This is a genomic window from Novosphingobium sp. KCTC 2891, from assembly GCF_025938155.1.
Lineage (GTDB): Bacteria > Pseudomonadota > Alphaproteobacteria > Sphingomonadales > Sphingomonadaceae > Novosphingobium.
Window position 1 is genome coordinate 111,968 of the sequence record NZ_JAPCZG010000003.1, and the last position, 110,538, is coordinate 222,505.

General features: G+C 67.2%; 115 protein-coding genes and 1 pseudogene (2 of these 116 only partly in view). 59 read left to right on the top strand and 57 right to left on the bottom strand.

Translation table 11 applies throughout. The annotated features are described in order from the left end of the window. The 6 genes from OLX02_RS06780 to OLX02_RS06805 all read right to left on the bottom strand — a co-directional run. A protein-coding gene (locus OLX02_RS06780; protein WP_264421379.1) for a hypothetical protein crosses the window boundary here: on the bottom strand, positions 1-29 show its beginning. Its footprint begins 268 nt before the window's first position; only the first 29 of its 297 coding nucleotides appear in the window; the start codon lies at positions 27-29; its stop codon lies beyond the left edge, outside the window. A gap of 40 nt (positions 30-69) precedes the next feature. After that, entirely contained in the window at positions 70-420 is a 351-nt protein-coding gene (locus OLX02_RS06785) for a hypothetical protein (protein ID WP_264421382.1), read from the bottom strand. Next, entirely contained in the window at positions 417-809 is a 393-nt protein-coding gene (gene cueR / locus OLX02_RS06790; protein ID WP_264421383.1) for a Cu(I)-responsive transcriptional regulator, read from the bottom strand. The genes OLX02_RS06785 and cueR overlap by 4 nt, the downstream gene beginning before the upstream one ends. Next, on the bottom strand, positions 806-3,142 hold the full coding sequence (locus OLX02_RS06795; RefSeq protein ID WP_264421385.1) for a heavy metal translocating P-type ATPase: 2,337 nt from the start codon (positions 3,140-3,142) through the stop codon (positions 806-808). Before OLX02_RS06795 ends, cueR begins: the two co-directional genes overlap by 4 nt. A 99-nt stretch (positions 3,143-3,241) precedes the next feature. After that, positions 3,242-4,546, bottom strand: coding sequence for a chromate efflux transporter (gene chrA / locus OLX02_RS06800; RefSeq protein WP_264422051.1), 1,305 nt, complete (start codon positions 4,544-4,546; stop codon positions 3,242-3,244). A 135-nt stretch (positions 4,547-4,681) separates the two neighbouring features. After that, positions 4,682-8,935, bottom strand: a complete 4,254-nt coding sequence (locus OLX02_RS06805; protein ID WP_264421387.1) for a choice-of-anchor L domain-containing protein — start codon at positions 8,933-8,935, stop codon at positions 4,682-4,684. 147 nt (positions 8,936-9,082) lie between these two features. Here OLX02_RS06805 and OLX02_RS06810 point away from each other — a divergent pair, with 147 nt between their 5' ends. From OLX02_RS06810 to OLX02_RS06850, 9 genes are all read left to right on the top strand, one after another. Further along, a complete protein-coding gene (locus OLX02_RS06810) occupies positions 9,083-9,742 on the top strand; it encodes a response regulator transcription factor (RefSeq protein ID WP_264421389.1) in 660 nt (219 codons plus the stop codon). After that, on the top strand, positions 9,739-11,100 hold the full coding sequence (locus tag OLX02_RS06815; protein ID WP_264421390.1) for an ATP-binding protein: 1,362 nt from the start codon (positions 9,739-9,741) through the stop codon (positions 11,098-11,100). Before OLX02_RS06810 ends, OLX02_RS06815 begins: the two co-directional genes overlap by 4 nt. 91 nt (positions 11,101-11,191) lie before the next feature. Beyond that, entirely contained in the window at positions 11,192-11,869 is a 678-nt protein-coding gene (locus tag OLX02_RS06820) for a response regulator transcription factor (RefSeq protein WP_264421391.1), read from the top strand. Beyond that, the gene (locus OLX02_RS06825; protein WP_264421393.1) at positions 11,866-12,873 is read left to right on the top strand and encodes a sensor histidine kinase; all 1,008 of its coding nucleotides are present in this window, start codon (positions 11,866-11,868) and stop codon (positions 12,871-12,873) included. Before OLX02_RS06820 ends, OLX02_RS06825 begins: the two co-directional genes overlap by 4 nt. Positions 12,874-12,927: 54 nt before the next feature. After that, positions 12,928-14,058, top strand: coding sequence for an efflux RND transporter periplasmic adaptor subunit (locus tag OLX02_RS06830; protein WP_264421394.1), 1,131 nt, complete (start codon positions 12,928-12,930; stop codon positions 14,056-14,058). Positions 14,059-14,096: 38 nt separating this feature from the next. Beyond that, the gene (locus OLX02_RS06835) at positions 14,097-17,222 is read left to right on the top strand and encodes an efflux RND transporter permease subunit (protein ID WP_264421397.1); all 3,126 of its coding nucleotides are present in this window, start codon (positions 14,097-14,099) and stop codon (positions 17,220-17,222) included. Then, a complete protein-coding gene (locus tag OLX02_RS06840; protein WP_264421399.1) occupies positions 17,215-17,514 on the top strand; it encodes a DUF3240 family protein in 300 nt (99 codons plus the stop codon). Before OLX02_RS06835 ends, OLX02_RS06840 begins: the two co-directional genes overlap by 8 nt. After that, a complete protein-coding gene (locus OLX02_RS06845) occupies positions 17,514-18,752 on the top strand; it encodes a TolC family protein (protein WP_264421402.1) in 1,239 nt (412 codons plus the stop codon). The genes OLX02_RS06840 and OLX02_RS06845 overlap by 1 nt, the downstream gene beginning before the upstream one ends. Beyond that, positions 18,742-19,113, top strand: a complete 372-nt coding sequence (locus tag OLX02_RS06850; protein ID WP_264421404.1) for a hypothetical protein — start codon at positions 18,742-18,744, stop codon at positions 19,111-19,113. The genes OLX02_RS06845 and OLX02_RS06850 overlap by 11 nt, the downstream gene beginning before the upstream one ends. Here OLX02_RS06850 and arsH read toward each other — a convergent pair. The 8 genes and pseudogenes from arsH to OLX02_RS06885 all read right to left on the bottom strand — a co-directional run bounded on the left by arsH (position 19,110) and on the right by OLX02_RS06885 (position 23,934). Then, a complete protein-coding gene (gene arsH / locus OLX02_RS06855) occupies positions 19,110-19,859 on the bottom strand; it encodes an arsenical resistance protein ArsH (protein ID WP_264421406.1) in 750 nt (249 codons plus the stop codon). The genes OLX02_RS06850 and arsH overlap by 4 nt on opposite strands. Then, the gene (gene arsC, locus OLX02_RS06860) at positions 19,856-20,284 is read right to left on the bottom strand and encodes an arsenate reductase (glutaredoxin) (RefSeq protein WP_264421408.1); all 429 of its coding nucleotides are present in this window, start codon (positions 20,282-20,284) and stop codon (positions 19,856-19,858) included. Before arsC ends, arsH begins: the two co-directional genes overlap by 4 nt. Beyond that, a complete protein-coding gene (locus tag OLX02_RS06865) occupies positions 20,274-20,954 on the bottom strand; it encodes an aquaporin (protein WP_264421410.1) in 681 nt (226 codons plus the stop codon). Before OLX02_RS06865 ends, arsC begins: the two co-directional genes overlap by 11 nt. Beyond that, entirely contained in the window at positions 20,951-21,442 is a 492-nt protein-coding gene (locus tag OLX02_RS06870) for an arsenate reductase ArsC (RefSeq protein WP_264421412.1), read from the bottom strand. Before OLX02_RS06870 ends, OLX02_RS06865 begins: the two co-directional genes overlap by 4 nt. A gap of 25 nt (positions 21,443-21,467) precedes the next feature. Further along, complete coding sequence (locus OLX02_RS06875) at positions 21,468-21,812, bottom strand: ArsR/SmtB family transcription factor (RefSeq protein WP_413630130.1); 345 nt, start codon at positions 21,810-21,812, stop codon at positions 21,468-21,470. A 56-nt stretch (positions 21,813-21,868) separates the two neighbouring features. Then, positions 21,869-22,858: a S8 family serine peptidase gene (locus tag OLX02_RS06880; RefSeq protein ID WP_264421416.1), complete on the bottom strand. Its 990-nt coding sequence runs from the start codon at positions 22,856-22,858 to the stop codon at positions 21,869-21,871. 116 nt (positions 22,859-22,974) lie between these two features. Beyond that, positions 22,975-23,133 (bottom strand): annotated as a pseudogene (locus OLX02_RS20185) (calcium-binding protein); the annotation flags it as partial. Between the two features lie 162 nt (positions 23,134-23,295). Next, entirely contained in the window at positions 23,296-23,934 is a 639-nt protein-coding gene (locus tag OLX02_RS06885; RefSeq protein WP_264421418.1) for a TetR/AcrR family transcriptional regulator, read from the bottom strand. A gap of 212 nt (positions 23,935-24,146) precedes the next feature. Between OLX02_RS06885 and OLX02_RS06890 the strand changes: the two genes are divergently transcribed. The 6 genes from OLX02_RS06890 to OLX02_RS06915 all read left to right on the top strand — a co-directional run bounded on the left by OLX02_RS06890 (position 24,147) and on the right by OLX02_RS06915 (position 31,763). Beyond that, positions 24,147-26,522, top strand: a complete 2,376-nt coding sequence (locus OLX02_RS06890) for a TonB-dependent receptor (protein ID WP_264421419.1) — start codon at positions 24,147-24,149, stop codon at positions 26,520-26,522. Positions 26,523-26,580: 58 nt separating this feature from the next. Next, positions 26,581-27,669, top strand: a complete 1,089-nt coding sequence (locus OLX02_RS06895; protein ID WP_264421420.1) for a nuclear transport factor 2 family protein — start codon at positions 26,581-26,583, stop codon at positions 27,667-27,669. Between the two features lies 1 nt (position 27,670). Further along, a complete protein-coding gene (locus OLX02_RS06900; RefSeq protein ID WP_264421421.1) occupies positions 27,671-28,891 on the top strand; it encodes a cytochrome P450 in 1,221 nt (406 codons plus the stop codon). A gap of 42 nt (positions 28,892-28,933) precedes the next feature. Continuing rightward, a complete protein-coding gene (locus tag OLX02_RS06905) occupies positions 28,934-29,677 on the top strand; it encodes an SDR family oxidoreductase (protein ID WP_264421423.1) in 744 nt (247 codons plus the stop codon). 141 nt (positions 29,678-29,818) lie between these two features. Further along, complete coding sequence (locus OLX02_RS06910; RefSeq protein ID WP_264421426.1) at positions 29,819-31,240, top strand: aromatic ring-hydroxylating oxygenase subunit alpha; 1,422 nt, start codon at positions 29,819-29,821, stop codon at positions 31,238-31,240. Between the two features lie 4 nt (positions 31,241-31,244). Continuing rightward, complete coding sequence (locus tag OLX02_RS06915) at positions 31,245-31,763, top strand: nuclear transport factor 2 family protein (RefSeq protein ID WP_264421428.1); 519 nt, start codon at positions 31,245-31,247, stop codon at positions 31,761-31,763. Between the two features lie 31 nt (positions 31,764-31,794). Here the strand turns inward: OLX02_RS06915 and OLX02_RS06920 are convergent, their stop codons facing one another. After that, positions 31,795-32,397, bottom strand: coding sequence for a TlpA family protein disulfide reductase (locus OLX02_RS06920; RefSeq protein ID WP_264422052.1), 603 nt, complete (start codon positions 32,395-32,397; stop codon positions 31,795-31,797). 25 nt (positions 32,398-32,422) lie between these two features. Here OLX02_RS06920 and argH point away from each other — a divergent pair, with 25 nt between their 5' ends. The 4 genes from argH to OLX02_RS06940 are packed head-to-tail and all read left to right on the top strand — an operon-like array spanning position 32,423 to position 36,131. Beyond that, positions 32,423-33,799 carry an argininosuccinate lyase gene (gene argH / locus OLX02_RS06925; protein WP_264422054.1) on the top strand — a complete coding sequence of 459 codons (1,377 nt, stop codon included), beginning with the start codon at positions 32,423-32,425 and terminating at the stop codon, positions 33,797-33,799. A 4-nt stretch (positions 33,800-33,803) separates the two neighbouring features. Further along, a complete protein-coding gene (locus tag OLX02_RS06930; RefSeq protein ID WP_413630094.1) occupies positions 33,804-34,067 on the top strand; it encodes a hypothetical protein in 264 nt (87 codons plus the stop codon). A 19-nt stretch (positions 34,068-34,086) separates the two neighbouring features. Next, the gene (lysA, locus tag OLX02_RS06935; RefSeq protein ID WP_264421430.1) at positions 34,087-35,346 is read left to right on the top strand and encodes a diaminopimelate decarboxylase; all 1,260 of its coding nucleotides are present in this window, start codon (positions 34,087-34,089) and stop codon (positions 35,344-35,346) included. Positions 35,347-35,348: 2 nt separating this feature from the next. Continuing rightward, positions 35,349-36,131: a bifunctional precorrin-2 dehydrogenase/sirohydrochlorin ferrochelatase gene (locus OLX02_RS06940; RefSeq protein ID WP_264421431.1), complete on the top strand. Its 783-nt coding sequence runs from the start codon at positions 35,349-35,351 to the stop codon at positions 36,129-36,131. A gap of 3 nt (positions 36,132-36,134) precedes the next feature. Here OLX02_RS06940 and OLX02_RS06945 read toward each other — a convergent pair whose 3' ends face one another. From OLX02_RS06945 to pyrE, 9 genes are all read right to left on the bottom strand, one after another. Beyond that, complete coding sequence (locus OLX02_RS06945) at positions 36,135-36,554, bottom strand: PaaI family thioesterase (protein ID WP_264421433.1); 420 nt, start codon at positions 36,552-36,554, stop codon at positions 36,135-36,137. Next, the gene (locus OLX02_RS06950) at positions 36,551-36,997 is read right to left on the bottom strand and encodes a PaaI family thioesterase (protein WP_264422056.1); all 447 of its coding nucleotides are present in this window, start codon (positions 36,995-36,997) and stop codon (positions 36,551-36,553) included. The genes OLX02_RS06945 and OLX02_RS06950 overlap by 4 nt, the downstream gene beginning before the upstream one ends. A gap of 101 nt (positions 36,998-37,098) precedes the next feature. After that, positions 37,099-37,569, bottom strand: coding sequence for a Holliday junction resolvase RuvX (ruvX, locus tag OLX02_RS06955; RefSeq protein ID WP_264421435.1), 471 nt, complete (start codon positions 37,567-37,569; stop codon positions 37,099-37,101). Continuing rightward, positions 37,566-38,696, bottom strand: a complete 1,131-nt coding sequence (locus OLX02_RS06960) for a DUF3089 domain-containing protein (RefSeq protein ID WP_264421437.1) — start codon at positions 38,694-38,696, stop codon at positions 37,566-37,568. Before OLX02_RS06960 ends, ruvX begins: the two co-directional genes overlap by 4 nt. A 3-nt stretch (positions 38,697-38,699) precedes the next feature. Then, on the bottom strand, positions 38,700-39,764 hold the full coding sequence (locus tag OLX02_RS06965) for an AI-2E family transporter (protein WP_264421438.1): 1,065 nt from the start codon (positions 39,762-39,764) through the stop codon (positions 38,700-38,702). Next, complete coding sequence (gene lepB, locus OLX02_RS06970) at positions 39,761-40,672, bottom strand: signal peptidase I (RefSeq protein WP_264421440.1); 912 nt, start codon at positions 40,670-40,672, stop codon at positions 39,761-39,763. Before lepB ends, OLX02_RS06965 begins: the two co-directional genes overlap by 4 nt. Continuing rightward, on the bottom strand, positions 40,669-41,100 hold the full coding sequence (gene acpS / locus OLX02_RS06975) for a holo-ACP synthase (protein ID WP_264421442.1): 432 nt from the start codon (positions 41,098-41,100) through the stop codon (positions 40,669-40,671). The genes lepB and acpS overlap by 4 nt, the downstream gene beginning before the upstream one ends. An 11-nt stretch (positions 41,101-41,111) precedes the next feature. Then, positions 41,112-41,867, bottom strand: a complete 756-nt coding sequence (locus OLX02_RS06980; protein ID WP_264421444.1) for a pyridoxine 5'-phosphate synthase — start codon at positions 41,865-41,867, stop codon at positions 41,112-41,114. Positions 41,868-41,880: 13 nt separating this feature from the next. Continuing rightward, entirely contained in the window at positions 41,881-42,465 is a 585-nt protein-coding gene (pyrE, locus tag OLX02_RS06985) for an orotate phosphoribosyltransferase (RefSeq protein WP_264421446.1), read from the bottom strand. Positions 42,466-42,707: 242 nt separating this feature from the next. Between pyrE and coxB the strand changes: the two genes are divergently transcribed. The 16 genes from coxB (at position 42,708) to OLX02_RS07065 (ending at position 55,509) form a co-directional block, all read left to right on the top strand. Further along, positions 42,708-43,766, top strand: coding sequence for a cytochrome c oxidase subunit II (coxB, locus tag OLX02_RS06990; RefSeq protein ID WP_264421448.1), 1,059 nt, complete (start codon positions 42,708-42,710; stop codon positions 43,764-43,766). Positions 43,767-43,793: 27 nt separating this feature from the next. After that, positions 43,794-45,479, top strand: a complete 1,686-nt coding sequence (gene ctaD, locus OLX02_RS06995) for a cytochrome c oxidase subunit I (protein WP_264421449.1) — start codon at positions 43,794-43,796, stop codon at positions 45,477-45,479. Positions 45,480-45,628: 149 nt separating this feature from the next. Further along, complete coding sequence (locus tag OLX02_RS07000) at positions 45,629-46,594, top strand: alpha/beta fold hydrolase (RefSeq protein WP_264421451.1); 966 nt, start codon at positions 45,629-45,631, stop codon at positions 46,592-46,594. A gap of 133 nt (positions 46,595-46,727) precedes the next feature. Then, complete coding sequence (locus OLX02_RS07005) at positions 46,728-47,642, top strand: heme o synthase (RefSeq protein ID WP_264421452.1); 915 nt, start codon at positions 46,728-46,730, stop codon at positions 47,640-47,642. Then, on the top strand, positions 47,642-47,797 hold the full coding sequence (locus tag OLX02_RS07010; RefSeq protein WP_264421453.1) for a hypothetical protein: 156 nt from the start codon (positions 47,642-47,644) through the stop codon (positions 47,795-47,797). Before OLX02_RS07005 ends, OLX02_RS07010 begins: the two co-directional genes overlap by 1 nt. Next, the gene (locus OLX02_RS07015; RefSeq protein ID WP_264421455.1) at positions 47,797-48,426 is read left to right on the top strand and encodes a cytochrome c oxidase assembly protein; all 630 of its coding nucleotides are present in this window, start codon (positions 47,797-47,799) and stop codon (positions 48,424-48,426) included. The genes OLX02_RS07010 and OLX02_RS07015 overlap by 1 nt, the downstream gene beginning before the upstream one ends. 68 nt (positions 48,427-48,494) lie before the next feature. Continuing rightward, the gene (locus OLX02_RS07020) at positions 48,495-49,319 is read left to right on the top strand and encodes a cytochrome c oxidase subunit 3 (RefSeq protein WP_264421457.1); all 825 of its coding nucleotides are present in this window, start codon (positions 48,495-48,497) and stop codon (positions 49,317-49,319) included. Then, positions 49,319-49,690: a DUF983 domain-containing protein gene (locus OLX02_RS07025; protein ID WP_264421459.1), complete on the top strand. Its 372-nt coding sequence runs from the start codon at positions 49,319-49,321 to the stop codon at positions 49,688-49,690. Before OLX02_RS07020 ends, OLX02_RS07025 begins: the two co-directional genes overlap by 1 nt. Next, on the top strand, positions 49,687-50,280 hold the full coding sequence (locus OLX02_RS07030) for an SURF1 family cytochrome oxidase biogenesis protein (protein WP_264421460.1): 594 nt from the start codon (positions 49,687-49,689) through the stop codon (positions 50,278-50,280). Before OLX02_RS07025 ends, OLX02_RS07030 begins: the two co-directional genes overlap by 4 nt. A gap of 27 nt (positions 50,281-50,307) precedes the next feature. Beyond that, positions 50,308-51,714, top strand: a complete 1,407-nt coding sequence (thrC, locus tag OLX02_RS07035) for a threonine synthase (RefSeq protein ID WP_264421461.1) — start codon at positions 50,308-50,310, stop codon at positions 51,712-51,714. Between the two features lie 6 nt (positions 51,715-51,720). Beyond that, positions 51,721-52,608 (top strand): class I SAM-dependent methyltransferase, encoded by an 888-nt coding sequence (locus OLX02_RS07040; protein WP_264421463.1) that lies wholly within the window; start codon positions 51,721-51,723, stop codon positions 52,606-52,608. A gap of 55 nt (positions 52,609-52,663) precedes the next feature. Next, entirely contained in the window at positions 52,664-53,053 is a 390-nt protein-coding gene (locus tag OLX02_RS07045; protein ID WP_264422058.1) for a dihydroneopterin aldolase, read from the top strand. Beyond that, complete coding sequence (locus OLX02_RS07050) at positions 53,050-53,829, top strand: SDR family oxidoreductase (RefSeq protein ID WP_264421465.1); 780 nt, start codon at positions 53,050-53,052, stop codon at positions 53,827-53,829. Before OLX02_RS07045 ends, OLX02_RS07050 begins: the two co-directional genes overlap by 4 nt. Further along, positions 53,826-54,827 carry a GTP 3',8-cyclase MoaA gene (gene moaA / locus OLX02_RS07055; RefSeq protein WP_264421467.1) on the top strand — a complete coding sequence of 334 codons (1,002 nt, stop codon included), beginning with the start codon at positions 53,826-53,828 and terminating at the stop codon, positions 54,825-54,827. Before OLX02_RS07050 ends, moaA begins: the two co-directional genes overlap by 4 nt. Positions 54,828-54,830: 3 nt before the next feature. Next, complete coding sequence (locus OLX02_RS07060; protein ID WP_264421469.1) at positions 54,831-55,067, top strand: MoaD/ThiS family protein; 237 nt, start codon at positions 54,831-54,833, stop codon at positions 55,065-55,067. A gap of 1 nt (position 55,068) precedes the next feature. Continuing rightward, positions 55,069-55,509: a molybdenum cofactor biosynthesis protein MoaE gene (locus tag OLX02_RS07065; protein WP_264421471.1), complete on the top strand. Its 441-nt coding sequence runs from the start codon at positions 55,069-55,071 to the stop codon at positions 55,507-55,509. 19 nt (positions 55,510-55,528) lie between these two features. Here the strand turns inward: OLX02_RS07065 and OLX02_RS07070 are convergent, their stop codons facing one another. Next, positions 55,529-56,095, bottom strand: coding sequence for a hypothetical protein (locus OLX02_RS07070; RefSeq protein ID WP_264421472.1), 567 nt, complete (start codon positions 56,093-56,095; stop codon positions 55,529-55,531). A gap of 247 nt (positions 56,096-56,342) precedes the next feature. Here OLX02_RS07070 and rplU point away from each other — a divergent pair, with 247 nt between their 5' ends. The 3 genes from rplU to OLX02_RS07085 all read left to right on the top strand — a co-directional run bounded on the left by rplU (position 56,343) and on the right by OLX02_RS07085 (position 57,716). Continuing rightward, a complete protein-coding gene (rplU, locus tag OLX02_RS07075; protein ID WP_264421474.1) occupies positions 56,343-56,639 on the top strand; it encodes a 50S ribosomal protein L21 in 297 nt (98 codons plus the stop codon). A 23-nt stretch (positions 56,640-56,662) separates the two neighbouring features. Then, complete coding sequence (gene rpmA, locus OLX02_RS07080; RefSeq protein WP_264421475.1) at positions 56,663-56,932, top strand: 50S ribosomal protein L27; 270 nt, start codon at positions 56,663-56,665, stop codon at positions 56,930-56,932. 235 nt (positions 56,933-57,167) lie between these two features. Next, entirely contained in the window at positions 57,168-57,716 is a 549-nt protein-coding gene (locus OLX02_RS07085) for a GNAT family N-acetyltransferase (protein ID WP_264421476.1), read from the top strand. A gap of 27 nt (positions 57,717-57,743) precedes the next feature. On the opposite strand, the gene OLX02_RS07090 is transcribed toward OLX02_RS07085, so the two are convergent. Then, positions 57,744-58,646 carry a metal-dependent hydrolase gene (locus OLX02_RS07090; RefSeq protein ID WP_264421478.1) on the bottom strand — a complete coding sequence of 301 codons (903 nt, stop codon included), beginning with the start codon at positions 58,644-58,646 and terminating at the stop codon, positions 57,744-57,746. Positions 58,647-58,708: 62 nt separating this feature from the next. Between OLX02_RS07090 and OLX02_RS07095 the strand changes: the two genes are divergently transcribed. Further along, complete coding sequence (locus OLX02_RS07095) at positions 58,709-59,293, top strand: TetR/AcrR family transcriptional regulator (protein WP_264422060.1); 585 nt, start codon at positions 58,709-58,711, stop codon at positions 59,291-59,293. Between the two features lie 10 nt (positions 59,294-59,303). Here the strand turns inward: OLX02_RS07095 and OLX02_RS07100 are convergent, their stop codons facing one another. After that, complete coding sequence (locus OLX02_RS07100; protein ID WP_264421479.1) at positions 59,304-60,047, bottom strand: YgfZ/GcvT domain-containing protein; 744 nt, start codon at positions 60,045-60,047, stop codon at positions 59,304-59,306. A gap of 118 nt (positions 60,048-60,165) precedes the next feature. Between OLX02_RS07100 and pyrC the strand changes: the two genes are divergently transcribed. Beyond that, positions 60,166-61,206, top strand: a complete 1,041-nt coding sequence (gene pyrC / locus OLX02_RS07105; protein WP_264421481.1) for a dihydroorotase — start codon at positions 60,166-60,168, stop codon at positions 61,204-61,206. Here the strand turns inward: pyrC and rarD are convergent. Then, positions 61,192-62,103, bottom strand: coding sequence for an EamA family transporter RarD (rarD, locus tag OLX02_RS07110; protein ID WP_264421483.1), 912 nt, complete (start codon positions 62,101-62,103; stop codon positions 61,192-61,194). The genes pyrC and rarD overlap by 15 nt on opposite strands. A gap of 205 nt (positions 62,104-62,308) precedes the next feature. Here rarD and OLX02_RS07115 point away from each other — a divergent pair, with 205 nt between their 5' ends. Together OLX02_RS07115 and OLX02_RS07120 are read left to right on the top strand one after the other, a co-directional pair. Continuing rightward, positions 62,309-62,794: a glycine zipper 2TM domain-containing protein gene (locus OLX02_RS07115; RefSeq protein ID WP_264421485.1), complete on the top strand. Its 486-nt coding sequence runs from the start codon at positions 62,309-62,311 to the stop codon at positions 62,792-62,794. Between the two features lie 124 nt (positions 62,795-62,918). Next, positions 62,919-63,161, top strand: coding sequence for a hypothetical protein (locus OLX02_RS07120; protein WP_264421487.1), 243 nt, complete (start codon positions 62,919-62,921; stop codon positions 63,159-63,161). Positions 63,162-63,165: 4 nt separating this feature from the next. Here the strand turns inward: OLX02_RS07120 and astD are convergent, their stop codons facing one another. Together astD and OLX02_RS07130 are read right to left on the bottom strand one after the other, a co-directional pair. Further along, positions 63,166-64,596 (bottom strand): succinylglutamate-semialdehyde dehydrogenase, encoded by a 1,431-nt coding sequence (gene astD / locus OLX02_RS07125; protein ID WP_264421488.1) that lies wholly within the window; start codon positions 64,594-64,596, stop codon positions 63,166-63,168. A 138-nt stretch (positions 64,597-64,734) separates the two neighbouring features. Continuing rightward, positions 64,735-66,138 carry a protein adenylyltransferase SelO family protein gene (locus OLX02_RS07130; RefSeq protein ID WP_264422062.1) on the bottom strand — a complete coding sequence of 468 codons (1,404 nt, stop codon included), beginning with the start codon at positions 66,136-66,138 and terminating at the stop codon, positions 64,735-64,737. A 107-nt stretch (positions 66,139-66,245) separates the two neighbouring features. Between OLX02_RS07130 and OLX02_RS07135 the strand changes: the two genes are divergently transcribed. The 5 genes from OLX02_RS07135 (at position 66,246) to OLX02_RS07155 (ending at position 71,978) form a co-directional block, all read left to right on the top strand. Further along, positions 66,246-67,121, top strand: coding sequence for an alpha/beta fold hydrolase (locus OLX02_RS07135; protein ID WP_264421490.1), 876 nt, complete (start codon positions 66,246-66,248; stop codon positions 67,119-67,121). After that, entirely contained in the window at positions 67,118-68,266 is a 1,149-nt protein-coding gene (locus OLX02_RS07140; protein WP_264421492.1) for a glycosyltransferase, read from the top strand. Before OLX02_RS07135 ends, OLX02_RS07140 begins: the two co-directional genes overlap by 4 nt. Before the next feature lie 171 nt (positions 68,267-68,437). Next, positions 68,438-69,205: a tetratricopeptide repeat protein gene (locus tag OLX02_RS07145; RefSeq protein WP_264421493.1), complete on the top strand. Its 768-nt coding sequence runs from the start codon at positions 68,438-68,440 to the stop codon at positions 69,203-69,205. Positions 69,206-69,219: 14 nt separating this feature from the next. Next, on the top strand, positions 69,220-70,557 hold the full coding sequence (locus OLX02_RS07150; protein WP_264421494.1) for a PQQ-like beta-propeller repeat protein: 1,338 nt from the start codon (positions 69,220-69,222) through the stop codon (positions 70,555-70,557). 77 nt (positions 70,558-70,634) lie between these two features. After that, complete coding sequence (locus OLX02_RS07155) at positions 70,635-71,978, top strand: methyltransferase family protein (protein ID WP_413630096.1); 1,344 nt, start codon at positions 70,635-70,637, stop codon at positions 71,976-71,978. Between the two features lie 3 nt (positions 71,979-71,981). Here OLX02_RS07155 and OLX02_RS07160 read toward each other — a convergent pair whose 3' ends face one another. The 3 genes from OLX02_RS07160 to OLX02_RS07170 form a co-directional block, all read right to left on the bottom strand. Beyond that, a complete protein-coding gene (locus OLX02_RS07160) occupies positions 71,982-72,281 on the bottom strand; it encodes a putative quinol monooxygenase (RefSeq protein WP_264421498.1) in 300 nt (99 codons plus the stop codon). A gap of 17 nt (positions 72,282-72,298) precedes the next feature. Then, positions 72,299-73,672, bottom strand: coding sequence for a glutamate--cysteine ligase (locus OLX02_RS07165; RefSeq protein WP_264421500.1), 1,374 nt, complete (start codon positions 73,670-73,672; stop codon positions 72,299-72,301). Between the two features lie 76 nt (positions 73,673-73,748). Then, the gene (locus OLX02_RS07170) at positions 73,749-74,519 is read right to left on the bottom strand and encodes a 16S rRNA (uracil(1498)-N(3))-methyltransferase (protein ID WP_264421501.1); all 771 of its coding nucleotides are present in this window, start codon (positions 74,517-74,519) and stop codon (positions 73,749-73,751) included. Between the two features lie 46 nt (positions 74,520-74,565). Between OLX02_RS07170 and ubiA the strand changes: the two genes are divergently transcribed. Further along, complete coding sequence (ubiA, locus tag OLX02_RS07175; protein WP_264422063.1) at positions 74,566-75,498, top strand: 4-hydroxybenzoate octaprenyltransferase; 933 nt, start codon at positions 74,566-74,568, stop codon at positions 75,496-75,498. A 3-nt stretch (positions 75,499-75,501) separates the two neighbouring features. Here ubiA and OLX02_RS07180 read toward each other — a convergent pair whose 3' ends face one another. Then, on the bottom strand, positions 75,502-75,876 hold the full coding sequence (locus tag OLX02_RS07180; protein ID WP_264421503.1) for a VOC family protein: 375 nt from the start codon (positions 75,874-75,876) through the stop codon (positions 75,502-75,504). Positions 75,877-75,973: 97 nt separating this feature from the next. Here OLX02_RS07180 and soxR point away from each other — a divergent pair, with 97 nt between their 5' ends. Further along, on the top strand, positions 75,974-76,414 hold the full coding sequence (gene soxR, locus OLX02_RS07185; RefSeq protein ID WP_264421504.1) for a redox-sensitive transcriptional activator SoxR: 441 nt from the start codon (positions 75,974-75,976) through the stop codon (positions 76,412-76,414). Between the two features lie 49 nt (positions 76,415-76,463). Here the strand turns inward: soxR and OLX02_RS07190 are convergent, their stop codons facing one another. The 4 genes from OLX02_RS07190 to OLX02_RS07205 all read right to left on the bottom strand — a co-directional run bounded on the left by OLX02_RS07190 (position 76,464) and on the right by OLX02_RS07205 (position 82,124). Continuing rightward, the gene (locus OLX02_RS07190) at positions 76,464-79,907 is read right to left on the bottom strand and encodes a chromosome segregation SMC family protein (RefSeq protein WP_264421506.1); all 3,444 of its coding nucleotides are present in this window, start codon (positions 79,905-79,907) and stop codon (positions 76,464-76,466) included. A 42-nt stretch (positions 79,908-79,949) separates the two neighbouring features. Further along, positions 79,950-80,702, bottom strand: coding sequence for a DsbA family protein (locus OLX02_RS07195; protein ID WP_264421508.1), 753 nt, complete (start codon positions 80,700-80,702; stop codon positions 79,950-79,952). A gap of 103 nt (positions 80,703-80,805) precedes the next feature. Continuing rightward, the gene (locus OLX02_RS07200) at positions 80,806-81,519 is read right to left on the bottom strand and encodes a DsbA family protein (RefSeq protein ID WP_264422065.1); all 714 of its coding nucleotides are present in this window, start codon (positions 81,517-81,519) and stop codon (positions 80,806-80,808) included. Next, complete coding sequence (locus OLX02_RS07205) at positions 81,519-82,124, bottom strand: DUF721 domain-containing protein (RefSeq protein WP_264421511.1); 606 nt, start codon at positions 82,122-82,124, stop codon at positions 81,519-81,521. The genes OLX02_RS07200 and OLX02_RS07205 overlap by 1 nt, the downstream gene beginning before the upstream one ends. Positions 82,125-82,153: 29 nt before the next feature. Between OLX02_RS07205 and mutY the strand changes: the two genes are divergently transcribed. Genes mutY through OLX02_RS07225 form a run of 4 tightly spaced genes read left to right on the top strand, consistent with a single transcriptional unit; the run spans position 82,154 to position 86,139 of the window. Beyond that, positions 82,154-83,221 (top strand): A/G-specific adenine glycosylase, encoded by a 1,068-nt coding sequence (gene mutY / locus OLX02_RS07210; protein WP_264421513.1) that lies wholly within the window; start codon positions 82,154-82,156, stop codon positions 83,219-83,221. Between the two features lie 28 nt (positions 83,222-83,249). Continuing rightward, positions 83,250-84,545, top strand: coding sequence for a serine hydrolase domain-containing protein (locus tag OLX02_RS07215; protein WP_264421515.1), 1,296 nt, complete (start codon positions 83,250-83,252; stop codon positions 84,543-84,545). After that, positions 84,545-85,429 carry an NAD(+) diphosphatase gene (gene nudC, locus OLX02_RS07220; RefSeq protein WP_264422067.1) on the top strand — a complete coding sequence of 295 codons (885 nt, stop codon included), beginning with the start codon at positions 84,545-84,547 and terminating at the stop codon, positions 85,427-85,429. The genes OLX02_RS07215 and nudC overlap by 1 nt, the downstream gene beginning before the upstream one ends. Beyond that, the gene (locus OLX02_RS07225; protein WP_264421518.1) at positions 85,426-86,139 is read left to right on the top strand and encodes a DsbA family oxidoreductase; all 714 of its coding nucleotides are present in this window, start codon (positions 85,426-85,428) and stop codon (positions 86,137-86,139) included. Before nudC ends, OLX02_RS07225 begins: the two co-directional genes overlap by 4 nt. Before the next feature lie 33 nt (positions 86,140-86,172). Here OLX02_RS07225 and OLX02_RS07230 read toward each other — a convergent pair whose 3' ends face one another. Next, a complete protein-coding gene (locus OLX02_RS07230) occupies positions 86,173-86,565 on the bottom strand; it encodes a DUF1489 family protein (protein ID WP_264421520.1) in 393 nt (130 codons plus the stop codon). Between the two features lie 43 nt (positions 86,566-86,608). Then, on the bottom strand, positions 86,609-88,066 hold the full coding sequence (gene mgtE / locus OLX02_RS07235; protein ID WP_264421522.1) for a magnesium transporter: 1,458 nt from the start codon (positions 88,064-88,066) through the stop codon (positions 86,609-86,611). A 114-nt stretch (positions 88,067-88,180) separates the two neighbouring features. On the opposite strand from mgtE, the gene OLX02_RS07240 reads away from it, so the two are divergent. Together OLX02_RS07240 and OLX02_RS07245 are read left to right on the top strand one after the other, a co-directional pair. Next, positions 88,181-88,636 carry a peptidylprolyl isomerase gene (locus tag OLX02_RS07240; protein WP_264421523.1) on the top strand — a complete coding sequence of 152 codons (456 nt, stop codon included), beginning with the start codon at positions 88,181-88,183 and terminating at the stop codon, positions 88,634-88,636. 156 nt (positions 88,637-88,792) lie between these two features. Beyond that, positions 88,793-90,304 (top strand): acetyl-CoA hydrolase/transferase family protein, encoded by a 1,512-nt coding sequence (locus OLX02_RS07245; protein WP_264421525.1) that lies wholly within the window; start codon positions 88,793-88,795, stop codon positions 90,302-90,304. Positions 90,305-90,307: 3 nt separating this feature from the next. On the opposite strand, the gene OLX02_RS07250 is transcribed toward OLX02_RS07245, so the two are convergent. From OLX02_RS07250 to OLX02_RS07310, 13 genes are all read right to left on the bottom strand, one after another. Continuing rightward, the gene (locus OLX02_RS07250) at positions 90,308-90,733 is read right to left on the bottom strand and encodes a hypothetical protein (RefSeq protein ID WP_264421527.1); all 426 of its coding nucleotides are present in this window, start codon (positions 90,731-90,733) and stop codon (positions 90,308-90,310) included. Continuing rightward, on the bottom strand, positions 90,730-91,611 hold the full coding sequence (locus OLX02_RS07255) for a LysR substrate-binding domain-containing protein (protein WP_264421528.1): 882 nt from the start codon (positions 91,609-91,611) through the stop codon (positions 90,730-90,732). Before OLX02_RS07255 ends, OLX02_RS07250 begins: the two co-directional genes overlap by 4 nt. 8 nt (positions 91,612-91,619) lie before the next feature. After that, entirely contained in the window at positions 91,620-92,558 is a 939-nt protein-coding gene (locus OLX02_RS07260) for a hemolysin family protein (RefSeq protein WP_264421529.1), read from the bottom strand. Positions 92,559-92,577: 19 nt separating this feature from the next. After that, a complete protein-coding gene (ybeY, locus tag OLX02_RS07265; protein WP_264421530.1) occupies positions 92,578-93,081 on the bottom strand; it encodes an rRNA maturation RNase YbeY in 504 nt (167 codons plus the stop codon). Beyond that, positions 93,078-94,127 carry a PhoH family protein gene (locus OLX02_RS07270; protein ID WP_264421532.1) on the bottom strand — a complete coding sequence of 350 codons (1,050 nt, stop codon included), beginning with the start codon at positions 94,125-94,127 and terminating at the stop codon, positions 93,078-93,080. The genes ybeY and OLX02_RS07270 overlap by 4 nt, the downstream gene beginning before the upstream one ends. A 153-nt stretch (positions 94,128-94,280) precedes the next feature. Further along, complete coding sequence (miaB, locus tag OLX02_RS07275; RefSeq protein WP_264421534.1) at positions 94,281-95,615, bottom strand: tRNA (N6-isopentenyl adenosine(37)-C2)-methylthiotransferase MiaB; 1,335 nt, start codon at positions 95,613-95,615, stop codon at positions 94,281-94,283. Between the two features lie 60 nt (positions 95,616-95,675). Next, complete coding sequence (locus OLX02_RS07280) at positions 95,676-96,521, bottom strand: lysophospholipid acyltransferase family protein (RefSeq protein ID WP_264421536.1); 846 nt, start codon at positions 96,519-96,521, stop codon at positions 95,676-95,678. Next, complete coding sequence (locus OLX02_RS07285) at positions 96,505-96,927, bottom strand: Fur family transcriptional regulator (protein ID WP_264421539.1); 423 nt, start codon at positions 96,925-96,927, stop codon at positions 96,505-96,507. The genes OLX02_RS07280 and OLX02_RS07285 overlap by 17 nt, the downstream gene beginning before the upstream one ends. A 90-nt stretch (positions 96,928-97,017) precedes the next feature. Continuing rightward, positions 97,018-97,458: a MucR family transcriptional regulator gene (locus OLX02_RS07290; RefSeq protein WP_264421540.1), complete on the bottom strand. Its 441-nt coding sequence runs from the start codon at positions 97,456-97,458 to the stop codon at positions 97,018-97,020. 172 nt (positions 97,459-97,630) lie between these two features. Continuing rightward, positions 97,631-98,098, bottom strand: a complete 468-nt coding sequence (locus OLX02_RS07295) for a GNAT family N-acetyltransferase (RefSeq protein ID WP_264421541.1) — start codon at positions 98,096-98,098, stop codon at positions 97,631-97,633. Between the two features lie 15 nt (positions 98,099-98,113). Beyond that, complete coding sequence (tsaB, locus tag OLX02_RS07300; RefSeq protein WP_264421543.1) at positions 98,114-98,734, bottom strand: tRNA (adenosine(37)-N6)-threonylcarbamoyltransferase complex dimerization subunit type 1 TsaB; 621 nt, start codon at positions 98,732-98,734, stop codon at positions 98,114-98,116. 22 nt (positions 98,735-98,756) lie between these two features. Continuing rightward, positions 98,757-99,350 (bottom strand): malonic semialdehyde reductase, encoded by a 594-nt coding sequence (locus OLX02_RS07305; protein WP_264421545.1) that lies wholly within the window; start codon positions 99,348-99,350, stop codon positions 98,757-98,759. 17 nt (positions 99,351-99,367) lie between these two features. Continuing rightward, positions 99,368-99,943: a NifU family protein gene (locus OLX02_RS07310; protein ID WP_264421547.1), complete on the bottom strand. Its 576-nt coding sequence runs from the start codon at positions 99,941-99,943 to the stop codon at positions 99,368-99,370. 108 nt (positions 99,944-100,051) lie between these two features. On the opposite strand from OLX02_RS07310, the gene OLX02_RS07315 reads away from it, so the two are divergent. The 3 genes from OLX02_RS07315 to OLX02_RS07325 all read left to right on the top strand — a co-directional run bounded on the left by OLX02_RS07315 (position 100,052) and on the right by OLX02_RS07325 (position 105,098). Further along, entirely contained in the window at positions 100,052-100,609 is a 558-nt protein-coding gene (locus OLX02_RS07315; RefSeq protein WP_264421548.1) for an FKBP-type peptidyl-prolyl cis-trans isomerase, read from the top strand. 99 nt (positions 100,610-100,708) lie between these two features. After that, positions 100,709-103,609 (top strand): M16 family metallopeptidase, encoded by a 2,901-nt coding sequence (locus tag OLX02_RS07320; protein WP_264421550.1) that lies wholly within the window; start codon positions 100,709-100,711, stop codon positions 103,607-103,609. A gap of 115 nt (positions 103,610-103,724) precedes the next feature. After that, entirely contained in the window at positions 103,725-105,098 is a 1,374-nt protein-coding gene (locus OLX02_RS07325) for a class II 3-deoxy-7-phosphoheptulonate synthase (RefSeq protein ID WP_264421552.1), read from the top strand. Between the two features lie 65 nt (positions 105,099-105,163). Here the strand turns inward: OLX02_RS07325 and OLX02_RS07330 are convergent, their stop codons facing one another. From OLX02_RS07330 to OLX02_RS07345, 4 genes are all read right to left on the bottom strand, one after another. Continuing rightward, a complete protein-coding gene (locus OLX02_RS07330; protein ID WP_264421554.1) occupies positions 105,164-106,234 on the bottom strand; it encodes a phosphotransferase family protein in 1,071 nt (356 codons plus the stop codon). A gap of 95 nt (positions 106,235-106,329) precedes the next feature. Further along, a complete protein-coding gene (locus OLX02_RS07335) occupies positions 106,330-107,421 on the bottom strand; it encodes a Zn-dependent alcohol dehydrogenase (protein ID WP_264421556.1) in 1,092 nt (363 codons plus the stop codon). Between the two features lie 91 nt (positions 107,422-107,512). Further along, a complete protein-coding gene (locus OLX02_RS07340; RefSeq protein ID WP_264421557.1) occupies positions 107,513-108,805 on the bottom strand; it encodes an acyl-CoA dehydrogenase family protein in 1,293 nt (430 codons plus the stop codon). 107 nt (positions 108,806-108,912) lie between these two features. After that, positions 108,913-109,770 carry an SDR family NAD(P)-dependent oxidoreductase gene (locus OLX02_RS07345; protein ID WP_264421560.1) on the bottom strand — a complete coding sequence of 286 codons (858 nt, stop codon included), beginning with the start codon at positions 109,768-109,770 and terminating at the stop codon, positions 108,913-108,915. Positions 109,771-109,951: 181 nt separating this feature from the next. On the opposite strand from OLX02_RS07345, the gene OLX02_RS07350 reads away from it, so the two are divergent. Further along, on the top strand, positions 109,952-110,538 hold the 5' portion of the coding sequence (locus OLX02_RS07350) for an acyl-CoA dehydrogenase family protein (protein ID WP_264421561.1). 577 nt of this gene lie beyond the right edge of the window; 587 of the gene's 1,164 nt are visible here — the first part of the coding sequence; its start codon is at positions 109,952-109,954; the stop codon falls past the right edge of the window.

A 110,538-nucleotide genomic window follows, 5' to 3' on the forward strand; every position in this document is an offset into this window, starting at 1 on the left:
GCGGCAAGCGCCGCAAGAATGGTCTTCATGATGGATGCTCCGGAACTCGTGATGGATAATGGCATGGCATCACGAGCCGGAACGCGGCGGAGGGGTGGTCGGTCCCGGCAGCCAACCTTCGGCGAACCCATCGGGTTCTGCGTCGTCCGCCAGCGTGGGCGAAAGGAGCGGGCCTTCGCCCGATGCGGCATCGCTCGGTACCAGCACCGAACAGGCCAGCGCGCAATCGCGCGTCGGGTGCGCGCCCTTGGCGGGCTGGGGCGAGGCCGATTCATGGCACGAGCCGGTCGCCGCCATGGCGTGAATCATGCCGTGTGATGCCGAAGGCAAAGTGGGCGCGGCCATGGCGAACTGTGCTGCGAACAGCGCCAGAATGGCCACAACCGCTGCCAGCAGACGCGATGGTGCGCGCCGGATCATGCCAGCCCCTCCAGCCCGCACAGGATCGGGCAATCGGGGCGATCGTCGCCATGGCAGCGTTCGGCCAGATCGAGCAGCGCGCGGCGCATCTGTTCCAGTTCGGCCGCCTTGCGCTGAAGTTCGGCCGCGCGCGACAGTGCCAGCGCCTTGACGTCGGCGCTCGCCCGACCGCGGTCGTGCCACAGCGAGAGCAACTGTCCGATTTCCTCGATCGGAAAGCCCAGATCGCGTGAGCGGCGGATGAAGCGCAGCGTTTCCACGTCGCGCGCGTCATAGTCGCGATAGCCGGAGGAGCGGCGCGCGGCGGCGGCGATCAGGCCAATCTTCTCGTAGTGACGGATCATCCGTTCGCTCACCCCGGAGGCCGCCGCCGCTTCGCCGATCTTCATAGCCTGATGTTCCTCAAGCGAAGCGAATTGCCGATGACCGCCACCGAGCTGAAGGCCATCGCGGCGCCCGCGATCATCGGGTTCAGCAGCCACCCGAACAGGGGATAGAACACCCCGGCAGCGATGGGAACACCGGCCGCGTTGAACACGAACGAGAAGAACAGGTTCTGCCGGATGTTGCCCATCACCGCGCGGCTCAGCCGCCGGGCGCGGACGATGCCGCCCAGATCGCCTTTCACCAGCGTGACCGACGCGCTTTCCATCGCCACGTCGGTGCCGGTGCCCATCGCGATGCCGACATCGGCAGCGGCAAGCGCAGGCGCATCGTTGATGCCGTCTCCCGCCATGGCCACGCGCCGGCCTTCGGCGCGCAGCCGCTCTATGGCCGCTTTCTTCTGCTCGGGCAGCACGTCGGCCACAACTTCGTCGATGCCGCCGATACTGCGGGCGACCGCTTCGGCCGTGCGGCGATTGTCGCCCGTCAGCATCACCAGACGCACTCCGTCGCGGCGCAGGGCGGCAATGGCTTCGCGCGCGCTGTCCTTTACCGGATCGGCAACGGCGACCAGCCCGGCGAGCCTGCCATCGACGGCCAGGAACATCACGCCCTCGCCTTCGCCCCGCCGCAGGTCGGCTTCGGCCAGAAGCCCGTCCGCATCCGCGCCCACGGTGGCCAGCAGCGCCCTGTTGCCCAGCGCCGCCGTCCGGCCATCCACGGTGCCGGTCACGCCCATGCCGGTGTGCGAGGCGAAGTCCGACGAAGCCGCCACGGCAAGCCCGCGCCCGGCCGCACCTTCCACAATGGCCGCCGCCAGAGGATGCTCGCTGCCTTTTTCCAGCGCGGCGGCCAGCGCCAGCACCTCGTTATCGGTAAAACCCGGCATGGTCGCGATGCCGGCAAGGCGCGGCTTGCCCAGGGTGAGCGTGCCGGTCTTGTCGACCACCAGGGTATCGATCTTCTCCATCACCTCCAGCGCTTCGGCGTTGCGCACCAGCACGCCTGCGGCGGCGCCGCGTCCGGTGCCGACCATGATCGACATCGGCGTGGCCAGCCCCAGTGCACAGGGGCAGGCGATGATCAGCACGGCCACCGCGTTGACCAGCGCGTGGCCCAGCGCCGGCGGCGGTCCCCAGATCGCCCACACCACGAAGGCCGCCAGAGAGGTAAGCACCACTGCGGGCACGAACCACGCGGAAACCTTGTCCGCCAGTGCCTGGATCGGCGCGCGCGATCGCTGCGCGTCGGCCACCATCCGCACGATCTGGCCCAGCATGGTGTCGCGGCCCACGCGCTCGGCGCGCATCACAAGGCTGCCGGTGCCGTTGACCGTCGCGCCCGTCACCGCGTCGCCGGGGGCTTTCTCTACCGGGACCGGCTCGCCGGTGATCATCGCCTCGTCCACGGACGAGCGCCCTTCGATCACCACGCCATCGACCGGCACTTTCTCGCCGGGGCGGACGCGCAGCAACTGTCCGGCGTGGACGTGTTCCAGCGGAATGTCCTCCTCCGCCCCGTCCTCGCGCACCAGCCGCGCGGTCTTCGGGGCAAGGCCCAGCAGCGCGCGGATCGCCCGGCCGGTGGCGGACCGCGCGCGCAGTTCCAGCACCTGACCCAGCAGCACCAGCGCCACGATCACCGCCGCCGCCTCGAAATAGACGGGCACCGCGCCGCCCATGATGCGGAACGAGGCGGGGAAAAGGCCAGGAAACAGCGCCGCGACCACGCTGTAGCCATAGGCGACACCCACGCCGAGCGAGACCAGCGTGAACATGTTGAGATTGCGCGTGCGCAGCGAGGCGGCGCCCCGCTGGAAGAACGGCCATGCCCCCCAGAACACCACGGGCGTCGCCAGCGCGAACTGCACCCACGTCGAAACCCGCATCGGCAGCAGGTGAAGTCCCAGAAGGTCCGCGCCCATCGTCAGCACCAGCAGCGGCAGGGCGAGCGCGGCGCTCACCCGGAAGCGCCGGGTCATGTCGATCAGCTCCGGGTTCGGCCCTTCCTCAAGGCTGGGTTCGAGCGGTTCGAGCGCCATGCCGCAGATCGGGCAGCTGCCTGGGCCTTCCTGTTGCACTTCGGGGTGCATGGGGCAGGTCCAGATCGCACCTTCCGGCACGTCCGGGGCCGCGACCGGATGCAGGTAGCGGTCGGGATCGGCCGCGAATTTCGCCCGGCAGCCCGCGCTGCAGAAATGATAGTCCTGCCCGCCGAGCGAGAGATGGTGCGCCGTGCGGGCGGGATCCACTTCCATGCCGCAGACCGGGTCCTTGACCGTTCCCTGCACTGCCGCCGGGTGGTGGCTGCAATGGGGTGTGTGCTCGGAATGCGCCATCAGGGGAGCCTCGCCTTGACTGATCCGATGGGCATATGGTGCTTGACACCATGTCAAGGTCAATGCCCAAATCGACGTCCCGCGAACAGGACCGGCGGATCAGCCAAAAGTTCCGAGAACGAGCGCCGCAAGCGCCGTCAGGCCGAGGGTGCGGATCACGCTCCAGCGCAGGCGGAACAGCAGCACGGCCGCCAGCAGCGCCAGCGCGAAGGCGCGCAGGTCAAGGGTTTCGGACACCGGCAGGCGCAAGTGCAGCGGTCCGGCATCGACCATGCGCGATGCCGTGAACAGCACGTGCAGCGCGAACCACAGGCTGAGGTTGGCGATCACGCCCACGATGGCGGCGGTGATCGTCGCCAGTGCCGCGCGCAGCCGGTGCGCCTGTTCCAGCCGCTCGATCCACGGCGCCAGCGCGAAGATCCACAGGAAGCACGGCGTGAACGTGACCCACGTGGTCAGCAGCGCGCCCAGCACGCCGGCCAGCAGCGGCGCGAACGGCGCCGGCGCGCGATAGGCGGCGAGGTAGCCGACGAACTGCGTCACCATGATCAGCGGCCCCGGCGTGGTTTCGGCAAGGCCCAGCCCATCGGCCATTTCGCCCGCGCTCAGCCAGCCGAAGCCTTGCACCGCCTGCTGCGCCATATAGGCCAGCACCGCATAGGCGCCGCCGAACGTGACGACCGCCAGCTTCGAGAAGAACACGCCGACCTGCCACAGCACATGGTGCGGCCCCAGCGCGGCAAGGACCAGCAGCATGGGTGCGGCCCACAGCGCCGCGCCGATGACGATGGCGCCGATTGTCGTGCGCCAGGGGCGCTCGCTGGGCGTCGATGTCACCGCGACGGGCTTGAGGCCAAGCCAGTCCGGCCGCAGCCGCCATACGATCGCGCCCAGCGCACCGGCACCCAGCACCACCAGCGGGAAGGGCAGGTCGAACACGGCGAGGGCGGCCAGCGAGGCTGCCGCGACCACACGCTTGAACGGCGTGGCCAGCGCGCGCGCGGCAATGCGCAGCAGTGCCTGCACCACGATGGCCAGCACCGCCGCCTTGATCCCCAGGAACAGCGCGGAGACCCAGCCCAGCCGCGCGGCAAAGCCATAGAGCACCGACAGCGCGAGGATCACCAGCGCGCCGGGGATCACGAACAGGAGGCCGGCCGCCAGTCCGCCTTTCACCCCGTGCAGCTTCCAGCCGATCCAGATCGCCAGTTGCTGCGCTTCCGGTCCGGGCAGCAGATGGCAGAAGTTCAGCGCGTGGAGATACTGCTCCTCGCTGATCCAGCCCCGGTTTTCGACAATCTCGCGGTGCATCAGCGCGATCTGGCCGACCGGCCCGCCGAAGCTGAGACAGCCGATCCGGGCAGACACCCGGACCAGTTCTTCGAACGATGGCTTTACATTGATATCCCGCACACGGCCCCCATGCCTTTGGGCCCGCACAAACGCGGGCTTCCAGGCAACACTTGGGCTGGCGCCTGACCGGGAGGTTGCTGCGCCCCGGTGCAGCGATTGATAACCGCCATGCCGGGGCCGCGCAACTCAGAGCACGAAGTCGGCTGCGCCGAGCGGGGCGGTCGACCACACGGCGATGGCGAAGTCCGCCACCGCATCGCCGTTGAGATCGCCCTGCACGAGGTAGTGGTCGCCCGAGACCGAGGCGGCCAGCTGGCCCGCCACGTGCGTGAAGGCGCTCACGAAGGCGAAGGCGTTGTCCTTGCCGCCCGCGACCGCATCGATCAGGCGCAGGTCGATCCGGTCGCCATCGGTGCGGCTGAAGTCCAGGATCGCATCGTTGGCGGTGACGCCGCTTTCGGACGTGGCCTTGAACACGAACAGATCCGCGCCGGCGCCGCCGGTCAGGCTGTCCGCGCCCGCGCCGCCCACCAGCGTGTCGGCGCCTGCTCCGCCCAGTAGCGCATCGTTGCCCGATCCGCCGTCGATGCTGTCAGCCCCCGCGCCGCCGTCGATCCGGTTGGCGGCGGTGTTGCCGGTCAGCACGTCGTTGCCGCTGCCGCCGATCAGGTTTTCGATGGAGGTCAGCGTGTCGCTGCCCGCCGCGCCGGTCGCCTGCGCCTTGGTCAGCGCAAGGCTGACGGTGACCGCGCCGGTCATGTCTGCATAAGACGCGGTGTCGATGCCGTTGCCGCCGGCAAGAACGTCGTTGCCCGCGCCGCCCATGAGCACGTCGGCAAAGGCCGTGCCTGTCAGCGTATTGGCACCCGCGTTACCGATCAGCGACAGGCCATTCTGCACCAGCGAAGCGTTGATCGACAGGGCAACGGTTCCCGCCGCCACGCTGGCCACTTCCAGCCCGGTATCACCGGCGAATAGCGTGAGCGTGGAGGCCGTGGTCGCGGTGAAGCTGACCGTGTCGGTGCCCGATGTGCTGGTGTCGTTGATTTCTGCGCCCAGGTGGTCGCCCGCAAGGCCGATCACATAGGTATCGGAACCACCCCGCCCATCGAGCTTGTCGATCAGGGCAAGCCCGTTGAGGCTGTCATCCAGCGCGCCGCCGACCAGCACGTCCACCCCGGCCGTGCCCACCAGCACCAGCGGCTGAGGCGCCACGGTGGTGAAGTCATAGCTCGAGGTTCCGGCAAAGGCATTGCCCGCCGTGTCGGTCACGCTGCCGGCGGAGAAGGTGACGTAATAATGCGTTCCTTCGGCCAGGGTAGCGACCGGATCGATGATCAGCGTGGAGCCAGAGAATTGCAGCCGGCCGCTGGTCGCCGCGTCGAAGGTTTCGACGATGGCGCCGCCGGGCGTGTCGAGGTGGAGAGCGATGGTGCCGCTGCCGGCGGCAATCGCCTCGGAGAAGGTCGCCACGATGTTGGCGGTGGTGGCGACCGCGGCCGCGCCGTCTGCCGGGGAGAAGCTGGTGACGGTGGGCGCGCGCGTATCCACCTTCACCGGAAGTGCGACCGCTCCCGTTCCGGCGTTGCCGGCAAGGTCGCTCACCGCGCCGCTCGGCAGGGCAAGCGAGAGTTTGCCTTCAACGTCCGCGTCCGGCGTGACGGTCACGATCCAGGCCGTTCCGGTGCCGTTCACGGAGGTTACGGTGCCGTTCACGGCCACGAAGTCGCTTGCTTCAAGACCCGTCACCGCCTCGGTGAAGGTTACGGCATAGCTGACCGGACCGGTCGCGATGGCCGGGCCGACGTAGCTGATCGCGGCATCGGGGGCGAGCGTGTCCACCGCCTGCGTTGCCGCGGCACCGGCGCCGTTGGCGTTGCCGGCAAGGTCGGTGACGGTCCCGGCGCCCAGCGCCAGCGTCACGTCGCCCTCGATCCCCGCAGCGGGGGCGACCACGACCGCAAAAGTGCTGCCGGTGCCGCTGACAGAAACGATCGTGCCGTTCGTTACCGCAAACGCGCTGGCATCCACGCCGGTCACGTCCTCGCTGAACGACAGCGTGAAGCCGATGGCACCGTTGGCGATCCCGGTGCTGTCGCTGGTGAGGGTGGCGACGGGCGGCGCGGTGTCACCCGCCGGCGCCGCGTCGATGATCAGCATGGTCGATCCGGCCTTGGTCGCGCCTTCCGGATCGCTGACGGTGAAGGCCAGTTCGACCGGGCCGCTGTATCCCGGCGCGGGCACGAAGGTGTAGGTGCCGTCCAGATTGTCCACCAGCGTGCCGGTGTCCGCCGAAAGCGCGGCAATGGCGAGGGTGCTGCCCTCCGGATCGGCGAAGCCCGCCAGCAGGTCGGAGGCGAGGATGGTATAAGGCACATCCTGCACGCCATCGGCCAGCGCGGCGGCGGAAAATCCCACGGGCGCCTGGTTGATGTGGACGCTCAGCGTTTCGAGATGGCCGATATAGGGCGAAAGCTGGTCGGTCTGGCCGCAGTAGTCGTTCCACACCAGCTTGATCGCGGACAGGCTGTGCGTGTCGCCCATGTCCTTGTTCAGGCCCTCGACGATGGACAACAGCGACGCGTCGGTGCCGGCGAGCAGCGTGTCGAGCGTGGCCTTGTCGGCCAGGTTCAGCACCTGCCCCTTGTCCGCCGCGCCGATCACCGCGAGCGCGAGGTTGTAACCGGTCGGATCGGAGATAGACGCCGCCATGGCGACCTGCGCGGCGACCTGCATCACCTTGACGGCCACGGCGTCGGTCGGGTTCGCGACCAGCGCGGCATAGGGATCGTAGGTGCGCAGGTCCACGTCGGGCAGGCCCAGCGCGGCCTTGATCGCGATTTCGGCAGTGGCGGGAGTGAAGCCAAGGTCGGCCGCATTCTTGAGCAGCGTGGTCAGCGGATCGGCAACGGAGCCGCCCGCGGGCGTCGCCAGCGTCATCAGCTCGATCGCCAGCCCGCCGGTCGGCGCGGCGACGGCGAGCGCGCCCGAAGCCACGAACTCGCTGGTGCCAAGGCCATCGACATAGCTTGCGGTCGCCATGACCTGCTTGCCCGCATCGCCTTCGGACAGGGCGAACGTCTTGCCGGTCATGCCGGTGTCGGTCCAGTTCACGCCGTCGCTCGAAACCAGCCACTGGTAGGCGACCGCTGCCGGATCGGCCGGCAGGCCATCGGGATCGGTGACGATCGCGGTCAGGGCATGGCCGGGCAGGGCCACGCCGGCCAGCGTCACCATTCCCGGCGTATCGATGATGGTGCCGCCATCGACATGCGCGACAAGGCCGCCGGCGGTCACGTCGAACAGGCCGTCCGAAAAGCGGATCTGCTGGACGGCGACCAGCGTGTCGGTGCCTTCGTCGTTGCTGTCGCTGCCGTGGTCGGTCACGCTGACATGGCCTGTCGCCGCATCGATGCTGACGGTGAAGTCGGTGGACTTGCCGGCATAGACCGCGACATTGGCCGTGCCGTCGCCGCCGTCGAGCAGGTCGTTGCCGCCATCGCCTTCCAGCGTGTCGTTGCCCGATCCGCCATAGACCTTGTCGTTGCCCGCCCCGGCCACGACGATGTCGTCGCCGCCGCCGGCATAGGCGATGTCGTCGCCGCCCAGCAGGCTGATGAGTTCATCGGCGACGCTGCCGGTGACCACGTCGTTGCCCTCGGTCGCGGGGACGTTGGGCGTCAGCACCACGCCCGAACCGGGGGTGGTGCCCGCCGTCATGTTCGAGATGACGAGACCGCTGTCGTAGACATGGTCGCCGGTATCGGCGATGCCGATGGTGATCGAGTTGACCTGGCCCGCGTTGATCGGGGCGACGATCTTCAGCACGTGGCTGACGCCGTCGTATTCGATGGGCAGGACGTTGCCGGCATTGTCCTGGAAATAGCCTGCCGCAAGGTTCGGCCCGATCACCGAAAGCGGCGCCTTGGGATCATGGTTGAACAGCGCATAGTTCACGCCGTTGACCACGATCACCGCGCAATCGACGAACTGGTCGACCCATTCGGGATATTCGTCCGAACCGAACACCAGGTCGAAGCTGACCGAGGTGGCGGCGGGATCGCTGACGGTGAAATTGAACGACAGCGTGGTCGCGTCATAGGACTGCGTCTGGAACACGGTGTTGACCACCGAATCGATCAGCGGATTGCCGTTGTTGAAGTTCGTGGCGGTGCCATCGGCGGCATAGACCGTGTTGTCCTGCCCGAACCAGCTCACCGTGTTGACCGTGCCGGGCGTGGTGCCCGAGGTCAGCAGCAGGCCCGAACCGATGCCCAGCGCGGTCAGCGAACCGTCATAGAGATTGACCGCGTCCGCACCCGAAGCGCTCAGCGTGATGCTGCCCGTGTCGACGGAAATGCCTGAATTCGTTCCAAGGAATGTATCGACCAGCCCGCCGAGATTGGTGCCCGACCAGACAGTGAACGGCGTGCTCGTCATGATTTCCAGTCCCTCTCCGCCGTCTGCAAGCGAACCACCCGGACGCGAAACATGCGCGACGTGGATTGGTGACGGCGGCCGGGCTATAGATCGCGATGCTGACACGGGGCTGAAATCGCCGCCGTTGGCGGGGCAGGGGAGCGTGGCATGGGGGCACTGCTGGTCGAAGACGACCAGATGATGGGCGCGGCGATCGCCGAAGGGCTCGAGCCGCATTTCCGCGTCGAATGGGTGCGCAACCTTGCCGATGCCGAAGTCGCGCTGCGCGTCGGCGGGCATGACTTCATGGTGCTCGACCTTGGCCTGCCCGACGGCTCCGGACTTGACCTGCTGCGCGCGGAGCGGCGGCGCGGCAACATGATCCCGGTGCTGATCCTGACCGCGCGGGGCGAGCTGGACGACCGGCTGGCGGGGCTGAACAGCGGCGCGGACGACTATCTGGTCAAGCCGTTCGACCTGCCCGAACTGATCGCTCGGTGCGAGGCGATCATGCGCCGCCTGCGTGGCTCCGGCTCGCCGGTGATCCGGCACGGCCCGCTCACCTATGAACCGGCCACGCGCACGGTTACGCTGGACGGGCAACCATTGCTGCTTTCCGCGCGCGAACTGGCGGTGCTGGACCTGCTGTTGATCCACCATGGCCGCGTGGTGAGCAAGGCGCAGATCGAGCAGCACCTCTACGACCTCGACGCCGAGATCGAGAGCAACACCGTCGAAGTCTATATCTCGCGCCTGCGCCGCAAGATCGGGCACGACATGATCGTCACCATGCGCGGGCTGGGCTATGTCATGCCCCGAAACGCATGAAGCTCTATTCCCTTCGCCGCGCGACGCTGGGCGCGCTCGTGCTGCCGATGCTGGTGGCGCTGGCCGTCGCGGCCGGCTCGGGCCTGCTGTCGGCGCGCCGCACGATCGCCATCCTGCGCGATCACGCCATGCAGCAGGAGGCCGCGTTCCTGTTGACCCTGTCGCTCCACGAAGCGGCGGAAGGCGAACAGCTGGGCACGATCCACAACGCCGAATCCGGCGCGCTGGGCGAACTGCGCGCACAGGGTATCGGCTTCCGCATCTGGTCGGGTGACCGGGTAATGACGGTCGCGGGCGCATTGCCGCAGGCGGGCAAGTGGGCGCCCGCGCCGGGCTTTGCCGACGTGGCTTTGCAGGGCCGGCCATGGCGGCGCTACGTCATGCGCGATCCGCAGCTTCCGATCCTGGTCGAAGTGGCAGAGCCGGCCGCTGTCCGCGACAGCATGATGTGGCGGATGGGCGCCAGTGTGGCGGGGCCGCTGCTGCTGCTGGTCCTCGCCGTCAGCATGATCGCCTCCTATCGCGTGGCCGGCGCGCTCCGGCCCCTCGACCGCATATCGCAGGGCATTCGCGCACGGCACGAGGACGATCTTTCCCCGCTGGAAGGAGACGTCATCCCGCAGGAAATCGCGCCGCTGGTCGATGCGGTGAACGATCTTCTGGGCCGGCTCGGGGCGGCGCTGCGCAGCGAGCGGGCCTTCTCCGACAATGCCGCGCATGAACTGCGCACCCCGCTGGCGATCCTCAAGACCCGCGCGCAGCTGGTCCAGCAGGCGCTGTCCGGTGTCGCGGGGCAGGAGCACCAGGCCGCTGCACTGGTCGAGGCGACCGACCGCGCCACCGCCGTGATCGAGCAGTTGCTGCTGCTTTCGCGCCTGCAATCGGGCCTGTCGCGCTTCGCGCCGGTCGATCTCTCCGACCTCGCCACGCGCGTGGCGCAGGATCTGGCGGGCGGCGCGCTCACGCGTGGGCACGATGTCGAAGCTCGGATCGCGGCGGGTGTCACCGTCTCGGGCAATGCCGATGCGCTGGCGATGCTGGTGCGCAACCTCTTTGAAAACGCGGTTCGCCACGTTCCCGCAGGCGGGTGGATCCTGATAGAGGTGGACCGCACGCAGGCGGGCGAACCGGTGCTGCGACTGGTCGACAACGGCCCGGGGCTTCCGCCCGGCAAGCTCGATCTCGCGTTCGAGCGCTTCACCCGTTTCCCCGGCGGCAGCGCCGAAGGCACCGGGCTGGGCCTGTCCATCGTCAAGCAGATCGCGCTCAGCCACGGCGCGCGGGTCGCCTTGCGCAACCGGCTCGAAGGCGGCCTGGAGTGCGAGGTCGTGTTCCCGCTCGCAGCGCCGTCGTCCTGATCGTGCCCACCCCTCTTGACCCCGCATCCTGGCCTCGCGTCAGGACCGCGTCAGGTTGGCGCGCCAATGCACGGCCGGTTGGAGGCACGCCATGCGGCTGTTGATCGTAGAGGACAATGCGCGGCTGGCATCGCTGGTCGCGGACGCGCTCGCCCGCAAGGGCATGACCTGCGACACCGCCGGATCGCTGGACGATGCCGACGCCGCGCTCGCCAGCGCCAGTTTCGATGCCATCCTGCTCGATCTTGGCCTGCCCGACGGCGATGGCCGCCTGTGGCTGCAAGCGCGTCGGCGTGGCGGTTTCTCGGTGCCGGTGCTGATGCTGACCGCGCGCGGGGCGCTCAACGACCGGGTGGGCGGCCTCGATGCAGGGGCGGACGACTATCTGGTCAAGCCGGCCGAGACCGAGGAAATCGCCGCTCGTCTGCGCGCCCTGCTGCGCCGCCCCGGACCGCGGGCGGATACGCTGGTGGAGGTGGGTCCGCTCCGGTTCGATACGGCTGCGCAGCGCGCCTGGATCGACGGCGTTCCACTGGAACTCACTCGGCGCGAGGTCGGCCTGCTCGAACTGCTGATGCGCCATGCCGGCTCGGTCGTGCGCCGCCAGCAGATCGAGAACGCGCTCTACAGCTTCGACGAGGAAGTCTCGCCCAACGCTGTCGATGCGGTGGTCTCGCGTCTGCGGCGGCGACTGGACGAGAACGGCGCGCGCCACATGCTGCATACCATCCGCGGCCTGGGCTATCTGTTGGAGGAGCGCGCGCCATGAACCTTGGTGGATCGGTAAAGGGGCGTCTTGCGCTCGGCCTCCTGCTGATCGGCCTGTTCGCCACGATCACGCTCTGCGCGGCCGTGTTCATCGAATACCGCATCACGCTCACCGATCTGGCGGGACCGCAGGAACTGCGCGCGGCGTGGAAGGAAATGATCGAGCACGTCGGCCTGCCGATCCTCGTGGTCCTTGCGCCCACGCTGCTCGCCACCAACTGGTTCATCGGGCGCGCCTTCCAGCCCTTGTCGCGCGCCGCCGCCGCGATCGAGGCGACGCGCGCGGAGCGCGGGGTGCGGGTGGAGACCGATGATTTTCCCGCCGAGGCGCTGCCGTTCGTCGAAGCGATGAATCGCCTGCTCGCCCGGCTGGACGAGACCGCCGCACAGCAGGAGGCATTTGCTTCGGATGTCGCGCACGAACTGCGCACGCCGCTGACCATTGTGGCGATGGAACTGGAGCGGCCGGGACCGGTCGATTCCGCGCGGCTGCGAGGCGAGATCATGGCGATGCGCCGGCTGATCGACCAGCTGCTCCTGCTGGCACAGGTCAATGCCGAGGCGACTGCGCCGCTCCCCGCCACGGCCTTTGCGCTGGATGCGCTGGCGGAGGATATCGTCAGCCTGACCGCGCCGCAGGTGATCGCCGGCGGGCGGCGGATCGAACTGCAAATGCTGGGGCATCCGGGCGAGGTGCATGGCCACCGCGAGGCGGTGGGCGCTGCCTTGCGCAACCTGGTGGAAAACGCGGCGCGTGCCGCCCCTGCGGGAACCACGGTGCGCATCACCTGCGGGCCCGGGGCGGTGATCCGCGTGGGGGACGATGGGCCGGGGCTACGGCCCGAACAGCTCGCCCGGCTGGTCCGGCGGCACGAACGTGCGGATCATCCCAGCGCCGAAGGCGCGGGGCTGGGCCTTGCCATCGCGGACCGGATCATGGCCGCCCACGGCGGCTGCCTCGCCACCGATTTCGAAGCGCGCGAAATCGTGATGCAGTTTCCTTAACGATAGCTTGCCGCCGTCAGGTTGCTGTCAGGCGGGTGCCCTAACCCGCTGTTCATGAAACAAGATCGCGTTCTGCTTGCAGCCACCGCCGCCGTCACGCTTGCCGCCGCCGGCTGGTGGGTGCTGGCGTCGAAGTCCGAACAATCGGGGCAGCTGCAACAGGCGGAACAGCCGCAGTCCAAGGCTGCCGCACCGAAGCCCGCCGCCGGCATGCTGCTGGTCGAACCTGCCAAGGCGCAGGCGCTGGGGATCGTGCTGGCCGAGGCGAAGGCCGCGGGCGAGGCGCCCCTCGCCGATCTTCCCGCCACTATCGCGCCCCCGCCCAATGCGCGCGTGGCCGTGCCAGCCACGCTACCGGGCGTCGTCTTGCGTACGTTTGTGGTCGAAGGCGATGCCGTGCGGGCGGGGCAGCCGCTGGCCACGGTCGCCAGCCGTGATGTGCTGACGCTCGGTGCCGATCTGTCCCGCGCCAATGCGCGGCTCGGCGTTGCCCGGTCGAGCGCGGCGCGCCTCTCTCAGCTCAGCCGCGAAGGCATCATCGCCGGCGGCCGCGCCGACGAAGCCCGTGCGCTGGCGGCCGAGGCCGGCGCCGACGTTTCGGAAAAGGCGCGCATCCTGCGCATGGTCGGCGGCCATGGCGGCAGCGGCACCTACACGCTCAGCGCGCCGATTGCGGGCCGGGTGACCAAGGCCGACATTCTCGCCGGCAGCCCCGTGGATGGCACGTCGGCGCCGTTCGTGATCGATGCCGAGGGCCGCTACGAGATCGTGGCGCAAGTGCCCGAACGGCTGGTCGGCACGCTGCGCCCCGGCATGGGTTTGCGCGTGGGCGACAGCGTCGGCACCGTCACCGCCGTCGGCACGACCATAGATCCGATGACCCGCTCCGCGACGCTCAAGGCCCAAATCCCCGCCGGGCCGGGCGCGATCGCGGGGCGGGCGGCCACGGTGACCGTCCTTGGGCCTGCCCCGGCCGGGGCGGTCACCGTGCCAACCTCCGCTTTGACCCGCATCGGATCGGACGACGCGGTCTTCGTTGCCGGGCCGAAGGGGTATGCGGTGCGCAAGGTGCGCTCCGCCGGCGGCGACGCCAGCACCGTGGTCCTGCTGTCGGGCGTGCGCGCCGGGGAGAAGGTGGTGGTTTCGGGCACGAGCGCGCTCAAGGCGCTCGCCCAGACCAACTGACGGCCAGTCCAACCGACCCTCGAACCGAGCTGCGCGCCATGCTGAACAAACTCGTCGCCCATGCCCTGTCCTATCGCCTGCTGGTGCTGGCGCTCGCGCTTGTCGTGGCAGGGCTGGGCGCCTGGGCCTTCATCCGCCTGCCGGTGGATGCCTATCCCAATATCGCCCAGGCGCAGGTCAAGCTGATCCTCAAGGCGCCGGGAATGACGCCCGAGGAAGTCGAAGGCCGCGTCATCACCCCGATCGAGATGGAGATGCTCGGCATCCCTGGACAGACGGTGCTGCGCTCGACCGCGAAATACGCCATCGCCGACGTGACCATCGACTTCGCCGACGGCACCGACATCTACTGGGCGCGCCAGCAGGTGGCCGAACGGCTTTCGGGCGTGATGGCCAATATGCCGGGTTCGGTCAGCGGCGGCCTCGCGCCCATTTCCACGCCGCTGTCCGACGTGTTCATGTTTACCATCGAAGGCCCGCTCTCGCTCCAGCAGAAGCGCGAAGTGCTCGACTGGACGATCCGTCCGGCGCTGCGCACCGTGCCGGGCGTGGCCGACGTCAACGCGCTGGGCGGCTTCGTCCGCACGTTTGAAGTGCGGCCCGATCCGGCGGCGCTCGCGGCGGTGCGCCTGTCCATCGCCGACATCAAGTCCGCGATCGAGGCGGGCAACCGCAACGACGGCGCGGGCCGCCTCACCAGCGGCGAGGAATCGCTCATCGTTCGTTCCGTCGGCGCGATCAGGTCGGTGGAGGACTTGCAGGCGCTGGTCATTGCCAGCCGCGATGGCCGCGTGGTGCGGCTGGGCGATGTGGCGCAGGTCGGCACCGGCAGCCTTACCCGCTATGGCGCGGTGACCAAGAACGGCGCGGACGAGGCGGTCGAAGGGCTGGTCATTGCCCTGCGCGGTGCCGATGCGCGGCAGGTGGTCGATGGCGTGAAGGCGCGGCTGGCCGAAGTGCAGGCAGGCCTTCCGCCGGGCACGAAGATCGACGTGTTCTACGATCGCTCCGACCTGATCGGGCGCGCCGTCGGCACGGTGGAGGAAGCGCTGCTCGAAGCGACGCTGCTGGTCATCGTGCTGCTCGTGGTGTTCCTGGGCGATTGGCGCGCCGCGGCCATCGTCGCCGTCACGCTGCCGATGGCGGCGCTCATGACCTTCCTGTTCATGGGCATGGCCGGGCTTTCGGCCAACCTGATGAGCCTGGGCGGCCTCGCCATCGCCATCGGGATGCTTGTCGATGGCGCGGTCGTGGTGGTCGAGAACGTCGTCGAACGGCTCCAGTCAGCGCGCGAGGACGGCCATCCACGGCTGCACACCGTCTTTCGCGCCACCAGCGATGTGACCGTGCCGGTTTCGGCGGGCATCGTCATCATCGCGCTTGTCTTCCTGCCCCTGCTTTCATTGCAGGGGCTGGAAGGCAAGTTGTTCGCCCCCGTCGCGCTTACCATCGTCTTCGCCCTCGCCGGCTCGCTGCTGCTCGCGCTCACGCTGGTGCCGGTGCTTGCCTCGCTGGGCCTGAAGGCCGGGCATCATGGCGAACCCTGGATCATGCGCTGGCTTACCCCGCGTTACCGTGCCCTGTTGGCCGGCGCCTTTGACCGCCGCCGCATGGTCTATGCGCTGTCGGGCGCGGGCCTGCTGCTCGCAGTCCTTGCCTATGGCGCGGTGGGCAAGACGTTCATGCCCACGATGGATGAAGGCTCCGTCATCGTCCAGCTGACCAAGCTGCCCTCGATCAATCTGGCGAAGTCGCTGGAAGGCGACATGGCCGTGCAGCGCGCACTGCACCGCGTGCCCGAAGTGCAGGACGTGATCGCCCGCGTCGGCTCGGACGAGATTGGGCTGGACCCGATGGGCCTCAACGAGACGGACAGCTTCGTCCGCCTGAAGCCCCAGTCCGAATGGCGCGGGAACAAGGACTTCGTCGTGGCCGAACTGCGCAAGGCGGTGGAAGGGCTGCCCGGCATCCAGGCCAGCTTCACCCAGCCCATCGAAATGCGCGTGTCCGAAATGCTGACCGGCGCGCGCGGCGATCTCGCGGTCAAGATCTTCGGCCCCGACCGCGCCGTGCTGGCCGATCTTGCGGGGAAGGTGCGCCATACGCTGTCTAGCGTGCGCGGCGCGACCGAAGTGCTCACCGTTGCCAACGACAGCGTCGATTATCTCCAGCTCGACGTGGACCGCCTTGCCGCCGGCCGCTTCGGAATGCCGGTGGACCAGATGCAGGATGCCCTGCGCGCGCAGGTCGAAGGGATGCCCGCCGGCGTCGTTGCCGAGGGACAGCGCCGCGTGCCGATCATGATCCGGGGTGACGATGCCCTGCGCAGCGATCCGGCGCGCTTCGCGGACCTGCAGATGATGACGCCGGGCGGCACGCTCGCCCGCGTCAGCGACATGGCGCGGGTCAGCCGCACCGAAGGCCCGGTGAAGCTGGAGCACGAGAACGGCTCGCGCTTCGCCATGGTGCAGGCCTTCGTCTCGGGCCGCGATCTTGTCGGCTATGTCGAGGAAGCGAAGGCCAACGTGGCGCGCGATATAAGGCTGCCGGCGGGCTATCGCCTCGTCTGGGGCGGCCAGTTCGAGAACCAGCAGCGCGCGTCCGCTCGGCTGATGCTGGTGATCCCGGCGGCGCTGCTGCTGATCTTCTTCGTGCTGCTGGGCACGCTGCGCTCGCTGCGCGCGGCCACGCTGATCCTTGCGAACATTCCCTTCGCGATGGTCGGCGGCGTGGTCTCGCTGTGGCTGTCGGGCGAATACCTGTCGGTTCCGGCCTCGGTCGGCTTCATCGCGCTGCTCGGCATCGCGGTGCTCAACGGCTTGGTGCTCGTCGCCTACTTCCGCCAGCTGCGCTACGAAGGCCGCTCCATGGCCGAGACGGTCCGGCTCGGTGCCGAACGCCGGTTGCGGCCGGTGCTGATGACCGCCAGCATCACCGCTTTCGGCCTTGTCCCGCTGCTGTTCGCCAGCGGCCCCGGCTCCGAAATCCAGCGTCCGCTGGCCATCGTGGTGATCGGCGGCCTTGTCACCTCGACGCTGCTCACGCTGATCCTCCTGCCCATCCTGTTCGAGCGCTTCGGCGAAAGCCGCGACGAACGCGACGATGCGCCCACCGACGGCGTCTCCAACGAAAGCGCTTCCAAAGAAAGTCCGGTGCATGGCTAACCTTGCCTATACCTTCCACTGCGCCACGGCGGACCGCGATGCGATCTGCACCGCGCTGCGTGCCGTGGTCGCCGTGCCGATCCACCGCCGTGACGAGGACGTGCTCGGCCGCGATTTCGGCGACGCCGGCGCTGCGGAGCAGGTCAGCGGCTCGCTGCGCCGCACGGCCATCGTCCTGGTCGCCGACGAAGAGATGCGCGGCGCGCTGGTCGCGGCCGTCGAACGCGCCCGCCGCCGCTCGCCCGTGCGCTGGATCGCGGTGCCCGTCGCACACAGTGGAAGGATTGCCTGATGCGCCGGCTTGCCGTTCTCGCGCTGCTGCTCGGTAGTGCAAGCCCCGTGCTTGCCGCGGCAGACAACCTGCCGCCTGAACCGGCCGTCGTCGCCGTGCTGGACAACTATCCCGGCGTCACCGCCGCCGGCGCGCGCGTCGATGCGGCGCGGGCGGGGGCGACCATGCTGCGCAAGGGCACGCATGAAGTCCTGCTCAGTGGCAGCTACATCGTGCGCGATGTCACCAACGAGCGCCGCTACAGCGAATTCGACGGCACCGTTTCGCGCGCGTTCCGCCTGCCGGGCAAGGCCGCGCTCGATCGCAAGGCCGGCGCGCTGGGGGTCGAAGTGGCGCAGAACCGCATGGAGGACGCCCGCCACCAGGCCGCGCTGCTGCTGTCGCAGCTGTGGTTCGATTGGCTGTCCGCCGGCGAATTGCGCCGAACCGATCTCGCCAATGTGGCTCTGCTCGAACAGGCGTTGCACGCCGTGGAGCGCCGCGCGCAATTGCGCGATGCGGCGCTGCTCGATGTCGATCAGGCCCGTGCCGCGCTCGATCAGGCGCGCGGCCTTGCCGCCGGCACGCTGGCCGACCGTGAGCAGGCGCACGCCGTCCTTTCCGCCACGTTCCCCGACCTGCCGCTACCCCCGGAGCCGCCCGCGCTGGGCACGCCGCAGCTCCCCGCGCAGGATCTGGGTGCGCTGCGCGATCTGGTGATCGCCCGCAGCCACGAGATCCGCGCTGCGGACCGCGATGCCGCCCGCCTTGGCACGCTGGCAGAGCGCGCGCGGCGGGACCGGATGGCCGATCCCACCATCGGCCTGCGCGCGTTCAGCGAACGCAGCGGCATGGAGCGCGGCGGCGGGCTGGTCCTGTCGATCCCGCTGGGCGGCGGCTATCGCAAGGCGGTCGCAGAACAGGCCGGGGCGGAAGCCAGCGCCGGGCTGCTCGATCTCGCGCAAGTGCGCCGCGCGGTGGAGGCGACCGCCGATGCCGACCGCTCCGCCGCGCGCGACCGGACGGCGGCATGGGAAAGGCTCGCCGCCTCGGCCCAGTCCGCTGAAGCCGCAGCCATCCGCACCGCGCGCGGGCACGAACTCGGGGCGGTCGACCTGTCCGATGCGCTTCTCGCCCGCCGCCTTGCCGGCGATGCGCGGCGCATGGAGATCGCCGCGCGCACCGACGCGATCCGTGCGCTGATGAAGTTGCAGATCGACGCGCATGTCATCTGGATGAGCGCCGACGATGCGGAATGATCGACCGGCCCTTGCCGCGATGGCCGGCCTGTTCTTCCTCGGCGGCTGCATGAGCATGGAGCGCACGGCCCTGCCCGTCACGGTCGGAGGGGATTCCGGCGTGATCGTGACCGCGCCGCAGGTCTATCGCACCGGCAAGCGGCTGACCGTGCGCGCATCGGTGCGCCACACCGTGCGCACGGCCAAGGTGATCGAAGGCACTCTGGTCGTCAGTGCGCCTGGGGCAGGCGGGGAACTCGGCGCGGGGCGCTGCGACGCACGCCTGTCGGTCCGGGCGTGTTACGCCTCGCTGTCGCCCTCGACTGCCACCGGCCCGTTCATCGTCACGTTCCGGCCGCAGCACGCGGGACAGCGCCGTTAGATGCTGGCGAGAATCTCCGCCGCATCGCTGACCGGACGGCCCGCGTCGACCCGCTCGGAATAGCGGTCCACCAACTGCTCCGCATGGGGCCGCAGCAGCACGGTGAAGCGGACCAATTCCTCCATCACGTCCACGATCCGGTCGTAGTAGCTGGAAGGCTTCATCCGTCCGGCCTCGTCGAATTCCTCATAGGCCTTGGCCACGCTCGACTGGTTGGGGATGGTGAACATCCGCATCCAGCGGCCCAGGATGCGCAGCGAGTTGACGCTGTTGAAAGACTGCGATCCCGCGCTGACCTGCATCACCGCCAGCGCGCGGCCCTGCGTGGGGCGCATTCCCTTGAAGGCCAGCGGCAGGTGATCGATCTGGGTCTTCATGATGCCGGTGATCTGGCCGTGGCGTTCCGGGCTGCACCACACCTGCGCTTCGGACCACAGCGAATGTTCGCGCAGTTCGTGCACTGCCGGGTGGTCGTCGCCGTCCACCTGGTCGGGCAGGGGCAGGTCCGACGGGTCGAAGATCCGCGTCTCGCAGCCGAAATAGCGCAGCAGCCGTGCCGCTTCCTCCACCGCCAGCCGCGAATAGGACCGCTCTCGCAGCGATCCATAGAGCAGCAGCACGCGCGGCGGCGGGTCCATCTCGCCCAGGCCCAACGCCGGGCGGCGGTGGGCAAATTCGGGCTTCAGCGCCGGCAGGTGATCGGGATCGGCCAGCGGGCGCAGGCGGGTGTGGGGCAGGGCGCTCATGCCAGGCGGTTCCCGGCGGCATCGACCACCTGCTCGCCGTCCTCCTTGGCGAAAGCGCCCTGCTGGCCCTGCGGCATAAGATCGAGCACTTCCTCCGAAGGGCGGCACAGCTTCACGCCCAGCGGCGAGACCACCAGGGGCCGGTTGATCAGGATGGGGTGTGCCATCATCGCGTCGATCAGCGCGGCGTCGTCCAGCGTCTCGTCGGCAAGGCCAAGCTCGGCATAGGGCGTGCCTTTCTCGCGCAGCAGCGCGCGGGCACCGATCCCGGCGCGCGCGATCAGCGTTTCCAGCATGGCGCGCGAAGGCGGCGTCTTGAGATATTCCACCACGTGCGGCTCGATCCCGGCATTGCGGATCATGGCCAGCGCATTGCGCGACGTGCCGCATTCGGGGTTGTGGTAGATCACGATATCAGGCGTCACGTGCAGGCTCCTGCGGCAGGGCGGGGTCGTCGAACAGCAGTTTCGCGGTGGCCAGCGCTGCCAGCGCGCCGGCAAGCTGCGCGGCGATGAAGCCCGGCACATTGGCGGGCGCGATGCCGGCAAACGTATCGGAGAGCGCGCGCGCCACGGTGATTGCCGGGTTGGCGAAGCTGGTGGAAGAAGTGAACCAGTAGGCAGAGGTGATATAGAGCGCGACCGTGGCCGGCACGGAGGCAGGCTGGTGGCGCAGCGTGCCCAGGATGGTCAGCAGCAGGCCGAACGTGGCGATGAACTCGCCCGCCCACTGTCCGCTGCCGGTGCGCACCTTGGTGGAGAATTGCAGCACGTCCAGATCGAACATCACGTGCGCCGCCCAGACCCCGGCAATACCGCCGATCAGCTGCGCCGCGACATGGCCGATCGCCTGCCCGGTGCCCAGTTCGCTCCGCAGGCAGAACACCAGCGTGACTGCAGGGTTGAACTGCGCGGCGGAAATCGGGCCGAGCATGGTGATGAGGACATAGAGCATCGCCCCGGTCGCCACCGTATTGCCCAGCAGCGCCACCGCCACGTTCCCGCCGGCAAGGCTTTCCGCCATGATCCCAGAACCGACCACGGTGGCGAACAGCAGGAAGCTGCCGACCGCCTCTGCGGCGATTGCGTGCCTCACGCCGCGCCCTCCATCCGGCCGATCTCGGCAAGGTGGTCCAGCAGGAAGGGGCGGTCGATCGTCTCGAACGGCAGCGCCAGAAGGGCGCGCACCCGTGCTTCCAATGCGGTCCAGGTCGCCTCGAAGGCGGCGTCCACCTCCCCCTCGCTGCCGGTCGCGTCGGCAGGATCGGGCAGGCCCCAGTGTGCCTTGATCGGCGCGCCGATGAATACCGGGCAGGTTTCCCCCGCGGCATTGCCGCAGACCGTGATGGCGAGGTCGATGCGCGGCGCGTCCGGACCGGTGAATTCGTTCCAGCTCTTTGACCGGAAGCCGGTCGTGTCGATCCCCCGCCGGCCAAGCAGCCGCAACGCGCCCGGATGCGGGACGCCCTTGGGCTTGCTGCCGGCGCTGAAAGCGTTGATCCGTCCCTGACCAAGCTGGTTGAAGATTGCCTCGCCGAGAATCGACCGTGCCGAATTCCCGGTGCACAGCACCAAGACGTTCATGTTTTTCCCCCCACGTCTGGCGCCGTCAGGCGGCGCCGCGTTCCTCGCAGGCCGCATCGGCGCACATCGCATCATCGGTGCAGGGCACGCCGTTGCAGCAATTGTCGGTCAGGTAGCCCATCAGCCCGTTCATCGCGCCGTAGTTGGCGGAATAGACGATCGAGCGCCCGTGCCGCGCCTGCGCGACAAGGCCGGCGTGCGAAAGCTGGGCCAGATGGAAGCTCATCGATGATGGCGCGATGCCCAATCGTTCGGCCAGCTGCCCTGCGGCCACGCCTTCCGCGCCCGCCTGCACCAGCAGGCGGAACACCGCGAGACGGTGTTCCTGCGCCAGCGCGCCAAGCGCGCGTACGACCTGATCGGCAGTCATCGATTCCATATTTCGATTATCATGGAAATATGGAATCGAGTCAATCGCGCCCGTGTTCAGCCCACCAGGCCATAGCCGAAAGTGTCGTCGAAGCCGGGCTTGCCCAGATCGTGCGCGCTCGCCTTGAGCCGCTCGGCGCAGTCTTTTGGACTGCCCTGCCGCGCGCGGCAGCGGGCAAGGATCGCCGAGACCACCGGTGTCGCGAACGAGGTGCCCGTAAACCGCGCCACCCCGCCGCCGGCCTGCGCGGCGGTCACGTCCACCCCGGTCGCGGCGACGGCGATGTAGGTGCCCCGGTTGGCATAGCGATAGATCCGGCCGTCGCGGTCCACTGCCGTCACCGCGATCACGCCGGGAAGCGCCGCGGGAAAGACCGGGGGCGCCGCAGGTCCGCTGTTGCCGGCTGCCGCCACGATCATCCGTCCGCGCAAACCGGCTGCCGCCACCAGCCGGTCCAGAATGGCGTTGCGAGGGCCGGCCAGGCTCATGTTGATGACCGGCACATCGTTGCCCAGCATCCATTCAAGCGCATCGGCGACGATATCGATCGACGTGAACGGCCGCCCGGCCGAGCCGCGAAAAATATTGGCGGTGTAGATGGTCGCTGCGCCGCGTGCCGCCAGGATCGAGGCGACGGCCGTGCCATGCTGGGCGTCCTTGCCGGAGGCGGTCGCATCGCCGTCCCGCGCGCCCCGCGGCCATGCCACGATCCGTGCCGCGCCCAGCGCGGGGTGGGCGGTGACCGCTGTGTCGATCACGCCCACGGGGAAACCGGCGGGGTCGGGCGGTTGCCCCTCTCCCGCGCCCTTGATCTTTCTGGGGCGCGAGCGCGCCGCCACGCGAAGCCCATAGTAATGGTCGAAGTCGATGGTGGCCGAAGGCGCTTCCGCCCTGACCTGTTCCACGGCGGCGCGGGTGGAAAGCCTGCGCGGCGCGGCAAGGCGGATGATCCGCGTTCCCAAGGCGGCCAGGTCCTTGCGCTCGATGACGCGGAAGCTGGCTTGTTCGAGCTTCGCCAGTGCTTCTTCGGGAAGTTCGCCGGCCACCACTCGACATTGGCGCCCAGCGTGTAGCTGATGCTGCTCCTGACGGTGTCGATACCCTCGCCGGCGTTTTCGACCACTTTGTCGCCCACGTTGTCGACGGTGTAGATATCGTTGCCCAGCCCGCCATACATCGTGTCGGCACCGGTCCCGCCATTGAGCCGGTCATTGCCGCCCAGGCCCTTGAGAATGTCACTGCCGGCGGCGCCATAGAGAACGTCGTCAAGATCGGTGCCGATCAGCGTGTCGGCAACGGAGGTGCCGTTGAAAGTCGCCATGCGGGAACTCCGGTCAGAAGACTTCTCCCCGCCGCATCATCATGGCGAGCCCGGGAGAAGTTGGTGGATGCTTCTCCCAGAACGCCCCCTCGCGGCGCTTATTCCCATGGCTCCGATCGAAAAAAGACGATGCGGCGAATTTTTTGCGGGCAATAACCGGCACTACTGCCGGTGAAGGCCGGCAAGGACCTGTGAAATCAATGTGTTGATGCGGGTGACGCGGTCCTCGCCCATCACCGGGCCTTGCAGCAGCAGACCCATGTGCGCCACCACGGTCAGGTCGTTGGCCAGTTTCATCGCTTCCCAGCGGTCGCGCCATTGCGGAAACGATTCGATCATTTCCGAGACCCATACCTGATCGTATCGGCGTGCGGCCGGCTCGAAGTGCACGCGCAGGTCGTCGTCGCTGCGGGCCGCGACGGCCAGTTCGACATAGGCGGCATATTCGCGAGTCTGCACGCTGCGCCAGTGTGCGTCGGTGGCGATCTCGATCACGCGGTCCTCGCCTGCGCGCGCGACTTCGGCCAGATAATCGTCGAGAAACAGGCGCATCCGTTCATAGAACACGTGCTCCACCACGGCCCCGACAAGATCGGTGCGCGCGGGGAAGTGATGCTGCATCGCGCCGCGCGAAATGCCGGTGCGCGCGGCCACCTTGTGCGTGGTGAGGCCGGCGTAGCCACCTTCCAGCAGACACTCGATGCCCGCCTCGATCAGCTTGAGCCGCGTACGCGTACTTTTCTGTGCCTGTCGGCTCTGCGGATCGCTGGCCAGATCCGCCGGCATCAGAGCGTTCAGCATTCGCTGCTGCATCGTGGAACGCGTCAATTGAACCCCCAGAACCTCTTCAAAACCATCACGGCGCCCCGACCTGATAAAAGGTCCAGTATGCCTTGCCCCTCAAAAGCGCGAAAAACAATCCATGCGGACTGTTATGTCCGACAAGAAAACGAAGCCGCCCGTTCAAGGGCGGGCGGCGATTGGTTTTGCCAGTCCGAGGGGGAGTGAAACGAATGAAACTGCACCACAAGATGCAATTGCTGTGCGGGCTGTCCGCGATGGCATTCGCTGCGCCGGCATTTGCTGCCGAGCCGCCTGTCGAGGATACCGGCGGCATCGCCGAAATCGTCGTGACCGCGCAGAAGAAGGCTGAAAACCTTCAGGACGTTCCCATCTCGGTTGCCGCCATCGGCTCCGATACGCTGGAATCGACTCACGCGGTCAATCTCCAGGGGCTTCAGGGCGCGGTTCCCAACGTGGAAATCGGCACCTTCTCGAACACCCCCAACACCGCCGTCTTCACCATCCGTGGCATCGGCGTGATCGAGCCCGATCCCTATGCGGGCAACACCGTCGGCATCGTCGTCGATGGCCTGCCGCAGTACTTCTCGATGGGCGCGCTGCTCGACCTGTTCGACGTGGAACGCATCGAAATCCTGCGCGGCCCACAGGGCACGCTGTTCGGCGCGAACACCACCGGCGGCGTCGTCAACGTGGTCAACCGCCAGCCCGATCTGGACAAGCTCGGCGGTTCGGTGAACCTCAGCTATGGCAACTACAACCACCTGACCGCCTCGGGTGTGCTCAACGCGCCGCTGGGCGAAGGGCTCGCGCTGCGCCTTGGCGTCAATCATGACCGCCGCGATGGCTACGTCACCAACGTGGTGACCGGCAAGGACATGGGGCGTCGCAACGTCACCATCTTCCGCGGTGCGCTGCGTTATTCGGCGGGCGATTTCGACGCGACGCTCTCGGGTGAATACGATCGTGCGCGCAACGGCTCGCCGATCGTGGTCGCGGGCGATCTTCCGGGCGAGGCGGAATACGTCCCCGAGGGCTTCCTCGGCATGTACCGTTCGCCGTGCCTTCCGGCCGGCAGCCGTTGCTCGGCGCCCGATCACTATTATTCCGCCCAGGACGGCGGCATCAACGGCGACCTGCCCGACGTGTCCAACATGGACACCTACCGCGCGGGCCTGACGATGAAGCTGTCCAACACGGCAATCGGCGACATTGTCTCGATCACTGGCTACAAGCACTTCAAGCTGTTCGAGTTCACCGACCAGGACGGCACACCGGTTCCGCTGATCGACACCAAGCGCGGCACCAAGGGTTGGCAGTTCAGCCAGGAACTGCGCACTGACGTCTCGCTGGGCGATATCGGCAACATCACCGTGGGCGGTTTCTACCTGAAGACGCACTACGATCACTACCAGAACCTGCGCATCAACTTCGCGGGCGGTGCGACCTACAATCCTGACGGCACGTATGTGCTGGGCCTGCCGGGCCTGTTCCAGCAGAACCTGCAGGATCAGGACAACCACTCGATCTCAGCTTTTGCGCAGAGCTACATCAACGTATCCGACCGGCTGCGTCTCCAGGCCGGCATCCGTTACACGCACGAGCAGACCAGCATGCTCGCCTCGACCGAGACCCGTCTCGCGACGGCGACCGCCAACTGGCTGGCCGCGCTGACGGCCGGTGCGGAAGATCCCGGCACGCCCGGTTATTCCAACCTCGACGGCACGAACACCGTGCCGTTCGGTGCGGGCATGGTGGCACCGCCGCGCGGCACGCGCAGCTGGAACAACGTGGGCTGGAAGCTGGGCTTCGACTACAAGGCCACCGATGACGTGATGCTCTACGGATATTGGGCGCGCGGCTTCAAGTCGGGCGGCTACACTGGCCGCATCGGCATCGCCGATGACCTTGGGCCGTACAATCCGGAGAAGGTCGATACGTTCGAAGCTGGCGTGAAGACCGAACTGTTTGATCGCCACGTGCGCTTCAACCTTGCCGGGTTCTACACCAACTACCGCGGGATGCAGCTGGCCCAGATCTACTTCAAGGGCACCGGTGCCGACCTCGTTCAGGGCAACACGATCCTCAACGCGGCCGCCTCGCACATCAAGGGCTTCGAAAGCGAGCTGACGGTCGTTCCCGTCAAGGGCGTCACCATCAATGGCTCGCTGGCCTACCTCGATGCCACGTATGCGAAGTTTGACTACCTGCTGCCGTCCGGCGCCACGCTCGATCTCAAGGGCAAGCGTCTCCAGAACGCGCCGAAGTGGACCGCGAGCACGAGCATCGCCTACGAATTCCCGATGGGCGGCGAACTCTCTGGCCGGTTCAGCGCCACTTACAACTACACCGGGCAGAAGCAGCTGACATCGATCATCGCCAGCGCGCGTTCGACGATCCAGCCGCAGCACATCGTCAATGCGAACTTCGATGTGAAGGTGGGCGATCACTACACCGTGGGCGTCTGGGCGACCAACCTGCTCGACAGCCGCTACATCAACTCGGTGTTCGACAGCCCCGGCACCATCGGCCTGACCAACTACGCGCAGCCGCGCATGTTCGGCGCATCGTTCAAGGCCGAATACTGACCCCATCCTCCCTGACCCCGGCCGGCAACGGCCGGGGTTCTTTTTTCCAGGAGGCTCAATGCTTACTGCCGACGAATTCGTCGCCCGCCACCAGATCCTCAACACGCTGGCGGTTCATAGCCGCGGCGTGGACCGTGGTGATGCAACCCTGCTCGGGTCTGCCTATCATCCCGGCGCCACCGTCGATTACGGCTTCTTCGTGGGCGATGCGGCCACGCTTGTCGCCATTCTGGCCGACGCGCAGAAGACCGCGCCGCCAACCACGCACCGCACCAGCAACTGCTGGATCAAGGTCGCTGGCGACCGCGCCGTGTCCGAATCCTACGTCATCGCGCACGTCGAGGATGCAGAGACCCAGCGCATGGTGCTGGGCCGCTATCTCGACCGCCACGCCTGCATCGACGGGCAATGGCGCCTTACGCACCGCCAGTACGTGATCGAGGGCAACACCAACCGCCCCAACACCGCGATGCGCGGTGACGGTTCGGCCGACATTGCCCACTATGTCGCGCAAGGTTCCAAGCAGGCCGCCGATGCCGGCCGCGCCGTCCTTTCGCTCTACGCCGCCGAAGCGGCCGCCTCCGCCAAGGGGAACCAGACCATGACGACCGCCAACACCACCGGCACCGATACTGCGCTTCACGATGCGCTCGCCCGCGCCGAGATCCACGATCTGTGCATGGCCTATGGCCGCGGCGTGGACCGTGCTGACGCCGCGCTTCTTGGATCGATCTTCAGCGATGATTCGGTTGTCATCAGCGGGGTCATCAACGGCAGCGGTGCGGAGTTCGCCGAGCAGATCTGCGCTTTCGTCAGCACCCAGCTGGACCTGTGCTTCCACTCGGTCGCCAACGAATGGGTAGAGGTGAATGGCGACGAAGCCGTGGGCGAGCACTACGCGCTGGCGCACATGACCAAGAACGGCCACGATGTGATGACCGGCGGCCGCTACCTCGATCGCTACGTCAAGCGTGACGGCAAGTGGCTGATCCGCAACCGCACCTTCGTCACCGACTGGAACACCACGCACGCCAGCACGCTCCAGCGCGACGGCTTCTACGAAGCGCTCAAGACCTGGGGCTGCTTTGGCAAGGAAGACCCGGTCTACGCGCACTGGGCCAGCCTCGACGCCAGCGTGGACGCCTGACATGGATACCGGCATCCCCGCACACGTTCCGCAAGACCGCGTCGTCGATGTCGATATCTATGCCCCGCCCTTGATAGGCGAGATCGGTTTCCACCGCGCCTGGGCGAAGCTGCAAGGCGAAAGCCCCGGCGTGGTGTGGACCCCGCGCAATGAAGGCCACTGGATCGCGCTTTCGGGTCAGGCGCTGCATGACGTGCAGTCCGACCCGGAGCGCTTTTCCTCGCGCATCATCGTGCTGCCCCGGTCGGTGGGCGAGGTCCACGGCCTCATCCCCACCACCATCGACCCGCCCGCGCACCGGCCATACCGCACGCTGCTCAATGCCAATCTCAACCCGGCGACTGTGCGCGGGCTGGGGGACAGCATCCGCCAGACCGCCATCGACCTGATCGAGGGGTTTCGCGCCGAAGGGCGCTGCGATTTCACAACCGAATACGCCGAAGTGTTCCCGATCCGCGTGTTCATGGCCATGGTCGGCCTGCCCGAAAGCGAGGCGCCGACCATCCGCCACTGGGCCTCGTGCATGACCCGGCCGGGAATGGACATGACGTTCGAGGAAGCGAAGGCCGCCTTCTTCGAACGCCTTGCTCCCGTGGTCGACGAGCGCCGCGCCCATCCGGGCGAGGATATGCTGAGCAACATGATGGCCGCGCTGATGGACCAGCCGGAAGGCGGCGAGCCGCGCCGGCTGACCCGCGACGAGGCGCTCAAGCTATCGACGCAGGTGCTGATCGCTGGCGTGGATACCGTGGTCAACTTCCTCGGCTTCGTCATGGCCGAGCTGGCGCAGAACCCGCCGCTGCGCGCGCAGCTTGCCGCGATGGAAGGCAACCTCATGCCCGCGGTGAACGAACTGTTCCGCCGCTTCGGCCTTGTCACCATCGCGCGCGAGGTGCGTCACGACATCGCCGATTTCCACGGCGTTTCACTGAAGGGCGGGGACATGATCTGCATTCCCACGCAGGTCCACGGGCTTGACGAAAGCCTCAATCCCGATCCGCTGGCGCTCGATTTTGCCCGCCGCCGCGCACCGCACTCCGCTTTCGGCAGTGGGCCGCATCTGTGCCCCGGCCAGGAACTGGCGCGCAAGGAAGTGGCGGTCACGCTGGAGGAATGGCTCCGGCGCATTCCCGATTTTTCGCTGGGCGCAGACGCGGACCTTTCGCCCGTGCCGGGTATCGTCGGCGCGCTCAGGCGCGTGACGCTGGCTTGGGCCGATTAACCCCGGGGCGCTTTCGCCCCCTTACATGACAAGGACGATCCCATGGGCAAGATGGAAGGCAAGGTCGCGCTGATCACCGGCGGGGCTTCGGGCCTTGGCGCCGAAGATGCGCGCGTGCTGGCGCGCGAAGGCGCGAAAGTTGTAGTCACCGACATGCAGGGCGATCTCGGCCGTGCGGTGGCTGCCGAAGTGGACGGCCTGTTTCTCGAACACGACGTCCGCGATGAAGCCCGCTGGCACGAAGTCGTGGCCGAAACGATCAAGGCCTATGGCCGGCTCGATACGCTGGTGAACAACGCCGGCCTCGTCCGCTTCGGCACGATCGAGGCGCTACCTTACGACGAGTTTCGCCTCCAGGTGGATGTCATGCTGGGCGGCACCTTCCTTGGCTGCCAGGCCGCGCTGCCGCACATGAGCAAGGACGGCTCCGGTGCGATCATCAACATGGCGTCGGTTGGCGGCATGAAGGGCATCAGCACGATCCCCGCCTATGCTGGTGCCAAGGCGGGTGTCATCGGCATGACCCGTTCCATCGCGATCCACTGCCGGGAGCAGGGCAACCGCATCCGCTGCAATTCCATCGCACCGGGCGGGATCGTCACCCCGATGACCGCGCAGGCACTGGCGCAGCTGCCGCAGGACGCGGCAGGGCTCGACCAGATCCAGAACTTCGGCATGGGCCAGCCGATCGATATCGCCAACATGGTGCTCTACCTCGCCTGCGACGATGGCCGCCACATCACCGGCACCAACATCGTGATCGACAACGGCGAAACCGCTGGCTGACGCGTCCATTGGGGGGGGGCGCCGCGAGGCGATCCCCCATCTGGCACATCGGACAGGTTGCGCCGACTCGGCACTGTCCGTCATAAAACAATCCAACCGGATTGTTTTTCCGGCGATCAACGAGAATCAGGAGAGGAATCGATGCTCGACTCGATCCGCGAACATGGTCTGCCCAGCGCTCCCGCCAGCGAGGACGATCTCGCCACCATCCGGTGCCCCGCGCCCAGCGTGCAGGAAATCGTCGCGAAGGATCCGCTGCCGCCGCCGGCGGTGCTGACCTTTGAACAACCCGCCTATCTCGGCAGCGCGCCGGTCTCGGTCGATCGCTATTTCGATCCCGCGATCTTCGCCGCCGAAATCGAGAAGATCTGGAAGAAGACCTGGCAGTGGGTCTGCCGCGAGGATCACATCCCCGAACCCGGCGATTTCTACACCTACGAAGTCGCGCACCTCTCCTACGTCGTCGTCCGCCAGCAGGACATGAGCGTGAAGGGCTTCGTCAATTCGTGCCTGCACCGCTCGACCAAGTTCAAGCGGAACGAGGGCATCGGCGCGGGCAACGACCTGCGCTGCCCCTATCACGGCTGGACCTGGAACAACGACGGCAGCCTCAAGTCCGTGCCCTGTGCATGGGACTTCGCGCACCTCGATCCTGCAAAGACCAATCTTCCCGAAGTGCGCGTGGGCCACTGGGGCGGCTTCATCTTCATCAACCCGTCGCAGGAAGGGCCGAGCCTGGAAGAATTCCTCGCGCCCCTGCCCGACCACTTCAAGGACTGGAACATCGCCGACCGCTACGTTGCGGTCCATGTGGCGAAGGAACTGCCCTGCAACTGGAAGACTGCGCAGGAAGCCTTCCTTGAATCCTATCACGTGCTTGAAACCCACCCGCAGCTGCTGAAGGGCGTGGGCGATGCCAACGTGCAGTATGACTGTCACTCGGACCACATCACCCGCTTCTACGCCGCCAGCGGCATCAATTCGCCGCACCTGGCCAAGTCGCTCACCGAGCAGGAACTTCTGTCGACGATGATCCTGGGCGACAAGGATTCGCGGGGGGACAGCCTGACGGTGGGCGAGGGCGAGACCGCGCGCACCGTCATGGCGCGTCATCTGCGCAAGCTCATGGGTGAACAGTACCAGACGGACCTGTCGAATGTTTCCGACAGCGAGATGATCGACACCATCGAATACCACGTGTTCCCCAACATGGTGCTGTTCCCCGGCCTGTCGCTGCCGATGGTCTATCGTTTCCGCCCGATCGGCAGCGATCCGAACCGCACCCTGTTCGAAATCCTGTTCATGCGGCCGAAGCCTGCCAACGGCGAAGCGCCCGAACCGCCCGAGCCGTACCGCGTCGCCGAAATGGAAAGCTATGCTTCCGCGCCCGGCTTCGATGCCGCGATGGGGCATGTCTATGATCAGGATACCGACAACCTGCGCTCGCAGCAGGACGGCTTCCGCGCCAGCGCCACGGGCGTGCAGCAGCTCGGCAATTACCAGGAATCGCGCATCCGCCACTTCCAGATGGTGGTCGACAAGTATCTCGCGGCGGAGGGCTGAGGGGATGGCATTCGATCTTGAAGCCGAAGTCCGCGACCTTGCCGCGCGGCGCGACATCCACGATGCGCTGTGCCGTTACATGCGCGGTCAGGACCGGCTCGACCCGGTCCTGCACCGCTCCGCCTTCCACGACGATGCCTGGGTCGACTGCGGGCTGATGAATGGCAGTGCGGACGAATTCGTGTCGTTCGCGCAAGGCTTCCTCGCCGATATCGAGGGCAGCCAGCACATCATTGCGCAGGCGCAGATTTCGGTCGATGGCGACAAGGCCAGTGGCGAAGTCTATTTCTACGCATGGCACCGCACGGTCGAGGATGGCGAGCCGAAGGACCTGATCGTCGCCGGTCGCTACATCGACGAATACGCCTGCCGCAACGGCGACTGGCGCATCGTCCGCCGCAAGGAACTGGTCGACTGGGCGCGGACCGATCCGGCCGCCGATGCCTTCCTCAAGGACAACGACCTGCCGCGCGGCCTGCGCCGGGGGCAGGATTTCAGCCAGACCCGCGCCTGGCCGGTGTGATGACGGGAAGGGGCGCCGGCGGCGCCCCTTTTCATTTCGCCAGCGTATCCGCCAGCAACGCCGCGGTGCGCGGCCCCGACCAGTCGTGCGCGCCCACCATGCGCCACACTTCCTTGCCGGCCGCATCGTAAAGCACGGTCGTCGGCAGCAGGCCGGTGTTGTAGTGGAAGCCCAGGTTGTTTTCCGGGTCCAGCCACGGTTGCAGCTTCGCGAACTTCTTTTCCGCGAACAGCGCCTTCACCTTGTCCACCTGCCCCATGTCCTGAGACACCGTCACCACGCGCAGCCGCCCGTCATAATCCTGCGCCAGCTTGTCGAGCATCGGCATCTCCAGCACGCAGGGTCCGCACCATGTCGCCCACAGGTTGACCAGCACCGGCTTGCCCTTGAGATCGGCCAGGCGCAGTTTCGCCCCCGATGGATCGCTGAAGGTGAAATCGGGCATCGCCGCGCCGCGCTTGGCGATGTCCAGCGTGCCGTTGAGCGCCTTTGCGTCACCCTCGGTGGCGCTCGCGTCACTTTCGGTGCCGCTCGGGACGCTCGCCGGTTGCGCCTTTTCGGGGGTTTCCCTATCGCACCCGGCGACCAGTAAGGTCAGCGGCAGCAGCAGGCATATGGACGGGCGCAGGGACATGACGGGCAATTCGGGCTCCAACCAGATGTGGGGCGGGCGTTTCGCCGCCGGCCCGTCGGCAATCATGCGCGAGATAAACGCCTCGATTCCCTTCGACAAGGCACTGTGGCGGCAGGACATCGCCGCGTCCAAGGCGCACGTCGCCATGCTGGGTGCGCAGGGCATCGTCTCGGCCGAGGATGCGGCGCTGATCGCCGAGGGGCTGGACAAGGTCGCGGCGGAGTATGAAGTCAGCGGAGTCCCGGAAAACTGGGACCTTGAAGACATCCACATGACCACCGAGAGCCGGCTGGCCGAACTGATCGGCCCTGCTGCCGGCCGCCTGCACACCGCACGCAGCCGCAATGACCAGGTGGCGACCGATTTCCGCCTCTGGGTGCGCGATGCGATGGACCAGGCCGAGGAAGGCCTGCGCCAGCTCCAGATCGCGCTCGTCGGCCGGGCAGACGAACACGCGGGCAGCATCATGCCCGGCTTCACCCACCTCCAGACAGCGCAGCCGGTCACGCTCGGCCATCACCTGATGGCCTATTACGAGATGATCGGGCGCGACCGCTCGCGCTTTGCCGATGCGCGCGCGCGGATGAACCGCTGCCCGCTGGGCGCGGCGGCACTGGCCGGCACGGGCTTTCCCATCGACCGCTTCCGCACCGCGGAAACGCTGGGCTTCGATGGCCCGACCGACAACAGCCTCGATTCGGTGTCCGACCGCGATTTCGCGCTCGATTTCCTGATGGCGGCGGCGCAGTGCTCGCTGCACCTGTCGCGGCTGGCCGAGGAGTTCATCATCTGGGCAAGCCAGCCCTTCGGCTTTGTCACCCTGCCGGACAGCCTTTCCACCGGCAGCTCGATCATGCCGCAGAAGAAGAACCCTGATGCCGCCGAACTCGTGCGCGGGCATTCGGGGCGGATCGTCGGCTGCCTGACCGCGCTGATGGTCACGATGAAGGGCCTGCCGCTCGCCTATTCCAAGGATATGCAGGACGACAAGCCGCCCGTGTTCGAGGCGGCATCGCTGCTGGCGCTGTCGGTCGCGGCGATGACCGGCATGGTGGCCGAAGCGTCTTTCCGCACCGAGCGGATGCGCGCTGCCGCTGAACTGGGCTACGCCACCGCGACCGACCTTGCCGACTGGCTGGTTCGGCAGGCGAACATTCCTTTCCGCGAGGCGCACCACATCACCGGCAGCGCGGTGAAACTGGCAGAAAGCCGGGGCGTGGCGCTCGACCAGCTGCCGCTGGACGACCTCAAGGCGATCGATGCGCGGATCGACGAACGCGTCTATGCCGCGCTTTCGGTCGAAGCGAGCGTCGCCGCGCGCGCCAGCCATGGCGGAACCGCGCCTGCCGAGGTAAGGAAGCGCGTGGCCCAGGCGCGCACCGCGCTTGGCCTGGAGGATTGAAGGCTTGATCCGTTCGCGCCCCACCCTGCTGCTCGCCGTGCCCTGTCTGTTGATGGGGCTGGCGCTGACCGCCTGCGGCAACCGGCGCGAGCTGAAACCGGTTTCGGGGCAGGTCCTGCCTCCGGCACCGTATGGCCGCGCCGAAAAACCGAACGCGGACGACCTGCTGAACGTGCCGGTGCAGGCCAAACCCCAGCGCAGTGTAGAGCTGCGCAGCCGTTCGCAGGACCGGGAGGACGATCCTTTCAACCTGCCGCCCGAAGACTGATTTTCCGAAGAGATTTCCGATGGACCATTTCCACTATTCCGGCGGCGTTCTCCATGCCGAGGACGTGCCGCTGCCCGTGATCGCCGACCAGGTCGGCACCCCGGTCTATGTCTATTCGCGTGCCACGCTGACGCGCCACGCCCGCGTGTTCCGCGATGCGCTGTCGATCCTGCCTGCCGCACGGATCGCCTTTGCGGTGAAGTCCAATCCCAACCTTGCCGTGCTCAAGGTGCTGGCCGCCGAAGGATATGGCGCCGACGTCGTCTCGGTGGGCGAGCTGGAGCGCGCGCTCGCGGCCGGCATGGACCCCGAAGCCATCGTCTTTTCCGGCGTGGGCAAGACTGCCGCCGAAATGACCCGCGCACTTCAAGCCGGCTGCGGCCAGTTCAACCTCGAAAGCGAGGAAGAAGGGCTGGAGCTTGCCGAGATCGCGCGTTCGCTGGGCAAGACCGCGTCTTGCGCGCTGCGCGTCAATCCGGACGTCGATGCCGGCACCCATGGCAAGATCTCGACCGGCAAGGCTGAGAACAAGTTCGGCGTGCCTTATGACCGCGCCGCCGCGATCTATGCCCGTCTCGCGCAGACCGAAGGCCTCGCCATGCGCGGCCTGGCGCTGCACATCGGCAGCCAGCTGTCGAAGCTCGATCCGCTCGAAGCCGCCTTCACCAAGGTTGGCGGGCTGATGAAGGACATCCGTGCGGCCGGCCATGCGGTCACCCACATGGATCTCGGCGGCGGCGTTGGCGTGCCCTACAAGGCCGGCGACGTGTTCCCGCAGCCCGAAGACTATGCCGCGATGGTCGCGCGCGTCACCGCGGACTGGGACGTGACGCTGATGTTCGAGCCGGGCCGCGTCATCACCGGCAACACCGGCGTGCTCGTCACCCGCGTCGTCCGCGTCAAGGAAGGCGTGGGCAACCCGTGGGTGGTGGTCGATGCGGCCATGAACGACCTTGCCCGCCCCGCGCTCTACGATGCCTGGCACGATTTCGCGGCGGTCGAGCCGAGCGGCGAGACGATGACGGCCAATATCGTCGGGCCGATCTGCGAATCGAGCGACACATTCGCCATGGCGCGAGAGATCGACGCGGTGCAGCGCGGCGATCTTGCCGTGTTCCGCACCGCCGGCGCTTACGGCGCGACGATGGCCAACACCTACAATTCGCGGCCGCTGGTGCCCGAAGTCATGGTCGATGGCGCGAAGTGGGCGGTGGTGGCCGACCGCATCGATCCGGCGACGATCCTTGCGGCCGAGCGCGTGCCGGACTTCCTCGCCTGACCATGCTGGCCAGTCTTCCCCTGTTTCACCGCATCGCCGGTCAGCCGGTGATCGTGCTGGGGCAGGGCGAGGCGGCCGAGGCCAAGCGCCGCCTTGTCGAGCGCGCCGGCGGACGGGTGGTGGATGAGCTTGCCGAGGGGATCGACACCGGCGCCCGTCTGGCTTTCATCGCGCATGAGGATGAAGCTTCGGCCAATGCCGACGCCATTCGTGCGCGCTGCGCCGGGCTGCTGGTGAACGTGGTCGACCGGCCGGCGCTTTGCGATTTCACCACGCCCTCTATTGTCGACCGAAACCCGGTCCTTATCGCCGTCGGCACGGCCGGCACATCGGCCGGCCTCGCCAAGGCACTGCGGCTGCGGCTGGAGCGGCTGCTGCCGCAAGGGCTGGGGCGGCTGGCCGAGGCGCTGTTCGCGGCGCGTTCGGTACTGAAGGAACGCTGGCCTTCGGGTAGCGAGCGTCGCCGCGCGCTGGATGCTGCGCTGGAGGAAGGCGGGGCGCTCGATCCGTTCCGCGAACAGGTCGATGGCGCGGTGGAGCGATGGTTCGCCGGGGAGGCCGGCGGCGAACAGACTCGCGCCACGATTGTCTTGCGCAGCACCGATCCGGACGACCTGACGCTGCGCGAGGCGCGGCTGCTTGGGCAGGCTGATGCGGTGATCGCGGGAGCGGACGTGCCCGGCGCCATCCTTGCCCGCGCCCGCGCCGATGCAGCGCGTCTGCCGCGCGGTGCCACGGCGCCGGAAGACGGGATCGTGGTCGAATTGGTGATGGGGCAGGGCTGAGGATCAGCCCTCCACCGGCACCTTTCGCGGGGCCAGCAGGAAGTTCATCCAGCAGCTTGCCACGGCCTTGTCGCGGTCGCTCTGCCATGCTTCGGCGCGGACGTTGGCGACCCGGCGGCCGGCGCGGACCACGACGCCGCGCGCGAAGATGCGCTGCGGCAACCCGCTGCGCAGATATTCGATGCTGATGTTGACCGGCTTCAGGCGAATATCCGCATCGATGCCTTGTTGATCGAGATGGGCATGAAGCGCCGCGAACGCCGCCATTTCCAGAAGTCCGCCAATGGCACCGCCGTGGAGGAAGCCGGGCCGGCCGGTGTTGCGGTCGGAAAAGTCCATGGCGATGACGGGGCTGCCGTTTTCGTCGTGGTCGAAGACCATGCCCATGCTGCGGGCATAGGGAGGAAGGATCGGCGCGCTCATTGTTTCACCCAGTTCGGCGTTTCGACCAGCATGAAGATGCCGGCGGCATGGGCCACCGGATCGGTGATGTCGCCATCGTGGGCGATGCCGCGCACGAAGGCCATGCTGCGGGTGATCTGATAGCATTCGGAACGGGCGACGATGGTCTTGCCCGGCACCGCCGCGCGCACGTAGTCGATGCGCAGGTCCAGCGTCACTTGCGGACGGAACCGCTTCATCCGTGCGGAGGCGGACATCGAGGTGCAGTTGTCCAGCAGGCTGATGATCGGGCCGGACGCCAGCACGCCGGTTTCCGGATCGCCTACCAGATCCTCGCGCCAGGGCAGGGCGAGTTCGATCCAGTCATCGCCATGCGCGACATAGCGCATATCCAGAAAGCCGCTGTGGCCGTGGGAGGTCATCATCTTCGCCCAGTGCGCCGGGGCGAAGGTTCCCTCCTGCATCAGCCGCACCACATCGGCGGCGTGTCCCTTGTCCTCTGTCATCCGATTTTCCTGCGCCTGTGCAGGGGTGATGGCAAGGATTTAGTCCCTCGGTTGAATTGTCAGAACGCGCTGCCGACGAGCGCGTCGATCGCGCCTTGGAGGATCAGGGCGGCGGCGTGCGAATCGATTCGTTCCGCCCGCTTGGCGCGGCTGAAATCCTGCTCGATCATGGCGCGTTCGGCCGCCTGCGTGGTCCAGCGCTCGTCCCACAACAGGATCGGCAGGCCCAGGTCCTCCAGATTGCGCGCCATGGCCCGCGCGCCCTGGCTGCGCGGGCTTTCGCTGCCGTCCATGTTCAGCGGCAGCCCCACGACCATGCCGACCACGCCGCGCTCCGCGATCAGGTCCTTCAGCACGCCCTTGTCCTGCGTGAACTTGCGCCGGATGATGGTCTTGCCGGCGGTGGCGAAGCGCCAGCCCGCGTCGCACAGCGCCACGCCGATGGTCTTGGTGCCGGTATCCAGCCCCAACAGGATGCCGCCCTGCGGCGGCAGCGCGTCGCGCAGGTCGCGGACGGAGGTGGTGATCATTTCCTGTCCGCCCCGGCCTGGGCCCGCTGCCACGCCTGCTCGCGCCGGGCCACGTCGGCGCGCAGGTTTGCCCAGAACAACGGCACATCATAGACGTGGTAATTGTTGCCGGGCAGCACGAACGGACCCATCTGCGGCGGATCGCCAACCATCAGCAGCCCGGTTCGGGCATCGCAGCGGGCGGGGACTGCGCGGGGCACGAGCTTTCCTTCGGTAAGGTCCGCCGCCGGAACCATCGTGCCGAGGTTCGCGGCGGCCGCCGCCGTGCTGCCCGTCGAGCCGGTCAGCGGGTTGAAGCAGAGCGTCGGCTCGGACTTGCGAGGCTGCCCGTCCAGCCCTGCCTGCGCGCGCCATGCATCGATCATCATCGACGGATCGGCCGGCTCGGCAAAGCTCAGCCAGCTGGCCACGCACCCCGTGCGCTGCGGCGAATCGCACGCCGGCATTCCCATGGCGGGCAGGTCGTGACCTGCGGAAACCGGCCAGCCAATGGCATAGACGGCGACCACCCGCGCGGCGAGCGGCGTGCCTTTCACCCTGTCGCGCACCAGCCGCATCAGTTGGAGCGCGCCCTGGCTGTGCCCGGCGAGCACGATTGGCGCGCCCTGCGGCACTTGCGCGACGAATGCGTCGAATGCGAGCGAGACGTCGCCATAAGCGAGTTCCAGCGCGCGCTGCGCCTCGGGCCGGTCGGTCAGGAACGCGCCGAAGGCGGCCTGCCGGTAGCGCGGCACCCACACCGGGCCGGCGGCGTTGAACGCGCTGGCCATGCCGCGCACGAACAGGCCGGCGCGGAACCGCGAATCGGCATCGTCCAGCGGGCCGTTCCAGTGATTGCGCGCGAGGTAGCTGGTGGGATGGACGAAGAAGACCCAGGCCTGTCCCACGCGTCCGCGCGCGGCGCCTTCCGGCACGTATTGCGCGGGATCGTCCTTGACGCCGGGCCGCGAAATCCACGCATCAGGCTGACCGTAGTAGTCTGCGGGCAGGGGGGCCTGCTGCTCGAACGCGCCGCGCGGGACGAAGGCGAAGCGGGTCAGCTCCTTCGACCAGAATCGCAGCACGAGCAGCGCGGCGAGCGCCAGGACGATCAGGATGGCGATGAAATAGAGGAACTTGCGCGCCAAGGCCTATGCACTCCCGTTGGCGAGCTGGTCGTTCTTTTCCGCCTGTCGTTCCAGCGCGATCTTCAGCATGGCGACGATTGGATCGGCCAGCGCGAGGCCCAGAATGCCGAACATCACGCCAAAGATCAGCTGTGCGCCGAGCACGAGCGCGGGGGCGAGATCGGCGGTGCGCTTGGCCACCATCGGCACGATGATGTTGCCGTCCACGGTCTGCACCACGAAATAGACGATCACGCAGTAGATGCCCATCGCGGTGCCGCCGGAAAAGCCGACCATGACCATCAGCAGACCCGAAATCGGTGCGCCGATATTGGGCAGGAAGGCGAGCAGGCCAGTCAGCAGGCCCAGCAGCGCGGCCATCGGCACGCCATAAATGGCGAGCGCCAGCCATGTTGCCACACCTTCGACCGCCATGCCGACCATGCGCCCGAACAGCAGCATCCGCAGCGAACGCCCCATCCGGTGCGCGGTGCCGTGGAACCGCTCGCGGCTTTCCTCGGGCAGCATCCACGCGAAGCCGCGCCGATAGATGTCCGGCTCCAGCACGAAGTAGATGCCCAGGATCATGATGAGGAACGCGGTGGTGAAGCCGCCGAAAATCCCGCCCAGCGCGCGGGTGACCGGACCCACCCCGCCGATCACCTGTTCCGCAACCTTGGAGAAGTCCGCGCGTTCGAGGAAGATGCCGCGTCCGTGCGCCCAATCGAGCAGGCGCTGTGCCTGCGTTTCGACGATGGCGGGCATTTCCGCCGCCTGCACCGCGATCTGGTTGCCCGCAAAGGTCACCAGCCAGACGAGGAACCCGACGGCCAGCAGAAGGACGATGGCGATGCGAAAGCCCCGCGGCAGGGGCAGCACCCGGCCCAGCAGTCGCTGTCCGCCGTCGATCATGGCGGCGAACACCACGCCGCCGAAAATCACCATCAGCGGCTGGGCCAGAAATACCGCCAGAGCGACCAGCGCGATCATGCCGATCCACACAGCCGCCTTCTTGGCTTCCTGGCGGACGGTGTCGTCATGGATGTCGGTCGGGCCGGTTCTGGCCGGCCGGCTGTTGTCCCCGTTCATTCTTGGCTCCCCCCGTTCCGCACGGTCTGCGTCGGAACGACCATCGGGCGCAGTCTGTTCCACGACCGCCCGGGACGCAAGGCGGGCCACCACGTTGCCGGGTTCCACGTCTCGTTGCCATCGAGCGAGAACGTGGTGAATTCCGCACGGCCGCCGACGCTCGAAAGCGGGACCGGTCCGCCAAGTCCCTTTTCCTCGATCGGCGCGCGGCTGTCCGCCGAATGATCGCGATTGTCGCCCATCAGGAAGACGTAGCCCTGGGGCACTTTGGTCTCGGGATAGTTGTCGAGCGGCTGCTGCTTGTGGTCGATCACGCGGTAGGTCGCGCCGTTGGGCAGCGTTTCGCGCAGGATCGGCAGTTCGCAATAGAATCGCCCGTCGGTCGCACGGTAGCGCAGTCCCGGAAACTCCTCCGGCTCGCACGGCTGGTTGGCGTCTGCCGGCAATTCCAGTGGTGGTTCAACCACTTGCGGAACCGGCTTGCCATTGAGCACGATCTGTCCGTTCACCACCGCGATGCGGTCGCCCGGCAGCGCGACGACGCGCTTGATGTAGTCCTCGTCGCGGTCGGGCGGGACAACGATCACCACGTCGCCATATTCCGGCGTTCGGCCCAGCAGCCGTTCGTGCGAGCGGGGCAGCACGTGGAAGGAAGCGGACACCCACGACCAGCCATAGGGATATTTGGACACGACCAGCCTGTCGCCGACGAGCAGGTTCGGCATCATCGATATCGACGGAATGTAGAATGGCTTGGCGATGAAGGAATGGAATGCGATCACCGCGATCAGCATCATGGCAAGGCCGCGCACTTCCGCCAGCCAGTTGACGCTCTGCGGCGGATCGTCCTCGTCCGCAGTGGAATGCGGGGGAGGGGTGCCGGTCCCCTCGTTCGGCGGCTCGCTCAAGCGTCACCAATGTCGTGCGAGGGAACTGCAAGCGGCCGGGCCTCGATCACTACGAACGCCTGCGCCCAGGGATGGTCGTCGGTCAGCGTCAGGTGAACCACTGCTTCATGCCCGGCGGGCGTGATCGCGGCGAGCCGCGCGGCAGCGCCGCCTGTCAGTGCAAGCGTGGGCGCGCCGGAACGCGCATTGACCACACCGATATCCTTCATGAAGACGCCCGCCTTGAAGCCGGTGCCGACCGCCTTGGAGAACGCTTCCTTCGCGGCGAATCGCTTGGCGTAGGTGCCGGCGCGGGTGAACGGTCGCCGCGCGGCCTTGGCGCGCTCCACCTCGGTGAACACGCGCTTTTCGAAGCGTTCGCCGAAGCGGTCCAGAGAGGACTGAATTCGCTCGATATTGCAGAGGTCGGAACCCAGCCCGATGATCACGCCCGTGGCCCTTACCGTGCTTCGTCCATCAGCTCGCGCATTCGGCGCACGCTGGCTTCCAGCCCGGTGAAGATCGCCTCGCCGATCAGGTAGTGGCCGATGTTCAGCTCGGCCAGCTGCGGGATGGCGGCGACCGGCTGAACGTTGTCATAGGTCAGGCCGTGGCCGGCGTGCGGCTCGATCCCGTTGCGCGCGGCGAGCGCGGCCATGTCGGCAATGCGGCGCAGTTCGGCGGCGCGCGCCTCGCCCGTCGCATGGGCATATTCGCCGGTGTGCAGTTCCACGACCGGTGCGCCCAGCTTCATCGCCGCCTCGATCTGGCGCGGCTCCGGCGCGATGAACAGGCTGACGCGAATGCCCGCATCGGACAGGCGCGCGACGATCGGGGCCAGCCGGTTGTGCTGCCCCGCCGCGTCCAGCCCGCCCTCGGTCGTGCGCTCCTCGCGCCGCTCGGGCACGATGCAGGCGGCGTGCGGCTTGTGGCGCAGCGCGATGGCGAGCATTTCCTCGGTCGCGGCCATTTCCAGGTTCAGCGGCAGGTCGGTCGCGGCCTGGATGCGCGCCAGATCCTCGTCGCGAATGTGCCGCCGGTCCTCACGAAGGTGCGCGGTGATACCGTCGCCGCCCACCGCCGCGACGATTTCCGCCGCGCGCACGGGATCGGGATGCGCGCCGCCGCGTGCGTTGCGGATGGTGGCGACGTGGTCGATGTTGACGCCAAGCCGCAGGCGGCCCGGCCCGAGGTGACCCGGAATGAGCGCGCTCATGCTTGTTGGCTCCTTACGCCGCCGCCCGGCTGCCCGGCTTCACCGCCGGAGTCGCGGCCAGTTCCGCGGGAAGTTCGTCGGGCGCATAAGTCGGGAAGTTGAGCGCGACGAGCGGGTAGAAGGGCACCCCCAGGTCCACGCTGCCGGCAGACCGATCAACCAGCGAAGCGGCCGCGATGACCACGCCGCCCGCGTCCTCGATGGCCTTGATCGCCTCGCGGCTGGAAAGGCCCGTCGTGACCACGTCCTCCACCATCAGCACCTTGTCACCCGGCGTCAGCGCAAATCCGCGGCGCAGTTCGAAGGTGCCGGTGGGGCGCTCGACGAACATCGCCTCGACGCCCAGCGCTCGGCCCATTTCGTGGCCGATGATCACGCCGCCCATCGCGGGCGAGACGACCTTCTGGATCTGCTGGCGTACTTCGCGCGGGATTTTCGCAGCGGTCGCGGCGGCAAGGCGCGAGGCGCGCATCGGGTCCATCAGAACGCGGGCGCATTGCAGGTAATGTGCGCTGTGCCGCCCTGACGAGAGAAGGAAATGACCTTCGAGCAGGGCCTGGCTGGCCCGGAATTCGGCGAGGATTTCGTCTTCCTGCATGGCGCTTCCGTCGGCTGCCGCGATGCGGTGCGGCATTATATATATGGGATGCGCCGCAATGGCCCGCCGGCAGCGCTGCCGCAAGCCTTTTCGACAGCTTTGCCAACCCTCAAAAATATGCGCAGTGGCGCTTGAGGGTTGGGACGAGCCCGCGTATAGGCCGGTCCAATCGAGGGAATTAGAGGGGTTGCGCGCGCGTCTCATTGACGCAGCGCAAACAGGGAAAAGCGGAACATTCGACGATGAGTCTTGCCGATACCGCCCGCGCCACGGGCAAAGCGATCCGGACCCTGGGCCTTGCCGCCGCGCTGAGCTTCGCCCCGGCGGCGATGGCAGCTCCGGCTGCTGCGCCCACGCCGGCTGCCACGGCTGCGGCCGCTCCTGCTGCCGATGCCGCCAAGGCTTCGCCGGCTACTGCCGACGCCGGCGGTTATGTTCCGATGAAGCCCACGCCGGGCAAGGGGCAGCCCGTCGATGGTCGCATGACCTTCCAGGACCAGTATTCGCCCACGGGCAAGCAGGCCCTGGCGATGCACGACTACGTGCTGTTCCCGATCATCGTGGCGATCACCTTCCTGGTGCTGGTGCTGCTGCTGGTCGTGATGGCCCGCTTCAACCGCCGCGCCAATCCGGTCGCTTCGAAGACCAGCCACAACACGCTGATCGAAGTGATCTGGACGCTGGTTCCGGTGCTGATCCTGGTGGTCATCGCGGTGCCGTCGATCCGTCTGCTCGCGCAGCAGTACAAGCCGGCGCCGAAGGGCGCGCTGACCGTCAAGGTTACCGGCTACCAGTGGTACTGGGGTTACACCTATCCGGACAACGGCGGCTTCGAGGTCATCTCGAACATGCTGCCCGACGAAGAAGCGATCAAGCGTGGCGAGCCGCCCCAGCTTGCCGCTGACGCCCGCATGGTCGTCCCCGTGGGCGAGCCGATCCGTCTCCAGACGACCGGTGCCGACGTGATCCACTCGTTCGCCGTGCCTTCGCTGTGGTTCAAGCTGGACGCGGTTCCGGGGCGGATCAACGAGAAGGTCCTCATCGTGAACGAGCCGGGCGTCTATTACGGCCAGTGCTCGGAACTGTGCGGCGTCCGCCACGGCTATATGCCGATCGTGGTCGAAGCCCTTCCGCGGCCCAAGTTCGAAGCCTGGGTCAAGGCGCAGGGTGGCACCGTTGGTGCCGCCGCCGCCGCTCCGGCCGCAGCGGCGCCTGCTGCTGCTCCCGCCGCTGCCACGCCTGCCGCCGCCGCGGTGCCCGCAGCCCCGGCTGCCGACGCCTCCGCCGCGCCGGCCGCGTAAGAGATTTCAGGACAAGGTTCGCAAGCCATGGCTTCCATTCCAGCCGACCACGAAACCTTCGATGCGCATCACGATGCGCACGATCATGATCACAAGCCGGCGTTCTTCGCCCGCTGGTTCATGTCGACCAACCACAAGGACATCGGCACGATGTACCTGATCTTCGCGATTTTCGCGGGGATCATCGGTGGTGCCGTCTCGGGCATGATGCGCGCCGAGCTGGCCCAGCCGGGCATCCAGTATCTTGGTATTTTTGCCCAGTTCCTGGGTGAAAAGAACCCGAGCTTTGACCAGCAGCTCCACCTGTGGAACGTGCTGATCACGGCGCACGGGCTGATCATGGTGTTCTTCATGGTCATGCCGGCGATCATCGGTGGCTTCGGCAACTGGTTCGTGCCGCTCATGATCGGCGCGCCCGACATGGCCTTCCCGCGCATGAACAACATCTCGTTCTGGCTGACGGTCGCAGGCTTCTGCTCGCTCATGCTGTCGGCCTTCGTGCCTGGCGGTGTCGGCAACGGCGCCGGTACCGGCTGGACGGTCTATGCGCCGCTGTCGACCTCCGGGTCGGTTGGCCCCGCAGTCGACTTCGGCATCTTCTCGCTCCACCTTGCTGGCGCGGGTTCGATCCTGGGTGCGGTCAACTTCATCACCACCATCTTCAACATGCGCGCGCCGGGCATGACCCTGCACAAGATGCCGCTGTTCGTGTGGTCGGTGCTCGTTACCGCGTTCCTGCTGCTGCTCTCGCTGCCGGTTCTCGCCGCCGCGATCACCATGCTGCTGACCGACCGCAACTTCGGCACGACCTTCTTCGATCCCGCCGGCGGCGGTGACCCGGTCCTCTACCAGCACCTGTTCTGGTTCTTCGGCCACCCCGAAGTGTACATCATGATTCTGCCGGGCTTCGGCATGATCAGCCAGATCATCTCGACCTTCTCCAAGAAGCCGGTGTTCGGCTACCTCGGCATGGCCTACGCCATGGTCGCGATCGGTGTCGTCGGCTTCATCGTGTGGGCGCACCACATGTACACCACCGGCCTCGACGTGAACACGAAGATGTACTTCACCGCAGCGACTATGGTCATCGCGGTTCCGACCGGCATCAAGATCTTCTCGTGGATCGCGACGATGTGGGGTGGCAGCATCGAGTTCAAGTCGCCGATGGTCTGGGCGATCGGCTTCATCTTCCTGTTCACCATGGGCGGCGTCACTGGCGTCGTGCTCGCCAACGGCGGCATCGACGACAACGTGCAGGACACCTACTACGTGGTGGGTCACTTCCACTACGTGCTGTCGCTGGGTGCGGTGACTTCGCTCTTCGCCGGGTTCTTCTACTGGTTCCCGAAGATGAGCGGCCGGATGCACTCGGAGTTCCTCAGCCACCTGCAGTTCTGGGTGTTCTTCGTCGGCGTGAACACGATCTTCTTCCCGATGCACTTCCTGGGCGTGCAGGGTATGCCGCGCCGCTACCCCGACTACGCACCGGCGTTCGAGTACTGGAACAAGATCTCGTCGATCGGCTACGAGATCATGGCCGTCTCGGTGGTGATCTTCCTGATCAACATCGCCTACGCGTTCATTGGTGGCCGCAAGGCTGAAGCGAACTACTGGGGCGAAGGCGCAACCACGCTCGAGTGGACGCTGTCCTCGCCGCCGCCGTTCCACCAGTTCGAGACCCTTCCGGTCATCGACGACGCGGCGCACCACTAAGGCTAGGCCGCAAGGCTGAACCATGAAGCACCCCGGTGGCAACACCGGGGTGTTTTCGTTTGGACTGCTGTCGCGCGCTCATGTCGATTGCTGTTTGCAACGCGTTTATCGTGCGATAGGTCGGCAAAAAGACAGAGAGGACGATCCCCATGCCCGAACTCCGTATGATCGATGCCGGCGAAGTGCGCCTGCGCGCCGCTGTAGAAGGCCAGGGTCCGCTGGTCATCATGGTCCATGGCTTTCCCGAAAGCTGGTATTCATGGCGCCACCAGATTGGCCCTGTCGCGGCTGCCGGCTTCACCGCCTGCGCGATCGACGTGCGCGGCTATGGCGGGTCGGACAAGCCGCAGCCGGTCGAAGCCTATGCCATGGAGCACATCATCCGCGACCTGGTGGGGGTGGCCGATGCGCTGCAGCCGGGCGAACCGGTTATCCTCGTGGGGCACGATTGGGGCGCGCCGATCGTGTGGAACTCGGCCTTTACGCGGCCGGACCGCTTCAAGGCCGTAGCGGGCTTGTCCGTCCCCTTCGCGGGGGCGCCCACACGCGCGTTCACCGATGTGTTCCGCGAGCTGTTCACGGCCAAGGGCATCTTCTTCTACCAGGAATACTTCCAGCAGCCGGGCAAGGCGGAGGCCGAACTGGAGGCCGATGTGCGCCGGTTCCTGCGTGTGTTCCTCCACTCGATCTCGGGCGAGGCCCCGGCGGGAGCCTGGCCGCTCAAGCCAGTCGATTCGCTGCTGCTTGAAGGACTGCCCGAGCCGGAGCGGTTCCCGCCGTGGCTGAGTGAAGCCGATCTCGATTTCTATGTGGGCGAATTCACGGCGTCGGGCCTGCGCGGTCCGCTCAACCGTTACCGCAACCACGAAAACGACTACGCCTTCCTCAGGGCGTGGGAAGGCAAGACGCTGGACCAGCCCGCGCTGTTCATTGGCGGCACCAAGGATCCGGCCAGCACGCTGTTCGGCCAGGTGGCCGATCCGACCGCGATGATGCGCCAGTTCGCGCCCAACGTGGAAGGCCACATGCTCGAAGGGTGCGGCCACTGGACGCAGCAGGAGCGTCCGGAGGAGGTCAACCGGCTGCTGATCGACTGGCTGGGACGCGTCCGCTGAATCGAGCACGCAAAATGCCGCCGGAAATGCTTGAGCGGAAAAGAAATATTCAAGTGACGGGACGGTCTGTCGCATGGGCCGCGGGGCGGCCTTCCCCTTGCGGCGCAAGCGGACTATAGGCCGGCCCACAGACATGGAATCCGCCCGTACGCTCTCGCTGCCCGCCGAATGGCGGGACTTCTTCGCGCTGACCAAGCCGCGGGTGATGACGCTTGTCATCTTCACCGGGCTGTGCGGCCTTCTGGCCGCGCCCGGGAGCATCCACCCGGTGCTGGCTTTCACCGCGATCCTCTGCATCGCGGTGGGCGCAGGCGGCGCCGCCGCGCTGAACCAGTGGTGGGAAGCGGACATCGACGCCGGCATGAAGCGGACCGCACAGCGGCCGCTGCCGGCAGGGCGTATGGAACGCGAATCGGCGCGCGATTTCGGCTTTGCGCTGTCGGGCGGTTCCGTCCTGGTCATGGGGCTGGCCAACGGCTGGCTTCCCGCCGCGATCCTGGCCTTCTCGATCTTCTACTACGCGTGGATCTACACTGTGTGGCTCAAGCCGCGCACGCCGCAGAACATCGTCATTGGCGGTGGGGCCGGGGCCTTCCCGCCGCTGATCGGATGGGTCGCGGTGACCGGGCACATCACGCTGATGCCTGTGCTGCTGTTCCTCATCATTTTCTTCTGGACCCCGCCGCATTTCTGGGCGCTCGCGCTGTTCGTGCAGACCGACTACGCCAAGGTGGGCATCCCGATGATGCCGGTGGTGGCGGGGGAAGCTTCCACGCGCCGCCAGATCCTGATCTACGCCGCGCTGCTGCTGCCCCTCGCGCTCGTTCCGTGGATGATCGGCGGCACGGGCGTTGTCTACGGTGCGTCGGCGCTGCTGCTGGGCATCGTGTTCCTTGCTCTGTCTACCAAGGTTGGACTGCGGCGCAGCGTGCCGGGGGACGGGATGCTGCCGGAAAAGCGGCTGTTCGCGTTCTCGATTCTTTATCTTTTCGCGCTGTTTGCGGTGCTTGTCGCCGATCGCTTCGCGACCCTTCAGGGCTGGCAATGATGGCTGACGATCCGAGCAAGACCGACCTTGATGCGTTCCGGGCGCGCCAGAAGTCGCGCAACCGCGCGCTCGGCATCGTGCTGGGGGCGCTGGCCATCCTTTTCTTCGCCATTACCATCGTGAAGATGGGCCTGCATTCCGCCGGGCAGATGTGATGACGGCAGCGGTTCGCATCGATTCGCGGCGGAACCGCAAGGTCGCGGCAATCGCGGCGAGCGGTGCCTTGGCGATGCTGGGGATGGGCTATGCCGCCGTCCCGCTTTACCGGATGTTCTGCCAGGCGACCGGCTTCAACGGCACGACGCAGCGCGCCACCAGCGCGCAGGCAGCGGGCGTCAAGGTGACCACGCGGCCGATCACGATCCGCTTCGATGCCAATGTCGCGCCGGGGTTGCCGTGGCTGTTCAAGCCCGAGCAGGTGACGCAGGACGGACGCATCGGTGAACGCAAGATCGCGTTTTTCACCGCGAAGAACCTGTCCGACAAGCCGATCGTCGGGCGTGCCGTGTTCAATGTCACGCCAGAGCAGACCGGCGCCTACTTCCACAAGATCCAGTGCTTCTGCTTCAACGAGCAGAAACTGGAGCCGGGGCAGGAAGTGCGGATGCCGGTGATCTATTATGTCGATCCCGCGATGCTGGACGATGCCAACGCGCGGGACACGCCCGAGATCACCTTGAGCTACACCTTCCTGGCGGCGGCGGACCAAAGCCTCGCGCAGGAAGCTGCAAAGAGTGCGGCTAGCGTCGCAAAGCCTCTGGACCGCAACGCTTCCGCTCGATAAAGGCGGCTCGTTATGCGTCCGGGCGGCTGTCCGGATAACCGGGATTTCATTGGGGGAATTCGAGAACCATGGCCGGCGCGAAAAATCACGATTACCATATCCTGCCGCCTGACATCTGGCCGTTCGCCGGTGCCATGTCCGCGCTCGTCATGACCAGCGGCGGCGTGCTCTACATGCACAAGATGGCCATGGGCACGCAGATCATGCTGCTCGGCCTCGCCGGCGTGCTGCTCACCATGTTCTCGTGGTGGGGCAAGGTCATCAAGGAAGCCCACGCGGGCGACCACACTCCGGTGGTGCAGCTGCACCAGCGTTACGGCATGATCCTGTTCATCGCTTCGGAAGTGATGTTCTTCGTCGGCTGGTTCTGGGCCTTCTTCGATTTCTCGCTGTTCCCGTCGCACGTGAACACCGACGTGATCGGCGGCGTCTGGCCTCCGAAGGCGATCGAAGCGGTCATCAACGCGTTCGACCTGCCGCTGCTGAACACGCTGATCCTGCTCTGCTCGGGCACCACGCTCACCTGGGCGCACCACGCGCTGATCCACGGTGACCGTGAAGGCCTGAAGAAGGGCCTGTGGGCGACGATCATCCTCGGCGTGCTGTTCTCGACCATCCAGGCTTACGAATACGCGCACGCGCCGTTCGCCTTCGGCAAGAACACCTATGGCTCGGCGTTCTACATGGCGACCGGCTTCCACGGTTTCCACGTGATCATCGGTACGATCTTCCTGATCGTCTGCCTGATCCGCGCGCTTCGCGGCGAGTTCACCCCGCGCCAGCACTTCGGTTTCGAAGCGGCTGCGTGGTATTGGCACTTCGTCGACGTCGTGTGGCTGTTCCTGTTCGTTGCCATCTACGTGTGGGGCAACTGGGGCGCCGTGATCGAATAATGGCTGCTGGCGAAAGCCCGGTCTTGAAAGGGCAGCCCGGGGTGACCCGGGCTGCCCTTTTCGCGTGCTGTCCGCGCTGCGGCGCCCGCACGCTGTGGGGCGGCCCGGCCACATTCACGTCTTCATGCAGCGCGTGCGGGCAGGACTTTGCCGCGCACGAGCCAAAGGGGCGCTCGCTGTTCCTGGTCGTGCTCCCGGTGACGGCCCTGCTGGTGTTGGCGGCGGTGCGGCTCGACGATTTGCTGCGGTCGCCATTGTGGTTGCAGGCGGCGGTGTGGACCGCGCTGGTGCCGGCGGTCATGATCGGCGCACTGCGGTTCGCGAAGGCGGCGGTCCTGATATCCGCCTTGCGCAAGAAGGATGACGAATGAAGCCCCGCTTTCCCGTCTGGCCGACCATCATCGTGCTTGCGGCCGTGATGACCATGATTGCGCTCGGCGTCTGGCAGTTGCAGCGCAAGGCGTGGAAGGAAAGCCTGATCGCCCGCTATGCGCTGGCGGCGGAGCAGACCGACGAAGTGCCCTGGCCGCGCAAGGACGCGGACGTGCCGGCGGCGCTCTATCGCCGCTCGCACCTGACCTGCGAAAGCGTGCTCGGTGTCACGGCCGTGTCGGGCCGCAGTGCCGTGGGGGACCCGGGGCTGGCGCCGACCGCGACTTGCAAGATCGGCGAGAAGGGCGAGGCGCAGGTCGTGCTGGGCTGGTCGCGCGAGCCGATCGACGTGGATTGGAAGGGCGGCGAGGTGCACGGCATCGTGACGTCCGGGGCGGAAGGCAAGGCCCGGTTGATCGCCGATCCGCCGACCCCGGGCTTGCAGCCGCTGGCCCGGCCCGATCCGCGTGATCTGCCCAACAACCACCTTGCTTACGCGGTGCAATGGTTCGTCTTCGCGGGCATTGCTTTGGTCATCTACGTGCTGGCGGTCGCCAAGCGCCTTGCCGGACCGTCGCCGCGCCGCTAGGCGCGCGCGGACATTGTGGGGATCGAAATGAAGTACATCAGCACGCGCGGTTCGGCTCCGTCGCTCGATTTCGAAGGCGTCACGCTCGCAGGCCTCGCGTCCGACGGCGGCCTTTACGTGCCCGAGACCTGGCCGACCTTCACTGCGGACGAGATCGCGGCGCTGGCCGGGCTGCCTTATGCCGAACTGGCGCAGAAGGTGATGCAACCCTTCGTCGGCGACAGCCTGACGCCCGAGCGGCTGCTCGAGCTGACGCGGCAGGCCTATGGCCGATTCGCCCATGCGGCGGTCACCCCGCTCAAGCAGCTGGATGAGCGCCAGTGGGTGCTGGAGCTGTTCCACGGTCCGACGCTGGCGTTCAAGGACGTGGCGCTGCAGTTGCTGGGCCTGCTGTTCGAGGAGTTCCTTGCGCGCGGTGACGATCACATCACCATCGTCGGCGCGACGTCGGGCGACACTGGCTCGGCCGCGATCGACGCGGTGGCGGGGCGCGCCAAGGTCGATATCTTCATGATCCATCCGCATGGCCGGGTGAGCGACGTGCAGCGCCGCCAGATGACCACGGTGCTGGCGCCTAATGTTCACAACATCGCCATCGACGGCAGCTTCGATGATGCGCAGGCGATGGTGAAGCGGATGTTCAACGATTCGGCGATGACCGACCGGTTCGGCATCGCGGCGGTCAACTCGATCAACTGGGCGCGGCTGATGGCGCAGGTGGTCTACTACTTTGCCGCCGCGCTCCAGCTGGGTGCGCCGCACCGCAAGGTGGCTTTCGCGGTGCCGACGGGCAACTTCGGAGACGTGTTCGCCGGCTATGTGGCGGCGAAGATGGGGCTGCCGATCGAGCGGCTGATCGTGGCCACCAACGTCAACGACATCCTTCACCGCGCACTGTCCACCGGTGACTATTCGGCAGGCACGGTCACGCCCACGGCTGCGCCTTCCATGGACATCCAGGTTTCGTCCAACTTCGAACGGTTGCTGTTCGACGGCTGCGGCCGCAACGGCGCCGCGCTAGCCGCGCAGATGAAGAGCTTCGAGGCGACCAAGGCGATGCAGCTGACCAACGCGCAGCGCGAAAGCGCCGCCGCGCTGTTCACCAGCACGCGCGCCGATGCCGACGACATGGCGAAGGCAATGCGCTGGGCTTACGAGGCGTGCGGCGAAGTGCTCGATCCGCATACCGCCATCGGCCTTCATGCCGCGCGGGCGGCCAAGGACCTGCCGGCTGACGTGCCGGTGGTGACGCTGGCAACGGCCCATCCTGCCAAGTTCGTTGACGCTGTCGAGCGCGCCACGGGCGTGCGCCCGCCGCTGCCCGCGCGCGTGGGTGACCTGTTCGAGCGCGAGGAAGCCTGTTCGCGGCTGCCGGGCGACTACGACGCCGTGACCGCCTTCGTGGCCGAACGCGCCACGCCGCGCGGCGGTTGACGCCGGATGGCTGACTTTGATCTCCAGCCGAAGCTGATGATCGGCGAGGGCTGGGCGGACTTCGCCCTGCTCGATTCCGGCCACGGACGGAAGCTGGAGCGCTACGGCGACTACCGCTTCATCCGTCCCGAACCGCAGGCGATGTGGTCGCCCCGTCAGCAGGACTGGAGCGCGCACGGCGAGTTCGTACCCGGTTCCGACGAGGACGGCGGCGGCCGGTGGCACTTCGACAAGGCCGTGCCGCGCGAGGGCTGGGACCTCACGCGCGGCGACGTGCGCTTTACCGCCAGCTGCACGCCGTTCCGGCACCTGGGCTTCTTCCCCGACATGGCCCCGGTGTGGGACTGGATGGGCGGACAGCTGGCCGGCAAGGACGATGCCTCCACGCTCAACCTGTTCGGTTACACCGGCGTGGGCACGCTCTCTCTTTCGGAGCATGGGCCCGTGACGCACGTCGATGCGTCCAAGAAATCGGTGGCGCAGGCGCGCGCCAATGCCGCGCTTTCGGGCATGGAGCAGCGCCCGGTGCGCTGGATCGTGGATGATGCGGCCAAGTTCACCGCGCGCGAAGTGCGGCGGGGCAAGCGGTATGACGGGATCATCCTCGATCCGCCGAAGTTCGGGCGCGGCCCCGAAGGCGAGGTCTGGCGGCTGGAAGAAAGTCTGCCGGGGCTGATCGGCGATTGTGCGCAGCTGCTCGATGCGGACAGCCGCTTCCTGTTCCTGACAGTCTATGCCGTTCGGATGTCCTCGCTCGCCATTGCCGGCCTGCTGGCCGAAGCGGTCGCGCATCTGCCGGGTACGGTTGAGCACGGCGATCTTGCCATCCACGAGGAACAGGCGGACGGGCGGGTGCTGCCCACCGCGATCTTCGCACGGTGGCGGGCGGCGTAGCGGTGGACTCGGCCTAGCGGTGGACACGGGGCGCGAAGGGTGTATGGCCCGCGCCGTGTCCGACAGCCTCATCCTCGAAGTCGCCAATGTCGAAACCGATGTCCTGACCGGGATCTATTCGGAAGAGACCGGGCGTCCGCAGCCGCTCCGCATCTCGATCCGCGCTTGGCTCTCGCCGCGTCCGCGCTACACGCCGGATTGCCCGCTGACCGAGAGCAAGAACTACATGGATCTCAAGTTCGCGGCCTCTGACGGGTTGCCGAAGGACGTCCATTTCAAGCTGATCGAGTCCGTGGCCGACCACATCTGCGAAACGCTGTTCCTGCAGGATGCGCGGATCGAGCAGATCGAGGTCAAGATCGTCAAGCTGGCGATCAGCGAGCGCGGCGAAGATATCGGCATGACCCTGACCCGCGGCCGCAGTGCGTGGGAAGCCGCGGGGTGAGCGAAGGCGGCGCCACGCACGTTCGGCCCCTGGCACTGGTGACCGGCGGTTGGCGCCGAATCGGCGCGGCAATCGCGATGAAGCTGGCCGACGAGGGCTGGGACCTCGCGCTTCACGCGCATCACGACACTTCATTCGAACCCGATCTGGCGACCGCGCTCGCGGCCCGCGGAGCGGCTGTCCATCCGCTCGCGGCCGATCTGGGCGATACGGCAGCCGCAGCGCGCCTGGTGGCCGAGGCGGCGGAGCGTGCCGGCCGGCCAGCGACCCTGCTGGTCAATTGCGCGTCGATGTTTCGCGACGACGATGTTCACACGGTATCCGGCGAAAGCCTGGAGGACCATTTCCGCGTCAACCTGTTCGCGCCCGTGCTGATGACCCGCGCTTTCGCTGAAGCGCTGGGGGGCGCTGCCGGCGCGGTGGTGATGATCCTGGACCAGCGCGTGGTGAATCCGGTGCCCGATCAGCTGGGCTACACCCTCTCGAAGCAGGCGCTGCACGCCTCGGTGCGGACGCTGGCCCGCGCGCTGGCACCGCGCATAAGGGTCAATGGCGTGGCCCCCGGCCTGACCCTGCCCACGGTCGATTACGCCGCCGACCAGTGGCAGCGGCTGGAAAAGCTGATGCCGCTCCACCGGCTGGCGGCGCCGGAGGAAATCGCGGCCGCGGTGCATTACCTCGCCGCCGCGCCCTCAGTCACCGGCCAGACGATTTTCGTCGATGCCGGCGCAAGCCTTGAATCCTACGCCCGCGACTTCGTATATCTGGCGAAGTGAGCAGCAACCCACTCGTCGATCGCTTTGCCCGGCGGATCACCTACCTCCGGCTTTCGGTGACAGACCGCTGCGATTTGCGCTGCGCATATTGCATGCCCGAGCGGATGGAATTCCTGCCGCGCGCCGAGGTGTTGACCCTTGAAGAACTGCACCGGGTGGCGCTGGCGTTCATCGATCGCGGCGTGCGCAAGATCCGCCTGACGGGCGGCGAACCCCTGGTGCGGCGCGACATGATCGAACTGGTCCGCGCGCTGGGGCGTCAGTTGGGCCAGGGGCTGGACGAACTGACGCTTACCACCAACGGCACGCGGTTAGCCGATTTCGCGGACGATCTGGCCGCGGCGGGGGTCCGGCGCATCAACGTCTCGCTCGATACGCTGGATCGCACCACGTTCGCGAAGCTCGCCCACCGCGATATGCTGCCGCAGGTGCTGGAGGGCATCGCCGCTGCGCGCGCGGCCGGGCTGCAGGTCAAGATCAACACGGTGGCGCTGAAAGGCGTGAACGAAGCCGAGATCGCTTCGCTTGTCGCCTGGGCGCACGGGCAGGGCCACGATTTGACGTTGATCGAGGTGATGCCGCTGGGCGAGGTGGAGGGCGACCGCTTCGACCACTACCTGCCGCTCGACGGGGTGCGGCGCGAGCTTGAGGCGCGCTGGACGCTCACCCCCAGCGCGGCGCGCTCGGGCGGCCCGGCCCGCTATGTCGATGTTGCCGAAACCGGCGGCCAGCTTGGTTTCATCACGCCGCTGACGGGCAATTTCTGTGAAGGCTGCAACCGCGTGCGAGTTACTGCGACCGGGCAGTTGTTCATGTGCCTGGGCGGCGAGGGCAGGGTCGACCTGCGTGCGGCGCTGCGCTCGGCCGATCCCGATGGAGCCGTGGCCGAAGCCTTCGCCCGTGCCATGGGCGAGAAGCCTGAAAAGCACAGCTTCGTGATCGACCGGCCGGGTGCCGCGCCGGCACTGGCACGGCATATGTCGATGACCGGCGGCTGATCCATGGCGCGGCTCGTGTTCTTGGGCAGACTGGAAGATGCGGCCGGCGCGCCCGAGCGCGTCGTGGAACCCGGCCCGCTGGCGGACGTGCTGGCCCGGCTTGATCCGGCCCTGGCGATCGAATTGCTCGGCGAGCGGGTGCGGATGGCGCTGAACGGGCGCCTGCTGTCCGAATCGGGCGATGTGGTTCTGGCCGAGGGCGACGAACTGGCTTTTCTTCCGCCCGTCAGCGGAGGCTGACATGGCCGACGTGCGCCTGATCGAGGGGGGCTTCGATCCCGCAGCCGAACTTGCAGCGTTTACCGCAGCGCATCCCGAATCGGGCGGGATCGTCAGCTTTCTGGGCCAGGTGCGCCTGGGCGGCGGTGTCGAGGCGCTGGAGCTGAAGCACTACGCGCCGCTGACGCTGCCGGGGATGGCGGCGCTGGCCGATACGATTCGGCAGCGATGGGTCCTGGAGGGATTGCTGCTGCTCCACCGCAGCGGGGTAATGTTGCCCGGCGATCCGATCGTGCTGGTTGCGGCGGCGGCGCGGCATCGGCGCGATGCCTTCCAGGCGGCCGATTTCGCCATGGACCACCTCAAGAGCGAGAGCTGGTTCTGGAAGCGCGAGAAGACCGCGCGTGGTTGGCGCTGGATCGACCCGCGCCCCGAGGATCGCCGCGACCTGTCGCGCTGGTAGTTCCGCGGGCCGGTCGCCGTCAGCCGCTGATCTGTCCGCGCAGGCCGTTGAGCGTGGCCAGTTCCGCCCGCATCAGCCCATCGACTTCGGCGTGGGCGGGGCGGATGACGTCGAGATCGGCGTGCGGGCCATCGACGGCGGCCTGCGCCGCCACCACCAGCATCCGATCGAGATCGGCCATGGCGACCATGCCGTCGCTGCGGGCCGAATCGAGATCGGCCAGCGCGATCTGCGCGACCGACCATGCATCGCTGCCCACTGCGGCGCCTCTGGCGGCAGCAACGGCACGTAGCGCGGCGGGACGGCGCGAATCGAACCGGGCATCGGCCTTGCGGGCCTGTTCGCGCAGAGCGGTGACGCGTGCCACGGTGGTCGCATCCGCAGGAATCGATGATTCGCTGGCGGGCGTGGGACCGGCCACGGGCTGCGCCATGCCATAGGCGCGTTCCGCCGGGCGGCGCGCGAGCGAAGGGAACTGGCTGCGATCCGCGCAGGCGCCAAGGAACAAGGCGGGGGCGAGGACCAGAGCGAGCGCCGCAGCGCGCGGCGTGCGGAACGTGCGAGGGGGCGTGGACGGGCGAACCATGTTTGTGCCATAGCACGCCCGTCGCCGGTCGCCAGCGGCAGACGCACCGCAAGGGGCTGCCGCGGCCGAAGACAGCATTTCTCCCGCCAGCGGCGTTGACACGAATCTTTCATTCGATTATCGGCACCGCTCTTTCCGGGCTTCCGCATGTGGCGGGAAACCGGTGTATTTGCCCGCTGTCCGAGATTCGCTTCATGCAAATCAAGGTGCTTGGTGGGCCAGGCATTTGAAACGGATAGCAAGAACCATGTTCGCAATCGTGCGCACGGGCGGCAAGCAGTACCGAGTTGCCGCCGGAGACAAGATCGCGGTCGAGAAGCTGGCGGGTGAAGCCGGCGACACGATCACGTTGGGTGACGTCCTCCTCGCGGGAGCTGACGGCGAACTGGCTGATGCTGCCAAGATCACGGTTTCGGCCGAGATCATCGCGCAGGCCAAGTCGGAGAAGGTCGTGGTGTTCAAGAAGCGCCGCCGCCACAACTACCGCCGCAAGAACGGTCACCGCCAGCAGATGACCCTGCTGCGTATCGTTTCGGTCGCCTGAGCACGAGATCGGAGTAAGACGAGATGGCACATAAGAAAGCAGGCGGCTCCTCGCGCAACGGTCGCGACTCGGCAGGCCGTCGCCTCGGCGTGAAGAAGTTCGGCGGTCAGGAAGTGATCGGCGGCAACATCATCATCCGCCAGCGCGGTACGCGTGTGTACCCGGGCGTGAACGTCGGCATCGGCAAGGATCACACCCTGTTCGCGCTGGCTGAAGGCCGCGTGCGCTTCCACGCTGGCAAGCTCGGCCGCAAGTACGTGTCGGTCGATGCCATGGCAGAAGCCGCCGAATAATCGGATGGTCATGCAAAGGGCCATCCTGACGGGATGGCCCCGCTGGTCTTCACAGGCCAGCTGAACGAGGGAGAGGGGCCAACCCGTCTCCCTCTTTTCGTTTCTCCCTCACCCGAAGCGTCGCGCGCAGCCGTCCGGTCGTCTCAAGTCCGGATGAAAGCCGCGACTGTCGCAATATCCTTGTCATCGCCGGCGGTTAGAGGCCGGCGCGACGGGGCGGATGAGGAGAAGTTCAGTGTTCATTCGCAGCGAACGGTTGTTTCTGCGGCCCGGCTGGCCTGAAGATTGGGCCGAGCTTCATGCGGTGATCGACGACGAGCAGATTGTGCGCAATCTGGCCCGCGCGCCGTGGCCCTACCGGCCCGATGATGCCCGCTGGTTCGCGAACCAGCCGCAGGACCGCCGGCACCCCCATTTCTTCGTGACCCTGCCCGGTGCGCACGGCACGCGGCTGGTCGGCAGCGTGGGCCTGTCCGAGCACGAGGGCGAGACCGAACTGGGATTCTGGATCGGGCGGTCGCACTGGGGCAAGGGCTATGCCACCGAGGCGGCTCGCGCCGTGGTCAACCTTGCGCGCACGCTCGGCCACAGGCGGATCGTGGCAAGCCACTTCATCGACAATCCGGCTTCGGGTCACGTTCTTGAAAAGGCCGGGTTTGTCGCAACCGGTGAGATCTGCCCGCGCTTTGGCGAAGGCCGGCGGGCGGTTGCGCCGACGGTGGTCTATGCTCTTGAACTTTCCGGCGCCGACAACGGCGACATGGAGGTGATGCGAGCGGCCTGAGCGCCGCCCGCATCCCCCGGTCCTGCGTCAGGCGGCGGCGATCGCTGCCGTCTGGGGAAAGTCCTGCTCCGCCTTGCCGATCAGCGCGCGGTCGTCATGGTTCCACGGGTGGAAGCCGGGCAGGAAGAAGCTGATCCACAGCGGCAGGATGCGCCGCACAAGACCGGGCTGCCACAGCAGGTAGGCGGCCAGCCGCAGCTTGATCCGCGTCCCGGTCAATCCGTCCTGCCGCAGCAGTTCGAGCGTATCGGCCCACCGATGCCGGAAGAACTCGTTGGTCACCGAGAGCATGATCAGCGACTTGATCTTCCAGCGCTTCCACCGGCTCCAGTCCCGCGTCGCGTGCAGCCAGGTGTCGTAGGCGACGCCCTTGTGCTCGATTTCCTCGATGGAGTGCCAGCGCCAGAGATTGGCGGTTTCCTCGTCCCCGCCGGCAAGGTGCGCGGGGGTGCGGAGCAGCTCGAGCGCGAGGATCGCCGTGAAATGTTCGAGCGCCATGGTCGAGGCGAGGTTGGCGATGGGAGGGCGGGTCTTGGTTTCGTCGAGGCTCTCGGCCAGGCGGCGGTCCATTTCCGAAATGTCGAAGCCCGCGTCCTGCGCCGCGCGGTTGAACGCCACGTGCTCGCGCGTGTGGTTGATTTCCTGCCGGATGAAATCGCGGATTTCGGCTTCTAGCCGGGGCGGCACCCCATCGCGGAAGGCTTTCACCGATTCGATGAAGAATGCCTCGCCGCGCGGAAAGGTCAGCGACAGGGCATTGTACCATGCGGAGCCGACCGGGTCGTTGTTCAGCCACCACCGGCCAAGCTTGCGATCGCGGCCGAAGCGGCGGTCGCGCACGGTCAGGGTGAGGTCTGCCGGGGTCGCGGTCGGCGCCTTGCCGATGGGTTCCGCTACGTCTACGGCCAGGGATTGGACAGATGCAGTCATTTGGTGTTACCCACGCTAATTGACAGGTATGTCAGTAGTTCGGGATAAATTAGTTGACACAGATGTCAATAAGGAAGCGCCTCAGCCCCGAGGAAAGCCGCATCGCCGCACTGGAAGCGGCGCGCAGCCTGCTGATCGAAGCTGGCCCGCAGGCGGTCACGCTCAAGGCGGTCGCCGCTCGAATCGGGCGCACGCACGCCAACCTGTTGCATCACTTCGGCTCTGCGTCGGGCTTGCAGAAGGCGCTCGCGGGGCATCTGGCCGGCACCATCTGCACGACGATCCGCGAGGCTGTGATCGCCAGCCGCACCGGGCTGGGCAGCCCCCGCGATGTCGTCGACCTGACTTTCGATGCGTTCGACCGCGAAGGAGGCGGGGCGCTCGCATCGTGGATGCTGGTTTCGGGCAACGAGGACGCGCTCGATCCGATCGTCGAGGCGATTCACGATCTCGTCATGGATACCGAGGAGTTCGCGTCGGCTGAAAGCCGCGCAACGACTCAGGCGCTGGTGCTGCTGGCGCTGGGTGATGCGCTGATGGGCGGACCGCTGGCGGGATCGCTCGATCTGCCGCGTACCGCCGCGCGCGATACGGCGGAGGCCATGCTCTGCGCCGTGGTTGAAAAGCGGACGCCGGCCGGGGGCTAGACGCTGAGCGTCAGGCGCTGTCCGCGCCGTCCAGCGCCATCCACCGCGGCGTGCTGGCCGGGGCGATATCCTCTACGCGCAAGTGATCCACCGCTAGGCCGAGGTCCGGGTAGGCGATGCGCTGCCGTGCCGGGTCGGATTTGTCCAGCGGCACCACCACCAGGCGGCGGTTGACCTTCTGCCGCCAGTTCATCCGGGCGGTGTTCTCCTGCCCGACGTAACACCCCTTGGTGAAGCTCACGCCGTGCAGGTCCACCGCGTTGCATTCGAGCCAGAGCGTCTGGTCCGAGCCGAGTTCGGCCCGCCCTTCCGCCACGCCCAGCTTGAGCCGGTGTGCCAGCCACGCCGCGTCCACCGCAGCGTCGTCGTCCGATACAGGTGCGATCCAGCGCTGGCCCAGCGCGCGCAGCCGGGGATCTTCGGCGGCGCCGTCGCCGGTATGGCCTTGCCAATAGACGCCAAGATCGTCGGCGCGCACGATCCGGATCTTGCGGCGCAGGCGGTAGAGCGAAAGGCGCTTCGCCAGCGCATCTGCGGCTTCCGCCTCGCAATCGAGCAGCAGACCGTCGCCGTCCGGCCAGACGATGAAATCGAACAGGACCTTGCCCTGCGGGGACAGCAGCGCGGCCCAGACCGGCAGCGTTCCGGTCACATCGTTGGTGACAAGGCCCTGGAGGAATGCGGCGACATCCTCATCCGGAGAGTCGGGGGCGAGGCGCACGAGCGCACGATCGAACAGGCGGGGTGAGGACATGACCCGAAAGTGGCGAAATCCGCGCCGCATTCAAGACTCCGGGCGCGGCCTCCGCGAATTCCCTGTGGGTGAATGGCGCGGGCTATGTCGCGCGGCGCTGTTGTGGCAAAGGGCCGGCATGACGACGACTCTCACGATCCGCCGCCCCGATGACTGGCACGTCCACTTGCGCGATGGCGCGTTGCTGGCCGGCGTGCTGCCCTATACCGCGCGGCAATTCGCGCGTGCGATCGTGATGCCCAACCTCTCGCCGCCGATGACCGATGTGGCCGGCGTGTCCGCCTATCGCGAGCGGATTGTCGCCGCTCTGCCGGCGGGGCTGGATTTCACCCCGCTGATGACGCTCTACCTTACCGACGGGACCGACCCTGACGAGGTGGAGCGCGGTTTCGCGCAGGGTGTTTTCACCGCCGCGAAGCTTTATCCGGCGCACGCGACCACCGGTTCCGCGCACGGCGTGACCGCCGTTGCCAATATCATGCCGGTGCTGGCGCGGATGGAAAAGATCGGCATGCCGCTGCTCATCCACGGCGAGGTGACCGACGCGCACGTCGACATCTTCGACCGCGAGGCCGTGTTCATCGAGCGCACGCTGGCGCCGCTGGTGCGCGACCTGCCGGGCCTGAAGGTCGTATTCGAGCACATCACCACCGAGGAAGCCGCTGCGTTCGTGCAGGCGGCGGGCGAGCGCGTGGCCGCGACGATCACGCCCCAGCACCTCCACATCAACCGCAACGCGATGCTGGTCGGCGGCATTCGCCCGCACGCCTATTGCCTGCCCGTGGCCAAGCGCGAGAAGCACCGCCTGGCGCTGCGCAAGGCGGCAACGTCCGGCAGCACGAAGTTCTTTCTTGGTACCGATACCGCTCCGCACGCACAGCACCTGAAGGAAGCGGCCTGCGGGTGCGCCGGCATCTTCAATGCGCCTTTCGCGCTGGAAAGCTACGTGGCGGTGTTCGACGAGGAAGGCGCGCTCGACCGGTTCGAGGCCTTCGCCAGCGAGAACGGTCCACGCTTCTATGGGCTGCCGCTCAACGAAGGGACGATCACGCTGGAAAAGGCCCCCGTCGAGGTTCCGGCGACGGTCGATGCCAATGGCACGACCATCGTGCCGTTCCACGCCGGCGAAACGCTGGGTTGGCGCCTAGTCGCCGCGTGACGAGCGGCTTTCCAGCCGACGCCGGCGGAGAATATCGGCGCTGAACACCCCGATCGCCAGCCAGATCAGCAGGAAACAGGCAAGCCGCACCGTATCGAGCGGCTCGCCGAACACCAGTGTGCCGAGCAGGAAGCTGATCGTCGGCGCGAGGAACTGGACGAAGCCCAGTACCGACAGATCGAGCGTGCGCGCCGCCACGGCGAACAGCAGCAGCGGCACCGCCGTCAGCACGCCGCTGCTGGCAAGGAGCAGCGCGGTGCCGGTGCCATGCGTCAGGCTCGACCCGGCAGGTTGCAGCGCGAACCAGGTGACGGCGCCGAGCGCGGGTATGAACAGCACCGCCGTCTCGATCGTCAGTCCCGGCACCGAGCCGACCGGGGTCAGCTTCCGCACAAGGCCGTAGAGCGCGAAGCTCACCGCGAGCGCGAGCGCCACGCCCAGCATGTCGACCGCGCCATAGAGCAGCAGCGCGATGCCCACGGCGGCAATGCCGACGGCCAGCCACTGCGTCCGGTTCAGCCGCTCGCCCAGCACCAGCGTGCCCAGCAGCACGTTGAGCAGCGGATTGATGTAGTAGCCAAGGCTCGACGCGAGCACGTGGCCGTTGTTCACCGCGATCACGAAGATCAGCCAGTTGCTGGCGATCAGCGCGGCGCTGGCGCAGAGTCGGAGGAAAATGGCCGGGGTGCGGACCGCCGCCACGAGTTCGGGCCACTGGCGGCGCGCGCTGACGATCACCAGGCAGAGCGGCAGGGTGAAGCAGATGCGGCAGGCGACGAGTTCGATCGCCGGCACGGCCGTCATCGCGTGGAAGTAGAGCGGAAGGAAGCCCCACATCAGGTAGGCGAGGATCGCGGCGACGATGCCGAAGTTGCCGCGCTTGGTTTGGTCGGTCATCCCCGTGCTCTGGCAGGCGTCGCCCGATCCGCCAACACCGTTGTTGGAAGGGGCACTTTTCTCGCCCCGTCAGGCAGATCCGGTCGCTTCGTCGCATTCTGCGTTCCTGACAGCCACGTTGCATTCCGTTCAGCTTGGAGGGTCTAGGGATGAACCAACGACGATTCACCCGAGGGCGAATTGCCGCAGGAACAGGAGACCGAACATGAAGACCATCAAGACCGCAGCGATGGCCCTGGCGGCTGCCGGCACGCTCGCCGGCATGGCAACCCCGGTGCTCGCCGCCGATTTTCACGCCCCGTCGGCGAATACGGTGCAGCTGGAGCAGAGCTGGAACCATGGCGACCGCTATCGCGGCTACGATGGTTATCGCGGGGACTACAACGGTTATCGCGGCGACTACGGCCGGGGTGACTATGGCCGCGGCGACGACGACCGCCGCTACTATCGCGGCAATGACAATCGTCGCGACTATTACCGCGGCGCCAGCTGGCGGGGCCGCGATGGCCGCACCTATTGCCGCCGTTCGGATGGCACCACCGGTCTGCTGATCGGCGGCGCGGCGGGCGCGCTGCTGGGTCGTGAAGTTGCGGGCTACAATGGCGACCGCACGCTTGGCGCGATCCTTGGTGCCGCCGGTGGCGCGCTGCTGGGCCGCGAAGTCGATCGTGGCGGTTCGCGCTGCCGCTAAGTCGGTTTTACCACCCTTCGGGCCGCACCAGGGTAGGTTGAGAGGGCGCTCCGGTTCCGCCGGGGCGCCCTTGTCGTATGCCGAAGATAGAGCGTCTTAACCGGGGCCGTGCTAAGCGCTGGTCATGATCACGGGCCGTCCGATTTCCGCTGCCGTATCGTTGTGCCTGCTCGCAGCCTGTTCGGATCCGCAGGCGGCGCGCCGCGCGCCCGATCGAGATCCCGCGATGGCGGAGGCCATCGAGGGCCAGCTGATGGTCGATCCCGATCTTTCGCAGCAGAACGCGCGCAACATGGCGGTGGTGCCGGGCGGGCCGATCGATCCCTCGTTACCGCAGCCCGATTCCTCCGGCGCTGGCTCTCGCTGAAGGGTCAGTCGTCGCGCAGGCCCACGCCGATGCCGGCGCGCGGTTGTTCCATTTCGGTCGATGCCACAGGATAGGCGCAGTAGTCCGCCGCATAGTAGGCGCTGGGACGATGGTTGCCCGAAAGCCCGATGCCGCCGAACGGCGCGCCCGATGAGGCGCCGTTGGTCGGCCGGTTCCAGTTGATCACGCCCGCGCGGATGTTGGCCCAGAAACGGTTGTAGTCCTGCGGCGTGCCGCCCACGAGCGAGGCGGACAGGCCAAAGCGCGTGGCATTGGCCTCGGCGATGGCCTCGTCGAAATCGTCCACGCGGATCACCTGAAGCAGCGGCCCGAACAGTTCGACGTCGGGCTTTTCCGCCACGCCGGTCACGTCGATGATCGCGGGGCTCAGGAACGGCAGGTCGTCGCGCAGGCGGACCATGTGCTTGATCGGCTTGCCGCCGGTGGAGAGCAGATAGACGAAGCTTTCGGTCAGCCCGTCGGCGGTGCGGTTGTCGATCACCGGGCCCATGAAGGGCGGCGGGTCATCGAACGGGGCACCGACGATCATGCGGTCGGCCAGCCGCTTCACTTCGCCGACGACCGCGTCGTAGAGTTCGTTCTTCACGATCAGCCTGCGCGCGGCGGTGCAGCGCTGGCCGGCGGTGGTGAAGGCCGATTGCGCGACAAGCGCCGCCGCGTCGGCGATCTTGGGCGTGTCCCACACGATGATCGGGTTGTTGCCGCCCATTTCGAGCGCCACGATCTTCCCCGGATTGCTCGCCAGCCGCCGGTTGATCGCGATGCCCACGTGCGCCGATCCGGTGAACAGCACGCCGTCGATGCCGTCATGCACTACCAGCGCCTGGCCTTGTTCGGGGCCGCCGATCAGCACTTGCACCACTGCGGCCGAAATGCCCGCGCGGTGGAAGCACTGGGCCAGCATTTCGCCGGTGGCGGGGGTTTTTTCAGAAGGCTTGAACACCACCACGTTGCCCGCGATCAGCGCGGGAATGATGTGTCCGTTCGGCAGGTGCGCGGGGAAATTGTAGGGGCCGAGCACGGCCAGTACGCCGTGGGGCTTGTGGCGCACCGCCGCGGTGCCCTGCAAGGCGCTGTCGAGCTTGCGCTGAGAGGTCCGGTCGGCATAGGCGCGGACCGAAATCTCCACCTTGTTGATGACGCTTTCGACTTCGGCACGCGCCTCCCACATCGGCTTGCCGGTTTCGCGCGCGATCATCGTCGCCAGCTTGTCGGCATCCTTGCGCACTTCGTTGGCGAAGCGGCGGACCAGCTCGATGCGGGTGGAGAGGGGCTGCGCGGCCCATGTCGGCCAGGCCCTGCGCGCGCGCGCGACCACGTCGTCGACATCGCCGACCTTGCCGCGCCACACTTCCGCGCCGGTCGCGGGTTCATAGGAAACGATTTCGCCGGCTGTCACGGTCGCTGCGTCCATTCTGCCCTAGCCCAGGCCTGTGTCATGCCGGCGCGCATCAGCGCCACGTGCATCCAATGCGCTATGAATAGCCTTGGAATGGTAACCAAAGATAGACCCTGCGGCCTTGGCAAGTCCGGATATGTCCTGCCCTGTCGCTTAATCGGCATGGCCCGCAGGCCGTGGCGCCGGGCCGAGCGCTTCGCCCATTCGCCGGATCGCTGCGACCTTGTGCTCCAGGGCGGACCAGTCATCGCTTTCGGCAATGGGCGCCCAGATCGCCTCGACTTCCTCGATCAGCATCGATTGCGGCGCGTCGTCGCTCCAATAGGAATGCACGGACGGGACCGGCTGGTAGGCGGCGAGCGCTTCCTTGAGAGCGAGTGCAGCAGTCCCGCCGTCCGTCGTTCTGCCGCCCCGATGCGTGAAGAAGAAGGCATCCGGCCCCATGCCGCTTTCCGCGAGCACGCCCTCGCACGCGCCGATCAGCGCGGTGTCCTCGTCCAGCCCGCGCGGCACCACGCCCAGCCGCCAGCACCAGCGCCGGGCCATCGCCGCGCGGTAAAGCTCGGGGAAGCGCTGCAAGGCTTCGATCAGCGGCGGGGCTTCCTCCAGCAGGCGGAGCGACACGGCGAGCTGGCTGCAATTCCAGTGAATCGCTTCGGGCTGCCTGCCGAACGCGTAAAGCCCGCCTTCGTCGAAATAGGCGGCGGTGAAACCCGCGTCCCAGCGCGGCAGCCAGCGCCAGGGGCCGTAGTCGAAACTTTCGCCGGAAACGTTCATGTTGTCGGTGTTGAGCACGCCGTGAACGAAGCCGGCAACCATGTAGCTCGCCGCCATGTCGGCCATGCGTTCGACCACCTGGTGCAGGAACCGCGTCGCCGGGCTGGCGCCTTCCGGGCCGGCTGAGCCGGGAAAGTTGGCAAGGCAATATTGCACCAGCTGCGCCATTTCCTCGCCCGCATCGAGCGCGAGCAGGCGCTGGAACGTGCCGATGCGGATATGGCCGTGGCTCAGCCGCACCATCACGGCGGAGCGCGTGGGCGATGGCTCGTCGCCGCGCCACAGCGCCTCGCCCGTCTCGATCACCGAGAACGTGCGACTGGTATTGACCCCCAGCGCTTCGAGCATTTCGGTGGCCAGCACTTCGCGCACCGCGCCTTTCAGCGTCAGGCGGCCGTCGCCGCGCCTGCTCCACGGCGTCTGGCCCGAACCCTTGGTGCCAAGGTCCATCAGCCGCCCCTGCCGATCGAGCATCTGCGCGAACAGGAACCCGCGCCCGTCGCCCAGTTCCGGATTGTAAACGCGGAACTGGTGGCCGTGATAGCGCAGCGCGAGCGGCTGGGGCAGGTTGCCCTGCAGCGCCGTGAACCGGCCCATGTGCGCCACCCACGCATCGTCGGTCAGCCCCGCCAGCCCCACCTCGGCGGCAGCGCGGTCGTTGCGGAAGCGCAGTTTCGTTTCGGGAAAATCCGCCGGGGCGACGGGATCGCCCAGCCAGTCGGCCAGGGCCTTGATCCGGGGGGCGGGGCGATAGACGGCGTCTTGCGGCTGGGACTGCATCGCGGCAATAGTGGGCGCAGGCATCAGGGCGTGCAAGCGCAGGCCTTGCGCCGTGACCGTTTTTCGCGTCCACGTGGCGCGGCATAGCAACAGGAACGCCTTCAACGATGGCCGAATATGAAGATCGCAGCTGGTCGAGCCGCGATGGCCTTCGCCTGCATTTCCGCGATTATGCGGGAAGCGTCGGGGCCGGAAGCGAGGGGCGTCCGCCGGTGATCTGCCTGCCCGGGCTGACGCGCAATGCCCGCGATTTCGAGGATCTGGCGGCCCGGCTGGCCGGATCGTGGCGGGTTCTCTGCGTCGAGCTGCGCGGCCGCGGAGACAGCGACTATGCGCGCGATCCGATGAGCTACAATCCGCTGCAATATGTCGACGATGTCGAGGCCTTGCTGCAGGATCAGGGAATCGACCGCTTCGTGGCGGTCGGCACGTCGCTGGGCGGTCTGCTGACGATGATGCTGGCGGCCAGCGCGCCGGAGCGCATTGCCGCAGCCGTGCTCAACGATATCGGCCCGGAAGTGGAAATCGAGGGTCTCGACCGGATTCGGGACTATGTGGGGCAGGGGCGCAGCTTCGAGACGTGGATGCACGCCGCGCGTGCGCTGCAGGAAAGCCAGGGAGATATCTATCCCGATTTCGACACCAGCGACTGGCTGCGCATCGCAAAGCGCGCGATGGCGCTGGGCAGCGGCGGGCGCATCGCATTCGATTACGACATGAAGATTGCCGAGCCGCTGGAAACGCCGCCCGATGGCGCGCCCGCGCCCGATCTGTGGCCGGTGTTCGATTCGCTGGCCGGTCGACCTCTGCTGCTGCTGCGCGGTGCCCATTCGGATATCCTTTCGCCTGAAACGGCGGCGCGGATGGCCGCACGCAATCCCGATCTGGAACTGGTCACGATTCCCCGGGTGGGCCACGCGCCCACGCTGGACGAGCCGGAGGCGGTGGCCGCCATCGATCGGTTGCTCGCCCGCATCGCATGATCGCGCGGCGCGAGAGGCTTCATGTCCTGCATCTGCACTCCACCTTCGGGGCGGGCGGCAAGGAGCGGCGAAGCGTCGACCTGATCAATCGCTTCGGTCCGGGCGTGGATCACAGCATTGTCTCGGCCGAACCGGGGCAGCTCGGCGCGGCGGCGTTGATTTCCAAGGCCATTCCGGTGCGCTTCCCGATCGGCTTCCCCGCGCTTGCCGGGCGGTTCTCTGTGCGCCGGCTGCAAACGCTGGCGCGCGCGATGCAGGGCTTCGACCTGATCCTGACTTACAACTGGGGCGCGATGGACGCAGCCATGGCGCACGCGCTGTTCGCACCGCGCATGGGCCTTGGCCCGCTGGTCCACCACGAGGACGGCTTCAACGCGGACGAGGCCGAGCGGCTGAAAACCTCGCGCAACTGGTATCGCCGCATGGCGCTGGCGCGGTCCAGCGGCATCGTCGTGCCCTCGCGCAGGCTGGAGCAGATCGCGCTGGACGCCTGGAAGCAGCCGGCCGCGCGCGTGCACCGCATCCCCAACGGCATCGATACCAAGGCGTATGGTCGCAAGCCCAGGCCCGATGCCTTGCCCCGCATCATCAAGCGGCCGGGTGAGCGCTGGGTAGGGACGCTGGCGGGGCTGCGGCCGGTCAAGAACCTGCGACGGCTGGTCCGCGCGTTCCGCACGCTGCCGCCCGAATGGCAGCTGGTGATCCTGGGCGAGGGGCCGGAGCGCGAGGCGATCGTGGCCGAGGCGATGGACCTTGCCATCGGCCACCGCGTGCATCTGCCGGGGCACGTGCCCGATCCCGCACAGGCCATCGGCCTGTTCGACCTGTTCGCGCTTTCGTCCGACAGCGAGCAGTTTCCCCTGTCGGTGGTGGAAGCCATGGCCTCTGGCCTGGCCGTGGCCAGCCCGGCGGTGGGCGACGTGGCGGACATCGTGTCCGCAGAGAACCGGGCGTTCATCACCGCGGCGGGTGACGAGGCGGCGCTGGCCGGCGCGCTGGCCGATCTCGCCGCCGACGAGGCGCTGCGCCGGCGCATCGGCGCAGCGAACCAGACCCGCGCGCGCGCCGAGTTCGATGCCAAGGCCATGACCCGGCACTACGCCGCGCTCTATGCAGCGGCGCTGGGCCGCGAGCGTTTTCCCTGAATGGGTGCTCGACATCGCTTCACCGCGCGTTCACGCCGGGCGCCGCACAGGACTCCGCCGCCCGATCATTCAAGTTGAAAAGGTGGCCTCATCCGCTAAACACCGCCCGCAGGGCTTTCCGCCCGCCCAACACCCGCATTTCCCGCCCTACCTGCGATCGAAAGCCCAGCCTTGGCCCTGAGACCGAACCGCCCGCAATCCCGCGCCGACCAGATCGCCGTCCGCAATGCGGCGCAGCAGGACGTCTTCCTGCGCGAAGTCGATGATGCGCTGCGCGAAGACCAGGTGTTTGGAGCCATGCGCAGGTATGGCCGCCCCGTGGGCATCATAGTGGTCGCCGGGCTGCTCGGGCTGGCCGGGTACCTTTGGTACGATCACCACAAGAACACCGTCGCCGGCGAAAACGGCGAAGCTTTCACCAAGGCGCTCGACCAGGTCGAAGCGGGCAACATGAAGGCCGGCGCGGATGCGCTGTCGCCCATCGTCAAGGCTTCCGATCCATCCTACAGCGCGGCCGCCCGCCTGATGCAGGCCGGCATTTCCGCGCAGCAGGGCAAGGATGCCGATGCGCAGCGCATTTTCGCGCAGGTGGCTGCCGACAGCGCCGCGCCGCAGGCCTATCGCGATCTTGCCACCGTGCGCGAAGTCGCCTCAGGTTTCGACAAGATGCCGCCGCAGCAGGCGGTCGACCGGCTCAAGTCGCTGGCCGTGCCGGGCAATCCGTGGTTCGGACCGGCGGGGGAACTCGTCGGGATCGCCCAGATGAAGCTGGGCCACAACGATCAGGCGGCGGCGCTGTTCGCCGCCATCGCCAAGGACAAGTCGGTGCCGGAATCGCTCCGTCGCCGCGTCCGCCAGCTCGCCGGCCAGTTGGGCGTCGATGCGGTGGAAGATCCGGAGGCAGCGGCCGTGCAGGTCGTGCCTGCCGAAGCACAATGACGAGGATGCACACAATGAACCGCAACCGCCGTATCCGCCGCGCTTCGGCCGCAGGCGTCATGGTGCTGGCGCTCGCGCTTGGCGGGTGTGGCATCGGCAAGAGCAAGACCAAGTCCACGCCCACCCTTGGCGACCGCGTTCCGGTGCTGTCGCGGATCGAGGCGGGGACCAAGGTGGATCAGGCCATCGCGTCGATGGACGTGGTCCTGCCGCCTGCCGAAGCCAATGCCGACTGGGCGCAGGCCGGCGGCACCGCGTCCAAGGCCAATGGCCATCTCGCGCTGGCGGACCAGCCGCGCAAGATCTGGACGGCTTCGATCCCAGGCTCGTCCAAGAAGGAGCGCCTTGCTGCCGCGCCGGTGATCGGGAATGGTCGCCTGTTCGTGATGGACACGCTCGGCACCGTCCACGCGCTCGATGCCGCCACCGGCCGCGAAGCGTGGAAGGAAACCTTCCGCATGGACGCAAACAACGCCTCGGTCTTCGGCGGCGGCGCTGCTTATGACGATGGCTCGGTCTATCTCACCACCGGCCTTGGCGAAGTGGCCGCGCTCGATGCCGCCACGGGCAAGACCAAGTGGCGCGTCAAGGCCGCCGGTCCGCTCCGCGGCGCGCCTACCGTCGCCTTCGGCTCGGTCTATGTGATGACGCAGGACAACCAGATCGTCGCGCTCAACGCGGCGGATGGGGCGCAGCTGTGGAACGAATCGGCCTCGGTTGCGCAGACTGGCGTATTCGGTGTGGCCGCACCTGCGGCCGGGCAGGGCACGATCGTCGCCGGCTACAGTTCGGGTGAGCTCGTCGCCTACCGCTATGAAAACGGCCGCCAGCTCTGGTCCGACGCGCTGGCGCGCACCTCGATCGCGACTTCGGTCTCGACCCTGACGGACATCGATGCCGATCCGATCATCGAGCGCGGCCGCGTCTATGCTCTCGGGCAGGGCGGGCGCATGGCCGCCTACGAACTCGTTACCGGCCAGCGTATCTGGGAACTCAATCTCGCCGGCATCTCGACCCCTTCGGTCGCGGGCGAGTGGATCTTCACGCTGACCGACGAAGCCAAGCTGCTGTGCATCTCCAAGAACAACGGCAAGGTCCGCTGGATGACGCAGCTTCAGCACTTCCGGAAGGAAAAGAAGAAGCAGGATCCGATCTTCTGGACCGGGCCCGTGCTCGCCGGAAACCGCCTGTGGATTGCCAATTCGCGCGGTGAGATCAAGACGGCCTCGGTCACCGATGGCACCGTGACCGCGTTCGGCGAAGTCGGCTCGTCCGTCTCGCTCGCGCCGGTCGTCGCCAACCAGACGCTCTTCGTGCTGGACGACAGCGGCCGCATCACCGCCTTCCGTTGAGCCGATCCGGCGTTTCCCCGCCGGATTTTCCTCGCGTCTTTCATTGTTTGCTCACGCTCGCGCGCTAAACCGCTCGCATGAGCGTGGGTGAACCTGTGCCGGCCCTGAGGCCGAAAAGCGACGTATCGGCCGGAGTCGGCCTGTCGGGAGTGGCCGGGTTGCTGGTGTGGCTGCTCGTCTGCCGCAACTGGCCGGCCATTGCCGATGCCTTGTCGCTCCCCGGCCCGCGCGAGCCGCTTGCCGGTGCCACGGCGGCGCTGTTCGCGCTGCTGTTCTCGGGCACGCCAATGGTGCTGTGGTCGCTGCTGGTCGACAAGGTCCATCTGCGCGCCTCGACCGGGATCGACTGGTCGAACCCGCGCCCGCTGCGCTCGGTCGCCGATATCTCCGTCACCAAGATCGCCGGCCTGTGGGCCACCTGGGGCCTGATCGCGGTGTTCTATTGCCTTGCCCGCTGGTACTGGCGCGGCCCCTATCTTTTCGCGATGAACATCATGGAAGGCTTCGCGCCGCTGATGCTCGTCGGCTCGATCCCCTATGTGCTGTGGCTCGACCGGGTGCTGGTCAACCCGCGCGACGGCGCCTGGCATTTCGGCGCGATGCTGATCGGGCGCGAGCCGTTCGACCGCGACGAGGTGTTCCACCACTTGCGTGGCTGGGCGGTGAAGGGCTTCTTCTGCGCCTTCATGATCTCGATCCTGCCTGCCGGATTCATGGGTGTGGTCGCGCTGGACTGGCGCGCGCTCTCCGGCCCGGTGCCGCTGACCAACGCGCTGGTCGAAACGATGTTCATGATCGATGTGCAGATCGCCATGGTCGGCTATCTGCTCACGCTCAAGCCGCTCGACGCGCAGATCCGCACCGCCAACCCCTATCTCGGCGGCTGGCTTTCGGCGCTGATCTGCTACCCGCCGTTCATCCTGATGGGCGGGGGCGACGTGCTGGACTACCGCGCCAACGGAGCGGAATGGAACGTCTGGTTCGCCGGGCATGACACGCTGCTGTGGGTGTGGGGCGCGATGCTGGTGGTCCTCACCGCGATCTATGCCTGGGCCACGGTCGCATTCGGCCTGCGCTTCTCCAACCTGACCTACCGCGGCATCCTCACCAACGGGCCTTATGCCTTCACGCGGCACCCGGCCTACTTGTCGAAGAACCTGTTCTGGTGGCTGGTATCGCTGCCGTTCCTCGCAACGAGCGGCTCGCTGGTCGATTCGATCCGCAACACCGTCACTCTGGGGCTGGTCAGCGCGGTCTATTACTGGCGCGCGCGGACCGAGGAAAAGCACCTGCTCGCCGCCGATCCCAAGTACCGCGCCTATCACGCATGGATGGCGGAGCACGGGCTGATCACGTCGGCCCTGCGCCGCGCGGTGCGGATTGCAGTGCCGCGCCGGGCGATGCTCCAGCCGGCCGAGTAGCCGTCAGACCGCTTCGCCGTCGTCGGTTTCAAACAGGCGGATCTGGCGGTCGAACAGGCCGAACGCGGCGCGCTCCTTCACCCAGGCAGTCATGTGCGGCGCCTTGAAATGTGCGGCCAGCGCGGCCCGGTCGCGCCACTTCTCGCTCACGTGGATCAACTCCGGGTCGAACACGTCTTGCGAATAGGCATAAAGCAGGCAGCCGTCTTCGGCGCGGGTGGCCGAAACCACGCGTTCCATTGCGGGCAGGATCGCCGGGATGTTGGCCGCCGGCACGCGAAACGTGCCCATCACGATCATCATCGCCCGCGTCCCTCCGTTCAGAAGCTCTTGGCCTCGTAGATCTTGGAAAGATCGCCGGCCCATTCGCCCTTGTAGAGGTCGAGCAGGCGCTCGGCCGGGGTGTGGCCGGTGGCGATGATCTCGTCCAGCGGCAGCAGATAGCCGGTCTCGTTGTCGCCAGCGTCGTTCAGCCGCGCGCGCGCCGAAAGCCCGCCGCGTGCAATCTTCAGCACTTCGGCGGCAATGTCGCGCAGGGTGCCGCCGCCGGGCAGCGGCGCGTCGAGCCCGAGCTTGGGCACGCCGGCGCGCAGCGCCTCACGCCCTTCCATGCCCCAGTCCTTGACCAGATCCCACGCCGCGTCGAGCGCGCCCTGGTCATAGAGCAGGCCGACCCACAGTGCCGGCAGCGCGCAGATCCGGCTCCACGGACCGCCGTCGGCGCCGCGCATCTCCAGGAAGCTCTTGAGCCGCACTTCCGGGAAGGCGGTGGAAAGGTGGTCGATCCAGTCCGACTGCAACGGCTTTTCGCCGGGCAGCGCGGGCAGCTCGCCCTTCAGGAAGTCGCGGAACGACTGCCCCGAGGCATCGATGTACTTGCCGTCGCGGAACACGAAATACATCGGCACGTCGAGCATGTAGTCGACATAGCGTTCGTAGCCGAAGCCCTCGTCGAACACGAACGACAGCATCCCCGTGCGCGCCGGATCTGTGTCGGTCCAGATGTGGCTGCGATAGGACAGGAAACCGTTGGGCTTGCCTTCCAGGAATGGCGAATTGGCGAACAGCGCGGTCGCCAGCGGCTGCAGCGCCAGCGAAACGCGGAACTTCTGCACCATGTCCGCCTCGGAGCTGTAGTCGAGGTTGGTCTGGATGGTGCAGGTGCGCAGCATCATGTCGAGGCCCATGGTGCCGACGCGCGGCATGTGCCGCAGCATGATGTCGTAGCGGCCCTTGGGCATGATCGGCAGGTCTTCGCGGCGCTTGTCCGGCCACAGGCCAAGCCCCAGGTAGCCGAGGCCCAGCTTGTCGCCGATGGCCTTGACCTGCGCGAGGTGACGCCCGGTCTCCTGGCAGGTTTCATGCAGGTTTTCGAGCGGGGCGCCCGACAGTTCGAGCTGTCCGGCCGGCTCCAGGCTCACCGTGCCGTCCGGCCCGGCCATGGCGATGACGTTGCCGCCCTCCACGATCGGTTCCCAGCCATATTCGGTCAGCGCCATCAGCAGGTCGCGGATGCCGCCGGGTTCGTCATACGACGGCGCGCCGAAATCCTTGGTGCGATAGACGAATTTCTCGTGCTCGGTGCCGATGCGCCAGCGATCCTTGGGCTTTTCGCCCTTCTGCATCGGCACCACGAGCTGGTCGCGGCTTTCGATGATGGGATCGTTGCTATTTGAAACTTGCCGCGTGCTCATGCGCGCTCAAGTAGAGCGCCAAGACGATTTGTGCCAGTGGCAATCAACGCGGCGCGCGTTCCTTGAAGGCATGCCGCTACGTCTTCGCCGGCCAGTCCCCGCAAGTACCCATCCACAGCGCGGTCGCCGCGATTGCCGCCGTTTCGCCCCGCAGGATGCGCGGGCCAAGCGTGATCGCCACTGCCGTCGGATGCGCGCGGATCGCCGCGCGCTCGGTCTCGTCGAAGCCGCCTTCCGGCCCGACCAGTAGCGCCGCCGGGCCGTCATGCGCGGCAAAGGCCTGCGCGGCCGGGGCGCCGCCCTGTTCGTCGGCAAAGAACAGCCTGCGATCTTCCGGCCAGTCGCGCAGCAGCGCGTCCAGCTTGGTCGTCTGGCCCAGCCGGGGCAGCGCCGTTCGCGCGCATTGTTCGGCCGCCTCGGTCACGATGGTGGCCGCGCGCTCGGGGTTGAGCTTGTCCGCCACGCAGCGCCGGGTCAGCACGGGGTGGATTTCCGCCACGCCCAGTTCGGTCGCCTTTTCCAGCACAAGGTCGAAGTTCGGCTTCTTCAGCAGCGCCGGGCACAGCCAGAAGTCCGGCACGTCCTCGCGCGGGCGAAGGCGCGATTCCACCGCCAGCACCACGTCGCGCTTGCCTGCCTCTGCCACGCGCGCCACCCATTCGCCGGTCGCATCGTCGCACAGGATCACCGCGTCTCCGGGGGTAACGCGCATCACTTTGCCCAGATAGTGCGCCTGCGGTCCCTCCAGCGCCACGCTGGCGCCTTCGACCAGCGGCGGGGCCACGAACAGGCGCGGGGCGGACTTCGGCGGCCAGGCCGGAACTGCTGGAAGATGGGGAGCGGACATGGACGCGGCACTAGCGGATTGCGAGGGGCAGGGCTATGCCGCGCGCATGACCGGAACGCCCCCCACGTCATCCCCAACCGTCGCTGCGGTGGTCCCCGACAGTGAGCATCGCGGGCTGGTGGCGGCGCTGCCGCCCACCTTGCGCGATTTCGCCCTGCTGGCGCGGTTCGACCGGCCGATCGGCTGGTGGCTGCTGTTCTGGCCCTGCACCTGGGGCCTGTTCCTTGCAGGCGGCGCGGCGCGCTGGGATCTGGCGCTGTGGATGCTGCTCGGCTCCATCGTCATGCGCGGCGCGGGCTGCGTCGTGAACGACATTGTCGATGCCGATCTCGACCGACAGGTGGCACGCACCGCCTCGCGGCCGGTGGCGAGCGGGCGCGTGTCCAAGAAGGCGGCGTGGTGCTGGCTGCTCATGCTCTGTGCGGTCGGATTGGTGGTCCTTGTCCAATTGCGCTGGCAGGCGCAGCTTGTCGCGCTCGCCAGCGTGGGGCCGGTCGCCGCCTATCCCTTCATGAAGCGGATCACGTGGTGGCCGCAGGCGTGGCTGGGCATGGTCTTTTCGTGGGGCCTGCCGGTGGGGTGGATCGCAGTCTCGGGCGATCACCTCGGCGCCATGGCATTGCTCTATGCCGGCGGCATCTGCTGGGTCATCGCCTATGACACGATCTATGCCCTGCAGGACCGCGAGGACGACGCGCTGGTCGGCATCCGCTCCAGCGCGCGCGCCATGGGCGCGCACGTCCGGGGCGGGGTGACGGCGTTCTATTCGGTGGCGCTGGCCCTGTGGGCGGGCGCGTTCTGGCTGGTCCGGCCCGATCCCTTCGCGCTCCTCGCGCTGGTGCCGATGGCGGCGCATCTGGGCTGGCAGGTGCTGACGCTGAAGCAGGACGACGGTGCGGACCCGCTGGCCAAGTTCCGCTCGAACCGCACCGCCGGCTTCCTGATGGCCGCCGCCTGCCTCGTGGTCGGCGCGGCCTGATCGTCAGGCATAGCTGACCAGCTCGAACTCGATGCCGTCCCAGTCGTAGAAGTAGAACCGCCGCCCCGGCGCATAGTCGGCGTGGTTGAACGGCGTCAGCCCATGACGCTCGACCATGCGCTCGGCCGCGTCGAGATCGTCCACCACGATGCCCACGTGCTGGAGCGGCGCGCCTTTCGGGAACGTGCCGGTGACCGGCTCCCTGGGCGTGTAGAGCGCGATGTAGTCGAACTCGGCACCGAGATGGATGGTCCGGCCGTCGTCGATCGCGGGGCCGCGCCAACGTTCCTGCCAGCCGGTGATGTCAGCCAGAAGGCGCGCGGTGCGGTCCGGATCGCTCACCCGGATATTGACGTGTTCAAGGCGGGCTGCGGCCATGATCTGAGGTCCTTTCTGAAGTTTCGCTCGACTCGGTGACCCTGTTTATGCAACCTCAAGCTGACTTGAGGTCAAGATTTGAAGTGGCGGAATCGCGATGAATCGCAACGATCTGATCCCGATTGGCGTGCTGGCCCGGCGCACCGGCCTCGCCGTGTCGGCGATCCGCTATTACGAGGAGCGGGGGCTGGTCGAGTCCATCCGCACGGGCGGCAACCAGCGCCGCTTCCTGCGCTCGGACATCCGACGGCTGAGTTTCATCCTCATCGCGCAGAAGCTCGGGCTGGGTCTGGCCGAGATCGAGCGGGAACTGGCCTCGCTACCCAAGGGGCGCACGCCCACCGTGCTCGACTGGCAGCGGATCAGCCGCTCGCTCCGCAGCGAGATCGACCAGCGCATCCAGTTGCTCACGCGCACGCGGCACAAGCTGGAGGAATGCATCGGCTGCGGCTGCCTCAGCCTCGATCGCTGCCAGCTCTACAACAAGGAAGACCGCGCCGGCGCGGCGGGGCCGGGGCCGCGGTTCGTGCTGGATTAGAGCCGCGTTTTCCGAGCCAGCAGGTGATTTCACCTGCTTCGAAAACGCTCTAGGCGCTGGCGAGCAGTTGTTCCGCAGTGCCAAGATCTACGCTGACCAGCCGCGAGACCCCTTTTTCGACCATGGTCACGCCGAACAGGCGGTGCATCCGGCTCATCGTGACGGCGTTGTGGGTGACGATCAGGTAGCGGGTCTTCGTTTCGCCGACCATTGCGTCGAGCATGTCGCAGAAACGTTCGACGTTGGCGTCGTCGAGCGGAGCATCGACTTCGTCGAGGACGCAGATCGGGGCGGGGTTGGTCAGGAACAGCGCGAAGATCAGCGCCACGGCGGTCAGCGCCTGTTCGCCGCCGGAGAGAAGTGTCAGCGATTGCAGTCGCTTGCCCGGAGGTTGCGCAAAGATTTCGAGGCCGGCCTCCAGCGGATCGTCGCTGTCCACCAGCGCCAGATGCGCCTCGCCGCCGCCGAACAGGCGGGCGAAAAGGCGGCGGAAGTGGCCGTCGACCGCCTCGAATGCGGCGCGCAGGCGTTCGCGCCCCTCTCGGTTGAGATTGCCGATTGAGCCTCTAAGCCTATGAACAGCCTCGGTAAGTTCCGCCTGTTCGGCGACCGAGGTGCCCAGCTTTTCTTCCGCTTCGGCCAGTTCCTGCGCGGCGACGAGGTTGACCGGGCCAATGCGTTCGCGCTCGGCCACGAGCCTGTCATGCTCGGTCGATTCCGCGGCCGATGCGCCCACCTCGGCGGAGGCGAAGGCGAAGCGTTCGGGCAGGACCGGGGGCGGGCATTGGAACCTTTCGCCCGAGATTCCCGCCATTTCCTGCCGCCGGGCGTCCTCGTTCTCGGCCCGGGCGGCGGCGCCGGCGCGGGTCTCGCGCGCGGTCGCCAGAGTCTCGTTCGCCGCGGCCAGCGCGGTGTCGGCGGCGCGGGCGGAACTCTCGCTTTGGGCAAGGCGTGCCTCCGCGCTGGCAAGGTCGGCGGCGATGCGCGTGCGGATCGCTTCGCCCTGTTCGATTTCCTGTATGAGCCCGGCGGGTTTTGCTGCGAAAACAGCACGTTCCTGCGTCAGTTCCTCGGCCCGGCTGGTCATATCGGCCAGCCTTTTGGCCGCATCGCCGGCGCGCGACTGCCAATTCCGGATATCGACCCGAACGGCACCTAAACGCTCCCGAGCGACCGCAAGACCCTGCTGAAGCGCCGCAAAGGCCGCCGTGGCGGACTGCAACGCGACCTTCGCGCTTTCATGCCGCGCGCGTGCCATGTCGAGCGCCGCGCGCCCCGCTTCCGGATCGGGCAGGGCGGCGCGCTTCTCCTCCGCCGATGCCATTTCGGAATCCGATTGCTTGCGCTGTTCACCCAGATCGGCGCGCACGCGGTCAAGCTCTGCGCGCCGGGCGTCCATCCGGGCGCGGGCGGCTTCGGCGGCGTCGAGCGCGCGCAGTGCGCCGCGCTCGGCATCGGCGGCGGCGGACAATGCGCGCTCCACCGTGGCCAGATCGGACTGCACGCGGGCGAGGCCGGTGCGGGCTTCGGCGTCCGAGTTCCCTGCGGCTGCGACCGCGTCGCGCAGCGCGGGGAGGCGCGTCTGGAGATCGGACAGGCGGTTTTCGGCTTCGAGCGCGGCGGCTTCGGCGGCGCCTTCACCGCGCGCGACGAAGCCGTCCCAGCGGCGCAGGTGCCCGGCCTTGGTCACCAGCCATTCGCCGGGAGCGAGCGGCTGGCCTTCGTCGGCATCGGTGACGCGGACGAGCGCGAGGCGGGCGGCGAGTTGCGCCGGGCAGGCGGGCACGTGGTGCGCCAGCGAATCGGGGAGCGGGGCGGGGGCGGGGGCGGGGCCGCCGGTCCAGAAGCGGCCTTCGGCGTTCGCAGGGGCGGGGCCGACCGGGGCCGAGGCATCGCGGCCGAGCACTGCGGCGAGCGCGCGTTCGTAGCCGGGGGCGGCGCGGCTGCCGGACAGGGCGCTGTTGCCGCGTCCCTTGGCGGCGGCGGCCTTTTCGCGGGCGGCCTTGTCGCGGGTGAGGGCATCGGCCTCGCGCTCGATCCCGGCGAGATCGGCGCGCGCGGCGGCGAGCGCGTTGCCGGCAAGGTCGCGCGCGGCGGTGAGCGTCTCGCGCTCCGTGGTGAGCCTTTCGCGCTGCTGCCGGGCCTGAGCCAGTGCGGAGGCAGCTTCGGACCGTGCCGCCTCGGCCGCGGCGATCTGGAGTGCGGGATCGGGTTCGCGGGCGAGCGTCTCTGCCTGCTGGGCGAGGCGGGCGACGTCGGCATCGAGCCGCGCGATGCGCTGGCGGGCGGCGGCGACGGCGGCTTCGGCGACGCGCCATTCGGCGTCGATACCGGCCTGCTCGGCCACTTTCTGCGCCAGCGCGAGTTCGGCCGCGCGCGAGGCGCGCTCGGCGTCGTCGACTTGCGCGGCGGCCTGCGGGCGGCGGGCCTCGTCCGCCGCGAGCGCGGCTTCGGCGGCGGCGACTTCGCCATCGAGGCGGGCGAGCGCGGCGGCGGCGTCGGTGGTCATGCGGTCTGCGTGACCACGATCCTCCTCGATCCGCTGCAACTGGCGGTCGATGTCCTTCAGCCGCTGTTCTGCGGCTTCGAGCTGCGCGGTGAGGCCGGCCATGCGCTGTCCGTGCGCGGCCGAATCCTGCCGCCGGTCGAACAGTTCCTCGCGCGCGCCGGCCAGCGCCTCCCCGGCGGTGTGCTGGGTCTTCTGCGCGTCTGCGGCGGCCTTCTGCGCGGCCAGCACGGCGTCCTCGGCCGCGCGCGCTTCCTTGCGGGCGGCATCGGCGGCGGCGGCGGCATCGCGCCAGCGGGCGAAGACGAGCCGGGCTTCGGCGACGCGGATGCGTTCGCTGACCGCCGTGTAACGCTCGGCGGCGCGGGCCTGCCGGCGCAGGGTGCCAATCTGGCTTTCCAGCCCGGCGAGCATGTCCTCCAGCCGGGCGAGGTTGGCTTCGGTTGCGCGCAGTTTCTGATCGGCATCGCGGCGGCGGACGTGAAGCCCGGCGATGCCCGCGGCTTCTTCGAGCATCATGCGCCGCTCGGTGGGCTTGGCGGCGATGACGGCAGCGATGCGGCCCTGGCTGACGAGCGCGGGGCTGTGTGCGCCGGTGGCGGCATCGGCAAAGACCAGCGCGACATCCTTGGCGCGCACGTCCTTGCCGTTGACGCGGTAGGCGGAGCCCGCGCCGCGCTCGATCCGGCGAACGACCTCAAGCTCTCCGCCATAGGGGCCGGAAGGGTCGGTTTCCGCCGTCAGCATGACTTCGGCGAAAGCGCGGGCCGGGCGGGTGGAGGTGCCCGCGAAGATCACGTCCTCCATCCCGCCACCGCGCATCGACTTGGCCGAGCTTTCGCCCATGACCCAGCGGATCGCTTCCAGCAGATTGGACTTGCCGCAGCCGTTGGGACCGACGACGCCGGTCAGGCCGGGTTCGATGCGCAGTTCGGCAGGCTCGACGAAGCTCTTGAAGCCGCTGAGCTTCAAGCGCTTGAACTGCATCGGTCCCGGCCCCCCCAACAGGCCACCCTTAACGGGCGTGCATCAGCGCGCGCCGGCCTTCTTCAGCAGCGGCTCCAGCGCATCCCAGCTGGCGACGCCGGAATTGCTGCCGTTGATGATGAACGTGGGCGTGCCGGTGATGTTGTAATCCTGGCTGGCCTTGTCGGTCTGGTTGGCGAACGTGGTGGCCTTGGCGGTATCGGCAAGGCACTTGGCGCCCTGGTCGGCGGCGATGCCGCGCGCGTTGAAGAACGCGGTCATGCCGCCCAGTTCGGCCACCTTGCCAAAGCGCTGGGTGGGCGGGGCTTCGCCGGCGGCCTTGAGCGCCGCGTCGCCCGCCTTTTGCAGGTTGGCGAACATGTCCGGCTGGAACGCCCAGAACTGCTCGCTGAGCGGGATCACCGCCTCGGGCGTGCCGCAGGTGGCGAGCAGCGCGGCCGGAATGTCGAGCGCGTTGAGCATGAACAGGCGCAGTTCGTAGCTGACGCGGCCGCTGTTGACATAATCGTCGCGCAGCTTGGGGAAGCCTTCCTTCGAGAAGGCAGCGCAGTGCGAGCAGCTGAGCGCGCCATATTCGATCAGCTTGATCGGTGCGTTGGGGTTGCCCATCAGGTAGCCGCCTTCGGGCGTGGTGGCGAGCACGTCGCTCCATGCCTTGCCGGCGGGCGCGGCCACCTTGGCGGCGGGGGCGGCTTCGGTCACTTCGCCGGGGGCCGCTTCCTTCTTGCCGCAGGCGGCGAGGCCGAGCGCGAGCGGAAGGGCGAGCAGGGCAAGGCGGGCGTGAACAAGCTTCATGATGGGTTTCCCGTTGTGTCGGTTGGGATCGGTCTGAATGCAGGGCTAGCCCAAGCGCGGCCCGGATTGAAGAGGGCGCGCAGGGCTGGCCTGAACCGGGTGGTCAGTTCATCCGCGCTTCGATTTGCGGGCGCAGGCCGGCCCACGAATAGGTGCCGCTGAGCGGAACGCCGTTGATGAGGAAGCTGGGCGTGCCGTTGACGAAGTCCTTCTCCACCGCTTCCTGGGTGTGCGCGGCGAGGCGATCGGCCAGCGCCTTGTCCGCCAGGCAGCGGTCTATGTCGGCGCGCGAATAGCCGCGGGTTTCCATGATGTCGTAGAAATGAAGGTCCGACGCGATGGCGCGGGTGCGCGAGGCCAGCGTGCCCGAATACCAGCGCTGCTTCTGCGCGTCGGTGGCGCTGGCCGCCGGTGCCAGCCAGGTATCCTGCGAGCGCAGGAACGCGGCATGGTTGAGGAAGAACTTCGACGGCGGGCCGCAGTGGGTGAGCAGCGCCACGGTCATGTCGATCCCGTCGCGCACGAAACTGCGCACCTCGATCGAGCCCTTGCCGCTGGCGATCAGGCCGATGCGCAGCTGCGCGTCCGATTCCTTCTCGAAATGGGCGCAGTGGGGGCAGGTGTAGCTGATATATTCGACCAGCTTGAGCGATGCGTTCGGGTTGCCCAGCACGTGGCTGTCCTGCGCGGTGCGCACGACGGTGGCATTCCAGTTGCGCGACGGCGCCTTGGGTAGCGGCTTGCCTGCACCCGCCAGCACGGCGATGCCCAGCAGCGCGGCGAGAATGAGGCCGATGGTCCTGAAGGCGCTTCGCATCACTTCGTCTCTTTCCTGCCCTGTGGTGTTGCCTCTGGCGTGCGGCTCGCCTCGCCAAGGCTGCGCGCCAGCGATTCGAGCACGGCGCGCAGTTCGGGATCGCCGATGTCGCGCAGGCTGTCGCCCAGTTCCATAGGGATCGGTTTCAATGATGGCGGGGCGCTGGTGGCCCGTTTGTCGGCATCCTTGCGCGGCGGTGGCTGAACCTGCCCTTGCCGCAGCTTCACCCGCGCCACGGCGCGGTAGCCGAAGAAGCGGTTCACCCGCTCCATGATCTCGGGCACGACATGCTGGATCAGCGGGGCGTGCGCCGGGGTGACGACGAGCTGGAGGATGCCGTCGGATTTCTCGCCGGGGGCGAAGCGGATCGATTCGGGCGCGCAGTGGCGGGCGTGGTTGGCGCCGACGATTTCCGGCCAGCGCGTGACGACCGAGCTTTGCACGAAGCCGAAGCGGCGGAACGCGGTGCGGCCGATGGCGGGCATGAGATCGGCGATCTGGCGCGCCTCGCCGCCGCGCGGCCGCTCGTATTCGCGGGGCTTTGCCGGCGCGGCGCGGGTCGCTTTGGTTCGGGCGGCCTTCGGGGCGGGCGGATCGCTTTCCATATCGCCTTGCGCCATGCCATAGCGGCGCGATGCAAGCCAGTGGCGAGACGGTTTCAGCCCCCGATCAGATCGACAAGGACGCGTCCGCGGCGCTGCTGCGATGGTATGACGCGCACGCCCGGCGGCTGCCGTGGCGGCGCCTGCCGGGCGAGGCGCGGCAGGAGCCATACCGGGTGTGGCTTTCCGAGATCATGCTCCAGCAGACCACCGTGGCGGCGGTGGGGCCGTACTACGCGAAGTTCCTGGGGCTGTGGCCCACGGTGGAGGCGCTGGCGGCGGCGGACGACGGCGACGTGATGGCCGCCTGGGCGGGGCTGGGATACTATGCCCGGGCGCGCAACCTGCTGGCCTGCGCGCGCGCGGTGGCGGAGGCTGGGGCCTTTCCCGACAGCGAGGCGGGGCTGCGCGCCTTGCCGGGGGTGGGCGACTATACGGCGGCGGCGGTGGCTGCGATCGCCTTTGGCCAGCGCGCGGTGGTGGTCGATGCCAACGTGGAGCGGGTGGTGGCGCGGCTGTTCGCGATCGAGACGCCGCTGCCGGCGGCGCGTCCGCAAATCCGCGCGGCGACGGACCGGATCACGCCAGAGGACCGCGCGGGCGATTTCGCGCAGGCGATGATGGACCTGGGCGCTACGGTCTGCACGGTGAAGGCGCCGCGCTGCCTGCTGTGCCCGCTGCGCAGCGTTTGTGCCGCGCAGGCGCAGGGCGAGCCCGAGCGCCTGCCCGCCAAGGCGGCGAAGAAGGCAAAGCCCGCGCGCAAGGGGCGCGCCTTCTGGATCGAGCGCGATGGGCAGGTGCTGCTGGTGCGCCGTCCGGGCAAGGGGATGCTGGGCGGGATGCGCGCGCTGCCCGACGATGGCTGGGCCGCGCGGGGCGATGGCGCGGGTGCGCCGCCGCTGGAGGCGGATTGGCGATCTGCCGGGGCGGTCCGGCACGGCTTCACCCATTTCGATCTCGAATTGCAATTGATGCTTTGCCTTGGCGGCGATTGGGCTAGTCTGCCGGTGGGAGAATGGTGGCCGATCGAGGACATCGAGGCGGCCGGGCTGCCGACCGTCTTTGCCAAGGCGGCGCGGCTGGCACTGGCGGAAAGGTGAAAGCCTTGGAGACGAAAGGCTGGAACGCATGACCGTATCGCGGCGCGAGCTGCTGCGTTCGGGTGGTCTGCTGGGCGCCGGCTTGCTGGGCGCCGCGCTGTCGTCGGGGCGTGCCTTTGCGAGCATGGCGGCCGAGGCGCGTTATCCCCACGTGACGGGCATGATCGACCGCTATGTTTCGGGCGGAAGCGTGGCGGGCATGGTCGCCGCGCTCGGCTGGGGCGAGGATGTGCCGGTGGGCATCGCGCGCGGCGTGGAAAGCCGGGGCCGGATCGCGCCGGTCACGCTGGACAGCCTGTTCCGCATCTATTCGATGACCAAGCCCGTCACCGGCATGGCGGCGATGATGCTGGTGGACGAGGGCAAGTTGCAGCTCGACCAGCCGATTGCCGACGTCCTGCCGAAATTCGCGAAGATGCAGGTGCAGGTGACGCCCGACGGCGCGCTCGATCAGGTGCGGCCCGCGAAGACGGCGATCACCGTGCGGCATCTGCTGACCCACACCGCGGGGCTGGGCTATACCATCGTGCAGACGGGGCCGATCAAGGCCGCCTATGAAGCGCAGGGGCTGGTGCCCGCGCAGATCAGCCGCGTGCCGGTGCCAGGGCTGTGGACAATGAACGCGGCGCCCAGCCTTGAAGTGTTTGCCGACCGGCTGGCGGAACTGCCGCTGGTCTATGAGCCGGGGACGCGCTGGTCCTATTCGGTGGGGCTGGATCTGCTGGGCCGCGTGATCGAGGTCGTCTCCGGCCAGCCGTTCGATGTGTTCCTGGCCGAGCGGATGTTCGCGCCCGCCGGGATGGACAGCACCTGGTTTCGCGTGCCGGAAAGCCAGGTTTCGCGCCTGACCACCAATTATGCGCTGTTTGGCGGAAGAGCGGTGCCGCTCGATCCGGCGGACAGCTCGGTCTATCTGCAAGCGCCGGCGTTTCCCTATGGCGGGGCGGGGCTGGTCTCCAGTCCGCGCGATTATGACCGGTTCCTGGCAATGCTGCTGGGACAGGGCAGGATCGGCCGGACCCGCGTGATGAGCGAGGCCGCGGTGCGGCTGGGCACGAGCAACCTGCTGCCGCCGGGCGCGGTGGTGACCGACCGGTTCGTCAAGGGCGGCGGGTTCGGCGCGGGCGGCCGCGTGGGGCTGGGCGAGGATGCCGGCACGTTTGGCTGGGCGGGCGCGGCGGGCACCGTGGGCTTCATCAATACCCGGGTCGGCGCACGCGCCGGCCTTTACGTGCAATTCATGCCATCGGAGGCGCTACCCGTGCAGGAAGAATTCCCCAAGGCCGTGTTGGCCGATGTGATGGCGAAGAAGGTGGCGGCGTGATGGTGGAAAAGACGATAGCCTTTGCCGGTTCGGGACTGGACCGCGCCGATCACGTGCGCTCCGACGCCGAAAAGCTGGCGGGCCTGATGAACTGGCGCGCCCGGTTGCTGCGGCTGGACGGAATCGATCCGCTGATCGCGCCCGAAGGCGGGCTGGAGTGGGGCACGCTGGCCGATGCCGATCCGGAAGCGGAACTGGTGTTCCTTGGTCTTGCCGAAGATGGGCGCGGCTGTTTCGCGGAAGTGGCGCCGCGGCTGATCGGCAGCGTGGCGCCGCCCAATCCGCGGCTGTGGCAGGCGATGTCCACCCTGCCGGCCACCGACCTTGCCATCTATGGCGGCGCGCGCAGCCTGGTCGACTGGCACGCGCGGCACCGCTTCTGCGCCAAGTGCGGCGGCGCGACCAAGCTGGCCAAGGGCGGCTGGCAGCGCAATTGCACCAATGATGCCTGCAAGGCCGAGCATTACCCGCGCGTCGATCCGGTGACGATCATGCTGGTGGAATGCGACGGCGAACTGCTGCTGGGCCGCCAGCCCCGCTTCCCTCCCAAGCGTTTCTCGGCGCTGGCCGGTTTCGTGGAGCCGGGCGAATCGATCGAGGAAGCCGTGGCGCGCGAAGTGCTGGAGGAAGCGGGCGTGAAAGTGCGCGACGTGACCTATGTCGCCAGCCAGCCCTGGCCTTTCCCGTCCTCGCTGATGATCGGCTGCTGCGCGGTGGCGGATGACAAGACCATCGTCATCGACGAAACCGAGCTGGACGATGCGCGTTGGTTCACGCGCGCCGAAGTCGAGCTGGCGATGTCCGGCGACGAGGACGGCGCTTTCATCGCGCCCCCGCCTTTCGCGGTGGCGCATCATCTGCTGAAGTGGTGGCTGGCGAAATGAGCGCTCCCGAACAAGTCGTCATCGACATCTGGTCCGACGTGATGTGCCCGTGGTGCGTGATCGGCACGCGCCAGCTGGAAAAGGCGCTGGACGAGCTGGAAGGCGAGATCGAGGCGGAAATCCGCTTCCATCCCTTCGAGCTGAACCCCGACATGCCGCCCGAGGGCGAGGACAGCGCGGCGCACATCATGCGCAAGTATGGCCGAACGCCCGAACAGGCGGCGCAAGGACGCGCGCAGATGAAGACCATCGCGGAAAGCGCGGGCTATTCGTTCGACTACGCTGGGCCCAAAGCAGAGGGGGGCGAGGCGCCGCCTTCGATGATGTGGAACACGCACATGGCGCACCGCCTGCTGGTGTGGGCGCTGCGCGATCTGGGTCCGCAGGTGCAGGCGCGGCTGAAGCACGCGCTGTTCGACGCGCATTTCCAGTATCGCCGCAATGTGTCGGACCCGCAGGTGCTGCTCGACATCGCGGAGGAAACCGGACTCGACCGTACCGCCGCCGAAGCCGCGCTGGCCGATCCCGAGATCGACCGGCTGGTTCATGCGGGCCAGCGACAGGCATGGGACCTGAACGTGAGCGGCGTGCCGGCGATGGTGATCAACGGCAAGTTCATGGTGCCGGGCGCGCAGGACCCGCAGACTTACGCCAGCGTGCTGCGCAAGGTGATCGAGCGCGAGCGTGTGATGGCGGAACGGGCGGGATAGACTGGCAACGGTGCGCGGGGAGGCCCGCGCGCCTTACACCAGTCCCAGTTTCGCCAGTTCGCCCGCCAGCGAGGGCGGCAGCATTTCCGCTTCCTCGCCGTCGGCCAGATCGCGCGGGGCATCGGCGTCGGCAAGGTAGCGCCAGCCCTGATGGGCGCGCTTTGGCTTGGGGTGGACGTCGATCAGCTTGGCGGCGATCACGATTTCGGTGCGGCCGTCCGGCGCTTCCTCGAAACCGAGGATCGGCGAGCGGGCGACCAATTGGTGCTTCAGGATCCAGAACAGCGAGCCGCCGACCATTTCCTCGTGCCGCTTGGGCAGGTAGCGTGTGGTCAGGCGGGCTTCCGCGCCGCGCGCCCGGAACCAGCCGTGGACTTCTTCCAGCGATTGCGCCCCGTAGGCGACCTTGGTCATGTGTAGCGGCATGGACAGAAGATAGGCGCCGGTCAGCGCGCTTGCAAACCGGCCTCTAGTGCAGCGCAAAGAGTTCGGCGAGGCCGAGGAAGAAGAAGAACCCGAAGGTGTCGGTCATGGTGGTGACGAACACGGTGGAGGTGACGGCAGGGTCGATCTTGAGCTTGTCCAGCCCCAGCGGGATCAGAACGCCCGAAAGTCCGGCGTTGATGCTGTTGAGGATCATCGCCAGCAGCAGCACGAACGACAGCATCCAGTCCTGGTAGATGACCTGGCAGGTGGCCGCCATCAGCAGGCCGAGACCCCAGCCGTTGGCCGACGCGATCCACCATTCGCGCGCGATCATGCGCAAGGTGTTGGAACTGGTCAGCTGGTTGGTGGCGAGCGCGCGCACCGTCACGGTCATCGTCTGGGTTGCGGCATTGCCGCCCATGCCGGTGACGATGGGCATCAGCACGGCGAGCGTGACGAGCCGGGTGATGGTGGCTTCGAACAGGGCCACCACCGAGGAGGCAAGGATCGCGGTGCCCAGGTTGATCGACAGCCAGATCATGCGCGTGCGGATGGTGCGCGGCAGCGGCTCGTTGATGTCGCCTTCGCCCGCGCCGGACAGCAGCAGGGCGTCCTCGCCCGCTTCTTCCTGGATGATGTGGACGATGTCGTCGACGGTGATCTGGCCCACCAGCCGGCCGCTTTCGTCGACGATGGCGGCCGAAATCAGCGCGTACTTCTGGAAGCGCAGCGCGACTTCTTCCTGGTCCATCGTGACGGGGATCAGCGTCTGGTCGCGCTTCATCACGTCGCTGAGCGCGACGTGGCGCGGCGCGCGCAGGATCCACGAGAGCATGCAGGTGCCGACCGGGCGATGCTTCGGGTCGACGATGAACACTTCCCAGAACTCGGTGGCGAGGTTCCGGTCGTCGCGCAGGTAATCGATCAGGTCGCCCACGGTGAGATGTTCGGGCACCGCGATGAAATCGCGGCTCATCAGGCGGCCGGCGGATTCCTCGGGATAGGACAGCGCGCTTTCGATCGCGGCGCGGTCTTCCGGCTCCATCTCGGCGAGGACGGCCTGCTGGTCCTCCTCGTCGAGATCCTCGATCAGGGCGACGGCGTCGTCCGTCTCCATCTGCTCGGCGAGTTCGGCGACTTCGTCGGGATCGAGTTCGTCGACCAGGTCGTCGCGGACCCAGTCGTTCATTTCCGCCAGCACTTCGCTGCCGAGCAGGTCGTTGATCGCGCGGGCGAGCGGGGCGCGGTATTCGGCGCCGATCAGCTCGAAAAGGTCGGCGATGTCGGCCGGGTGGAGCGGTTCGACAAGGTTGTAGACCTGTTCCTGGTCTTCACTGTCGAGTGCTTCGGCCACCTTGCGGATGAACTTCGGGCGAAGCGTGTTGTCCGCGTGATCGAGGCTTTCCGAATGGCGCGCGGAATCGGCCGGCGGCGTATCGTCCGCGTGGTCGCGGAGGCCGTCGGCAAGGACAGTTTCGACCCTGTCGTCCTCGCGCTCCATCGGCGCCGGGATAGGGGATGGACCTGCAAAAGCAACCGCCTTGGCCGCCCCCGCGTGACTTTGTTGGGGAAGCCCTTATATCGGCGCGCGAGACAACAAGGACTTTGAGAACCCATGCCTGACGAAAAACTGGTTCTGTCGCTCGATTCCGGCGACGTCGTGATCAAGCTGCGCCCGGATCTGGCCCCCGGCCACGTCGCCCGGATCAAGGAGCTGACCGGCGAAGGGTTTTACGACGGGGTGAAGTTCCACCGCGTGATTCCCGGCTTCATGGCGCAGGGCGGCTGCCCGCAGGGCACCGGCATGGGCGGTTCGTCCAAGCCCGACCTCCAGGCCGAATTCAACGACCACCCGCATGTGCGCGGCGTCTGCTCGATGGCGCGCACCAGCTATCCGCACTCGGCGAACAGCCAGTTCTTCATCTGCTTCGACGATGCGCGCTTCCTCGACAAGCAGTACACCGTGTGGGGCGAAGTCGAGAGCGGCATGGAGCTGGTCGACGCGCTGCCCAAGGGCGAGCCGCCGGCAAACCCGGGCGTGATCCGCAAGGCGACCATCGTCGCCGGCTGAGCCGCGTTAGGCACAGCGTCGAAAAAGGAAAAGGGGCGGTTCTTCCGCCCCTTTTTTCGTGCGCGTGCATCATACCGGACGCGCATTAGACCGAAGTCTCGGTTATCCTGCGAGGGATGGCGGTCTAGGGGCCGACCATCGAGACGGAGACGTGAGATGACCAGCCGGATTGCCTGCACCGCCCTTGCCGACCGCGTGATGGATGCCGATGCCGCCGCGGCGCTGATCGCGCCGGGCAGCGTGGTGGGCATGAGCGGGTTTACCGGTGCCGGTTATCCCAAGGCGGTGCCGATGGCGCTGGCCCGGCGGATCGAGGAGGCGCACGCTGCCGGCGATCCCTTCACGATCAAGGTGTGGACCGGCGCATCGACCGGGCCGGAGCTGGACGGCGCGCTGGCCAAGGCCAAGGGCATCGATTTCCGCCTGCCCTACAATTCCGACCCCATCGCGCGCGAACAGATCAATTCGGGCGAGATGAACTACTTCGACATGCACCTCTCGCAGGTGGCGCCGATGGCGTGGCAGGGCTTTCTCGGCCCGCTCGACACCGCGCTGATCGAAGTGACCGCGATCCTGCCCGACGGGTCGCTGGTGCCGTCGTCCTCCATCGGCAACAACAAGACCTGGCTCGACCGCGCGGACAAGGTGATCCTTGAGGTCAACCGCTGGCAGAACCCCGCGCTGGAGGGGATGCACGACGTCTATTATGGCACCGCGCTGCCGCCGCACCGCGTGCCGATCCCCCTGATCCGTCCCGACGACCGCATCGGCCAGCCGACGCTGCGCTGCGATCCGGCCAAGGTGGTCGCGGTGGTGGAGACCGATTCCCCCGATCGCAACCAGCCGTTCAAGGCGCCCGACAGCGCGGCCAAGGCGATTGCCGGGCACCTGCTCGACTTCTTCGGGCACGAAGTGGCGATGGGCCGCCTGCCGCGCTCGCTGCTGCCGATCCAGTCGGGCGTGGGCAACATCGCCAACGCGGTGCTCGCGGGCCTGCTCGACAGCCCGTTCGAGCCGATGACTTCGTACACCGAGGTGCTTCAGGACGGGATGCTCGACCTGCTGGCGGCGGGGAAGCTGCGCATGGCGTCGGCCACGGCGTTCTCGCTCAGCCCCGAAGCGGCGCACGCGCTCAACGCCGACATGGCGCGCTTCCGCGACCGCATCATCCTGCGCCCGCAGGAAATCAGCAACCACCCCGAACTGGTGCGCCGCCTAGGCTGCATTGCGATGAACGGGATGGTCGAGGCGGACATCTACGGCAACGTCAATTCCACCCACGTGATGGGATCGCGCATCCAGAACGGCATCGGCGGTTCGGGCGACTTTGCGCGCAACGCCTATATCTCGATCTTCATGGCGCCCTCGACCGCGAAGGGCGGGGCGATCTCGACCATCGTGCCGCAGGTCAGCCATGTCGACCACATCGACCAGGATGTGCAGGTGGTGGTCACCGAGCAGGGGCTGGCAGACTTGCGCGGGCTGGCGCCCAAGCAGCGCGCGCGGCTGGTGATCGAAAAGTGCGTCCATCCCGATTTCCGGGGGATGCTGGCCGATTACTACGAACGCGCGCTGCGCAATTCGTATGGCAAGCACTCGCCTTCGCTGCTGGACGAAGCGCTTTCTTGGCACCAGCGGTTCGTCAGGACGGGATCGATGCGCGCCTGAGGTTCAGGGGGCCGGGGGCCGCACCACGAGGCGGCTTTCGGTGACCTCGATCACTGGCACTTCCCAAGGATGCGCGGCCATCAGCGCGGCGAGGGCGTCATCGACCGACTTCTCCGTCGCGCTGCTCGCGATCCACGTGGTGAGCGTGACGGTGGGGGAGAACGCGGTCTTGCCCGGTGCGCCGAGCGTGGGCGCGGCATCGGCGGCGGGGGTGAAGGTTTCCCAGCCCAGTCCGATTTCCGCCACTCCGTCGTAAAGCCCGAAATCGCCGAGCGCAGGCTGCTCGCGGATGATGCGGAGCATGGCGCCGAGTGTGGGGTCCGCCTCCATCGCGGCGCTGTTCCCGGCAAGCACGGCCTGCAGTGTTTCGGGGGCGACAGGGACGTGGATGCGGACCGCCCGCGCGGCGCGGGTGATCGCTGCGCTCACAGCCCGGCTTTCAGCATCCAGTCGTGGAACAGGCGCACCGGGCGCGACTGCAGCGCGCGCGGGCGGCAGACGAACCAGTAGGAATAGGGGCTGTCGACCTCGATGTCATAGACGCGCGCCAGCCGGGGATCGTGGCTGCGCAGGTAATGGTCATCGTGCATGATCGCGATGCCGAGGCCTTGTGCGGCGGCTTCGAGGATCAGCTGGCCCGAATCGAAATGATCGATGGCGGCGGGCTGAAGCGCCTCGATATGCAGCGCCTTCTTCCATGCCTCGAAGCTCATCGGCAGATCGTTGTGGACGAGGAAGGTCTGCTTGGACAGTTTCTCGATATTGGGCCGGTCGCCCAGTTCGGCGGCCATTTCCTTCGACGCGATGGCATGGACGCGGTTGTGATCGAGCCGCACCGAGTGGAGCGTGGCATCCGGCCCTTCGGACAGGACGATGGCCGCGTCGATGGTGTCGCCCAGCTTGGTCTCGGCAACGTTGCTGCTGTCGATGTCGATATGCAGCTGCGGGTGCAACTTGCGCAGCTCGCCCAGGCGCGGGAACAGGCGCTGGCTGCCGAACAGCGGCAGCACGCCCAGCCGCAGGCGCATGACCTTGCCGGTATCGACCAGCCGGTCGATGCGGTCGGTCATCTCGTCCATCAGCGGTGCGATGGCGTCGTAGAGCGACTGTCCTTCCTCGGTCAGCTTCAGCATCTGGTGCTTGCGCTCGAACAGCGACTTGCCGACAAACTCTTCCAAAGCCCCCAGCCGGCGCGAGAGCGCCGAAGGGCTGAGCGCGAGTTCGGCCGCGGCGGTCTTGGCCGAACCGGCGCGCACGACGCGGATGAAGGCCTCCAGCGATCTCAGCGGGGGAAGGCGGCGGATCATCGGCGGGGCTATTCTTCTTCGGCTTCGGGCGGTTTGGGGGCGTGGAGGCGCAGGCGGGTGAGCCGGCGTTCATCGCCCTCGGTGACTTCGATCCGCCAGCCGCTGCCATGTTCGAGAACGCGGCCGACCGGTGGAACCTCTCCCGCCAATACCACGGCGAGACCGCCGAGCGTATCCACGTCTTCGTCCACTTCGGCAAGACGGGGATCGATGATTTCCCCTACGTCATCCAGTTCTGCGCGCGCATCGGCGTCCCACGTGTCGGGATCGAGCCGGCGGAGCAGTTCCTGCGGCGCGTCGTCGTGCTCGTCCTCGATCTCGCCGACGATTTCCTCGACCAGATCCTCGATGGTGATGATGCCGTCGGTGCCCGAATATTCGTCGATCACCACGGCCAGGTGCGTGCGGCTGGCGCGCATGTCGGCCAGCACGTCGATCGCGCCGCGGGCCTGGGGCACGAACAGCGGCTGGCGCATCAGCGAGAGCCAGTCGCCGGGCGCCGGCTTGCCCCCGAACGCCAGCGCGGCGAGGTGGGGGAACACGTCCTTGATGTGGATCATGCCGATCACTTCGTCGAGCGAATCGCGATAGACCGGCAGGCGGCTGTGGCCATGCTCGGCAAAGGCGGCGACGAGTTCCTCGAACGTGGACGAGGCCGCGATCGCGATGATCTCGCCGCGCGGGATCGCCACGTCATCGGCATCGTGCTCGCTGAAATGGAGCAGGTTCTTGAGCATCTGCCGTTCGAGCGGGATCAGGTCGCCATCGGCACCTTCATCGTGGCCCGGCTCATGCTCGTGCTCTTCGATGGCTTCCTCGATCTGGGCGCGCAGCGACTGGTCGCTGTCCGGTCCCCGGAAGAATGCCTTGATAGCGCGCCATAGCGCGCTGTTACTGTCTCCGTCTCCCGATCGGCTATCGCCGCTGGAGCCGTTGCCCTCGGCCACTGTATGCTTCCCCTGATGGTCAATCCGTGATGGCATATGGGTCGGCGATGCCGATAAGTGCAAGCGCCTTCCGCTCCAGGCCTTCCATTTCCTCGGCTTCCGCTTCGCCCAGTTCATGGTCGTAGCCCGCCAGATGGAGCAGTCCGTGGATCACCAGATGGCTGGCATGGGCTTCCACGGTGGCGCCTTTCTCCGCCGCCTCACGCACGCAGACGCCGTGCGCGAGGATCAGGTCGCCCAGCATCCCTGGCGCGGCTTCGTTGGCGGCGGCGGCCAGCACTTCCTCGCGGCTGAGCATGGGAAAGGACAGGACGTTGGTTGGCTTGTCCTTGGCCCGCCATTGCTTGTTGAGCGCGTGGACTTCCTCGTCATCCGCCATGACCAGGCTGACCAGAAGGTTGTCGTGCGCCAGTTCCGGCACGACCCGGGCAATCGCCTCGGCCGCGCGGTTGGTCAGTTCTTCCCAGTCGGTTTCGTCTCCCCAGATCGGATCGACATCGATTTCGAGAATGGGGGCGCTCACGAATCCTTGCCTTCATAGGCTTCGACGATCCGCCCGACGATGGGATGGCGGACCACGTCGGCAATGTTGAACCGCACCGTGCCGATACCGTCCACGCCTTCGAGCCGGCCCACCGCATCGGCCAGCCCGCTGGCGCTGACGCCGCCGGGAAGGTCGACCTGCTTGGGGTCTCCGCAGACCACCATGCGGCTGTTCTGGCCGAAGCGGGTGAGGAACATCTTCATCTGCGCCGGCGTGGTATTCTGCGCTTCGTCGAGGATGACGAAGGCATCGGCCAGCGTGCGCCCGCGCATGAAGGCGATGGGCGCGATCTCGATCTCGCCGCTGGCGATGCGGCGCTCGACCTGTTCCGGCGGCATGCAATCGTAAAGCGCGTCGTAGAGCGGGCGGAGATAGGGATCGACCTTCTCCTTCATGTCGCCGGGGAGGAAGCCCAGCCGCTCGCCGGCTTCGACCGCCGGGCGCGACAGGATCAGGCGCTGGACCGAGCCGCTCATCAACTGGGCCACCGCCTGCGCCACCGCCAGGTAGGTCTTGCCCGTGCCCGCCGGACCGAGCGCGAAGATCACGTCGTCGCGGATCAGCGCCTTCATGTATTCGATCTGCGTAGGGCTGCGCGGGACGATCGTTTTCTTGCGGGTGCGGATCATGATCGGCGGAGTGCCGCCGGGCGCACCGGTGATGATCCCCTCCAGCGTGGGTTCGTTCGACATCATGATGAGCGATTCGACCGCGCCGGCATCGACTTCGTGACCCGTCAAAAGCCGCTGGTGCATGCCGCGCAGCACTTCGCGCGCGCGGGCCACGGCATCTTCCGGCCCTTCGATCAGGACGCGGTTGCCGCGCGCCGAGATATAGACGCCGAGGCGGTTCTCGATCTGGACAAGGTTGGTGTCGAACTGTCCGAACAGCGATCCCAGAACGGTCTGCTCGTCAAATTCCACTTCCACACGTGCGCGCCGGTGAACATCCGGACGATGCTCCGTCTTCGAGGAGCCATAGTCGCGAGGCGCCGCTTCGTGGGCGCGGGGGAACTTGCGAGCCATATCGAGGGGATGCGTGCTCCTTTCGCAGGGTGTGCCCCAAGATTAGGGAGCGATGTGGCACGCGCAAGACAGCAGGGCCGGAAAAGGGTGCTGGCCGGCACGATTTGCACAGTATTGTGGGAAATTCGCCGCCGGCCGGATCGGTCGGAGGCGTCAGGCGGCCTGCTTTTCGGCCAGAACGCCCGCAATGGAGTTCGGTCCGGCATCGACCAGATCGACGGTGACCAGATCGCCCAGCGCCGCCTCGCCCATGAAATGCACCGATTGCAGCCAGGGCGACTTGCCCAGCCACTGGCCCGGCAGCTTGCCGCGGCGCTCGACCAGGACGGTGCAGCGCTGCCCGATCGAGGCGCGGTTGAAGGCCAGCTGGTCGCGGTTGAGCGCGTCCTGCAAGCGGCGCAAGCGATCGTCCATGACATCGGCCGTGATGTGGCTGTCCATCGTGGCGGCCGGTGTGCCGGGGCGCGCGGAATACTTGAAGCTGAAGGCCTGCGCATAGCCGACCGCATCGACCAGCCGCAGCGTGTCCTCGAACTCGGCGTCGGTCTCTCCCGGGAAACCGACGATGAAATCGCCCGACAGCGCGATATCGGGCCGGACGGCGCGCACCCGCTCCAGCACGCGCAGGTAGCTTTCCGCGGTGTGGCTGCGGTTCATCGCCTTGAGCACGCGGTCGCTGCCCGATTGAACCGGCAGGTGGAGGAAGGGCATCAGCTTCTCCACTTCGCCATGCGCCGCGATCAGGCCGTCGGTCATGTCGTTGGGATGGCTGGTGGTATAGCGGATGCGGGCCAGATCGGGATCGGCGGCGAGCGCGCGGACAAGGCCGTCGAGACCGACCGGGCGGCCCTTGTCATCATCGCCGGTCCAGGCGTTGACGTTCTGGCCCAGCAGCGTGATCTCGCGCGCGCCGCCGGCGACGAGGAGCTTCGCTTCCTCGACCAGATCGGTGAACGGCCGGCTGATTTCGGCACCGCGCGTATAAGGCACCACGCAATAGGTGCAGAACTTGTCGCAGCCTTCCTGCACGGTGAGGAAGGCGGAGGGGCCGCTCTTGCGGCGCTTGGGCAGCGCGGCGAACTTGGCCTCGGCGGGCATGTCGGTCTCGGTCGCGCGGCGTCCGGCGGCGGCGTCGGCCACCATTTCGGGCAGGCGGTGATAGGACTGCGGGCCGACCACGACTTTCACGCTGGGCGCGCGGGTCATGATTTCCACGCCCTCGGCCTGCGCGACGCAGCCGGCGACGGCGATCAGCGGGCTGGAGCCGTCGTCGCGGCGCAGGCGGCCGATGTCGGAATAGACTTTCTCGGTCGCCTTCTCGCGGATGTGGCAGGTGTTGAGCACGACCAGGTCGGCATCGTCGCGCGCATCGGCGGCGGTCATGCCCTGCGCGGCGAGCAGTTCGGCCATGCGCTCGCCGTCATAGACGTTCATCTGGCAGCCGAAGCTTTTGACGTGGAAGGTCTTGGGGGGCGTGGTGGCAGACATAGGCTGCCGCCCTTACGCCAATCCGCGCGGCTTTTGAAGCGTGCTGGACTTCAGGCGCATTCAGGGTGTGCCGACGTAGCGCACGGGCGCCACATCGAGCGCGAAAGGACGCAGCGGCGTTTCCAGCGCGGCTTCCAGCGCGGGCTCGATGCGCGCGCGGGCTTCGGCGGCGATGGCCTTGCGCCCCGGAAAATCGCGCGGGTCAAAGGGTTCGAGGAAGTGCACGTCGAGCCGGAACGAGCCCTTGCGCGCCAGCACGCGCAGCGCGTTGGCGAGCCCGCTTTCATCGCCGATCCAGCCGATCCATTCGGCAACCGGGCCGTAGTGCAGCACGACCGGCTGGACGAGGATGCCTGGCGGCGGCGGTTCGAGCACGCGCAGCATCGCGGTCTTGAAGGGCAGCAGCGACTGGCCGTCGGTGGTGGTGCCTTCGGGAAAGACCGTGACGGACCAGTTGTCTGCCAGCGCTTCCTTCAGGCGGTTGATCTGGTCGGCCACGCCCATGCGGTCCTCGCGGCTGACGAAGACGGTGCGGTTGAGGCGCGACAGCCAGCCCACGACCGGCGCGCGTTCCAGTTCCGCCTTGGCGACGAAGGCGGTGCCGCTGGCACCGGCCAGGGCCAGGATGTCCACCCAGGAAACATGGTTGGCGATGAAGAACACGTCGCGCCGCAGGTGGGTGCCGTGGATTCGGACGCGCGCGCCGGCGATGCGCGCAGCGAGGCCGAGGAACAGCATGGGCAGCGGCGAGCCGTAGTGGATGGTACGCCACAGGTAATGCAGCGGCACGCAGACCAGCAGCGCCACGAGCAGGCCCAGAACGCGCAGGCCGATGCGGACCTTGCCGAGAATGCCGATCGCCGCGCCGCGCGCGGGGCCGGCGCTGGCTTCAGCCTTCGCGGTCAAGCTTGACGCCGTAGAGTTCCATACGGTGATCGACCAGCCGGTAGCCGAGCTTTTCCGCGATCTGGCGTTGCAGGGCTTCGAGTTCGGGGTCGACGAATTCGATGACCTTGCCGGTCTCGACGTCGATCAGGTGATCGTGGTGCGCCTCGGGCGTGGCTTCGTAGCGCGCGCGTCCGTCGCCGAAATCGTGGCGGTCGAGGATGCCGGCTTCCTCGAACAGGCGGACCGTGCGGTAGACCGTGGCGATCGAGATGCGCGGATCGACGGCAGAGGCGCGCTCGTGCAGCTTTTCGACGTCGGGGTGGTCGTTGCTTTCGGACAGGACGCGCGCGATGACGCGGCGCTGGTCGGTAATCCGGAGGCCCCGTTCCGCGCAGAGGGCCTCAATGTCGATCGGTTGGTGCACGTTGTATCCGATGAAAACGAAATGGCCCGCCGATCATAGACCGGCGGGCCATTTCTTCAACCGGCGAGGCACGCCGATCCCCGGCTGCGTTCAGGCCGCGGTCTTGGCGCGCGCGCGCTTGGGCGCGGGCTTGCGGCCGAGGCCGATCTTCTTGGCCAGTTCGCGGCGCTTTTCGGCATAGGCCGGGGCGACCATCGGATAGTCGGCGGGCAGGTTCCAGCGCGCGCGATACTGTTCCGGAGTCATGTTGTAGCGCGTGGCAAGATGACGCTTGAGCATCTTCAGCTTCTTGCCGTCCTCAAGGCAGACGATGTGATCGTTCTTCACCGAAGAACGGATCGACACTGCCGGCTCGGGCGTTGCTTCGGCCGCGGCTTCAGTCGGATTAAGACCGGCCAGCGCAGAATAGACGTTGGTGATCAGCGTGGGCAGATCCGCCACCGAGACGCTGTTGTTGCTCACATGGGCAGCAACGATGTCCGAGGTGAGGGTGATGAGCATTTCACGCGTATCGTTTTCGATTTCAGTCATTTTTTAGACCCTTATTGACCGCCGGTGCTTGCCAATCGTCATCCGGCGATTGCGACTCTTTGGATTAGTCGAGTCTTGTATAAAGATTTGTCTGCAAGAAACAACCATTGCGACGGGTCGGATTCGGAACGATGACCGATTTTTCATGAACGACTGTGAAGTCGATCGATTGTCAGAGGTCGAGCGCCTGACTTACCGCGTCGATCCGCAGTCCATCGGTGGTGCGATAGTAGCCCGGCCGCACGCCAACCTGACGAAATCCGTGTGAGGCGTAGAGTATTCCAGCCGGATTTTCGCTGCGCATTTCAAGGAAGAGCCGTGTCATGCCATGGCTGCGCGCCTGTTCGATGAAGCGCGTGAGCAGAGTGTGACCCAGCCCGCGCCGACGGAAGGAGGGGGCAATCGCGAAGAGCAGCAGTTCTTCTTCATCGAGAATACTGCGCGAAAGGAAGAAGCCGGCGGTTTGATCGGCATCGGATACGATCGCGTCGCCGTTGGAAGAGATCAGGCCATAGCGCGTATTGGGAAGAAGCAGCGCATCCGAGACTTGGCGGCGCGTCCACGCTTCTCCGTATTCGGGCGCGAAGGCCAGTTCCATGACGTGCATGATGCGGTCGAGATCGTCTTCCGGCCCGGTCATCGCATGGCTTCCCTCTCAGCCCGCCTGCGGCAGCCGTGCATCGGGCGGGCGTCCGTAGACGGCAACCGGATCGGCGACGAGATCATGGGCGGCCAGCAGGCCGAAGGCGCGCGCATCGGGCAGGATCGGCAAAAACGCGGGCGCATCGCCGCGCCGGCCCGCCAGCGCCTCGGCCTGGCTGCCGGCCACCAGAGGGGCGCGCGATTGCGTCGCCGCTGCATCGGGGGTGAGCGAGCAAAGATCGGTGACGGGCGCGCCGTCTGCGCCGAAGCTGCGCATGAACCATTCGCCGTGGCCGCCGGTCATGACCACGTCCACCGCCGTGCCCGGCCGTTCGCGGCGCGCCATGGCGGCGACGAGCGTGAGGCTGGCATAGCCTTCGACGTGCGCGCCCCACGCCAGCGCCAGCGCGCGCGCGGCTGCCAGCCCGACGCGTATGCCGGTAAAGCTGCCGGGGCCGGTATCGACGGCGATGTGGTCTGCGCGGCCATTGCCGGGCAAGGCTGCGATCATGGGCACCAGCCGTTCGGCGTGGCCGCGGCCGAGCGTGAGGCATTCGCCCGCGATCAGCGTGTCATTGTCGAACAGCGCCACCGAACAGCTTTCGGTAGCACTGTCGATCACCAGTCGGCGCAAGGCGTCGTCCTTCCGCGCCCGGTCAGGCGATACGGTTGAAAGTGGGGAAATCGGGGCGCGGCGAGCGCTCGAAGATCGTTGCCGGATCGCCGTAACCGAGCGTCGAGATGAAGTTCGACTTCACTTGCGGCGTGTCGGCGAAGAACGCGGCATCGACGGCGGCATTGTCAAAGCCCGACATCGGCCCCGTATCGAGACCGACCGCGCGCGCCGCCATGATGAAATAGGCGCCTTGCAGCGTCGAATTGCGCATTGCCGATATTTCACGAAGCGACGCGTTGCCGTCGAACCAGCTTTTCGCGTCGGCATGGGGAAACAGCCACGGCAACTGTTCGTGAAAATCGAGGTCCATCCCGATGATGACCGTGACCGGCGCCTGGCGAATCTTGTCGGGATTGGTGCCGCCAGCAAGGCCGGCGAGCTTTTCCTTCGCCTCGTCTGTCACGCACCACACCAGCCGCGCCGGCATCTGGTTGGCCGACGTGGGACCGAACTTCATCAGATCCCATATCTGATGAAGTTGTTCCTGGCTGACCGGCTTGTCCAGAAAGCCATTGTAGGTCCGCGCGGTGCGGAACAGCTGGTCGAGCGCCGCGTCTGGCAGAGGCTGGGTCATGCGGGCATTCACTCCGGTCAGGCGGCGCGGACTTCGGTTACTTCGGGAACGTAGTGCTTGAGCAGGCTTTCGATCCCGTTCTTCAGCGTCGCCGTGGAGGAAGGGCAGCCCGAACACGCGCCCTGCATCTTCAGATACACGACGCCGTCGCGGAAGCCGCGATAGATGATGTCGCCGCCATCGTTGGCCACCGCCGGACGCACGCGGGTTTCGATCAGGTCCTTGATCTGTTCGACGATCTCGGCATGGGCCGGGTCGTCGCCGAAGTCCTCGTCTTCCGGGGGGACGGCAATGCCATTGGCCGTGCCGCCCGCGAAAAGCGGCGCCTGGCTGACGAAATGATCGAGCAGCAGCGAAAGCACCTGCGGCTTCACGTCGGACCACTGCGATCCGGGTGCGATCGTTACCGAAACGAATTCGCGCCCGAACAGCACGCCCGAAACGTCGCCAAGATCGAACAGCGCCTGCGCCAGTGGCGATGCTTCCGCGTCTTCGGGCGAGGTGAACTCGCGCGTGCCGGCGGGCATGACCTGCTCTCCCGGAAGAAACTTCAGGGTGGCGGGATTGGGCGTGGTTTCAGTTTCAATGAACATGGAGTCGCATTTAGGCCGAAGGGGGGGGCGGTCAAGGGGAACGGCACTGTTACGACTATTCGCCTACGGACTCGCAGAACTGCAACATGGGCGGTATAGGCGCCCGCCATGACCTCGATCCTCGCGCGCCTGCGCCGCTTCGCCCCCGCTTCGCTCGTTCTGGCTGCCGGCATCGCCGGTGCATCCGTCCCCGCTGCTGCGGCCGATGCGGACAAGATCCTGCCGGTGCCGCTCTATCCCACGATCGAGGCGCCGCTGCGCGCCTGCGCGACGAAGGCGGCTTCGGGCCTAGGCTACACCGTGCTCAAGCCCGCGACCGGGGCCAAGCCGGGCAAGAGCGATTTCGTGCTGGTCAACTATATCGGCTATCTTGCCGCGACGGGCGCGGTGTTCGACCAGAACAAGGCGACGCCGCTCAATCTCGACAACGTGATCCCCGGTTTCACCGAAGGCCTCCAGATGATGCCGATCGGTTCGATCTACCGGCTCTGCATCCCCGCCGCGCTTGGTTACGGGGCTCAGGCATCGGAGGCCATTCCGGCCAATTCCGACCTCGTCTTCCAGATCGAGCTGATCGATTCCAAGACGATGGCCGAAGTCGAGAAGATGCGGCAGGAAATGCAGGCGCAGCAGGCCGCCCCCGCAGCCCCCGGCACCAAGCGCTGATAATCGGCACCCCGTGCGCCGTTGGCGTGCGGGGAAGCGGGCACCGAAGCGGAGGGCTATTCACTGGCCCTTCATTTTTTGGCCCCCTATAGAAGCGCGATGCGATCCACTTCCCGGCCCTCGCGGCGCTTCGGCCAGTTCCTTTCCCTCCTGCTCGCCGGCGCTCTCGCGCTGCCCCAGCCGGCACTGTCGCGGTCCTCGGGCGTCAAGCACGCCGCGGTGCCGCTGCCCGATCCGGCCGGCTGGCTCTATGAAGGCAGCGACGTTCCGCACGACAAGGCGTGGGGCTTCGGCACGCTGCCCAACGGCCTGCGCTATGCCGTGCGGCGCAATGGCGTGCCGCCGGGGCAGATCTCGGTGCGGATCCTGGTCGATGCCGGCTCGCTCTATGAAACCGACGCGCAGCGCGGTTTTGCGCACCTGATCGAACATCTGACGTTCCGCGATTCCAAGTATCTGAAGGCCGGGGAGGCGATCCCCACCTGGCAGAAGCTGGGCGCCACTTTCGGCAGCGACACCAATGCCGAGACGAGCGCGACGCAGACCGTCTACAAACTCGACGTTCCCGACGCGACCGAGCCCAAGATCGACGAGACGTTCAAGCTGCTGTCGGGCATGATCACCGCGCCCATCTTCACGCCGGTGGGCGTGAAGACCGAAGTGCCGATCGTGCTGGCCGAAATGCGCGAGCGCACCGGCCCGCAAACGCGCGTGATCGACGGCACGCGCGGATTGTTCTTCGCCGGGCAGCCGCTGGCCAACCGTTCGCCCATCGGCACGGTCGATACGCTGAATGCCGCGACGGCGGAGAGCGTCAAGGCGTTCCACGACAAGTGGTACCGGCCCGACAACACCGTGATCATCGTGGCCGGCGACGCCGATCCCGAAGTCATGGTGGCCAAGATCAAGGAATGGTTCGGCGGCTGGAAGAAGCCGGGCAAGAAACCTGCGCAGCCCGATTTCGGCAAGCCGGTCGCGCCCGCAGGCACCGATCCGAAGAACCCGGTGGGCGAAGCGCGGGTGATGGTCGAACCCGACCTGCCGCGCGTGTTCAACTATGCCATCCTGCGGCCGTGGGTGAAGGTGAACGACACCATCGCCTATAACCAGGGGCTGATGGTGGACCGGCTCGCGCTGGCGCTGATCAATCGCCGGCTGGAAGCGCGGGCGCGCGGCACGGCAAGCTTCCTCGCCGCTTCGGTCGAGCAGCAGGACGTGAGCCGTTCCGCCGACACCACGCTGGTGACGGTGACGCCGCTGGGCGACGACTGGAAATCCGCGGTGCGTGACGTGCGCGCGGTGATTGCCGATGCGCTGTCCAGCCCGCCCAGCCCGGAGGAGATCGCGCGCGAAGTCTCCGAGTTCGACGTCGCCTTCAAGGTGCCCGTAGAAACGCAGGAAACGCTCGCCGGCTCGAAGCTGGCCGACGAGATCGCCAACGCGGTCGATATCCGCGAAACGGTGGCGAACCCCGACACCGTCTATGGCATCTTCCAGAAGTCGGTGCCGCTGTTCACGCCGCAGGCGGTGTTCCAGCACACGAAGGACTTGTTCAAGGGCGCGGTGGTGCGCGGCGTGCTGATCACGCCCAAGACCGGCGACGGCACCGAGGCCGAAGTGCGGGAGGCGCTGGCGGCGCCGGTGGACGCGGCGGCGGGCAGCCGGCTCTCCGCCACGACGCTCAAGTTTGCGGACCTGCCGCCGATCGGCACGCCCGGCACGCTCGCGGCGACGGCGCCTGCGGGCCTGCTCGACATCGAGCGCGTGGAACTGTCGAACGGCGTCAAGGCGCTGCTGTGGCACAACGCGGCCGAGCCGGGCCGGATCATCGTCAAGGTCCGCTTCGGCGGCGGCTATGCCGCGATCGACCCCAAGGACGCCGTCTATGGCCCGCTGGGCGAGACGGCGCTGATGGATGCCGGTATCGGCAACCTGGGCCGCGACGAGCTGGACCGGCTGGCCACTGGGCGCAAGCTCAGCCTCGATTTCAACATCGACGATACCGACTTCGTGATGTCGGCCGATACGCGCCCCGCCGATCTGGCCGACCAGCTCTACCTGTTCGCGGCCAAGCTGGGGATGCCGCGCTGGGATGCGAACCCGGTGCTGCGCGCGCGGGCGGCGGCAAAGCTCGCCTATGAAAGCACCAATTCGTCGCCGCAGGCGGTGCTGGGCCGCGATGCGCCGTGGCTGCTCAAGAACGGCGATCCGCGCTATGCCACGCCCAATCCGGCGGAGCTGGGCAAGGTAACGCCCGATGGCTTCCGCCGGGTATGGGAACCGCTGCTGGCGCAGGGGCCGATCGAAGTCGACATGTTCGGCGACTTCACTCGCGCCGATGCGATCGCCGCGCTGGAGCGCACGTTCGGTGCGCTGCCCAAGCGGGCCGATGCGCCGGCCTCCACGCTGGCCCCCACGGTGCCGCCGCACAACGAGGAGCCGCTGGTGCTGACGCACCACGGCGATGCGGGAACGGCAGCGGCGATGGTCGCCTGGCCGACCGGCGGAGGGCGCGCGGGCGTGCGCGAATCGCGCCAGCTCGAACTGCTGTCGCAGATCTTCAACATCCGCCTGTTCGACGAGATGCGCGAGAAGATCGGCGCGAGCTATGCCCCGCAGGTTGCCTCGACCTGGCCGCTGGACCTGCCTTCGGGCGGGTATCTGGCTGCGACGGTGCAGTTGCGCCCGCAGGATCTGCCCGCGTTCTTCGCCGCGGCAGACAAGATCGCGGCCGATCTGTCCGCCAATCCGCCCACCGCGGACGAGATCGCGCGCGTGACCGAGCCGATGAAGCAGCTGATCACGCGGGCCAGCACGGGCAACGGCTTCTACATGTACCAGCTGGAAGGCGGGGCACTGGAACCGGGCAAATTCAGCGACATCCGCTCGATCCTGACCGACTACAGCACGACCACGCCGGAACGTATGCAGGCGCTCGCCAACCGTTACCTGCGGCGTGACAGGTCTTGGCGCCTGGAAGTGGTGCCTCGGCCCAAGTGAAACGATCCGATCGGACCGGCGCTTTCGAGGCCGGTCCGATGACTGTGATCGCAAGCCTTCCTTTGCATTTGTGTCTGTCGCAGCGTATGGCTGCCGGTCTTGAAAGGACGGTAAAGTGGCAAGCAACTGGAATGCGCATAGCTGGCGTGGGTTTGAGGCGCGGCATCTGCCGACCTATCCCAACGCGGAAAAGCTGACCGAGGTCGAGCAGACCCTGGCGAACTTTCCGCCGCTGGTCTTTGCGGGCGAAGCACGCGCGCTCAAGGCCGATCTGGCCCAGGTGGCGGCGGGCAAGGGTTTCCTGCTTCAGGGCGGGGACTGCGCCGAATCGTTTGCCGAATTCCATCCGAACAACATCCGCGACACGTTCCGCGTGCTGTTGCAGATGGCGGTGGTGCTGACGTTCGCCAGCAAGCAGCCGGTGGTGAAGGTGGGCCGCATGGCCGGCCAGTTCGCCAAGCCGCGTTCGTCGCCGGTCGAGAAGATCGGCGATGTCGAACTGCCGAGCTATCTGGGCGACAACATCAACGGCATCGACTTCACGCCTGAATCGCGGATTCCCGATCCGAACCGGATGCTGCGCGCCTATAGCCAGGCAGCGGCGACGCTGAACCTGCTGCGCGCTTTCGCGAACGGCGGCTATGCCAACCTGCGCCAGGTCCACCAGTGGACGCTGGAGCATATCGGCAAGAGCCCGTGGGCCGCGAAGTTCAGCGAGATGGCCGACAAGATCGGCGAATCGCTCGATTTCATGGAAGCCTGCGGTGTCGATCCCAGCACGGTCCCGCAGCTCAAGGGCACCAGCTTCTACACCAGCCACGAAGCGCTGCTGCTGCAGTACGAAGAGGCGATGACGCGGCAGGATTCGCTGACCGGTGAATGGTACGACACCAGCGCGCACATGCTCTGGATCGGCGACCGCACCCGGTTCGAGGGTTCGGCGCATGTCGAATACCTGCGCGGCGTGAACAACCCGATCGGGATGAAGTGCGGGCCGAGCCTGACGCCCGACGCGTTGCTGGCGATGCTCGATACACTCAACCCCGGCCGCGAGGCAGGGCGCATCACGCTGATCAGCCGTTTCGGGCATGACAAGGTGGAAGCCGGGCTGGCCCCGCTGGTCCGCGCGGTGAAGCGCGAGGGCCATCCGGTGGTGTGGTCTTGCGATCCGATGCACGGCAACGTCATCAAGGCCGACAACGGCTACAAGACGCGTCCGTTCGACCGCATCCTGTCCGAAGTGAAGGGCTTTTTCGCGGTTCACCGCGCCGAAGGCACGCACGCGGGCGGCATCCACATCGAGATGACCGGCCGCGACGTGACCGAATGCACCGGCGGTGCGGTGGCGATCACGCAGGAAGGCCTTGCCGACCGTTACCACACGCATTGCGACCCGCGTCTCAACGCGGCGCAGTCGATCGAGCTGGCGTTCCTGCTGGCCGAGATGCTCAACCTCGAACGCGCGGACAAGCGGGCCGAAGCGGCCTGATCGTTCGCCGGACAAGGTGAAGGAAACAGGGGCGGCCTCCGGAAACGGAAGCCGCCCTTTCCGTGTCAGGCGCCGGCGCGCACCGCGTAGTGCCAGGCGGCCTGGGCGAGCGGGTGGACGCGCTCCGAACTGGCCTTGGCATGGGCGGACGAAGCGGTGCCGTCGAGGTAGCGCTTCTTGATGCCCTGCACGATCCCGGCGAGGCGGAAGAAGTTGTAGGCGAGATACCAGTCGAGGTTGTCCAGCCCCGTGCGCCCGGTCCGCTCGCAATAGCGGGCCACCACTTCGTCCAGTTCGGGGATACCGAGGGCGGCGCGATCCAGATCCTGCACGCCCGAGCGCCCGCCGTTGTCGGTCATCCACGCGATGCAGAAATAGGTGAAGTCCGCCAGCGGATCGCCCAGCGTCGAAAGCTCCCAATCGAGCACGGCCAGCACGCGCGGTTCGGTGGGCGCGAAGATCAGGTTGTCGATGCGGTAGTCGCCGTGGACCACGCTGGTGCGGGTCTGTTCGGGCAGCGTGGCGGGCAGCCACGCGATCAGCCGCTCCATCTCGGGCATGACTTCGGTTTCGGAGAGGCGGTATTGCTTGGTCCAGCGATCCACCTGACGGCCGAAGTAGTTGCCGGGCTTGCCGAAATCGGAAAGACCCGCAGCCTCGACGTCGACATTGTGCAGGTCGGCCAGGGTATCGACCATCGCGAGATAGGTGGCGCGGCGGTCCTGCGGCGTGGCGCCGGGCATGGCGCCGTCCCACAAGGTGCGTCCCTCGACGCAGCCCATCACGTAGAACATCGATCCGATCACGCTGTCGTCGGTGCACAGCCCGTATTGCGGGGGCACCGTGAACCCGGCGCGGGACAGGCCGGACTGGACGCGAAATTCGCGGTCGACTGCATGGGCGGACGGCAGCAGCTTGCCATAGGGTTTGCGCCGCAGGACATAGGCGGTCGCTGGCGTTTCGATGCGGTAGGTGGGGTTGGACTGGCCGCCCTTGAACTTGCGGACGGTGAGGGGGCCGGCGAAGCCGGTAACGTTGGCTTCGAACCAGCGGGTGAGCGCGGCCTCGTCCAGCCGGTCGGCGCCTTCGGGTTCGGTCGTGCCGGTGAAGGCTGCCTGTGCATCGAGCTGGGTCATGGCGCTCCCGTTCGGTTTCGCGCCCGCGTCTGGCGGCGGGCTTGGGATGTTGGGAAGGGCGGCCCTGCCCGCCAAAGGGGGCAGGGCCAGCCGGATTACTGGTCGAACACGATGACGCTGCGGGCGGTGTGGCCCGCCTTCATCTTCTCGAAGCCTTCATTGATCTGGCTGAGCGGAATGCGCTCGGCGATGATCGTGTCGAGATCGAGAAGCCCGCGCATGTAGAAATCGACGAGGCGCGGCAGATCGACCGGGAAGCGGTTGCCGCCCATGATCGCGCCTTGCAACTTCTTGCCCGAAAGCAGGTCCATCGCGCCCAGCCCGACCTTTTCGTTGAGCGGAAGCATCCCGAGGATCGTGGCGGTGCCGCCGCGCCGCAGCGAGGCGACGGCGAGGTTGGCCGAAGCGGGACGGCCAACGGCTTCGATCGCATGATCGACGCCGCCCTTGGTCAGTTCGAGGATCTGCTTGGCCGCATCGGGATCGGCGGCATCGACCACGTCGGTGGCACCCAGCTTGAGCGCTAGCGCACGCTTTTCGGGGATCGGGTCGGCGGCGATGATCCGGCCGGCGCCCGCGATCTTGGCGGCGTTGATCGTGGCGAGCCCGACGCCGCCGCAGCCGACCACGGCCACGGTTTCGCCCGGCGTCACCTTGCACGCGTTGAACACGGTGCCCGCGCCGGTCGTCACGGCGCAACCGATCACCGCGGCCCGGTCGAGCGGCATGTCGGGATTGATCGCGACGCAGGCGTGTTCGTGGATCAGCATCATCTCGGCGAAGGCCGACAGGTTGAGCATCTGGTTGACCAGGCTGCCGTCGGACGTGCGGGTGAGACGCGGTGCGTCGCCGGGGCCGCGGCGCGTATCGCCGCCGAGGCACAGAGACATGCGGCCGGTGACGCAGAATTCGCAGTGGCCGCAATAGGCCGAAAGGCAGGTGACGACCGCATCGCCGACCTTGACCGTGCGCACTTCGCTGCCGACCGCCTCGACGATGCCGGCGGCTTCGTGGCCCGGCACGGCAGGCATGGCGTGCGGGTAGATGCCTTCGATGAAGTGCAGGTCCGAATGGCACAGGCCGCAGGCGGCGGTGCGCACCAGCACTTCATGCGGGCCGGGCTTGGAGATGGTCAGGTGGTCGATTACCAGCGGTTGGCCGGCTTTTTCGAGAATGGCGGCTTTCATCGGATTTCTCCCGTGTGGCCCCCCGTTCCGGGTGGGCGATTGGTTGGGCGCGCGCCGTCCCGGTCGCGGCGGACCGGGACGGCGCTGCCGGTCAGCGTGCCACGCCGAGGTCGCCCGAACTGAACCCGCGCTCGCCTTGTGCGGCGTCGGAGTGACGGGCGAACTCGATGCGGGCGATCGAGCGGTTGTGGACTTCGTCCGGCCCGTCGGCGAGGCGCAGCGTGCGCATCTGGGCGTAGGCCGAGGCAAGGCCGTAATCGTCGGATACGCCGCCGCCGCCATGCGCCTGGATCGCGTCGTCGATGATGCGCAGCGCCATGTTCGGGGCCTGCACCTTGATCATCGCGATTTCGAGCGCGGCCGACTTGTTGCCGACCTTGTCCATCATGTCCGCGGCCTTGAGGCAGAGCAGGCGGGTCATTTCGATGTCGATGCGGGCCTGCGCGATGCGCTGTTCCCACACCGAGTGGCTGGAGATCGACTTGCCGAAGGCCACGCGCGACTGAAGCCGCTTGGCCATCTTGGCAATCGCTTCCTCGGCCACGCCGATGGTGCGCATGCAGTGATGGATGCGGCCCGGCCCGAGGCGGCCCTGCGCGATCTCGAACCCGCGCCCTTCGCCCAGCAGGATGTCCGAAACGGGGACGCGCACGTCCACCAGTTCCATTTCCATGTGGCCGTGCGGCGCGTCGTCATAGCCGAACACGGGCAGGTGGCGGATGATCTTCACGCCCGGGGCATCGAGCGGGACCAGCACCATCGACTGCTGCTGGTGCTTCTTCGCCTCGAAATCGGTCTTGCCCATCACGATGGCGACGGTGCAGCGCGGATCGCCCGCGCCCGACGACCACCACTTGCGGCCATTGATCACGTATTCGTTGCCGTCGCGGCGGATCGAGGTCTCGATATTGGTCGCATCCGAAGAGGCGACCTGCGGCTCGGTCATCAGGAAGGCGGAGCGGATCTCTCCGTTCATCAGCGGCTTCAGCCACTTTTCCTTGTGCTCGCGCGTGCCGTAGCGGTGCAGCACTTCCATGTTGCCGGTATCGGGCGCGGAGCAGTTGAACACTTCCGATGCCCAGCCCATGCGGCCCATTTCCTCGGCGCAGAGGGCGTATTCGAGGTTGGTGAGGCCGGGGCCTTCGAACTCGAAGGTCTCGTCGACGTGGTGGTGCCCGCCGTTCTTGGGCGGCATGAACAGGTTCCAGATCCCCTGCGCCTTGGCGCGGGCCTTCTCCTCCTCGACCGTCTGGATCACCTTCCAGCGGTCGCCGGTGGCTTGTTCAGCCTTGTAGTCGCCGTTGCGGGGGCGGACATGGGCCTCGATGAAGTCGCGAACGCGGTCGCGCCAGTAGACCTGCCGTTCGGTCGGGTCGAAATCCATAAGTCTCTCCTGCTGCGGCGCCCGGATGGCCCCGATTCCTGCTCTCGTTTAATGCGTCGGTTAATTCGTGCGGGATGCCTTGAGCCAAATCAAGCACCGCAAATATTTCACTCCGATGCCGCGGCGCCTGCTGCCTGGGCCATCACTTCCAGCTGCTGGAACAGGCCGGGCGCTTCGGGGTCCCACGAATGGCGCGGGCCGATGGTGAGGCCGCCATCGACGATCAGCGAGGTGCCGTTGACGAAGCTGGCGGCATCGCTGGCGAGGTAAAGCACCGCTTCGGCAATGTCGTCGCCCTGTCCGCCGCGCGCGACGGGCTGGGCCTGGGTGGAAAGCTGCGCGATGATCGCCTTGGCCTGCTCGGCCATTTCGGGCGGCAAGCCTACGGCGCGGGTGAAGATGTTGGTGTTGATGAAGCCCGGCTGCACCGCGTTGACGCGGATCTGGTGCTTGGCGAGGTCGGCCGCGCTGGTCTTGGTCAGGTGCAGCACGCCGGCCTTGGCTACGGCATAGGCGTTGGGCGAATAGCCCGGCCCGATCGCCGCGACGCTGGAGGTGTTGACGAACGAGGCGCCGGGGCGGCCCTTCATGTGCGGCACGGCGTAGCGGATGCCGAAGGCGACCGAGCGCAGCAGCAGGTGCATGGTGCGGTCCCAGCCTTCGGGCTCGATCTCGTCGATGGGGGCCATGTCACCGCCCGCGCCGGCGTTGTTGAACACGGTGTCGATACCGCCGGTCTCGGCTGCGGCGCGGTCCATCAGCGCCTTGATGTCCTCGGTGCTGGTGACGTCGCAGCGCACGCAGGTGACCTGCCCGTTCGATGCGGCGGCGGTTTCGGCAAGGCCGCTTTCATCGATGTCGGCGGCATAGACCAGCGCACCTTCGGCGGCGAACTTGATCGCGGTGGCCCGTCCGATGCCCGAAGCGGCTCCCGTCACGACGACGGTCTTCCCGTTGAATCGCATCACCCTCTCCATCCGTTTCAACTGTTCTGATTGGCGCGCAGCTTAGGCGGGAAGGGGGCTTCGTCAATGGCTTCGCGGTTTACGCTACGGCAAGCGTGACATCGCGCAAATGGCGGAATTCTGCGCTTGCCAGCGTGGTCCGACTCGCCTTAATTTATCGATTAAGAGAGGAGCATAACCGATGTCGGATCTGGATACCTTCCGTCAGGAAATCCGCGCGTGGCTGGAGGAAAACTGCCCGCCGGAAATGCGCGAACCTGTGCGCGACGACGATGACGCCTGCTGGGGCGGTCGCAATTTCAAGTTCAAGAACGAGGCGCAAAAGCAGTGGCTCGAACGCTGCGCGGCCAAGGGCTACACCGTGCCCGATTGGCCCAAGGCCTATGGCGGCGCCGGGATGAGCGCAGCCGAAGCCAAGATCTGGCGCGAGGAAATGGTCCGCATCAATGCGCGTCCCCCGCTGTCGAGCTTCGGCATCTGGATGCTTGGCCCCGCGCTGCTGAAGTTCGGCACCGAGGAGCAGAAGGTCCATTACCTGAGCCAGATCGCGCGCGGCGAAATCCGCTGGTGCCAGGGCTATTCCGAGCCGGGTTCGGGTTCCGACCTCGTCAGCTTGCAGACCTTCGGTGAAGACAAGGGCGACCACTGGGTGGTCAACGGCCAGAAGATCTGGACTTCCTATGCCGACAAGGCCGACTGGATCTTCTGCCTGGTCCGCACCGACAAGGCGAACAAGTACCAGGGCATCAGCTTCCTGCTGTTCGACAT

Coding starts and splice junctions, on each gene's coding strand:
- OLX02_RS07330 (WP_264421554.1), bottom strand. CDS start 106,234: ATGACCCAGCTCGATGCACAGGCAGCCTTCACCGGCACGACCGAACCC.
- OLX02_RS07180 (WP_264421503.1), bottom strand. CDS start 75,876: ATGGCCGCAGCCCGCCTTGAACACGTCAATATCCGGGTGAGCGATCCG.
- ruvX (WP_264421435.1), bottom strand. CDS start 37,569: ATGATCACCACCTCCGTCCGCGACCTGCGCGACGCGCTGCCGCCGCAG.
- argH (WP_264422054.1), top strand. CDS start 32,423: ATGTGGGGCGGGCGTTTCGCCGCCGGCCCGTCGGCAATCATGCGCGAG.
- OLX02_RS06840 (WP_264421399.1), top strand. CDS start 17,215: ATGGCTAACCTTGCCTATACCTTCCACTGCGCCACGGCGGACCGCGAT.
- OLX02_RS07205 (WP_264421511.1), bottom strand. CDS start 82,124: ATGGAAAGCGATCCGCCCGCCCCGAAGGCCGCCCGAACCAAAGCGACC.
- OLX02_RS07255 (WP_264421528.1), bottom strand. CDS start 91,611: ATGATCCGCCGCCTTCCCCCGCTGAGATCGCTGGAGGCCTTCATCCGC.
- OLX02_RS07215 (WP_264421515.1), top strand. CDS start 83,250: ATGACCGTATCGCGGCGCGAGCTGCTGCGTTCGGGTGGTCTGCTGGGC.
- OLX02_RS07225 (WP_264421518.1), top strand. CDS start 85,426: ATGAGCGCTCCCGAACAAGTCGTCATCGACATCTGGTCCGACGTGATG.
- OLX02_RS07010 (WP_264421453.1), top strand. CDS start 47,642: ATGGCTGACGATCCGAGCAAGACCGACCTTGATGCGTTCCGGGCGCGC.
- OLX02_RS06820 (WP_264421391.1), top strand. CDS start 11,192: ATGCGGCTGTTGATCGTAGAGGACAATGCGCGGCTGGCATCGCTGGTC.
- OLX02_RS06945 (WP_264421433.1), bottom strand. CDS start 36,554: ATGAGCGCGCCGATCCTTCCTCCCTATGCCCGCAGCATGGGCATGGTC.
- coxB (WP_264421448.1), top strand. CDS start 42,708: ATGAGTCTTGCCGATACCGCCCGCGCCACGGGCAAAGCGATCCGGACC.
- arsH (WP_264421406.1), bottom strand. CDS start 19,859: ATGAGCGCCCTGCCCCACACCCGCCTGCGCCCGCTGGCCGATCCCGAT.
- OLX02_RS07130 (WP_264422062.1), bottom strand. CDS start 66,138: ATGCAGTCCCAGCCGCAAGACGCCGTCTATCGCCCCGCCCCCCGGATC.
- OLX02_RS06825 (WP_264421393.1), top strand. CDS start 11,866: ATGAACCTTGGTGGATCGGTAAAGGGGCGTCTTGCGCTCGGCCTCCTG.
- OLX02_RS07295 (WP_264421541.1), bottom strand. CDS start 98,098: ATGACCGGGCCGGAAGACGATCTCGACCGCATCATGCACGTCATGGAA.
- OLX02_RS06940 (WP_264421431.1), top strand. CDS start 35,349: ATGCTGGCCAGTCTTCCCCTGTTTCACCGCATCGCCGGTCAGCCGGTG.
- OLX02_RS06805 (WP_264421387.1), bottom strand. CDS start 8,935: ATGACGAGCACGCCGTTCACTGTCTGGTCGGGCACCAATCTCGGCGGG.
- OLX02_RS07290 (WP_264421540.1), bottom strand. CDS start 97,458: ATGACTGAAATCGAAAACGATACGCGTGAAATGCTCATCACCCTCACC.
- rarD (WP_264421483.1), bottom strand. CDS start 62,103: ATGACCGACCAAACCAAGCGCGGCAACTTCGGCATCGTCGCCGCGATC.
- OLX02_RS07020 (WP_264421457.1), top strand. CDS start 48,495: ATGGCCGGCGCGAAAAATCACGATTACCATATCCTGCCGCCTGACATC.
- OLX02_RS07170 (WP_264421501.1), bottom strand. CDS start 74,519: ATGTCCGCTCCCCATCTTCCAGCAGTTCCGGCCTGGCCGCCGAAGTCC.
- OLX02_RS06830 (WP_264421394.1), top strand. CDS start 12,928: ATGAAACAAGATCGCGTTCTGCTTGCAGCCACCGCCGCCGTCACGCTT.
- OLX02_RS06870 (WP_264421412.1), bottom strand. CDS start 21,442: ATGAACGTCTTGGTGCTGTGCACCGGGAATTCGGCACGGTCGATTCTC.
- lysA (WP_264421430.1), top strand. CDS start 34,087: ATGGACCATTTCCACTATTCCGGCGGCGTTCTCCATGCCGAGGACGTG.
- OLX02_RS06890 (WP_264421419.1), top strand. CDS start 24,147: ATGAAACTGCACCACAAGATGCAATTGCTGTGCGGGCTGTCCGCGATG.
- OLX02_RS07165 (WP_264421500.1), bottom strand. CDS start 73,672: ATGAGCACGCGGCAAGTTTCAAATAGCAACGATCCCATCATCGAAAGC.
- OLX02_RS06920 (WP_264422052.1), bottom strand. CDS start 32,397: ATGTCCCTGCGCCCGTCCATATGCCTGCTGCTGCCGCTGACCTTACTG.
- OLX02_RS07090 (WP_264421478.1), bottom strand. CDS start 58,646: ATGACTGCATCTGTCCAATCCCTGGCCGTAGACGTAGCGGAACCCATC.
- rplU (WP_264421474.1), top strand. CDS start 56,343: ATGTTCGCAATCGTGCGCACGGGCGGCAAGCAGTACCGAGTTGCCGCC.
- OLX02_RS07190 (WP_264421506.1), bottom strand. CDS start 79,907: ATGCAGTTCAAGCGCTTGAAGCTCAGCGGCTTCAAGAGCTTCGTCGAG.
- OLX02_RS06965 (WP_264421438.1), bottom strand. CDS start 39,764: ATGAACGGGGACAACAGCCGGCCGGCCAGAACCGGCCCGACCGACATC.
- OLX02_RS07200 (WP_264422065.1), bottom strand. CDS start 81,519: ATGCGAAGCGCCTTCAGGACCATCGGCCTCATTCTCGCCGCGCTGCTG.
- OLX02_RS07005 (WP_264421452.1), top strand. CDS start 46,728: ATGGAATCCGCCCGTACGCTCTCGCTGCCCGCCGAATGGCGGGACTTC.
- OLX02_RS07230 (WP_264421520.1), bottom strand. CDS start 86,565: ATGCCGCTACACATGACCAAGGTCGCCTACGGGGCGCAATCGCTGGAA.
- OLX02_RS07135 (WP_264421490.1), top strand. CDS start 66,246: ATGGCCGAATATGAAGATCGCAGCTGGTCGAGCCGCGATGGCCTTCGC.
- OLX02_RS07270 (WP_264421532.1), bottom strand. CDS start 94,127: ATGGCTCGCAAGTTCCCCCGCGCCCACGAAGCGGCGCCTCGCGACTAT.
- pyrC (WP_264421481.1), top strand. CDS start 60,166: ATGACGACGACTCTCACGATCCGCCGCCCCGATGACTGGCACGTCCAC.
- mgtE (WP_264421522.1), bottom strand. CDS start 88,066: ATGGAGCGCGAGGACGACAGGGTCGAAACTGTCCTTGCCGACGGCCTC.
- OLX02_RS07140 (WP_264421492.1), top strand. CDS start 67,118: ATGATCGCGCGGCGCGAGAGGCTTCATGTCCTGCATCTGCACTCCACC.
- OLX02_RS07345 (WP_264421560.1), bottom strand. CDS start 109,770: ATGCGATTCAACGGGAAGACCGTCGTCGTGACGGGAGCCGCTTCGGGC.
- OLX02_RS07100 (WP_264421479.1), bottom strand. CDS start 60,047: ATGTCCTCACCCCGCCTGTTCGATCGTGCGCTCGTGCGCCTCGCCCCC.
- OLX02_RS07060 (WP_264421469.1), top strand. CDS start 54,831: ATGGCGCGGCTCGTGTTCTTGGGCAGACTGGAAGATGCGGCCGGCGCG.
- OLX02_RS07335 (WP_264421556.1), bottom strand. CDS start 107,421: ATGAAAGCCGCCATTCTCGAAAAAGCCGGCCAACCGCTGGTAATCGAC.
- OLX02_RS06950 (WP_264422056.1), bottom strand. CDS start 36,997: ATGCAGGAGGGAACCTTCGCCCCGGCGCACTGGGCGAAGATGATGACC.
- soxR (WP_264421504.1), top strand. CDS start 75,974: ATGAATCGCAACGATCTGATCCCGATTGGCGTGCTGGCCCGGCGCACC.
- OLX02_RS07000 (WP_264421451.1), top strand. CDS start 45,629: ATGCCCGAACTCCGTATGATCGATGCCGGCGAAGTGCGCCTGCGCGCC.
- OLX02_RS06850 (WP_264421404.1), top strand. CDS start 18,742: ATGCGGAATGATCGACCGGCCCTTGCCGCGATGGCCGGCCTGTTCTTC.
- OLX02_RS07245 (WP_264421525.1), top strand. CDS start 88,793: ATGACCAGCCGGATTGCCTGCACCGCCCTTGCCGACCGCGTGATGGAT.
- thrC (WP_264421461.1), top strand. CDS start 50,308: ATGAAGTACATCAGCACGCGCGGTTCGGCTCCGTCGCTCGATTTCGAA.
- OLX02_RS06795 (WP_264421385.1), bottom strand. CDS start 3,142: ATGGCGCATTCCGAGCACACACCCCATTGCAGCCACCACCCGGCGGCA.
- OLX02_RS07310 (WP_264421547.1), bottom strand. CDS start 99,943: ATGTTCATTGAAACTGAAACCACGCCCAATCCCGCCACCCTGAAGTTT.
- OLX02_RS06905 (WP_264421423.1), top strand. CDS start 28,934: ATGGGCAAGATGGAAGGCAAGGTCGCGCTGATCACCGGCGGGGCTTCG.
- astD (WP_264421488.1), bottom strand. CDS start 64,596: ATGGACGCAGCGACCGTGACAGCCGGCGAAATCGTTTCCTATGAACCC.
- OLX02_RS06895 (WP_264421420.1), top strand. CDS start 26,581: ATGCTTACTGCCGACGAATTCGTCGCCCGCCACCAGATCCTCAACACG.
- OLX02_RS07120 (WP_264421487.1), top strand. CDS start 62,919: ATGATCACGGGCCGTCCGATTTCCGCTGCCGTATCGTTGTGCCTGCTC.
- cueR (WP_264421383.1), bottom strand. CDS start 809: ATGAAGATCGGCGAAGCGGCGGCGGCCTCCGGGGTGAGCGAACGGATG.
- OLX02_RS07320 (WP_264421550.1), top strand. CDS start 100,709: ATGCGATCCACTTCCCGGCCCTCGCGGCGCTTCGGCCAGTTCCTTTCC.
- OLX02_RS06845 (WP_264421402.1), top strand. CDS start 17,514: ATGCGCCGGCTTGCCGTTCTCGCGCTGCTGCTCGGTAGTGCAAGCCCC.
- miaB (WP_264421534.1), bottom strand. CDS start 95,615: ATGTCTGCCACCACGCCCCCCAAGACCTTCCACGTCAAAAGCTTCGGC.
- OLX02_RS07070 (WP_264421472.1), bottom strand. CDS start 56,095: ATGGTTCGCCCGTCCACGCCCCCTCGCACGTTCCGCACGCCGCGCGCT.
- OLX02_RS06900 (WP_264421421.1), top strand. CDS start 27,671: ATGGATACCGGCATCCCCGCACACGTTCCGCAAGACCGCGTCGTCGAT.
- OLX02_RS06885 (WP_264421418.1), bottom strand. CDS start 23,934: ATGCTGAACGCTCTGATGCCGGCGGATCTGGCCAGCGATCCGCAGAGC.
- OLX02_RS06910 (WP_264421426.1), top strand. CDS start 29,819: ATGCTCGACTCGATCCGCGAACATGGTCTGCCCAGCGCTCCCGCCAGC.
- OLX02_RS06815 (WP_264421390.1), top strand. CDS start 9,739: ATGAAGCTCTATTCCCTTCGCCGCGCGACGCTGGGCGCGCTCGTGCTG.
- OLX02_RS07095 (WP_264422060.1), top strand. CDS start 58,709: ATGTCAATAAGGAAGCGCCTCAGCCCCGAGGAAAGCCGCATCGCCGCA.
- OLX02_RS07065 (WP_264421471.1), top strand. CDS start 55,069: ATGGCCGACGTGCGCCTGATCGAGGGGGGCTTCGATCCCGCAGCCGAA.
- OLX02_RS06980 (WP_264421444.1), bottom strand. CDS start 41,867: ATGAGCGCGCTCATTCCGGGTCACCTCGGGCCGGGCCGCCTGCGGCTT.
- OLX02_RS07195 (WP_264421508.1), bottom strand. CDS start 80,702: ATGAAGCTTGTTCACGCCCGCCTTGCCCTGCTCGCCCTTCCGCTCGCG.
- OLX02_RS07160 (WP_264421498.1), bottom strand. CDS start 72,281: ATGATGATCGTGATGGGCACGTTTCGCGTGCCGGCGGCCAACATCCCG.
- rpmA (WP_264421475.1), top strand. CDS start 56,663: ATGGCACATAAGAAAGCAGGCGGCTCCTCGCGCAACGGTCGCGACTCG.
- ctaD (WP_264421449.1), top strand. CDS start 43,794: ATGGCTTCCATTCCAGCCGACCACGAAACCTTCGATGCGCATCACGAT.
- OLX02_RS06875 (WP_413630130.1), bottom strand. CDS start 21,812: ATGACTGCCGATCAGGTCGTACGCGCGCTTGGCGCGCTGGCGCAGGAA.
- OLX02_RS07340 (WP_264421557.1), bottom strand. CDS start 108,805: ATGGATTTCGACCCGACCGAACGGCAGGTCTACTGGCGCGACCGCGTT.
- OLX02_RS07305 (WP_264421545.1), bottom strand. CDS start 99,350: ATGACCCAGCCTCTGCCAGACGCGGCGCTCGACCAGCTGTTCCGCACC.
- OLX02_RS07015 (WP_264421455.1), top strand. CDS start 47,797: ATGACGGCAGCGGTTCGCATCGATTCGCGGCGGAACCGCAAGGTCGCG.
- OLX02_RS06785 (WP_264421382.1), bottom strand. CDS start 420: ATGATCCGGCGCGCACCATCGCGTCTGCTGGCAGCGGTTGTGGCCATT.
- OLX02_RS06835 (WP_264421397.1), top strand. CDS start 14,097: ATGCTGAACAAACTCGTCGCCCATGCCCTGTCCTATCGCCTGCTGGTG.
- OLX02_RS07115 (WP_264421485.1), top strand. CDS start 62,309: ATGAAGACCATCAAGACCGCAGCGATGGCCCTGGCGGCTGCCGGCACG.
- pyrE (WP_264421446.1), bottom strand. CDS start 42,465: ATGCAGGAAGACGAAATCCTCGCCGAATTCCGGGCCAGCCAGGCCCTG.
- nudC (WP_264422067.1), top strand. CDS start 84,545: ATGGTGGAAAAGACGATAGCCTTTGCCGGTTCGGGACTGGACCGCGCC.
- ubiA (WP_264422063.1), top strand. CDS start 74,566: ATGACCGGAACGCCCCCCACGTCATCCCCAACCGTCGCTGCGGTGGTC.
- OLX02_RS07040 (WP_264421463.1), top strand. CDS start 51,721: ATGGCTGACTTTGATCTCCAGCCGAAGCTGATGATCGGCGAGGGCTGG.
- OLX02_RS07030 (WP_264421460.1), top strand. CDS start 49,687: ATGAAGCCCCGCTTTCCCGTCTGGCCGACCATCATCGTGCTTGCGGCC.
- OLX02_RS06810 (WP_264421389.1), top strand. CDS start 9,083: ATGGGGGCACTGCTGGTCGAAGACGACCAGATGATGGGCGCGGCGATC.
- mutY (WP_264421513.1), top strand. CDS start 82,154: ATGCAAGCCAGTGGCGAGACGGTTTCAGCCCCCGATCAGATCGACAAG.
- OLX02_RS07240 (WP_264421523.1), top strand. CDS start 88,181: ATGCCTGACGAAAAACTGGTTCTGTCGCTCGATTCCGGCGACGTCGTG.
- OLX02_RS07315 (WP_264421548.1), top strand. CDS start 100,052: ATGACCTCGATCCTCGCGCGCCTGCGCCGCTTCGCCCCCGCTTCGCTC.
- OLX02_RS07155 (WP_413630096.1), top strand. CDS start 70,635: ATGAGCGTGGGTGAACCTGTGCCGGCCCTGAGGCCGAAAAGCGACGTA.
- OLX02_RS06915 (WP_264421428.1), top strand. CDS start 31,245: ATGGCATTCGATCTTGAAGCCGAAGTCCGCGACCTTGCCGCGCGGCGC.
- OLX02_RS07025 (WP_264421459.1), top strand. CDS start 49,319: ATGGCTGCTGGCGAAAGCCCGGTCTTGAAAGGGCAGCCCGGGGTGACC.
- OLX02_RS07150 (WP_264421494.1), top strand. CDS start 69,220: ATGAACCGCAACCGCCGTATCCGCCGCGCTTCGGCCGCAGGCGTCATG.